The sequence below is a fragment of the Actinocrispum wychmicini genome (genome assembly GCF_004345645.1).
GTDB lineage: Bacteria > Actinomycetota > Actinomycetes > Mycobacteriales > Pseudonocardiaceae > Kibdelosporangium > Kibdelosporangium wychmicini.
Window position 1 is genome coordinate 1,153,432 of sequence record NZ_SLWS01000002.1, and the last position, 115,343, is coordinate 1,268,774.

The following is a 115,343-nucleotide window of genomic DNA, read 5'->3' on the forward strand; positions in this document are numbered from 1 at the left end:
CGCTGTCATCCCCGTACTGCCATCGAATAATGGACTTCAAGAACATCTTTTTATCAACCAGCCAAAACGTAAACGTTTGCCACTTTCGACGTTTCTCATCAAGAAAGTGAACCCCTATATGTTCCGGCCTTACAACCTCAACGATGGCATCAGGATCTTCAAGCGGACCCACAACAGCTGTGTACAACTCGCCGCTAACGTCATGGCGGCGAGCATCCGAAACCGAGAGCGGGTCGATCGGATTACTGGTCCAGTAATTCCATATGCGACAGTAGGAGACATGCATACGTTCACCTCTTCCTTGAATTAGAGTCACTCAGCTATTATAGCCTAGCTTCTCTAATCATAATTTGGAAGTCATCAAGTGCTCGCTTCTTGAAAACTTCCAATACTTCGCGATTCTTCTGTGACGGAATTTCAAGGACTTGAACGCCAGCCAAGTTCTTACCCACGTAATCTGGCAACTTTTTCAGATTACCCTCTGTACTCAAGATACGCATACTCGGGTTGTACTTTCGTCTAAGTTCCTGAAGGTAGCCCATCACCGTACTCTCCTTGATTTCGGAGAATTGGGTCTCCTTGCGAGAAACGATTTCTTTATTGGGCATGTATGAATCGACTTTATACCTCCGGCCTTTCGCGTCCGCGACGTAGACTTCGTTAGCTCCCCCGCGCTCCTTGTAATATGGTTCCCGGACTTCATTGAACGCTACGCCATCGCATATGCGATTCCACGCGGCGGCCGGGATTTTGTCAGGTCTCTTGTTGCGCATCGAGTCTGCCCGAGGTGTTGCGCTGCGCTGGTCACCGGTACTCGCCGCAGCCTCGCTAGAAGAGTCGGATTCTTCAATAGCGGGGCGAGCACCCCGTCTCAGCGCAACCTGCACTGGCCCCACGACAGGCGGGGCCGAACCTGTATCAACCTCCGATCTGCCCCCCTTACCACCCGACTCACGTCGCCTCTGCGCAACCTGCACTGGCCCCACGACAGGCGGGGCCGAACCTGTATCAACCTCCGATCTGCCCCCCTTACCACCCGACTCACGCGGCCGCGCAACCCGCGTCATCTGTTGGGCTGGGATGGGAGTTGTCAGGTCAGCTCCTCCACCTGTGGAACGTCTTGTCGGGCTTGTAGCGCCCCGAGGGGTCTTGGCGGTGCTGTCGACGGGCGTGGTAGTTGAGCCATCGGAAATTTCGCTCATGGGGCGTCAGAGCTCGCTGTATCGGGGTAGAGCAGTTCCTTGAAGTCCCAGTCAAGGTTGAGAAAGTCGATTGCGCGGGTTAGGCAGCTAACTGGCTCGGGGTCCGGGTCGAGTTTAGCTGCAGCTTTCTCGTAGTACGTGGGCGTCGTCCGGCCGCGGTACGTGGCCAGCGAGTTCTGTATGAGTTCCGGGAGCCTGCTAAGGGCCTCGAGTTGTTGCCTGCACGAGCCGTCCGGGAGGCGGAGTCCGCGTCGCTGCCAGTGTTCGGTGTCGGGATGCGGGTCGGGCGAATCGTCGGCCTCAACGAGGGCGGTGACGACGTCGAACCATCTGTACTGGCCGGCTTGCCAATGCGTCTCGGGTCTGTCGCCAGATAGGGGCTCGTTGGCGAGTAGGTGGCGGCACAGGGTTCTAAGGTGGCCAGCGAGGTCTTCGGGCTGGAAATACGACACGAGTCCTGGGTAGCGGGTGTCGACAGCGTCGTGGATGAGTTTGGCGATCGCGCAGTCGAGTGTGTGTTGGTCGTTGTCGGCTGTCAGTTGATCGAGCCATTGACGCTCGGGGTTGGGTTTGGGTTGACCGGTCAAGAGCGCGATGGTCGTGAGTTCGATCCACAGGATCAGCCGGGGGGTGTCGTCGATGAGGTGTTCTGCCTGGCCGATTTCTTCTCGTGTACACGGACGGGATGAGCAGGTGGCGGGGCAGGCGGGACTGCGGGGCTTGAGGATGCCGGGTGTGCGGTCGACATTGTGATCGGATTCCCGCGCGTGGCCCAAGGGCACTTGTGCGAGGAGGGGGTGGTCCATGCCGCCGGCGAACACGGCTGCTCGTCCGGGTGGGAGGGCGACGACATAGCGGGATTGCTCGTCGGTCAGATTCATGGTGGCGCCCACCAGGTCGCGGTCGTCGGCGGCGGGTAGGCGGTGCACGATCTTCAGGGCAGAGTTTTTCACCACGTCAGGGGTGATCTTGGTGGGGATCTGCTCGGCGACGATGATCCCTTCGCCGTAGGCGCGGACTTCGGCGAGCAGCGTCGCGAACAGTTCGACCGCATGTGCGGCTGGGCTGCCGGGCTCGACTTTCTTGAGCAGGCGGTGAGCTTCTTCGATCACGGTGACGTGGCGCAGGTACTCCGTGTTGTTGCCCTGGCCGTGCCAGACCGAGGAGTCCTTCCTGTCGTGCTTGCGTTGCTGGTGGCGTTGGCGCAGGTGTTCGTTGATGCGGATGAGGACGGCGCCGATGAGGAATGCTTGATCCTGGTCATTGCCGATGTCCTCCAGTTCGAGGACGGTGTTGCGGTTGAGCAGCTGGGCGAGGTCGAGGGCGTGGCCGCCGTGGAAGAACCGTCCGGGAGTGCCCAAGGTGAGGCTGCCGAGGCGGACGTCGATGAAGCCGCGCACGTTGTCGGTGATTTCTCGGCTGTAGCCGATGTTCTCGACCACATCGAGCGCGATGTCGCGCAGTTCACCGAGCGTCGGATAGCGCGGCGTGACGCCTGGTTTTCTCGGTTTGCCAAGGGCCGCGTCCCAGCCAAGGTCGCGGTAGGCGCGGTCGAGGGCGTGGCTGAGCACTTGTGGAAAGGGCTCGTAGGCGTCGAAGGCCGCCAGGAACAGGGCGCGCACGAGGTCGATGTGGGTTTGTAGCGGGAAGCCTGGTTCGGGTTCCAGTGGATTGAGGCATCCGGGAATGCTCGACGGGTCACCGGGCCGGATAGCGAGCACCGGTGGACTGATGTCGTGGAGGCGTCGGGCCATGCCGGCGTACTCGGCTTTCGCCGGTTCGATCACCAGCCATGGGACCGGGCGCGGCGATCGTGCCAACTGCTCGAGAACGGCCCGGACAGTCTGGGATTTACCCGAGCCAGTTGCCCCACACACGAAGGCGTGTCGGTTGAGGGTGTCGAAGCCGACACGGAGTGGTCCTGCGGGGAGGCCGTCATGATCGAGGACCTGTCCCAACAGGACGTCTTCCGTGTCCGTGGTGTGTTCCGGAGTGACGTCGAAGGTGGAACGTTCGACCAGCCGGATTCCCGGTATCTCGGTGGCCGGAATCTGCGCGAGGGTGGTCAGCAGATGCGGGTCAGCCAGGAACGGCACCTGCGTCACGCCATCCTGTTCAACCATGGCGTCGGCGGCGTTGGCCAGCCCATGGACCGGTTTGTGCGGGATGAGCGCGTAAGGGGTGCCACGGAAGTCTTGCCCGGCCACGAGCAGCCCGGCCACCGCAGCAGCCGAGGGCTCGTCTACACCTCCTGCCAGCAGCCGTACCCGCCACAGTCCGGTGGAGTGGCCGGCGCTGACTTCCCGGTAGCGGCGAGCGAGGCGTTCGGCCGTGATCAAGTCCTCGGGGTTTGAAGCGTGGTCGCGCGCGGTGCTTTCCTGATCGGCGAGCCATGCCGCTTCGTGGCTCATGTCTCCTGGCCGTACAGGATCGGCGAGCAACAGCCACGCGAACGGCCCATGCCAGGCGGCCAGCAGACTTTGTTCCAACCCTGCCAGGGGTTCCGCTCCGCCCTGTGCCAGGTCCGGATGTAGACCGGGCACCAGTGCGTCCACGACCCCGGCAACGGGCACCCACCAGGCAATCGCGCCCAGGTCGGCGCGTACGGCGTTGGACGTGATCGGTCGGCCACGTGCGCCAGGGGGAAACACCAGCGCTGCCGGATAGTCTTGCCCGGCTGAACTGGTGGACACAGCGACGGTCACCCGCGCGCCGAGCGCCTTCCGATACCAGGTGACCACAAGCGGTTCGCCACTCGCGAGACGCTGATGGTAGGCCGCGACGATGGAGGCATACCGCGCGTGGCCTAGATCAAGACGCGCCGCATGCGACCCGGGTGCGGCACCGTGTGTCGGCGGTTTGTACACCTCCTCGACCTGGCACAGGCACTCCATGGCATTCAGCCGACCAAACGGGTTCATCCCCGCTGCTGAACCCGACGGGACGCCGTCAGCGCCAGGGGTCACTGGTGCCCCATTCGCGCTGGCGGGTCCACTCGTCGTCGGGGTGTTCACCCTGGTGACCACATCTCGGTGGCCTTGATCGCGTCGCGTCTTCCGGCGGGATCGGCGTCCAGCATTGCGATTTCCGGGTTCAACTCCACCAGCCGTATGCTCTTCGGGCTGCCGTCACTGGTCGACTCCACCAGCAGCATCGCGTAGTCCGGCAGGTTCTTGATCACCTCGGGGTCGACACGGTGTTCATGCACCCGCTGCCGGGTCTCGGAATCCGACCAACTCTTGGTTGTCGCGTCCGAGACCGTGGTTCCCCAGCTACGTGTCCGATTCCACGACCGCGTGTCCGATTCACTCCATCCCTTGGTGCGCGACGTGTTCGAGGTCTTGGGCACCTTGGAGTTCCACGAGGCACCGCTGTTGTCACCCCGGGTGCGGGAGTGATTGGTACCCCGGCCGCGGGTCTCGCCGGAACTGTCGGTATAGCTCACGTTGTTGGCGATTGAGTGGGTGTCCTGCCCGCCAACGGTGGTGCATGTCTGGGATACCGTGAACTTGTACTCGCGGCCGATGTAGTCCGCCGCTCGTGTGGCTTGCTGTGGGTCGTTCAGGCGCATGAAGGCAATCTCGCCGCGGCCGGTCATCCTGGCGGTCGTCTCCTCGAACTTCCGGAACATCGCCACCAGACGCACGCCACGGCGCTCGCACAGGTCCGACAGGCGGTCCAAGTGCCGGGCGGCCAGGCGATCTGCCGCCGTGACCACAAGGGTGGGCACCGCGAGAGGATTGTCGATCACCTGCTGAGCTGCCCAACCGACCAACAAGTCGCTGAGAAAGTCGGTCTTGGCGCTGGTCCACTCACTGGACATCGACAGCACCCGCAACTGTCCCTCCAACGGGCTGACGTCACCGGTGCCCATTGCAGACAAGGGATTGGCCATCGCCTCCAGGTCCCGGAGGTTGGCCAAGACCTGGCGGCGGTATTCGTCCGAGAACGCCCTCCGCAGCGCCGAGCGCTCGGCGAGCGACAGCAACGTCTCGTCGGTGTCCCGCGCCCGCGCGTGCATCGCCACCCGCAGGGCCGCCGCGATACGCCCCATCGACAACCCACCCGGCGAGAGCACCGCGATGGTCGTGGTCAATAGCCCTTCGTCCACCCCACGTACACCGAGGTCCGCCTTCTCCTGGCCACCGTGTCGTGCCTCGACCAGAAGCTGGACCACCTGCTTGTCCGCCATCCCTGCCAGCAGGTCCACGTCCGCCAACTCGGTGGGAAGCAATCGGAAGGCCACTCTGTAACCGGCTTCCCTCGCTCCCTCAACCAACTCGCCCACCACGATGTCGCCGGTCAGATCCAGTACGGTCGTGGATCCACCACTCGCAAGAATCGACGCGCACATCACAGTCAGCAGCGCCTCGCACCCATAGGTGTTGTCGCCGACCACACTCACCCGAGTCACGCTGCGTGGCAGGCGTGCCGTGATCCAGTCCGAGATACTGGCCAGTCGCGATGTCTCGTTGTTCTCGAACTGTTCGCGTCTGGCGTCCCATTCCCTCGCTTGTTGCTCATGGCGTTGGTAGGACAGCCGCCACGAGCTGCTCACCACACTCGTGAGCCAACGCACGAGGCCGAGCCACGCTTTCCCGACCACGACAGCGGTAAGAACCGCCAGACCCGCTGCCCATAGCATCGTTATCCAGAACGACGATGCCGATCCATGGTGAAACCAGGCATACACCGACGCCACCAACCACCACAAAACACCGCCCACAAGAATGAGAGCGAACGTGACCCGCGAGATCAGCCGCGCATCGTCACTCCGACCACGCGCGTCCAACTGAACCCGCTCCAGTTGGCGATGAAGCGAGTCGCTGTCGTCGAGCACCTGTGGCGTGACCCCGCCGAGAAACCCACACGCCAACGGCAACAACGCGGCCGGCACCACAGTGCCCGCCGGCCGCATCGGCTCACCGTCCCAAACCGGTCGTTTCTCACCAAACGCCTGCCTCTGCGCTGTGCGATCGCTGAACCTCCAGCCCACCCGCTCCGGTCCGCGAAACAGCACCGGCCACGCAACCGATCCCACATCGTCTGACGACACCTGCCGCACCTCGCTCCCGAGACTACGAACATATAACTTGAACGCCGCTCCTTGACCAGATGGCCGAACCGGCAGTCCCGATCCCGCACAGCCTGTCCAATACAGAGCAGGGCGCAGCGACCTGCCGGACCACCACAAACGAACACATCTAAGGACAACTTCACCTCGGCGGCGACCGCCCCCACCTCGGACGGCGCCCGAGTCGTTTCAGATGGCACGAACTCCGCCGCCACTCAGCCAGACCCAGCAGCGCACGCACCAACCCCGACGAGTCCGCCCTCCATCCGACCATCCTGATCGGACGACCCACCACGGCCGCCCTGGCGTCCCTGGCAGATGCAATGCCGTGGCCTGCCCAAATACAGAAACAACGGGTGTCGATATGCTCGGACACACCTACTGTCGACAGTGACGCACCAGCCACGGCGAAGCCCTCCCCGTGAGTCCTGAACTGAACAAGAGTAGCGCTACACGCCGACACTCCACTGGGGATAAACCGTCGACCACCGCTTTCCTGGAAAACATCACCCATTCGGCCTCCGCGCATCGACAGAGAGTGGCATGCAACCAACCACCTAATGGGTTCCAGAAGTTCGCCTCACGGCGTGGGCCTGCACATCAATCTGCTGCAGACTCATGTTCGTTGATCAAGTCGCCGACATCCATCGGCACACGACGTGGCCGTTGACTTTGTCCACGAGACTTGTCTGTCGGCTGGTAAGCGAATCCGCATCTTGCGACTCTGGAGTCCACCGTGGCTTTGAGGGAACGGCCTCAGGTTGACAGCAGCGGGTAGTCCACGAACACGCGATCAGTGCCGACGCAGATAGACCGTCCGGACCAGCGACAAGAACGGCCTGACAGAAACTGGTTGCCGCACAACAGGGTCATGGATCCTGGCCCTTCGGCCCACAAGACGTACGGCAAAGGTTGATGACAGCAAAGGTTGATGACGGCCGCCGTCGCTGAGACGACAGTCGCTGAAAGTGCGGCACCGCTTACCGGATCCGCTGCCCAGCCGGCCGCGAATCCTACCGTCAATGCGGGACCGAGCATCATGCACAGCACGCGCCGTCTGGCTTTCCCTGAACTTGGCCCGGTGCTCTGACTGTCCACTGTTGACGCCCCTAGTCAGCCGATTCGGTGTTGTATCCCGACCGTAAGGCTGCTCTGCCACAAGGAACAAGGGAACTGCCGATACGCGGACAACCCCGGAATTCCGCATGGAGTCCATGGACGGCGTGGACGAGGTAGCGCCGTGTATGGTCGCGCCGGGCACCCGATGTCACTGTGTGGTCTCAGGACTTGCTTGACGTTTTGTCGTCGGGAGACGCTTGACGTGTTCTCGGGTTGACTCCAACTCCTGTGACGTGAAGTCGGGTGATGGGTTTGAGGTTGCGGCGGGGGCGGACGGCGATCTCTTCCTCGCCGTGCAGGACCCGTAGGTGGGTGTCCTCGATGACGACGGTGACCAGTTTGCCGCGGTGGCGGGGTCCGCGATGGCCTGGCCGCCGCGCAGAATCCCCACCGTGGCCGACAGAACCCGGCGAGGCAACGGCCAAGCGGGTGAACACGCGGGCCGCGGAACCCTCCCCAGTGAGTACTGGGCGCGCGAAGGATCGAAGCAGCCAGTGGTCTTCACCGAGTCTCCGCAGCACAGCTGGCGGTCGCTGAAAGCCACCAGCGCGCGGCGGCCGGAATGACGGTCGGCGAGCAGACGTGGCGGGAGTCGGGCTGGGCGCCCCGGCCGACATCGACCAGCTCCAACGCCGAATCACCGAGCTGGAACAGCAGGTCGTCGAACTACACGGCAAAGTCGCGGAACGCGATCAGGAACTCGACACCGCACGCACCGCCAATCGCGAGCTGATCACCACCTCAACAGACGAACCTGACCGCACCAACCGAGCAGATCAGGCGTATGCCGAGCCAGGCATGTCCCCGCCGAGGTGAAGATCTACACCGAAATCATCCGCCATGGCTCGTCCCATTATCTATAGTCGTCAACGGCGCGGAACGCGTCGGCCAAGTTACACAGGCGCCGTGCTTGATTCCGCATCATCAGCGGCGAGTGTCACCCGCGCCGACTGAAAAAAGTCACCACCGGCTACCTCGGACGCTCCTCCGACCTCCATCTGCATCGCTCGAATTCTACCGACTTGGCCGACAAATTCTGCGAGTACTACCTACGCAGGCCACAACCGATCTACCCCATTCCAAGTCAGCAGTTTACGTAACCATCCCCAGAGTTCGTCGAGCGACCTAATTTCACCAACATCCAAAATCATGTCGTCAGAACCAACGGATCCTAGTGTTATCTCAATCTCACCCGTTTCCCACAGAATGATCTGACCTACTCGATCTTCTGAATCGATGTCCACCCTGACAGAGCGGTTACTACTCTGACTAGACGACGACCTACCAAGCTCTACGGAAAGTCCTTGGTCTGCCATAAATTGGCCATTTTGAGCAAACCAGGCTTCCAGCGAATCCAACATAATCATTTCCATTGGAATCACTCTATTACGATCCGGACGTTTGCGTACCCTCAGGAAGCTCCGGCAACGGAAGACCTTTATTTGCATTGAGACGACCACCAGGGCTGTTCGGCCCATGGATTGATCTCCAGGCGTCTGTGCCACCCGGCATCAAAGTGCCCGCCGGAACATCAAATTCGACATACATGTCACCCTTGGGGGCAGCTCTATGAGCGGTCGGATCCGACGGAAACGCGACTCGTGACACCCCACCCTCGCCTCCTTGTACACATCCAGTGGCAACCATCTTCTCATACTCGGCCGGACACATCCATCTGCCCACCGTCGCCATCTCCATATTCCCGCCAGCAACGTTGGCCCCTCCACACCGCGGATCCGCGTTGTGGACAAGAATTGGCATGCCGTTTGCGACAACGTAGTACGTGTGCAACACGTCGACGTTAAGGTTGTGGACACGTTCGTAGGCGGCCCATTTGCGGATTTCGGTGACTTGGACCTTGGTGCGGCTGCGGTTTGTAGGAGGCTACCGATCTTGAGTTCGCCTGCGGTCGCCCATTTGTGGAGTTCGGGAGACCAGAAGGGATAGTTGTCGGTGGCGGTGAGGGTGCCGGTTGGTTGCCGGTTGGGCCGTCTATGTCGATGGTGAGTTGGACCAGGTTTTTGAGACCGTCACCGACCAGCGGGGTGATGACGAGCTCGGGTTCGGTTCTGCCAGTTTCCGGGTCGGTCGCGAGGACCATGTCGCCGGGTTGCAGTTTCTCGATTGGCTTGTAGGTGCCGTTCGCCATGAGAACTTGCGTTCCAGGATCCGGTTCCCAGGTCGGGTCGTTTGTGCACGGTCGCACGATGGCGCGAACAGCGGGCACGGACACCCGCTGCAGCGTACGCGGGTTGGCGTCACATCGGTTACCCTCCTTCAGGTTTCACGTGATCGACCTATATGGACGCTTCGCCGTCGCGGAGTTGTCAATGTCGGTGTCCATGACGGTGGCGAAGTAGACCCGTGTGGCGCAACGATTCCCACCTCTGCGCAACCACTCTCTACACGAGACGGCGGTCTTGTTTTTCCTGGATCCGCTTGACTTCGCATACCGAGGGAAGCGTCCATGGTTGTGTGATCCAACCAAGACTGTATGTCTGAGACCCTGCGAGGTGACAGTGGTGCTGGCCAGCAACCGTAATCGAGGCATCCACGGCGTCGACGACCCGTGGAACGCGGATGGGTTCTACGCCGCTCGCGCGTTCAAGGCCCGCCGTAAGAGTGGTAAGAGCGGTAAGCGCATGTGGAGGCGCATCCTCCGTAAGACTGAAGAGCGACACTGGCGGCGGGAGAATCGTTGCCGCAGAGGTCGACACCGGCGAGCGTTCAGCGGGTGATGAACCGGGACGCGATCGTCGACGTTGCTTGACGCCCACCGTAGGAACGTTCATGGGATGTGCCGGTTCCATCACGGAGAACGGGCGCTACCGCAAACCGTGACGTACAAGAGATGTCGAACTGATCATGCGGGGAGTTGACCGATGACTCGCAACCGGCACTGTTGTTGTCCGGAGACCCGCGTCGTGTGCGGCGAGAGGGTAGGCACGCCACGCGACGATGCCGCTTTATGGCATGAACCGCCTCAACCAGACTGGACACCACAACCACAACCACACCAGAAGCTAGCTGTTCTTCCCGACCACGTTTCATCGTGCTGGCTGCGTCCGCGTGGCGCGCCGCCCGAGAAGACTCTTCGAGCAGACTAACAGTGACGGAGACGAAGCCTGCACCTTCTGTGGGTCAATCAACCGTGTGACCGCGACTCATTCCCGAGTTTGGTGGCACAACGGAGCATCACGAGCGTCAACTACCGATGGTGATCACCGCAACCATCTACACGAGACAGTCATATTGTGCCGACGATGCTTGACTTCACCGACCGAAGGAAGCGTCCATAGTCGTGTAGCCCGAACACACCGGCAGCGCACCGGGGGCCACACCCGCCCCGGCCGGGGCATGACCACCCACCGATCACCACATGCGAATCGAGGGAAACGTCATGCCCAGCAAGACCCGTACCCGCACAACCCGCACCACCGCGACGACCGGCACCGCCCGTGCCCTGCGGCCGGTACCCGACCAGCCAACCACCACAGCGGTTCGCACCGACACCGAAGACAAGCTGTGGGCAGCGTTGCACGCCCACCCCCACAACACCGCCCCCTTCCTGGCAGGAACAGCACGTATCGGGAGGTCGACCGCGCAGAAAATCCTCGCCCACTGGGCGGACGACGGCAGCGTCACCCGCACCCCCGGAATCGCCGAAGGCGGACGGCGCGCCGCCGACGTGTGGGCGATCGCCAAGGTCGACGCCACCGACGCGGCCGTCGACGCCGTACCCGAGAAGACCGAACCGGCAGACGCCGCACCCGCCAGCACCGAGGCGGCCACATCCGCTGACGGTGCCCCGCCCAACAACGCCATGCAGACGGCCAGCGGCGACGGCAAGGACGGCAAGTCGGACCGGCTGGTACCCGGTGCGCTGCGCGGGATGGTCGAGGACCACCTGCGCGACCACCCGGTCAGGAGTTCGGTCCCACCACGATCGCCAAGACCCTGGGCGGGAAATCGTCGGGAGCGGTGAGCAACGCGCTGGACAAGCTGCTCGAGGACGGTGTCGCGGTGAAGACCCAGGACAAGCCGAGGCGTCTCGCGCTCGCTCCGGCAGAGCAGGCGGCTGCCGCCGCGCCCCCGAACTGAACCCCCCGCAGCATGGCCGATGTGGTTGCGCCCCAACAGGATTCGCCGCCGGGACGCAACCACATTCACGTTGTTCGCCCGTTCGGGAGTCTTCTCTGGCCTACCAGGTGAGCGGGGTCGCTTGGCTGGCCAGATGCGCCCACCAGGAACCGTCCGGGACCGGCACGGCAACCCGAGCACGGCCCGCACCCGCAACACCCCAAGCAGATCACGGGCGTGGTCAGGGTTTGCTGCCCTCGGCGTAGCGGTCGGCGCTGACATCCACGCGCCTCGGCTGCGCTGCACCACACCCCGAGGACATCACCCCGTGCGTACGCCAGGTCATGACGCTGCTGACCGAGGCGGTCCAGGCGGGCACCTTGACGGTCGACAACATGCCCGACATGGACACTATGCGGGCCGGGCTCAAGGTCAGCAAGGCGACCCTGACTCTCGCCTACCGTGCGCTGGTCCACGACGGTGTCTTCCAGTACGTGCCGGTCGCCACCACGTGGACGACACATCGCCGCTACCTGCCCGTCGGGCCACTACCCCGGGTATCCGACGAACAACGACGCCCGCTCCTCTACCAGAAAGCCCAAACTATCAAGGCCCGCGTGCGGGACGGCACCTGGACCGCAGTCACCTTCCCGCCCACCGTCGACCAACTCGCGCGGGTCCTCGACACCTCGCCCACCACCGCCATCAACGCCTTGAGGCTCGCCGAAAGCTGGGGGATCGTGCACCGCGTCCTGGTCCGCCGCCCACCGGCGAACGGCCGCCAATACCAGTGACAGCCGGCAAACACACCGGCCCACGACGCCACCGTGCCCAGCGTGATGTCCCACGTGCGGGACGGGATCTGGCAGCAACGCGGGCCGATGGTCGCCTGCCCCCGGTGACCGCGTTGGCGGCTGAATGCGCCTGCCGGGTGACGACCGCGCGACAGGCGTACCGGAACCTGGAACACGCGGGAGACATCGCCCGCGCCAAGCCGAACGCCGACAAGCTCGGCCGGATCGTCCTCGCGGACGACCACACACTCCGGGCCGGCGATCACCGCATGGGTCGCCGGTGACCTCATCCGTCGAGTTCGACAACAGCATCGGACAACATCTACCCGCGAACGCCCGCCGGCGTTGCCAAGCGTGGACACCCTCAGCCACGAGTACCCCGTCATCGGGCCCGACGTCATCGGGCAGTCCGCCGACATCCTGGTCGCCGCCGGCTGGTTGACCCGCACCACCCACCAACGAGGACGCCCCGGCTGCACCCTCACGCAGTGGACGCCACAGCACCCACCCCAACCATCCCTGCCCGATCTCGCCGCTCTCCTCACCACCCGTCTCCACCAAGGAGAATGGACACACGAACTACCCGTCGAGGAACGTCTCGCCCGCGGTCTCCACGTACCGGTCGAAGCCGTCCACCACGCCTACGAGCACCTCGCCCGGACCGGCGAGATCAACAAAGTGTGGGACGCCCACCTCGCCCACACCGCTGGGTCATCCCCGATCCCGGCCCGCCCGGTGAGCCAACCCGCCCGTGAACCCCTCGCCGAATTCACACGCCCCGGACTGGACCGTGCGACAAGATCCAACAACACCAACACCCTCCCAGCGCCAGCAGCAAACACTCTCCACAGCCCAGCAGTTGATCGCACACGACGATCCGTCGACCGCCGCGTCGTTTCTCGCCACGGCATGGGCCATGGTGCCGGCCGACGCCGACGCGTCCTGGTGTAAGCCTTACGCGCGTGTGGCCTTCACCTGCTTCCGGCCCTACCGCAATCCCCGACGCTGGCCACGGTGTTCCAACACACAGCCGAGTTCTACCGCGCCCGAGGCGACTATCACATCGCGGAGATGGATGGAATGCACGAACTGGCCATCTGGCGTCAGCTGGATGATCCTGACCAGCACGTCAACGCGCTGAACGCGCTCGCCACAACCTTTCTGGCCCATGACCGGCGACACTGCGCGATGGATTGCGCCGAAGAACGGCTGTCCGTGCATCTGAACCACCACCGTCACCGAGAAGCCGCAGAGGATCTCCGACATCTGGGCCAGTTGAAGCTGCGAGCCAACCGACCCGACACCGCCATTGACTACCTGACCCGCACCAGTGACGCGCTCGACAACTACCTGGCATCACAGCCCAGCACCACACCGACGTTCGAGTCCTGCTGGGCAGGGCATTGTGGCGCTCAGGTGCGACATCCGCAGCTCGGCGCCAAGTTCACTCACGCGTTACAGGCTCTTGTGGATATCGATGACCACGCCGCTGACCCGAGTCCGCGAACTGTTGAGCACACCTGCTGGCAGGGAGCTGCCTGATGTCCGTCTCGTGGGAGGCTGACATCGTCGTCTGCCGGCACCGACCCGCCCATAGCGGAACCAGTCGCGACAATAGGCTGTCGCCTCCGATGCATTGGCTCGGACACAGCGATCCACACCGCGACCCGCGCTGCGCTCTCACAAACTCGTGCCGGACAAGGCAATCGCCATTGCCAACACAGGAAAGGCCTTGCGTGCGGTGGAATTCTCACCTGCGGACCCATATGTCCTGAGCCGGAAGCGGGACGGCATGACGCGTTGCCGGTCGCGCCACGGCCGACCCGCAGTGCCCGTGATGGCTCGCAGCATCTGGGTACGGTTCCTGACCACAGCGTTTCCAGAGGGACACCGGTGACGGCCGGACGGCGCGATGCCGCGCCCGCACCAGCACCGCCTTTCTCCCTGCCGTCTACGCCAGCCACTGCCACTTCACCGTCCACACCGGTCACGGCGCCGACAACCACCGCACCACACGTTCTCCCGTACACAGTGGACGACGACGATGCGGCCGAACGATTCGTGCGCGAGGCGATGCGCAGATCGCGACCGCGCACATGGAAGGCGTTGCTCGCCGACGACCGTGTCGTGTAGACCTATCGAGTGCTCCGGCGGATCGAGTCCAGCGCGACGACAGCCCACATTCGTCACCGCGAAGCGATCACACAGGCCAAGATCGACCGACCCGCCGGGCCGCGGTCACGGCAGGTCCTCTCCGGGAGGAACGGTGTATGCACCACAGGATGAGTGCCGGGTCCAGCGAGACCGACGTGAACGAGTTGATCGTCATGGCGATCGGGTCTCGGCGGTGGACCGTGGTGATCACCGTGACATCGGTGGCGTAGCGGCCCAGGGTGTCCCGCAGCGCCCTGGTGGACGGCGTGGTGCTCACGTTGTCACCTTGGCCAAGCGGTCCTTTCGGGCGGCCAGCACGTCTTCGTCGTCCGGCGCCAGCAGCGCCGCGGTGTCCAGGTCGGCCCGTGCAGCGTTCCATTGGCCACGGGCCCGCAGCACGAACGCGCGGTTGTAGCGCAGCAACGGGTTGTCGGATCGAGGGTCACGGCCAGGTCCAGGTCGGCACGCTTCTGTTTCGGTGAGCACACGGGTCATGGGGTGAGGATGAGCCGGATCGGGTCGTTCACCTTGTCCGCCAGCTGCTGCATCGCGTCCGCGGCCTTGGCCAGGGGAATGTGCCCGCTGATCGACTTGGTCAGGTCGAGCCGGTGATGTTCGACCAGCGTGACCAGTTCGTCCACGTGCTGAGGGAGTGAGCCGTAGTGGCCGAGCAGGCGCTGGTGGCGGGTGCTGAACGGCACGGCGCTGTCGGTGATGGTGAGCGGCTCCCGCGTCAGTCCGACCAGGGTCAGCGAACCGTAGGCGGCGAGTGCGGCCTGCGCTTGTTGGCGTACGGCTGGCACTCCGGCGAAGTCGAAGGTGTGGTCGAGTCCGCGCCCGTTGGTCATCCGCCGTACCTCGTCGAGGAAGTTCGGTGCGGTCGGATCCAGTGCGACGTCCGCTCCGAAGGCCAGTGCCCGCTCGCGGGCAGCGGTCAAGGGGTCGAACGCGATGATCGGGGCCGCGCCGATCATCCGCAGCAGTTGCACGCCATGCGCGCCAAGGCCACCGACACCCCACGCTCCGACCGACTGCGCTGGCCGTACCTGTGCGGTTGTGGTGATCGCGGCGTACGGCGTCGACACGGCGTCCGGAATGATCGCGGCCTGGTCGAACGGGAGATCGTCCGGGATCGGCACGACAGTGTCGACGCGGGCGATGGCGTACTCGGCCCAGCCCCCGTCGAAGTGCACGCCCCTGGTCATCGGCTGCTGGCAGGGGAACCTGCGCACCCCGCAGTTCTCGCAGGCGCCACAGGTCTGGAGTGCCTGCAACAGCACTCGCTGGCCAACGGTGATGCCCGGCGGGATCTCACTGCCCAGCGTGTGCACGACGCCGGCGACCTCGTGGCCGAGGGTGATGGGGTTGTTCCGGATGACCGGTCGCAGTGTGCCGTCAATCAGGTGCACGTCGGACAGGCAGACGCCAGAAGCGCGGACCTCGACCAGCACTTCACCCGGTCCGGGTTCGGGAATCGGCACCTCTTCGATCGCGAAGTCGCGCGTGACCAGGTCGAGCCGGCCCGCCAGCATAGTGGTGGTCACGAGTGGAGTGCCTCGTTTCGATTCGGATGATCGACGAGTTCCACACCGTCGGACGCATAGACATCGGCCACGGCCGCGCGGATCGCAGCCAGTGCCACATCGACGTCCTCCTCCGTGGTCTGCCAGTTCACAGTGGACACCCGCATCGCCGCCCGGCCGTACCACACGGTCCCACCGAACCAGCAGCATCCGCTGTGCTGGAGACGGTCGATGACCGCTCGGGTCAGCTCGTCATCGTCGCCGAACCGGACCATCACCTGGTTCAACACCACCTCGTTCAACAGTTCGGCGTCGGGAATGCGCAGCAGGCCCTCGGCGAACCGACGGGTATTCGCACAGCAGCGCTCAACCAGTTCGGCCACCCCCTTGGCGCCGAGGGTGCGCAGCACGGCCCAGATCGGGAGGGACCTGGCGCGACGCGAGAAGTCCGGAACCCACTCGATGGCGTCGCGCTCGCCCGGGGTCCGGGCCGGCAGGTAGCCGGGACGCTCGTTGAGCATGGCGGCCCGGTGTGCCTCCGGATGAGCCACCACCACGATGCCGCAGTCATACGGCACGTTGAGCCACTTGTGCGCGTCGCAGGCCCAGGAGTCGGCCCGCTCGACGCCCGACACCAGATGGCGCAGCGCGGGTGACGCCGCGGCCCACAGGCCGAAAGCGCCGTCGATGTGCACCCACGCGCCGTACTCGTGCGCGATGTCACAGATCTCGCCGACCGGATCGATGGCGCCCGAGTTCACGTCACCGATCTGAGCGCAGACGATGGCCGGGCCCTCGCATTCCGCCAGGACCTGGCGCAGCGCGTCCGGGCGCATGCGGCCCTCGTCGTCGACGGCGACGACTTTGGTGTTACCGGAACCGAAGCCGAGATAGCGGGTGGCGAAGTCGATGGTGATGTGCCGCAGGGCGCCGCCGATGATGGTGATGCGCGGTGCGCCGGGTAGACCGTCGCGTTCGACGTCCCAGTCGAGCTCGGCCAGCAGCTTGTGGCGAGCCGCGGCAAGCGCGGTCAGGTGCGCCATGGTGCAGCCGGTCGGGAAGCCCACCGAGGCGTGCTCGGGTAGGCCCAGCAGTTCCAGGATCCACTGTGCGGCGACGTGCTCGGCGACCGCGATGGCCGGCGAGAGGTTGTACAGGCTGGCTGTTTGGTCCCAGGCGGACACCAGCCAGTCCGCCGCGATGGCCACCGGAAGCGTGCCGCCGGTCACGTACCCGAAGTAGCGCGGCCCCGACGCTGTCGGGATACCGCCCTCGGCGACGACCTGTTCCAACAGTTCGATAGTCGCCGTCCCCGATATCGGTTCGGCCGGCATCGGGCCGCCGAGCAGCTTGACCAGTTCCTCGGTGCCCGCCGTGGCACCGACCGGCCGCTTCCGCAGTCCGTGCAGGTAATCGGTTGCATGGGCGTAGGCCAGATCCAATGAGGTCCAGTCGTCATAGATCATGGGTCAACCGTAATCCCGAATCGCTGATCTGCGACTGACCGGTGAGCCGTCGCGCTCGGACTTATCCGGGTAAAGCTCAGCCGCCCGTCAGAGGCCCATCAGCGCCCCGGTGCCACGATGCCGACGAGGGCCCTCGTCGGAATCGTGCGTTCTTCGGCGTGTTCAGATAGGACGGCCACGTTCGGGTCCTTGCCAAGAAGTCTCGAAGAACTGGAGAACTCATGTCCAAGATGGACAGGCTTGTCCCTTCGTCCATTGCCACAGCCGATTTCGCCGAAACGGCGGCTGAGATCTCGTCGTGGCTCACTATGCCGGCCGTCGACCTCGACCGTAAACTCGGCGATCAGCGGGACCGTATTGTCGGCCAGGTGGCGTCGCTGAACCAGGAGGCGGTGCGGGCCGGTGCCGGATCGGCCGCTCAATACTCCCAGCAGTTGCTGCTGGCCCGGATCTATCAGACCGTGATGCGCATTCCCGACGGCGAGAGCGCGGAGGGGTCGGTGCTGCTGCACGAAATCACTCGGATGCTGGAGACAGCCACCACCACCGCCGAGGACCTGATGATCACACCGGGCATGTTGGACTCGACGCCCAGCGAGCCCAAGGCGTTTCTGTCCTGGCTCAAGGACCAGGTCCGTGAGCACCGCGCATTCAAGCACCCCTACTACGCCGAGTTCATCAGGGACGAAGCCCAGGAAGCCGACCTGCGCAAGTACGTCATCCAGGAGTCACTGGTGGACGGCCGGTTCGACGACTTCCTGGCGATGATGCAGATCGGCACGGCCGGTGCCAGCAAGATGGAGATCGCCGGCAACTTCTGGGACGAGATGGGTAACGGTGACCCCGAGCAGGTGCACACCTACCTGTTCAACAAGATCTACGAGGTCTTCGACATCTCCCCGGAGGAAATGGAGGACGAGTTGACGGCGAGCGACCTGCTCGGCGGCAACCTGGCGGTCCTGCTGTGCCGGTATCGTCACCTCTACCCCGAGGCGGTCGGCTACCTGGGCATGACCGAATGGCTGGCACCGGACAGGTTCAAGAACGTCGTGCACGCGTGGGAACGGCTGGGGCTGCCGAAGGTCGGCATCACCTACCATCGGCTGCACATCACCATCGACTCGCAGCACGCCGCCGGTTGGTTCCACAACGTGGTGATTCCGTCCGCCGGTTCACCGGCCATGCGCCGGGGGATCACCCGGGGCTCGATGTGGCGAATCAATTCCTCGGCCCGAATTCTCGATGATCGGTTGGGGCGGGCACGTGACGCCCACCAGGATGCCTGTCTGGTCCGGTGAATCCCGGCCAACATCGGACAGACGCGCGGGACGACTGCCCCGCGCGTCTGTCCGATGTTGGCCCCTCGCCGGCTCAGGAACCGAGTTCGCCGGCGAGTTCCGGCGCGTGCCGGTAACCCAGGATCAGCACGTCACGGATGGCCGCCTGGTCGCGGTCGATCGCGGTGATCGGGCGCACCGCGTGGAGTATCTTCTCGTCGGCCCAGTACATCGTGTCCATTCGGGACTCGAGGCGAAACTCGGCGACGAGCTCCTTGTCGGCGGTGTAGACCTGGGACTCGCCACCCTGCGCGTTCCCTCGGTGCATCAGGTGGATGGCGCCGAAGTCGACCTCGTCGCGATGGGGCCCCTCCGGGGTGGGGTCGCCGAGTTCGCCGGGAAGTCCGATGATGCGGAACTGATGACACTGGACGTCCCAGGTGTCGGCGAGCAGTTCGGGCGCGACCGGGAACCTCGCGAAGTCGAACGGGATGAGCGCCTGCAACAGCGGATTGGCGAGCGTCGAATCGGCGAGCGGCGCGACTTCACGTTGAATTCCGCCGGCGTATTCGTTGGCGTCGTCCGACTGGTAGTACGGGACGTGTGCGCGCAGCCGCGACTCGCCGGTGCTCGGCCGGAACACAAAACGATCGTAACGCCGCTCCCGGAACCTGCCACCGTCCTTGAGGTATCGGTCGGTCTCCAGTCGCTCCCATTCCTGGGCCAGTTCGGCCTCGTATCGCCGAAGCTCAGGGTCGATGTCGAGCCGGTCGGCCGACACCAGTGCATAACCTTTGGTGCGCAACCCTTCCGAAACTTCCTGGACCTGGGTCGATGACATCGTTCAATTCCTCCGTCCAAGCGCAACACCGTCGTAGGCCCACACTGCCACGACGGTACTGACTCGGAACTGACAATGACCGCGGGCACCGCCCCAGGAAACCGTCAGGCCGGGTCAGCACGATGTCAGTCCGCGATCAGCACGGTCTGTCATCATTAGTACAGCGGGCGATGGAGACGGAAAACCGGAGCCGTCGCCGGCGAGGAGAGGTTCCGCAGCGGCCTAACGGGGCCGGCCTTCGGGCTCGGCAGGGCTCCAGTAGCCCACGCAGGTTCGAATCCTGCCCTCTCCGCCTATTACTGACGGGCCGGCCAGGTGCCGCCAACCCCGGGGTCTCCGCACACGCGGAGACCCCGGTATTCGGCTTTCCGCGCATGGGAACGGCGCCCGGTCTCCGAGACCGGGCGCCGTTCGCATGCGGTTCACGCGCGCGCCTTCTCCTCCAATCGGTAGAGGTTGTCGCAGAAGTCCTGCGTCACGGCGGCGGCGTACCGGTCAATGAAGAAGTGACCGCCGGGGTACTCACGATGTCCGAGGTACTGCGGGCTGCGGGGTACCCAGGACTCGAACGCGTCCGGCTCCTCCCGCAGCGGATCGCTCATGCCACCATAGGAGATCATCGGGCACGGCACGAGCGAGTCGTGGTCCACCCGCTGGGAGGACACGGAGAGATCGGCGCGCAGCGCGGGTAGGACCATCGCGAGCATCTCCGGGTTGTCGTAGATCTCGGCCGGGAAGGAGCCCAGTCGCTTGATCCAGCCGACCACCTCGTCCTCGGGCATGTTGAGGTCCGCCTCGGACGGAGTGTAGAAACCCTTCGGCGCCCAGCCGGACATTCCCATCAACAACGGCGTCGGCAGGTGTTCGTCCGCCATCCGCACCGACAGCTGGTAGGCCAGCTGCGCGCCGAGGCAGTGTCCGAAGAACGCGAAGGGCCGCTCGTCCAACTCGGCCAGGACGGCTTCGTACAAGCCGTCGACCAGCGCGTCCCACTCGGTGTAGGCGGCCTCGTCGCGGCGCTCCTGCCGGCCGGGCAGGGTGACCGCCTGGCCGCTGACGAAGTCGGGCAGCAGGTCGGACCAGTCGCGGTAGATGATGGCGCCGCTGCCGGCGTGCGGGAACATCAGCAGCCGCACGCGGGCATCCGGGTTGGCCTCGGCCGGGTGGAACCATTGACCGGCCGCCGATACCTTCTCGACAATCGCGCTAGTCATTGCTCAAAACTCCCTGAAGTTGCTGTTGTGCCAATAGCCGTTCCCGGATGGTCCGGCGCAGAACCTTCCCGGCCGGGTTGCGGTCGAGTGTGGGTACGAAGTGGTATGTGGACGGGATCTTGTAGTCGGCCAGGCGACCACGCAGGAACAACGTGAGTTCGCGAGGGCTCGGCGTGGTACCGGGTAACGCGACGACACAGCAGTGGACCAGTTCGCCCCACTTCTCGTCGGGCACACCGACCACGGCCACGTCGCGGACCGAGGGATGTTCGGCCAGTTGCAGCTCGATCTCGGCCGGATAGACGTTCTGCCCGGCGACGATGATCGTGTCGTTGATGCGATCCCCGACGAACAGGTAACCCTGCTCGTCGACGTATCCGTTGTCGCCCATGTGCAGCCAGCCGTCGACGAGGGTCCTGCGGTTGGCCTCCGGCAGGTTCCAGTAGCCCAACATCACCGCCGGCGTCCGCACGCAGACCTGGCCGATCACGCCGGGTGGCACCGTGCGGCCGGTGCCGTCGACGATCTTCAACTCGTTGCCGGGGCAGGCCCGTCCGGCCGACCGCAGCAGCGGGCCGGGCCGGTGATCCTCCGGTGGCAGGCACACCGCGGCGGCACCGCACTCCGTGCTGGCGTAGATCTGGGCGAACTCGCAGTCGAACATCTCGAGGCAGCGCAGCATCAGGTTGGCAGGCATCGGGGCACCGCCGTAGACGATCTTGCGCATCGAGGTGAACGCCGCAGGACTCGCGTCGGGCTCGTCCAGGATCAGGTGCAACATCGACGGTGCGATGAAGGTCGTGGTCACCCGCTTTTCCCGGATGAGCCGCACGGCTTCCTGGGCGAGGAACATCCGCATCACCACGTTGGTGAGTCCGTGGCCGAACCCGAGGAAGAACCAGCCGATACCGGCCGTCCCCAGTCCGGGCAGCGAGATGAGGCTGACGTCCTCGGGACGCCAGTCGATCCACTCCTTACCCGCGGCCCGCATGGCGGCGGGCAGGGTGAAGAACGCGCGGTGCGAGATGACCGCGCCCTTGGGCAGGCCGGTGGTGCCGCTGGTGTAGATCTGGACCACCGCGTCGCCCGGGCCGGTGCCGGGATCGAGGTCGTCCTCGGGGTGATCCCGCCACCAGTCGAACAGGCCGGCGCCGGGGTCGGGATCGCCCGCCCGGTCCGTTCGCACCGTGTGGTGCAGCGCCGGCAGCTCCGGCGCGAGGACCTCGGCCGTTTCCTGGAAACGCGTCTCGACGAACAGCTCGACCGCGCCGGAGTCGCGCAGGATATGCGCCACTTCGCGGGCGGTGAGCCGCCAGTTGATCGGCACCATCACCGCACCGACCTTGGCGCAGGCCAGGAAGAGCGTGAAGTAGTACTCGGATTCCAGACCGAGGTAGGCCACCCGGTCGCCGCGGCGCACGCCGTCGGTCAGCAGGGCGTGCGCGGCCCGATTGCTAGTGCGGTGTATCCAGGCGTAGTCGACACTACGGTCCTCGCAGACTACCGCCGGATGCGTGGGTCGGGACCGTGCGTGGGCGGCGCACGCCGCCATCAGCGTCCACGACGGATCGTCCAGCATGATCACCTCCGGGTCGTTGTCGGTTGGGTCAGCCCTGCGGTCCGGCCGGCGCGAGTTGCGCTTCGAGGAATTCCACGACCCGGCGCGGTGATGGGTTGTCGAAGGTCAGCGATGCCGGCAATGGCACCTTGAACGCGGTTTCCAGGCCGGTGCGCAGCTCCAGCGCCATGAGCGAGTCCAGCCCGAGCGTGAGGAATTCGTCATCCAGGTCGACACCGTCGTCGGCGCGCAGAGCTGCGGCGACTCCGGTGAGCACAACCGTCTCGATCGCCTTGATCAGCTCGGGGCGGGCGAGGCCCACCAGCGCCGCGACGTCCAGACTGGCCTCGCCGGCATCGGTGTCCTCGACCAGCCCGGTGTAGAGGGCATCGTCGAGTACGCTGCCACCGACGTGACTGGCCCAGTCCCACTGTCCAACCGCGACTTGGACCGATCCGTTGGCCAGCAACGCGTCCAGGGTACGCAACGCGCGGGACGGCGAGAAGAACAGGATGCCGGAGCGCACCATCTGCTTGGCCAGACTGACATCCAGCCGCGCCGAAAGGCCCACCCGTGCCCAGGCGCCCCAGTTGACGGAGAGCGCGGGTAGACCCTGTCGTGCCCGCCAGGCCACGAGTCCGTCGAGGAAGGCGAACGCGGCCGCGTAGTGCGCCTGGGTGGCCCCGCCGATCAACGGGGCGATCGAGGAGTAGACGACGAAGAAGTCGAGGTCCGGGTGACCGAGGCTGGCCTCGTGGAGCAGCCAGCCGCCCTGGGCTTGGGCGCGCAGTTGGGCCTCGATGTCGGTCCAGCTCATCGCCGCGATCAGCGAGGCCGAACCGATACCCGCGGCGTGCACGATGCCACCGAGCGGCACCCCGCCGCGACGGATGTCGGCGAACACCGCGGCGATGTCCTCGGCGGCGCCGACATCGGCCCGAGCCAGCGTGACGTCCGCACGGGCCCGCAGTGCGGCGATTCGGTCGACGTCGGCCGACCTCGGTGTGCCGCTGCGGCTGGCGAGCATCAGGTGCCGGGCGCCCCGCTCGACGAGGTGCTCGGCGGTGACCAGGCCGAGTCCGCCAAGGCCACCGGTGACCAGGTAGACGCGGTCGGGTCGGACCGGGGCCACGGCGGGCGGGATCTGCCCGGCCGAGGGTTCGGCGGGCAGGGTCACCACGACCTGGCCCGTGTCGCCGTCCCGGACGGCGGCCAGCGCCTCGTCGAGCTCGTCCAGCGAGTACGCCGTGAACGGCACGGCCGGCAGTTGGCCCCGGTAGAGAATCGAGGCCGCCCGCGCGCCGTTGGTCGATGCCGAGTTCGGTGTGGGGCCCGCGGACAGTCGGGCGGTGGCGGCGTCGAGCGGCACCCCGGCCGGCGCGGGAAACGCCGTGTCGGCGGGGATGGTGATGGTGCCGCGCAGAGTGCCGCGGCCGTAGGCCAGCACGTCGTCGCCGACGGAGAACTCGGTGCCGGTGCCGACCGCGATCACCGTGCCGGCACAGCATCCGCCGATGACTGACCCGGCTGGGGTGAGATTGTCGCTGTCCAGCGCGGCCCCCCGCACCCGGATGCGTAGCTCGCCCGGTCCGGGCTCGGTGTCGGCGGTCTCGGTATCGGCGGTCAGCCGGGGCCGGCCGGTCTCGGCCGAGACGGACACCGCGTAGTCGCCCGGCCAGGCCGGCGTCGCGGCGCCGGGCAGCAGGCGCCGCACGTAGCGCCGGCCGTCGCGGTGGGCGATCTGGAATTCGCCAGCGTCCGCGGCACGCCACTCGTCGACAAGGCCGGCGAGGTCGCCGTCGCCGGGGAGGTCGACCAGCGTGACGCGCAGCTTGGGATATTCGGTCAGCAACGTACGACCGAAGCCCCACAGGCTGCTGGCGCCGAGTGTTTCGCCGGTGCCGGGCCGGTCCCCCGGCAGCCACTGCGCTCGTCGGGTGACCAGCCAGAGCCGAGGGGTGTCCGAGAGGATCGACGCGACCGTCGGAACCACCGTGAGCAGACGACGGTAGTTGTCCTCCCATTCGGCGGCGAACCGGGATGCCGAGTCCGGTTCGTCGCCGGACCGCCAGAACCAGCAGACGTCGGTGACGTTCGCGTCGGCCAGGGACGTGGCGAGTTCGGCTTCGTCGGCCAGCGTGCTGATCCGGATGTTCGCGTCGTCGACCGACTCGGCGACCCGGTCGCGATCGCCGCCGATGACCAGCACATGTCGGGGGCGGTCCGGTCCGGGCGTCGCGCGGTGGCGGAGCCAGGACTGCCGGTGCAGGAAGGCGGGTCGCCGCTCCGGTGCGCCGGGCCGGGCGAAACAGACGCCGAGCAGTTCGGCGATCGGCGCTTCCCCGTCCAGCAGCAGCACGTCGGCGCGGCGCGTGTCCGGTCCGGTGACCTCGACTGCGGCCACCACGCGCAGTCTGCCGCCGCGCGGCTTACGGAGCAGTCGTACCTCGGCGAACTTCGTCGGTCGCAGGTCCGGGCCGTCCTGGTCCAGCGCGACAACCGCCTGCAGGACGCCGTCCAACACTTCGACCGGGAGATGTTCGGCCACGCCGGCGACGCGATTGGCCAGTTCCGCGGTGATCACGCCGTCCGCATGGCTGGTGACCGAGTCCAGCAACCGGTACCGCTGACCGTACGCGCGGCCCACCGACTCGAAGTCGGTGTACAGGTCCTCGGCGGTGATCACGTCGAGCACCGGTCCCGGCGACCGGGCCAGCGTGCGCAACCGTGGGTTCACTCCGGCGCCGTCGGCGTCGCCCAGCGACGCGGTGGCCAGCACCTGCTCGCCGTCGGTCAGTTCGACATCGACACCGTCGGGCCGGGTCCGGGCCTGGGTGTGCATCGTCGTGACACCGTCAGCGTCCAGTTGCAGCGGGTGCCGCACCGCGAGATCGGCGATGGTCAGCCGGGTTTCCCCGAAGAGTCGGTCCTGCAGCGCGAACAGCAGTTCGAGGTAGGCCGAGCAGGGAAGTACCCATTGGCCGTCGAGCACGTGGCCGACCAGGAACTCGGAGTCCTGGGCCGAATAGTCCGCGGCGAACTCGCGCACCTCACCGTCGCCGTCCTGTTCCCGGCCGAGCAGCGGATGGTCGGTCGCCGTTGCCACCATCGACCGGCGTTTGGTAACCGGCAACCAGTAGCGCTTGCGTTCGAAGGCGTAGGTCGGCAGCGCGATCCGCCGCCGCCGCAGCCCCTCATGCAGCTGTGGCCACTGGACGCCCACACCGGCGACGTACAGCTCGGCCAGGCCGCGCAGTGTGGTGTCGCCGCCCGGGTCGCGGCGACGCAGGCTGGGCACCCAGTGATGCTCCCCCACCTCCGCGCTGCGTCGCGCCATGGCGGTCAACGCGGCGGACGGACCGACTTCGACGAAGGCGTGCCGGCCGCGGCGTTCGATCGCGCGAACACCGGCCATGAACAGCACCGGCGCACCGATGTGCCGCACCCAGTAGTCCGGCGTGCCGATCTCGGCGAAGCGGGCCACCGCGCCGGTCACGTTGGACACGATCGGAATCGTCGGGGGCCGGAAGGTGATGTCCGAGATCGCCGCCCGGAACTCCTCGAACACCTCGGCCATGTGTTCGGAGTGGAAGGCGTGCGACACGGTCAGCCGGTCCACGGCCACACCCGACTGCCGCAGCCGTTCGGCGAGCGCGTCGAGTTGGTCCATATCGCCGGAGGCCACGCACTGCTCCGGCGAGTTCACCGCGGCAAGGGCGAGACCGGGGAAATCCGCCAGCTCCCTGGCCAGCACGTCCTTCGTCGCGGTCACCGCGAGCATGCCGCCCTTGGCTCGGACCGACTGCATCAGGCGCCCCCTGGTCGCCACCAGCCGAACGGCGTCGGGAAGGTCGAGCACACCGCCGATCGCGGCCGCGGTGACCTCGCCGATGCTGTGACCGAGGAGCACGTTGGGCCGCACACCCCAGGACATCCACAGCTTGGCCAGGGCGAATTCCAGCGTGAACAACGCCGGCTGGGTGTAGTCGGTCCGGTCGAGCAGGGCGGGATCGGCGGCCGCACCGAACATCACCGCCCGCACCGAAGTGTCCAGGTACGGCTCGAACAACTCCGCACACGCGTCGACCTGCGCACGAAACACCGGATAACGCTGGTAGAGCGCGGCTCCCATCCCCGGGTACTGGCTGCCCTGGCCGCCGAACAGGAACGCGATCTTGCGGATCGAGGAGCCGCTGGAGGTGGCACCCTCGGCCGTCGCCGAAGCCAGCAGCTTGCCGATGTCGGCCTGGTCGCGTACGACACCGGCCAGCCGATGGGGCAGGTGGGCGCGGGTGGTCTGGATCGAGTGGCACAGGTCCGCGACGTCGATGTCCGGGTTCTTGTCGAGGAATTCCTGGTAACGCTGGGCCTGCCGGCGCAGTCCCGCGGAGTTCTTCCCGGACAGGGTGAACACGGTGGTGCCGGGCTCGGTCGGCGGGGCGGACTCCTCCGTGTCGGTTTCCGGTGCCTGTTCCAGGACCGTGGCGGCGATCGTGCCGGCGAAACCGAAGGCGTTGACCAAGGCCCGCCGGACCGGCGCGTCCCACGGTCGCGGTTCGGTCGGCACCGTCAGCGGATAGGAACTCCATGGAATGCGTCGGGACGGCGTTTCCAGGTTCAGGTGCGGGTAGATCGTGCGCGCCTGCAGTTGCAACACGGTCTTGATGACGCCGATGATTCCAGCCGCCGGCTCCATGTGACCGATGTTGGTCTTGACCGAGGCGACCAGCAACGGCTCCTCGCGGGTGTGCGATTCGGCGAACACGTTGCCGATGGCGCCGAACTCGATCGGGTCGCCCAGCGGCGTGCCGGTACCGTGCGCCTCGACGTACTGGATGTCGCCGGGCTTGAGCCCGGCCGCCTCCAGCGCGGCGTGGAACACCAGCTCCTGGGCCGGCCCGTTGGGCACCGTCAGACCGGCGCTGTCGCCGTCCTGTCCGATCGCCGTGCCCCGCACGATCGCGTACACGGTGTCGCCGTCGCGTTGGGCGTCGGACAGCTTCTTCAGCACCACGATCCCGCAGCCTTCCGCCCGCGAGTAGCCGTCGGCGGATTCGTCGAACGTCTTGCAGCGACCGTCTTCTGCCAGCATCTGGCCGTTCGAGAACATCACCATGATCCTGGGGTCGTGCAGTGCGTTGACCCCGCCGCAGAGTGCGATGTCGCACTCGCCGGAGCGCAGCCCCTCGACCGCGAAGTGCAGCGCGCTCAACGACGACGAGCACGCGGTGTCCACGTTGACGCTCGGTCCGCGCAGGCCGAGGAAGTAGGACAACCGCCCGGAGATCGGGAACATGGGGATGCCGGAGGCCATCAGGCCGTCCATGTCGGCGTAGGCCAGATCGTCCAGGGCCAGCGCGTAGTCGAACGAGCTCGCGCCGATGTAGACGCCGCCGTTGCTGCGCCGCAACACGGTCGGGTCGATACCCGCGTGCTCCAGTGCCTGCCACGCCGTCTCCAGCACCATGCGCTGCTGCGGATCGACGAACTGCGCCTCTTTCGGCGATATGTTGAAGAACGGCGCGTCGAATTCGTCGATGCGATCCAGGAAACCGACGGCGTGCGCTGTGATCTTGCCCTTCTCGTCCTTGTTCTTGGCCTGGAACGCCTCGACGTCCCAGCGATCCTCCGGAATCGGCCGGATACCGGATCGGCCGGCCAACAGGAAGTCCGCGAACTCCTCCGGCGACTCACTGCCACCGGGCGCCCGCACCCCGATGCCGACGATGGCGATCGGCTCACGTTCACGCGGCATCGGTTACCTCCCGATCGTGTGTGGCGTCCGAGAGCACGTCGGCCAGATGCTCGACCAGATGCTCGACGGTCGGCTCGTTGAAAAGGACGGTCGCGTCAATGCGCACGTCGAGCAATTTCTGCAGGTACTCCCGAACGTCGGTGAGTTTCAGCGAGGTGAAACCGAGATCGAAGTAGCTGCGGTCGACGAACAGTTCTTCGTCGTCACCCATCTGGAGTACCTCGCGCATATGTGCCACGATCAGTTCCTCCAACGTGTCACGACGCTCTGTCCGGGACTCCCTCCGGAGTTGCCGAGCAATGCTCATGACCTGATACAAGCAGCCCCGCGCTGACGCCTGGCTGATCGAGGACTGACTTACGTGCCGGAGTGGGAACTCGACGGCGAGGACAACAACGTCCTCGCCGTTCGTCACGTCAGCCGCGCATCAGCATCGGGAACCAATACTGATCCACGATTTCCCGCAGCGCCGGTACCGCTGACCGACTACAGGCGATCGTTCGTACCCGCCATCCTCGGATGCGGCCAGGACCGAACCCAGGAGAACCACCATGACCACCGGAACCACCGTCGCGGGTCAACCCGACGGGGACCTCACCGGGCAACCGCCGGAGCGGTTCGCGTGGAGCACCCTGCTCGTCGCCCTCGCGGGTATGTTCATGATCACGTTGGACTTCTTCATCGTCAACGTCGCCATCCCGGCAACCCAGACCGAACTGCACGCCACCTCGGCCGACATCCAGTTCATCGTCGCCGGGTTCGGACTCGCGTACGCCGCCGTCATGATCACCGGCGGACGCCTCGGCGACCTGTACGGCCGCCGCCGGATGCTCATCACCGGCATGGTGTTGTTCACACTGGCCTCCGCCACCTGCGGCTTCGCCCCCAACCCGGGGGTACTGATCGCCGCCCGCATCGCGCAGGGCGTCGCCGCCGCCCTGATGTCCCCGCAGATCCTGGCCATCCTGAACATCACGTTCACCGGTGCCCAGCGGGTGCGCGCGTTCACCGCTTTCGCGCTGGCCATCGGCTTCGGCGGCACGTTCGGCCAACTCATCGGCGGTGCCCTCACCGACCTCGACATCGCCGGTCTCGGCTGGCGTTCCATCTTCCTGATCAACGTCCCCATTGGACTCGTCGCGCTGGCCGCGATGCGCAGGGTCGTGCCCGAATCACGTGGTGGTGGCACTGCCGGCCTGGATCTGTTCGGTACCCTGCTGGTCTCCGCCGGTCTCGTCGCTGTGGTGCTGCCGCTGATCGAGGGCCGGCAGGCGGGCTGGCCGGTGTGGTCCTGGGCACTCCTGATCGCCTCGGTTCCGTTGTTGGCCGGATTTCTGTTCCAACAGTCCCGACGCGAGCGCGGTGGCCGCGCCCCGCTGATTTCGCTGTCGCTGTTCCGCGAACGCGCGTTCAGCGTCGGCGTGCTGATGAACCTGCTCTATTTCTGTTCGATGGCCTCCTTCTTCCTGGTCCTCGCCCTGTATCTGCAGGAAGGGCACGGCCTGTCGGCTATGGCCGCCGGATCCGTCTTCGGTGCCGTCGGCCTCGGCTACCTCATCGCCTGCGTGGTGGCGGACTGGTTCGCGCAGCGCATGGGTCGCCAGGTCCTGGCCCTCGGCGGCGTGCTCATCGCGGCGGGCTACGGCCTGATCATCGCGGCAGTCGCCGTGATCGGCACCACCGGGCCGATCTCCTGGGCGCTCCTCGGCATGTTCATCGCCGGTTGGGGCATGGGCCTGGTCTTGATGCCGATGACACCGTTGGTGCTGGCCGGCGTCCACCCGGATCACGCGGCGGCCGTGGCCGGCGTGCTGTCGACCGCCGAGGAAGGTGGCAACGCCCTGGGCGTGGCCATCGTCGGCGTCGTGTTCTTCAACCTGATCGGCTCGACCGGACACGCCGGCTTCGCCACCGCGTTCCAGATCAGTCTGGCCGTTCTGGCCGTCCCGGTCCTGCTCCTGGCCGTACTGGCGCAGTGGCTGCCGAAACCGCGGCCGGCCACCGAATGACCGCGCCGAAACGCGCGCGGCGCCACCTCCGGTAGGTTCCGTTCGCCGACGACGTGGCTTTCGATCAGCATCCGGATTCCGTGATCGCGCCGGCCTCGGTCGGCTCGTCGTCGGCCATCCGCGATGCTGATTCGATATCCCGCTGGGTCGGGTACCGGCCAGCGCCAACCAGCACGACTCACCACTGTCAGCCTCCACCTTGGACACGCTCACCAACTCGGTCCGCTGCCCGAGCAGATCACGCGGCCAGGAGGATCAGGCCGATGGCCAGATTGCGGAGCATAGCCATGGCGTGAGCACCGTTACCGGTATAGGCGTACTGGCGGTCCTCAGCGAAGACAACGTCACGGACCCAGTGGATTCTGTTCTCGATGCCCCACTGACCCCGCACCAGGCCACCAATGTCCCTTGCGGACGCTCGGTCGGTGTTCAGGCTGGTCACGCCGTATGCGGCCACCGTCACCCACATGGCCCGGCGGGTGATCCGCCCGTGGCCGCGCTCCTCGTCCACATAGTCCTGCGACCCCGGGGCCGCGGGCGGCGGCACGGCTTGGACCTGGGCCAACAGGGTCGGTTGGTTCCCCTTGACGGCAAGCACGTAGTCCGCGTGCTTGTCGGACATCAGGTGCCGCGCGTTGTCGCGCTGGGTGCGGCCTCGGCGTCCACCGACTCGACCACCCGGCGGATCGTGTCCGCGCTCGGCGCCACACACCGTCCCGACAAGACCCGCCGTCGCACCCCGACCAGCACCAACAACTCCTGCGGCAGGTCGGCGGCCCGGTCTCCGGCCTCCCGATAGTTCTTCGCCCCTGCCAACACCGCCAGCACCGTGGCGATGTGATGCCGAATCCCCCGCCGCTTGCGTGGATCCGCGACCTTACCCAGCAACACCACCAGTTCAGAGCATGAGAACTCAGATCCTCCCATCCAAAGGCCGCATCTAATTACCCACCAAGGAAAACAGCATCCACCCCGCCACGCGACAAGATCAACTGACTTTGCTTTCGTTTTACGAGATCATCACCGTACTTGGCATGATCCGCAACGCCCAGACCCTCTACCGAGGGAACACCCGACCAACACGCCGCCCCTGAAGATCACCAAATTGCGCAGTCTTCTAAGGAGAATGCAACGCGCACCGGGTCCCGCGGCCAGCCCGCCGGACGGTGCTGGGCGTGGCTGGCACCACGGTCATAACCAGGCCATTCACACGCCACTAAGGAAACGCTAACGCGGAGCCGGGCATGCTGGCCAGGTAATGCAAGACGTGATCCTAGGAGGAGGACTCATGGGGCTCGTTGCCCATAGCATCGTGACCGCCGCACGGCCGCGGCCGGCCTGTGCACGTCGGCCGCCGTTTCCGCGAGCGCCTCGCCGGCCGCATCTACCGACTGTGCAACGGTCCTCGCCTTCGGCGGTGTCGGCCTCCCTTCGCCCGTCGGGGCGGTCTGTGTGTCGATCAGCAACGAACAGGTCAGTGAGATCGACATCGTCCCTGCTGGTGCCTCCGGCCTGTTGACCTGGATCACCCTGTGCGATGCGGCCCAAATGGTCTGCTCCATGGTGCCGGGCACGACGGTCCCTTCCCAGGTGACCCCGTCGGTGCCCACGACGCCCGGCCAGTCCTACGAAGCCCGCACGTCCTTCTTCACCAAAGAGGGGGGCCACGTCTTCGCCGCTGGACGCAGCCCGTTAGTCCCGGCCTGACCTCATCGCCGGACAAACATTTGCCGGTGCTCAGTCCACTTTCATGTCTGTTGCCCAACAGGACAGGTCGCCGGCTCGTCCCTGGTCGATCGCCGCAAGCAGGGCATGAAACGCTCGCTGATCGTGGCGGGCCACGGCATCCCGCTGGGTCGGGTACTGGCCAGCGCCACGCAAGACCCGCGACGAACTCGCCAGCCATGGCCTGCGCGGGCAGAGCGCCCACAAAGGCGAGAAAGCTGGACCCTGTACCGATGGAACACCCGACCAGTACATCGCCCGTGACGATCACCTAATTGCGCGGCCACTAAGGCGATGTAACCGAGGCTGTCCAGGGTCCTGGCTTCATCGTCGCGGTCGTGGAAACGTCTGAGCAGCGCGAATATGCCGTGGAACAGTGCGCACAGCCTTGGTCGAGATCGCCGAGGTGGCTGTGCAGCCGGCCCACGGCATTTCGCGCGTCCGCCTCGCTCATGGGGTCGTCGTTGGCACGGTGACACCGGATGGGCAAAAACGTTGTGACATAACGGTCAACGATGCCAATCGGGGTTAAACCCGTTCACAATGACAGTCGTCAACGATGGTCGACGGTCGGTCATGACAAAGTCGCGCGTTGTGCGCTACTGTGAGAGTGGCGGACTGGACCACTTCTTATCCGCGCTGACACTTATGAGGGGGTGCGATATTTTCGAAACGTTGTAATTGATGCCGTCACCTATTTGCTGGCTACCGTACCCGGTCGGCCGGCGGCAGATCACGGGGTCCGCCGATGCCCGTGTGCTCGGCACACATTCCGGCCGGTCCGCGTTGATCACCCTGCGCAACGTCACGATCAGGCTATCGCCATCTTCGATAGCGTGATCGTCCGGCGTGCACGCACTCGCCCAAGGGGAGACATGTTCTTTTCGATCCTAGGAACTGTCGAAGCGAGATCGAAGACAGGTGTGCTTCGGCCACGTGGAGCGATGCAACAGACTTTGCTCGCCACATTGCTGGTCTCGACGAATGCGGTTGTCCCGGTTGAGGAACTCATCCTCGAGCTGTGGGGTATGACACCACCAGCCAAGGTCGGGAACGCCTTACAGGCGCAGATCAGCCGATTACGCCGGAACCTCGCCAGCGTCGAGCCGGAACGCTCCGAATCGCGGGTGCGGACCAGCATCTCCGGCTACTGTCTCGCCATCGACCGGTTGGAACTCGACGCCCTGTCGTTCGCGGACACCGTCGAAATGATTCGATTACGCGTACGGAGCGGTGACTCGCGTTCTCGGGATCTACGTGCCGACATCCAGGACCTGCGGGACGCACTCGAGCAGTGGCGGGGCCCGGTGTTCGGCGGCCTTACCGGTGGCCGGCTCTGCCAGGACGCGGGCATCGGTTTCCTGGAGGCCCGGAACGCGGCGTTGGCGCTGCTGTACGAACTGGAACTCGACTCCGGCGGACACGTCAGGATTCTGCCCGAACTCACGATGGCGCATCTGCGGCATCCGAGCCATGAACAGTTCTGCATTTTGCTCATGCGCGCGCTCTACCTGGCCGAACGCCAGATCGACGCGCTGAACGTCTACCGACGATTCCGCGGCCATCTGATGGAGACACTCGGCATCGATCCGTCGCCGGCGCTCCGTGCCCTGGAACGGGCGATCCTCACCCATGATCCCGCGCTGCGAAGCGGTTCGCTGGCCGGCGGCAACCTCAGCGCACACCTGCCGATTTGACCGCACCCGCCTGCTCGACACTTCGACCAGGCAGGTGCTGTGAGGGGCAAGCAGGGCGCCCTGTCGCTGTGGGAGGAACACACGCCGCTGATCGCGGCGCGGTGGGACCAGGGTCTGTCAGCTCGCAGCCAGCGGCCCCAGCGTGGGGAGCGAACCCACGCCAGGACGGATGACGCGACGGGTCATGCGGGTTCAGTGCGCGGTGGGCTCATCGCGAAGCAGGGCGTCGAGTTGCGCCAGTGCGCGGTCGGCGGCTTCGCCGGCCGACAGGTCGTCGGGGTCGGCCAGACATGCGGTGAACAACTCGACCACTCGCAACCCCTGCACCGTGATCCGCTCATCGTGCTCGGTGGGGTGTGTCATACGTCGGCTCCTCTCGACTGGACGTCATACCGCGTTGCAGGCACGGAAGACATGCACCAGGGCCGGTAGGCTCGCCTGACCGCCCTGGAACGCCACGTACTCCGGCAACACCGCGTTCGGTGCCCATTTCTCCTTGTAGTCGTACTGCGTCTGCGCCGGATAGATATCCGCGCCCCGCTCCCACAAATACTTCATCAACCAATGAAACCCGGGGCTCGACCCCGGAAATGCCGGAGCGTGCAACGAGGTAAATGGCGTGAATCCGAAATGAAGCCACGGCACACCCTCGGCCATGAACGTGTCGATCGCGGCCTTGTTGACCGCTTCCATGACGCCGGGCGGTGCCTCCGGAATACGTCGGCTGAGGTCGTGCATCCAACCATGCCGAGATCCGAAGACAGGTGCGTACGAGATGTAACCGATCAGTTCGCCGTCCCGCTCCGCGACGAAGAGACGGCGCAGTGACTGGTAGGGGCCGCCGAGCTGGCCGACCAGGAACTCCAACGGTTTGACCGTTTCGCCCTTGGAATTCAGCCAGAGCTTGTCGACCTCGGCGATGGCGGATACCCAGTCGGCGTACGCGGCCTCGTGAATCTCCAGGCCCGACCGCAGCGCGCGGGATATCTTGTTCCGCAGTCGCATGAACCGGGTGCCCTGCAATGTGAACGATGCCAACTCCACCGCGTAGGACGCGCCCATCTGATTCACGGAGAAGCCGAGTCGCAAGTATGGCGAGACGTCGCCGGACTGAAGCTGTACGGCCACGATTCGACGCCGTTGATCGGCCGCGAAATCGACGAAGCCGGCGAGCAGCCGCGCACACGCGGCCGGCGGCGCGAAGGGCCCGCCGAACTGCACCAGATAGCGACCGACCGTCCGGTAGATGATCACGCCGGCTTCGTCCGGTAACTGGAAGAAGCTGTTTCCCATATTGAACGCGAAATATCCGCTGGGATTGTCGGCGTGCGTATAACACCGGATTGCCTCGATTGCGGCATTCTCCGCGGTCATGGCTGAGGTCATTTTTGAAGTTATCCCACGAGTCCGCCTCGAAATCAAGAGTGGGTTGGGCGAGGTCAGTCCGTCATCAGTCGGCGGTCAGTAGGGGGTCAGGTCGGCAATGCAAAGATGGTCAAACGAATGGCCGCGACAACGTTCATTCATGGCACGAGGAGAATATCGGATGCGTTCCTTGGCAGTGGCTCGCGAGGTATGCGAACGTTTCCACCCTGGTTTGCTGGACGAACTGGAGAAAGTCGCGCTCGCGCAACGCGAGGCGCCCGAGAGTCCCGTGGTGGAGATCTATCGCCGGCATGCCGGTGCTGGTCTGCTCGCGCCGGCCGAGTTCGGCGGTCAAGCCGCCGGGCCGTTGGACGCTGCCCGGGCACAGCGCGCGGTGGCGTCCGTCTCCCCGTCTCTCGGAGTTGCCGCCACCATGCACCATTTCACGGTGGCCATGCTGTTCCGGCTGGCCGGTTTCGCCGACCGGCTGACCCCGGCCCAGACCCGGATGCTCTCCTCCGTGGCCGGTGACGGCCTGCTCATGGCCTCTGGTTGGGCGGAGGGGCGAACCGACCAGAACATTCTCACACCGTCCGTCGTGGCCCAGCCGACCACCGACGGATATCTCGTGAACGGCACGAAGAAGCCCTGCTCCCTTGCCAGGTCGATGGATATCCTGACCGCGAGCGCCCAGATCACCGAGCCGGACGGGCGCGTCGGGTTGGCACTGCTGCTGATCCCCGCCGACTCGCCTGGGATCACCGTCCGCCCCTTCTGGTCGACGCCGGTGCTCGCCGGCGCCCAGAGCCACGAGGTCCAGCTGGCGAACGTAGCGGTTCCCGACGAACTGGCGATCCGGAGCACCCCCAAGGACCAGCACGCCCTCGATGACCTCCAGACCGCCGGTTTCACCTGGTTCGAGTTGCTCGCGACCTCCACCTACATCGGCGCGGCGGCGACCCTGGTCGAGCGCGTCATCGAAGGCGGCCGGGGTGAGCCGTCCGCCCGCGCCGCGCTGGCGGTTCGGTTGGAGGCGGCGGTCGGCCTGGTCGAGGGAGTGGCTCGGGGCATGGAAGCCGGACTGGACGGCGACGAGGCTGTCGCCTCGGTGCTGGTCGCCCGCTATGCGACGCAGGACCTCCTCGCCGAGGTCGTACACCAGGCCGTCGAACTCCTCGGTGGAATGGCATTCATCGGGTCCCCGGACGTCGCGTACCTTGCCTCGGCCGTGCACGCGCTGGCCTTCCACCCGCCGTCACGAGCGAGCGCGGCCGTGGGACTGGCGCGGTACTTCGCCGGAGAGCGGTTGCGGTTGTCCTGACCAACTTCTGGGATCAGACGGAAGGGCACCTCACTATGGATATCAAGAATCCGATCGAATCGCGAGTTACCTTCACCCTGCACCGCGTCGAGTACGTAGTGGCCTTCGCACTGACGATCGGCCTGATCATCTGGCACTTCAATGCGATCCGCTGGGGGCCGGCCATCGGCCTGTTCCTGTACATCGATCTGATCGGCTACATTCCGGGAGCGATCGCCTTCCGGCGCAGCAAGAACGGTCGGATCCCCAAGGTCTATTACGTCCTCTACAACACCATGCACAGCCTGATCACCTGTGGGGTGGTCGCGGCGCTGTGGGCGTGGCTGGTACGCCCGGAGTGGGCGCTGCTCGCGATCGCCTTCCACGTCTTCGGCGATCGGGGTGTCTTCGGGAACTTCTACAAGCCCTTCGGCCTGCCTTTCGAGCCGGTGGCCAATCCACAGGTTGCCCGGGTGTCCAGCCTGCTCGAGAAGAGGGCCGCGGCGGCCGGCCTGGCCCCGGCTCCGATCGATGAGATGGCGCCGACCGCCGTCGTCGGAACGACGACATGACCAGCCCCGATACGAAACTGGCACCCGAGTCGTCCCGACAGCCGTCCGACGTGGCACGGCAGGCCGTGCGCCACATCGCCTCGGGTGTCACCGTGTTGACGGTCGATCTGGCCGGCCTCCGGCACGGGACCACGGCCAGTGCGGTGGTCGCGGTGTCGCGGGTTCCGCTGGTCGTGGGCGTGTGCCTACGCCCGTCCTCGACCCTGGCCGGCATGCTCCGGTCGGCCGGCCGGTTCGCCGTCAACGTGCTGGCCGCCGGCCAGGAAGACGTGGCTCGCCGGTTCGCCGATCCCTACCGTCCTCGTGGTGACCGGCAGTTCAGCGGTCTCGGCTGGACCGTCGACCGCGCCAGCGGCGCTCCACTGCTCGATGGCTGTTTGGCCCATCTCGGCTGCCGAATGTTGGGCTGGCAGCAGGTCGGCGACCACGATCTGCTGCTCGCCGAGGTACTCGACGGCAGCCATGGCGCGGGCGTGCCGATGCTGAGTTTCGACAGGCAGATGCGACGCGCGGTGCTTGCCGATCCGACCGATCCGTCTCCCCTGAATGAGGTGTCATGACGACCAGCGAGGTACCGATCGAGGCCGACTGGGACCGGGCGCCGAACCTGTTGGACGGCGCGCAGACCCTGGTCCTGACCGCGGAGCAGTGCGATCTCGCCTACTGGCTCTCGGCGGTCGCCCAAGGCACCCTGCGGGGTCGGTCGAAACTGGGACATGCCACGGTCACCCCGGACTACATGCGCGAGCCGGGTCCACTGCGCGACGCGTTGATCCTGGAACTCGGCCATCGTTCGCTGTCCGAAACGCGGGCGGTGCGGGTCCTGTCCCACTATGTGATCGGCGCTCCGGCCGTGCCCGAACTGGAATTCTTCACCACCCAGGTGGTCGACGAGGCCCGACACGCCATGATCTTCCGCAATCACCTTGTCGAACTGGGCGTGCCGGCGGAAGGTCTGCTCGAATTCATCACCGAGCAAGGCGCGGACTACACCGAGCGGATCCTCAACCCGATCGCGGAGTTCGCCACGTCCATCGTGCGCGACGAGAACGATTTCATCGGCGCGGTGGCGGTGTTCACCATTGTCATCGAAGGTGTGCTCGCCCCGGCCGCCGAACTGAGCGAACGCAAGTGGGTGCTTCTCGATCCAGCCGCGGCCGAAATCGCCCGTGGCGCGTCAATCGACGAGATTCGGCACCTGTCCGTGGGTAGCTCCATCGTCCGGGAGCACCTGGAGCGCAATCCCGACTACCGACCGCGGTTGGTCGAACTGGTCAAGCGTGGCCGCAGGCTCTGGGACGAACTGCCGGTCGAGGAGGTGGTACTCCACCGCGAGGAATTGTTCCAGGAGGGCATACAGGCCCACCGAGAGGTCCTGCGTGACTACGAGGTGTTCCCAGGACGCAAACTGCTGGAGACCACCCCCAAGGAGCGTTACGACCTGGCCGAGCAGTGGACCGACGACATGGCCGCCGTACGGCTGCCCTTCATGGGCATCCCCGAGGCAGTCGAAATACTCCGCACCCAGCAGTCGTGAACGGCGGCTGTCAACTCTGAACTGGGCTCAACGGCTCGAACAAACCCGTGCCGGCCTGCGGAAGTGCATTTCGCAGGCCGGCGCGTATGGCTTGGGCTCTGTCAAGTGAGCTCGAGTGCGGCTTTGACGATGACGCCGATTTTGCTGGGGCTGGCGGTGATGTGGTGCAGCGTGCGCCAGCGTCCGGTCAGGACGGCGAATCCGCGTTCTCCCAGGCAGCGTAGTACAAAGCGCCGAGCACACGGTCGCGGGCGACGGTCAGATCGTGCACGGAGCCAGGCTCGACATCGGCCGCCCACAACGGGAACCCGCTCGGTGCGGACAGTCCTTGCACGTTACCGCCGTGCTCGTGGGCTTTCCCGGAATACCAGAGGTCGATCTGAGTGCCTTTGACGTTGATGGTCTTCTCGCCACAGCGGTCAGCGGAGAAGATCTTCCCGTCCAGGATCACGTAGGCCAAGCCCTCGGCTTGGGCTCGTTGCAGGGCTTCGTGCAGATCCGGAGCCTGGTCGGCAAACGTCGAGCATGGCACGATAGGCAATCACGTGGAGTCCTCTGGGCAGATGGATCTTGTGGTGAGAACTCTTCTACCAGGGGGCCCCACGCCCATCTGTGACGTTGTCCGGTTTGGATGGCTTACCCAGGCGCCAATAGTTGCTGAGATCAGCTCAGTGTCCGGGCGCACCAGCAGATGGAGTCTGCGCAAAAGTCTGGCGTGGTAGTCGGTGCAGGAGTGCGGCGAGCCACACGCGGTCCGCCGGGGCGAATCGCGGACTCATGTCGCCGAGTTGGCGTTGCAGAACTCCGATCTGGTGCCGCAATGCCGGGATCTCAGCGTCCTTTCTCGGTCGCTCATGGGGAGCAGTCGGAGCAGGGCGAAGGTGTCGGTCACGCCGAGGTAAGCCAGTCGCAGCAGCACGTCCGATCTTCCTGCCGCACGGTGCGCGTGCCGAGAACCTCGTCCACGCAGCTCAAGCGGCATGTCGGTACTCGTACACAACTTTCGTCGAGATGGTCGTGTCGGCGGGTCGCCAGGCGGTCGATGTCGATCGAACTGCGGCGATTGCATGAACTCGATGGAAGCAGAACGTGAGAGCAAATTGGGAGCCGACAATAGATGCATCCAACAGCGCTGAACCGCATCCAACGGCTCTCAACAGACCTATCCGACCTGCTAGAGTTATGTTTCCGCTGGTGAGAGACTTTGTTGATCTTAGTTGACACGGTAGATGTCACTGGTTCAATCCCACTACCGCCCACTAGCATGTTTCCGCTGGTCAGATGTGTCAATTGACGAGCATCGTCGACGGGCCGTTCCCTCTGGGGAGAACTCGGGGAGGAGGCGATCTTGACCACATTCGCGTCTGGGTAGAGGTCAACCCGGATCCGTTCCCAAACTGTTCCCATCGCGACTGCATCGTGTCGACCATCATCCGATTGACGTGCGAGTAGATACCCGGACGGCAGCCCACCGCCGGTGGCAGCCGCACCGATTCGGACTGTGTTTGCCAGCTGGATTCTCGGCGACTGGGCAGCTCCCGGCCAACGGCGACGCTCTTGATCGTCATCCTCGTACGCGACACAGCCGCCATTGGCGGTATTGGGCGTGCCGGGCTCGGCTGTCTTGGTGGGCCTTCGGGGACTCCTACCGCTTACCCACGTGAACCAGTGATTTCCTTGCCCAGGTACATGGCGGTAGCCGGTGCCGCATCCCCTGAAAGACGCAGGAGCCCGAGCACCGTGCCTGAGGGGGTGTTGATTCGGTCGCCGTGGGCCGCACGGAGTTTTGACGATGTCGGCCTCGAAAGCCCACGCCGCAGACTCAAACGCCACATTATCCGAGGTTGGCCGGGATTGACCGCACGGCTGTCGCCACGCCGGAGCCTCGTCAAGTCGATCTTCCTGCGCGTATCGACCGTATGATTCCGTCGGCAGCCTCGGCCTCTCCGGGGCCGGGAACACCCCCGATCAGCCTGTCGATTTGCGAATGGAGCACAACGCTATGGCTCAGAAAGTCACCGTCCAACTCGTTGACGATCTGGACGGCACCGCCGCTGAGGACATCACCACCGTCAGCTTCGGCCTGGACGGCGCCGACTACGAGATTGACCTCACGGCTACCAACGCCGCCAGGCTACGCAACCAACTCGACGACTACGTCAACGCCAGCCGGCGGGTCGGTGGCCGCTTGAAGCGAGGCGCCTCACCAGCCAAGGGGGCCACACCCACCGCCAGCCGGGAACAGACCAAAGCCATCCGCGACTGGGCCCGCCAGAACGGGTACGAGCTATCCGACCGCGGCCGAATTCCCGGCAACGTCATTGAGGCGTTCGACACCGCTCACGCCAGCAGCAAACGAAAGAAGTAGCGTCCTCGCCTTGGGCATCGCGTTCGCTCCATTGTCGCCGACGCGGGCGAGGACATACCCCGCAGTCAGCCGCCGGCCAACCAACCTCGCCGCCGCAATGACGGCATGGCCGCCCGGCAGCAACCCCATCCATCGACTATCGGCCGCAACCATCGAACACCGGCCCCACATCGCCGACGCGACGAGCATCCCATCCCGCCGGACCCGATACACCGAATGGGACCATCACGCGGACAGCGGCCGACGCGAAGTACCACGTCACGCCCATACTGGCGGGAACCCTGGAGCAGACCGATGACCCTATTTCGCGGTGTTGATCATGCTGCTCCAGATTTGCTCCAGACCAGCGACGCACTGTCCACTTGGGACCGAGAAACAAGGTCGACCTCCGATCCTGCCTACTCAGGTCAGAGGTCGAATACATAACATTCAACGGTTGTGGAGCTGAGGGGATTCGAACCCCTGACCCCCACACTGCCAGTCCAATTCGGACAGTGCCTCTCACCTGTAACTCTACAGTATCGCCACGTCAAACATGTTGCAACCTATGCGATAGAGTGCAGTTCACTGCCGTAGAGTGTACGCCCAACACCGACCCCTGCTCCAGATTGCTCCACCCATGTTCAGCATGAACCAGACATATCGCCCTAGTACGGGCGAGTTCCGGGTCGTTGTCGCCGATCACCAGGTCATTGCCGTCGGCAACCGCATCCGCAACGACTGCACCGTCTGTCATGACGGCAATACAACGGAACCATGAAGCCATGGTCAAATCGATACACGTGACCGCCGACAGCTTAGAGTCAGAACCCACGAGGGTGCGCTTGCTGCACCGTCCGCCGGGCGTAAGCCGACGCAGTGAATGTAAAACAAGGTTGCCGATGACATACTGGCTGGTCATCAAGTGTTGTCCCCGCGTACGCGGGGATGGTCCGGTGATGCCCTGGCCGAGGTAGTCGACGACACCGTTGTCCCCGCGTACGCGGGGATGGTCCCTTCAGGCCCAGGGCGACCAGCCGGGCGATCTGGTTGTCCCCGCGTACGCGGGGATGGTCCCTGGGTCCTCAAGGACAGGCGCTCCGCGCTCGCGTTGTCCCCGCGTACGCGGGGATGGTCCCCCGGCCGCACGCTCTCGGTGATCGTCTGTGGGCGTTGTCCCCGCGTACGCGGGGATGGTCCCAGGTTCATCAGGCGGGACACGTCGTGCGTGCCGTTGTCCCCGCTGTACGCGGGGATGGTCCCGACCCCGACGTCCTGGTCAAGGTCGACGGAAAGTTGTCCCCGCGTACGCGGGAGTGCTGCTCGCGCCACCCTCGGCGAGGGCCTGGTCCGGGCCGTCGTCCCCGTACAGGCGGGGATGGTCCGTTGATCTACCAGTCGGTGCCGCGTTTGGCAGTGTCGTCCCCGTGTGGGCGGTGATGGTCCTTGGCCGTAGCGCATGAAGTGCGGGTATTCCGCGTTTGTTTCCGGCGTATGCGGGGATGGGCCACTCAGCGGTTGGCCGATCATGACCCGGAGCCGTTGTTCCTCGAGTAGGCGGGGATAGGCCCGCCTAGTGCAGCGTGCTGACCGTCTCCGAGCGTCATCTCCCACACTGGGCTGCGTCAGCTACTGCTCAGCGGAAGTCCCAGACCATAGAAGCCGCGAAGGGCCTGCCGACAGGTTCGAACTTATGAAAGCTAGGCATGCCCTATCACACTCGGCCTTGAGCGGGAGTGTAGTGTCTCGTGGCATGGAGCCATTGACAGGACGACAATCCTCGCGGGTCCCAGCTGCCACTGGGTTGGTCCCTTATGGAAGCGAGGGATAGCTCCGTCCCCGCGTACGCGGGGCTGACCGGACCTCAGAATCGCCTTGAACAGGCAAGAAGGTTCAAGAGATAAAGCGAGTGCCTCCCGGCTGCTACCGAGAGGCACTCTTCTCTTCCCGGCTGTCTCCAACAGAAGGAAGTGGTCATGATTGTAAACGAGCCTCCGACGTCGTCAGGCGTGAGCGATGATGATCGGCCGTGGACGCTTCGTACATTGGTCATCGGAGTGATCGCTGGCGTGGCTGCGGCGTTCGCCGCTGTGCCTACCTGGGTGGTGGTCAAGCAGATCGCGGCGGGCCTGGGAGGGCCCTTGGTGCCTGTGTCGGCGGCAGTCGTGATCAGCGGAACGGTCTTCTGGAAGGCCGTCGACATGCTCCGGCGTAACGTCCGATGACCGCTACTCACGTGCCGCCAGCGTTCGCTGCGTGGGGCAAGGCGTCTGGGGAGCGGGTCCATCCGCTGGTCTGTCATGTTCTGGATACGGCGGCCGTGGCGGAGCGGCTGGTGGATCTTGTCCTTGGGCCGCGTTGCCGAGCCGAGTTGTGTGCCGGTTTCGAGCCGCTCGGCAGTCCGAAGGAGTGGATCGCCACTCTGTGTGGCCTGCATGATCTGGGGAAGTACACGCCGGGGTTTCAGGCACTGAAAGTCGATCTCGCGAGGGACCGGTTCGGTACGCCTGCCGCGACGGACCTGCAGGCGGTACGGAAACAGAGTGGTCTGGGGCGGCGGGTGGACACTCCGCATGGCTTGGTGACTGCGATGCACGTGCAGGACTTGTTGCTGTCGTGGGATGTCCCGTTTGACACGGCCGAGTTCCTGGCCGCGGCGTTGGGTGGCCATCACGGTCATTTTCCGGACGGTTCGGCGGTGCGGCAGGCTCGGCGGGAGATCAACAACCACGGTCGGGCAACGTGGCAGGGGTGGCGTGACGGCCTGGTTGGTGACGTGGTCCGGCTGCGTGGTCTGCCGGACCCGAGCACGCTTGCGTGGCGGGACGTGCATGTAAGCGTCAGTGCCGCTGTGGGGCTGGCCGCGTTGACGACGATCAGCGATTGGATCGCCTCGGACGTCAGCAGCTTCGAGTTCGCCGACGCCCCCGACCTGGCCTATTACCCAGAGGTGGCGCGGATGCGCGCCGCAGCCGCGGTGAGCCGGCTCAAGCTACGTTCCTGGGAGCCGGCGTCCGACAGCTTCGCGGGCTTGTTTCCTTCAGCGGAGCCGCCGTTCCCGGTGCAAACGGCGGTCGAGCAAGCGGTGGCCGGCCGCAGGGAGCCCACCTTGGTGATGGTCGAGGCGCCGACGGGTGAGGGCAAGTCCAAGGCCGCGTTGCAGGCCGCGGCCGCGCTCGTGCGCAACGGGGGCCTCAGCGGGGTGTACGTGGCCATGCCCACCCAGGCCACCAGCAACCAGATGTTGCGGGAACTGGAGCAGTTGCTCAACGAGCACGGCGATGATCTTCCGGTGCAGCTGATCCACTCCAACGCCAAGGAGTATCTGGAGGAGCGGGCTGCCACGCCGACCCATGTCGGTGTGGACGACCCGGGTGATTCGGATGTCGCCGCGCAGGAATGGTTCACGCGTAAGAAGAATCTGTTGGCGACGATGGGTGTGGGCACGGTCGACCAGGTTTTGAAGGCGGTGATCCGGTCCGGGCATGTGTTCGTGCGGCTGACCGCGATGACCAACAAGGTGATCGTGATCGACGAAATCCACGCATATCAGGCATATATGTCGGTGTTGCTGGATCGGCTGCTGGCTTGGTTGGGGCGGCTGGGGGTGTCGGTGGTGCTCTTGTCTGCCACGTTGCCCGCCGGCCGTCGCCGGGATCTGGTCGCGGCGTGGCAGTCCGGTGTTCTTCGTTGCTTGCCACGGGAAGCGCCCGCGCTGCCCCCGTCGACGGCGTACCCGCGGGTCACGGTCGCCACAACAGGCACACCCGACGTGGTACCGGCGAAGCTTTCGACACTCAACTCCAGTCGCCCCGTCACAATGGTGCGGAAAGCGGACGAGGAGATCACCGAGTGGGCGTTCGCACGGGTGGAAGGGGGTGGCTGTGCGGCCATCATGCACAACCTGGTGCGTAGGGCCGTCGCCACACACGCCGCCCTGGAGAAGGAGATCAACGCTCTGCCCGAAGCTGTGCGACCCCAACTGTTCTTGATCACCGGGCGCACGGCCGCCGGTGAGCGACGCAGGATCGAAGGTGAACTTCGTACGGCGTTCGGCACAGGCGGGACCAGGCCGCGGGCGATCGTGGTCAGCACCCAGGTGCTGGAGCAAGGTCTTGATCTTGATTTCGACGCTCTGCTCACGGATCTGGCCCCGATGGATTGGGTGATCCAGCGCGCCGGGCGGCTGCACCGGCATCGCCGTGACGCGTCTCGGGGAGAGGCCGCGTTGGCGATCGCCGGCGTGGTGGACACCGACGCTGGGCCTCGGTTCCCGCAGTATGTCGACAGGGTGTATGCGCCGATGATGTTGCTGCGCACGTGGGCGCTTCTGCGGGATCGCAAGGAGGTGTCGCTTCCGGGCGAGGTGCCCGCTCTGGTCGACGCCGTGTACGGGCCCGCGGACGCTGTCGCGTGTCCGGCAGGGTGGGAAGAGGCGTGGCGGGTGGCGGAAGAAAAGTTGCGACGCGCCCAGGAAGTGTCCGACCGTAACGCTCGGTTGATGTATCTTCCTCTTCCTCATGCGGTCAGTCATCTCAGTGAATTGACCAAGCACAGCAAAGATCCACGCCGAGCGCGGGAGAAACGTTACCGATCATGAGCGTCTCCGAGGATGCCCTTGTCGAGCAGTCGGTCGAGGTCGTTCTGTTGCGTGCCGCCGAGCACGACGGGGTCATCCCCGTGGGTGGTGACGTTTCGGTGGTGTTGACCGCCTCCGAGCCCGTGGACTCGGCTACTGTGGCGGCGTTGCGGGACGCGGTAGTCCAACTGGACAGCCCGAGCGACCTTCCCGCTGACGTACTCCAGGCGGTCATCGACTCGCCGACACCCGTGCTGTTTCAAGGTTCCCCGTGGCTACGAGGTTACAAGGCCCTGGTTCTCACCGACGGCCACTGTACTGTGGCTGGTCACGTCTTGTGCTATCGGGGCAGCTTGGTGCTCGAACCAGACGAGCCCGTGGCACAACCGCGCGCGGATCAGCATCTGTCATTCGACTTGCGGCAGGAGCCGTGGATCCCGGTTGTCGACCTGGAGGGGCAAGCGAGCACCGTCAGCCTGGAACGCCTCATCCTGGAGGCGCACCTGTTCCGGCGTATCGCTGCGGAAGCGCCTACCATGACCGCGGCCCTGTACCGTCTCGTCCTCGCCCTCGCACACCGGGTCTACGGTCCGGCCAGTGAACAGGCGTGGACAGACTTGTGGTCGGCGAAAGAATTTCCCCGCGATCGTCTGCGCACCTATATGGACGATTTCGCGGACCGTTTCGACTTGTTCCATCCGCGTCGCCCGTTCCTGCAGTGCGTTGAGCTCGGGTCGCTCCCACCGGCCAGTCCGGGAAAGCTGGTGCCCTACCGGGCGGTCGGCAACAACGTGACGCTGTTCGACCACACCACCTCCACGGACCAGATCGTGCTGTCCGCAGCGGAGGCGGCACGGTGGCTGGTGACCACCCAGGCGTTCGACCCCGGCGGGATGAAAACCCCGTATGAGAAGGACAAGTCGTCCGAACGCGCGCCGTGCAACCTGTTGGGCGTCGTGGTGGTCGAGGGAGCCAATCTCAAGGAGACGTTGCTGCTCAACATGGTGGTGTACGAGCCGGACTACGAGAAGCCACGGATGACCACCCCCGGCGACCGGCCCGAGTGGGAGGATCCGTCTGGTCCGTCGCCGCTTCCCAGCGCCCCGCGGACGGCACGGGGATGGACGGATCTGCTGACCTGGCCGTCCCGCAGAATTCTGCTGTCGGTCAACGACCAGAAGGCCGTGAGTGGGGTTGTCGTCACGCCCGGGACGCGACTGAACGCGTACCTTCCCGATGAGGAAAAGATGGTGGCGTTCCGGCGACCCCGTGACGGGAAAGGCACCATCAAACGGGACGCGCCGATGCTTCCCGTCAGGCTGCATCCCGTGCGGGGAATCTGGCGCCACAGCGTGGAACTGCTCATGACAGACCTCTGGACAGAGGACAGGAACCGGCAGCGGCCGCCTGCTCTGGACCAGATCGCGGACCTGGCCAACCGTGGCCGCATCCCGCCGGGCACCGTCTACACCCTGCGCGTGTTCGGGCAACAGCTCGACTCCAAGGCGTCCGTGGTCGAGGCGTGGATGGAAGAAGAGGTCCCCGCACCGGTCGCTCTTCTGCGTGCTCGTGACGAGAGCGTCGGTGCGCTCATCGGAGGCGCGATCACCCTGGCCGACGAAGCCGGGTCGGCCTTGCGCGCGCTGCAGGCCAACTACCGTCGTGAGCTACGCGCCACCCCGGCCTCCGACATCGACCTTCCCTACTGGCCCCGCCTGTCCCGCCCATTCAACGCTTTCCTGGTGCGGCTGGGTGAGGCCCTGATCAACCTCACGTCCGAAGCGCCGACCGCCCACAAGTGGATTCGTGACGTAACAGCCATCGCCAAGTCGGTCGCCGACCGGTGGGTCGCGGGATCACCCGCTGAGGCCAGCAAACTACTCGTCCTGGGCAAGCATCTCGGACAGTTCCACAAACGTATGGCCATCGCCGCACTGAAGTTCCAGTCGGACATCGCCATCTACACCACACGAGGGGAGGACACCGGTGAGTGATCCGGTCGTGTCCCGGCGAGCGGAGTACATCAAGTACCTGCACGGCCTCGACGCAGGGCTTCGGTCGTTCCATCCGAAGCGCGTGTCCGAGGCGCGTCGGACGTTGGCGTGCTTGCGTAACAGTTTCGTCGAGGGCAGGCAGTTGCAGGGATACGAGATCGTGTTCCAACAGAACCCGCCCGATGACGACGCCGAGCAAGAGACCTGGTTGTTGGTCGGTGGCCTGTTCGCTCTGCACCCGCTGGTGTGGCGGGCCACCAAGGGTCCTCGTTCGCTCGGTGCGTCGATGGGCAAGCTGAGCAAGAAGCTGGTCAACAATTCCTCGGTCGGCCGGCGGTTCACCCAACTGCTGGCCAAGGATCGGCACACTCTCCCCTACCACCTGCGGCAGGCCATTCGGCTGCTGTCCGCCCACGACATCCCTGTCCACTATGGTCAGTTGCTGGACGACCTCGTGGTCGTCCTGGGCAGGGACTACCGCGGGGACCGAGCCAGCAAGGTGCGACTGAAGTGGGCGCGCGAGTTCCACATGCCCGTGTCCGAGGACACCGGCGAGCCATCGACTACCGAACCCCCGGAGAACACCGCGTGATCATCGAGTTGCATCTGCTCCAGTCGTTCCCGGTGAGCAACCTCAACCGCGACGACACCGGCCAACCCAAAACCGCCACGTTCGGCGGCCACCTGCGCGGCCGGATCTCCAGCCAGAGCCTCAAACGCTCGGCACGGATGCTGTTCCAGCAGTATGGATTGGACACGTCCGAGGTGGGTGTTCGCACCAAACGCCTCCTCGACAACGTGGTCGACTCGTTGGTCCGCGAAGGGCGTGACCGCGACCAAGCCCGGGTCGTGGCGACCGCGGCGCTGCAGCAGCTCGGGTTCGGCCTGGACGCCGCCAAGGGCTTGACCCAATACCTGCTGTATGTCAGTGGCGAAGCCGTCGGCCACTTGACCGGCTATTGCCAGCGTGACTGGGACACCTTGACAGCGTTCGCCGCCGCCAAGACCAATGCCCAACAAGCCAAGGTCAAAGTGGACAAGACGCGGCAGGCCGACGCCCGGCGCATCCTCGACGCCAGCCGAGCCGCCGACATCGCCCTGTTCGGGCGGATGATCGCCGACAACAAAGACCTCAACGTCGACGCCGCGTCCCAAGTGGCCCACGCCGTCTCCACCCACGTCGTCGTCACCGAGTTCGACTTCTACACGGCCGTCGACGACCTCAAACCCCACGACGAGTCCGGCGCCGACATGATCGGCACCATCGACTTCAACACCGCCTGCTACTACCGGTACGCCAACGTCGACACCACCCAACTGGCCCACAACCTGCCCGGCGACACCGACCTCGTCCAGCGCACCACGAAAGCGTGGCTGCACGCGTTCATCAACGCGGTCCCCGGCGGGAAACAGAACTCGATGGCCGCGCGGACCATGCCCGACACCCTGCTCGGCGTGGTCCGCGAACGCGGAGCGTGGAACCTCGCCAACGCGTTCCTCAAACCCGTCATCGACAACGACCTCATGGCCGGCTCCACCCGGCGGCTCATGGACCACTTCACCAAACTGACCGGCTTCTACGGCACCTCCCAGATCCATACCGCCACAGCCGCATCCGTCTCCGGGGACCTGCCCGAGCATGATGGTGTCCGGATCGTCCGGAGTGTCGACGAGTTCGCCTCCGCCGTGCTGTCCAGCGCCGAGGCGTGACCAGTCCATGACCGACGAACAGCCGATGTCGCTAGCCTTGTGCTTCGACGCGCCAATGCAGTCCTGGGGAACCAGATCACGCGGCGTCATCCGCGACACCAGCCTCGAGCCCACGAAATCCGGTGTCGTCGGTCTGCTCGCCGCAGCACTCGGAATCGACCGCGACAACAACAACGCCATCGCCGAGCTCGCACAACTCCGCCTGGCCATTCGCGTCGACCGCGAAGGCATCCTGGAACGCGACTACCACACCACCCAGAACGTCCCTACCACCCAAGGAACCGGACACCGCACCGTCGTCAGCGAACGCTACTACCTGGCCGACGCCCTCTTCCTCGTCGTCCTCGAAGGCCGGCAGCAACTGCTGACCAGCGTCGCCGGCGCGGTACGGCAGCCACACTGGCGACTGTCCTTCGGCCGCAAAGCCTTCGTCCCCGCCCGGCCACTCCTGCCACCAGACGCCGCCCCGATCCGCGCCTCGGCGGAGACCGTCCTCACCGAACACGGCTGGCTCGAACCATCACCCTACCTACGGGCAACAGCCCACCGCGACACCCAACGCCCCGGCCTGCGGACAGTCGTGGAATGCCCACCCAACACCGTGGGCGCCGAAGCACGCTACGACCACCCCATCACCTTCACCCCCGGCCAGCGACGCTTCGCACCACGCACCGTCCTCGTCAGCGACGTACCCCTCACCGACACCATGATCACCACGGGAGAGAGCCTGTGTATCTGACCAAGCTCACCATCAACCCCCACTCCCGCGCATTTCGCCGCGACACCGCCAACATCCACGACATGCACCGCACCATCATGTCCGCCTACCCCGACAGCCCCGACCGCGCCACCTACCGGCACACCAACGGCGTCCTCTGGCGCATCGACCCCACCCACGACGCATTCCTGCAATACATCCAAAGCCACACCCAACCCACCTGGGACCAACTCCCCGAAGGCCACCTGCTCAAACCCGCCGAAGTCCGCCCACTGCAACCCGTCCTGGACTCCATCACCGCCGGCCGCCGCTACGCCTTCCGGCTACTGGCCAACCCCACCCGCTGCATCCGCACCGACGACAACCCCGAACACCGCAAACGCGTCCCTCACCGCCTGCCCGCCAAACAAATCGAATGGCTCATCAACAAAGGAGAACAACACGGCTTCGTCATCCCCACCAGCCGCACCGGCGGACCGGACGTCGCCCCCGCCCCCGCCCCCACCCTCCGCGGCAAGAAACAAAACCACAACATCACCATCGAACCCGTCCGCTTCGACGGCCACCTCGTCGTCACCAACCCCCGCACCTTCACCCACGCCATCCTCAACGGCATCGGCCGCGCCAAATCCTACGGCTGCGGCCTCCTCACCCTCGCACCCACACAAACCCACATAACCCACCCACACCCGACCGCCCCACCATCCCAAACCGAATGTGAAACACTGTTACATTCAGCGAACCTGCATGTCAAGAAGTGTCGTCCCCGCGCGAGCGGGGATGGTCCCGGGGAGGACCAGCAATGACCAGCAGCGTCCCGGTCGTCCCCGCGCGAGCGGGGATGGTCCCACCAGCAACGCCAGCGCGACCCGCGCGAGCTGGTCGTCCCCGCGCGAGCGGGGATGGTCCCTGTTGTCTCGCCGCGTTGTCGATGCTGTGGCAGTCGTCGCCGCAGGAGTGGGGAGGAAGAGATGAATGCTCGCTGTGGAGTTGTCAATGACCGAGCGAGTAGCAGCGGTCGACGGATGACTCGACGGCGCGTTGTGGTGGCTGTCCGGCAGCCAGGTTTCCCTGCTGTCCATGTGCCTTGGGTTGGCCGAAGCCATGTTGCCGTACTCAGCGCGGTGTCAGTCCGGAATCTCCTCACGTCAGCAACGGTCTGGCTGTCGTTGCTGCCGGTGGCCACTGTCGTTATGGCTATGTGATTGGGCTATGTGTCAATCCCCTGGAATCGTGGACACGGTCTTATGCCACTTCGGTCCTGACCTGCGCCGCTGATGCTGCTCGTGCGTATGCCATCTGATGCTCGAACGGGATCGGGGCCAGTCCATCGTTGGCGCTGTGCCGGCGGGTGGTGTTATAGAAATCCGCGATCCAGGTCGCGACCTTGATCCGCGCCTCAGCTCGTGTAGAGAAGTGCTGCCGGTGCACGAACTCGACCTTCAGTGTCGAGTTGAACGCCTCGGCCGCGGCGTTGTCCAATGCGGACCCAACTCGGCCCATCGACTGCACCACACCCAGCGCCCGACACACCGCAGCAGTCGCCGCAGCGGTGTATTCCGACCCGCGATCCGAGTGAAAAATGACCCCGTCCACGTCACCACCCCGTGTCGCGGCGGCCATCCGCAACGAGGCCACCACCAACGCAGCATCGTGGTGCGCGGACATCGCGTACCCCAGCATCCGACGCGAGAACAGATCCTCGGTCGTCGCGAGGTAGAGCGATCCCTCACCGGTGTCGATCTGCGTGACATCCCCGCACCACAACACATCCGGTGCCACGGCGGTGAAACTCCGCCGGACCAGATCCCGGGCCACCGGTCGTTACCCTGCCGGGTCAGCGACCGCCTACGCTTCGGCGGTCGACCGGCCAGACCGAGCTCGGCCATCCGCGCCGCAACGGTGTTTTCTGAGATCCTCCAGCCGGCCTCGCGCAGGTCACGAGTGATCCGCGGGCTGCCGTAGGTGCCGCCCGAGGCGGTGAACAGCCTTCTGATCTGCACATCCAGCCGCTCCCGCCGTAGGTCACGGGCGGTGGGTATGCGGTTGATCCACTTGTAGAACCAGGATTGCGAGACCTCCAGGGCCCGGCAGGCGATCGCGTGCGGGATGCCGTACTGAGTCCTCTGGGACGCGATGAACTCCGCCACGATCACTGGTTCATCGCGTCCTTCACCCACAGGACCACGGAGCGCTTGAGGACATCACGCTCCATCTCCAACTCGGCTTTCTCTTTGGCCCACCGCGCTTGTTCGGCCCGCAACCGGGCCAACTCCTCGCGCTCGGACTCGCTCACCGACCCATCCCCGGCCTGCCCGGCCTCGGCCTGACGTCGGTCGGCCCGTACCCAGTTGTGCAGCGTGTACGCGCTGATCCCCAACTCCCGCGCGACCTGCGCGACCGACTTGCCGGTCTCGGCCACGATGCGCACCGCACCCGCCCGAAACTCCGGGTCAAACCGGCGTCTTGTCTCTCCCACGACCTGATCATCTCTCTTGGTTCAGGTCTCCACGCTACGAGGGGAAGCACATAGCCAACGTTGCTGCCGGTGAACCATGCCTCGATGAGCGCGTCTCCGGTTCCCGTCCGCGGTGGCGAATAGGGACTGAGTGGATCATGCGAGTTGTCCTGTGACACGACGTACTGGTTCCCCATGAAGATGGCCACGTGGCTGGTGCGTTCCCTGTGGTTTGTCCAGAAGATGAGGTCGCCGGGTCGGAGGGCCTGTCTGCTTATGGCGTGCAGGTAGGTGCTGTCGATCTCCTGGTTGGTGCCGCCTCCGCCCGGCGCGATGTCAATGTCGCCGGCGATGCTGTACATCCACCGCACGAAGCCGGAGCAGTCGAACCCGACGGTGCTGGTGGCGGGGCAGGGGTGAATGTCACCGGTATACCCCTCACAGGTTCCGTGGGACGGACCCGGTGCCGAGCGGTGGCCACCTCCCCACACGTAGGGAATGCCGCCCAACGTACCGAATCGGCTGCCCAGAACACGCTTCTGGTCGGCTGCCTGACCGGCTGAGGTTGGGGCATCGTAGAGCCAGTGCGCGTACTGGGCCACGCGCGGCCCGACCTCGTCTCCCCTCGCGCATGAGGTCATTCCCTCGATGAGGACGCAGCCGACCTGGACGATGGTCCCGCCGTAGAGGGCGTACTTGGTGTTGGGCCCGACGATGCCGTCGGCAGGTGGCGCGTTGTCGGCCTGGAAAGCCTTCACCGCGGCCAGCGTCGCCGGTCCGAAGATCCCGTCGAGGCTCAGGCCGGCGCCGTGCTGGTTGAGCAGGCTTTGCAGCTCGGTGACGCAGCCGTCGCGTTCACCCTGCTCGATGAGCGTCGGGCAGGCCGGTGACGTCAGGTTGATCGGGCTGGGCGCGCCGGGTCCGCCGACACCGGAGTAGAGGGCGTTTTGGGTGTCCGGGCCGACCACACCGTCGACCGCCAGGTGCGCGTGTGACTGGAAAGATTCGACGGCGGCTAGTGTCGCCGGTCCGAAATCGCCGTCGACAGCCAGGCTTTGTCCCTGGCCGTTGAGCAGGCTCTGCAAGGTGACCACGCATCCGTCGATCTCGCCCTGTTTGATGAGGTTCGGGCAGGACGGAGACCGCAGGTCGACCGGTGGCGCCGAGTGTCCGGTACCGTCGTAGAGCGCGTTCTTGGTAATTGACCCTACAATGCCGTCAGCGGTCACGCTCGCGCCGGATTGGAACGATTGTACTGCGGCGAATGTCGCGGGTCCGAAAATGCCGTCAAGCACGACGTGGGCGCCATGTTGGTTGAGCAGGCGCTGTAGTTCGACGACGCAGCCGTCTGTTTCACCCTGCGTGATGAGCGTCGGGCATTGCGCGCTGTTGAGGTTCACCGCCGCCGGTGCGGCAGACGCGGTCGGTGCAATACCAGCAAGGAACGCCAGGAACAGCAGCGGGACGATGGCCAAGGAAATCCGGAGTACCAATAAGTGACCAGACTTTTGATTTCGTCGCATAGATGCTCCTCGGACCCAAGTATGACGCCATCGGACCTTACGGGTTGGGCCTGTTTCAGTCGTCCCATAGGAGGTTGAGGCACGTAGTACGGTTTTTGTATTCTGAGATCCACCAGACGTGGTAGTCACGATCCTCTGGCGGTGGGCTCGGTGGCCAACAGTTTCCGGACTTGTTCGGCGTCGGAAGTGCGGTGTTGGGCCTCGTACAGCTCCAGCGCGTTCTGCCATGCGGCACGGGCTTGTCGGTGGGCGTCCACGGCCGTGTACGTCTGGCCGAGGTTGGTCAGGACTTCGGCTTCGGCGTCGACGTTGTCCAGGTCGCGATAGATGGCGAGCGCCTGGGTGTGCTGGCTGGCTCGGTGGGCGATCGTGCCCAGCGTGTCCAGGATGTCCGCCTGACCGAGAGGGTCATCGCTACGACGGGACAGCGCCAGTGCCGCCTCACCGGCGACGCGAGCCTGGTCGTGGCGCCCGAGTTGGGACGCGTACCACGCGACCGTGTTGGCGGAGCGGCCTTCCCATACGGGATCGCCCAGGGTGTGGAACAAGTTCCTGCTGCGCTCGGCGTGCGCAAGCCTTGCTAGTTGTCCCCACGGCCAGGTGAGGACGGAGTGGGCGACTGCCAGTCGCCGGTGGTCCCCGATCCGCCGGGCCAGGCTCACGGCCCGCCGCAGGTGCCCGACCGCGGCGCCGGGATGACCTGACCGAGCGCACGCGACGCCAAATCCGAGACGAGCCATGTGCAGCACCACGTCGTGCCAGCCCCGTTCGGTAGCCAGTTGCTGGACTGCCAGCAGGCAGGCGTACTCCGCAGCGAGCCACGCCAACGCAGCCGCCCCATCGGCTGGAGACCGCGGAGCGTCGCCGGAAACGGGGGTCCCGATCGCAATCGACAGGCGATGCGGGTCCAGCACCCGTTCAGCGGCGAACGCGGTATGCAGGTAGAAGTCCGCCAATCGCCGCAGCGCCGTGTCCTGGTAGTACTCGGGGCGGTCGCCGAGGACGTGGCCGGAGGCGTAGAGACGGACCAGATCGCGCATCCGCCACCGGCCTGGGACGGGCTGCTGGAGCAGCGAAGCCGCTCCAGCGCCCGCAATACGGTCGCGGTGCGTGTGGTGGACAGAGCAGTGGGAGCTGCGGCGGCTGGCAGCCCGATGTCCGGGCCGGGCGCGCGTCCGAGCAACCCGAACACCTCCGCCTGCTCGGCGGAAAGGGCGTCATAGGACCAGGACAGCACCGCCGGCAAGCTGGCGGCCGGGACCCCGTCGTCCAGCGCGGCCAGCCGCGTGGTGGCGTCACGGAGTTCGCCGCGAGGATGGCCAGGGGAAAGTCCGGATGCGCTTCGGCGCGGCCGGCGACAATGCTCAACGCAAGCGGCAGACCGGCGCAGTAGACCAGCAGTTCGGCGATCGCACCGGCTTCCGCGGCCAGCTGTTGGTGGCCGAACCGGGCGGCCAGCAACGCGCGGGCTTCCGGTTCGGTGAGGACGTCCACGGGCACGGCACGAGCACCCTGGGCTGTGATCATGCTGGTTAGCCGGTCGCGGCTGGTGACCAGCACCATGCTCCGGCCGCCTGGCAGCAGTGGCGTCACCTGGGCCGGGTCAGCGGCGTTGTCGAGCAGGACCAGCATCTGTCGGCTGGCCATCAGGCTGCGGAACAGCCCTTCCTGGGCATTCAGATCCGTCGGGATCGCGGTCGGGTCGACGCCGAGCGCGCTGAGAAAACCACGCAGCACCGTCTCTGGAGAGGTTCGTTCCCCTGACGGGTCGAAGCCGCGCAGGTTCACGAACAGCTGCCCGTCGGGAAACCGGTCAACGTTCTGGTGTGCCCACTGCAACGCCAGCCAGGTCTTGCCGATTCCACCAGTCCCGCCGATCGCGGAGATCACGACCGCCGCGCCGTGCTCGGCCTGGCTGTCCAATGCGTCGGTGAGGATGGCGAGCTCGCGTGTCCGGCCCGCGAACAGCCGTGGTGGTATTGGAAGCTGGCGAGGTACTGGAGTTCGGACAGACCCAAGCGTGGCCGGCACCGGGTCTGTGGTCAGGATCCCTTGATGCAGCCGCCGCAGGTCCGGCCCCGGCTCGGCGCCCAACTTCTCGACGAGTTGTTCCCGGGTGTGCTGGTAGTGCCGCAATGCGTCGGACCGGCGGCCACTGAGATACAGCGCGAGCATGAACTGACCCGCAATGCGCTCATCCAACGGATACCGCACCGTGCTGGCGGACAGGTCAGGCAGCAGATCGGCGAGCCGACCACAGCGCATCGCGACATCAGTGCGATGGAGTTCGGCGGCCAGCCTGTGAGCAACCAGGGGCGTCGCGCACGCGGTTGATCCAGAAGGTGTCGATGCCGGCGAACGCCTCCCCGCGCCATAGTGCCCGGGCCTGCTCGTACAGCGACAGCGCCTGGGCGTCGTTCTGGGCCGCTCGCGCTTGGGTCACCAGGTGGCGGTACCGGTGCAGGTCGACAGCCAGCGGGTCACCCGTCAGGACGTAACCGCCCGCCCGGCGGACGATGCCCGCGTGCCCACAACCGGCCAGCACTCGACGCAGCCGGCTGAGATAGCTGTACAGGGTGCTTCGGGCACTCGCCGGCGGCCGCTCACCCCAGACTCGATCGACGAGTTGCTCGACCGTCACCACACGCTCGGCGTCGATCGCCAGTACCACCAGCACGGACCGTTGACGCACCTGACCGAGGTCAACCAATCGGCCATCGACACAGACCTCAAAAGTGCCAAGAACCTTGAACTCGGCAGGCATTCACCCTCCCCGAGGAGCAACCTACGACGCTCGCGCCCAGCGGATACAAGATTTGCCCAAGGGCTTCACCAGATCGGCCGAGCATCGTGGGAACAGGTTCGGACCAGCATTCCTGGATACCTTGCCGAGGGGGTGAACAGACCATGACCAAGGTGCTCATCGTGGACGAGCATGACCTTCTCCGTTCCGGCCTCACGGCCCTGCTGCGCCAAGCACCGGCAGGCTACGAGGTCATCGAGGCATCGACCGGAACCCAAGCCGTCGCCACCGCGACTGCCGAACGACCCGACGTGATCCTGATAGACATCCGGATGCCCGGCATGGACGGCGTCACCGCCACCAGCAAGATCCTCTCCGCGGCGACCGAGACACCTCCACGCGTGCTCATCCTGACCACCTTCGACCACGACGAGTACGTGCGAGCCGCGCTGGGTGCGGGCGCCAGCGGTGTCCTGCTCAAGACCCTCCCGGCCGAGCGACTGTTCGCGGCCATCGAGGCGGTGGCAGCAGGCGACCTGCCGTTTACCCCGGGCATCGCCCGTCGGCTGATCCGAGCGTTCACGCGGGACATGGACGCGGCGCCAGCGCCCAGCGCGGACCTGGCAGCGGTCACCAACCGAGAACGAGAGGTACTCCGGTTGGTCGCACGAGGTCTGTCCAACGGTGACATCGCCAATCGACTCACACTCGCCGAGGCGACGGTCAAGACGCACCTGTACCGCGCCATGACGAAAATCGGAGTGAGAAGTCGAACTCAAGCAGTCGTCTACGCCTACAGAATGGGCCTAGTGCCCTCGATTCGACAACAGTAATTCGCCGAGCCTGACCCATAAATGCGCGCGGTTGCGGTCAAAATATTTAGACCAAACAGGGAAGTGGAGTGACCTGCGAGAAAGGCAGTCGCCATGTAGCGACCTCTTTGGCTGTGACCATCGCGACGTTGTTCAGCGTGTCAAGCGCCTCGGCGGCGCGGCTGGCGTCACCAACATCGAATTGCGTTACAGCCACTCCTGCCGTGCCCCGCGGGCCCGGATCACCGGCGGGAATCCAGGCCATATCAGCGTGAGTCCTGGGCATGCGACTATGAAAACGGCGGCAATATCGACTGCACTACGGGCTACTGAGTCATGGCGCAAATTCAGGAAGCGAAATCCCCAGCCATTGAAGGGAAATGAGATCGTGAGACGAGTTGGCACACTCCTGGCGGCGGTCGGCATGGCCGCGGCGCTGAACTTGGGCACATCTGGCCCGGCCGAGGCCAATACCCATGTCGGCGTTCTCGGTGATTGTTACGGCTGTATCAACCATGGGCACGGTGTGTGGTGCGTGCAACACATGCTGAACGTCCTCGGCTACCATGCCGGGGCAGAGGACAGTTTGTTCGGACCAAAAACATCGGACGCGGTCCGCCTGTTCCAACAGGACAACGTGAATGGGCGACCCGACGGATTCGTCGGCCCTGTGACCGGCACCATACTCCTGGACACCTGGCAAGACACCGGCCACAACAACGGCTGGGGCGGATACTGCGGGAAATACCTGCCGACCACCCACAACTGAACCATCTGACTGTGCGGCCGCAGCGCGCACTACGGCTACTCGTCACCGACCACCCGCCGCCTACGCCGCGCTGAAATGCGACCTCGCCGACCAAACCCACCCCAGCCGCGAGGTCATCACCATGACCAGCCTCAGAGTTACCCGACTGCTCCTAATGATCAGAACAGCACGCCGTCCTAGTCGCGGCATTAACCCCGCATTACCGCGATAGCGCGACGTAACAAAGGAGGATCCGTGAAACGCCTCACAACGATTCTGGCACTGGCCGGGCTACTTGTAGCCGCCGGGACACTCCCGGCTACGGCCGCGACAACCGACCGCACAGCGGAGACGTCGAACAAGTGCGAGCAGAAGAACAGATACCAGAACAGGGGTTCCGGCTACTACCTCGACGCCAGTGGGGGCGGCGGCAAGGGCACCAAAGTCATCACCTGGGACTGGAACGGGGGTGCCAACCAGTACTGGTGTATGGAGCGGGCGTCGGAGGGCGGATGGTACTTCCACCCCTCCTACAACCTGAACCTGTGCATGGACTCGCCAGACAGCCGCGAGGACAGCCCCGTCATCTGGAACTGCAAGGGCAACGCCAACCAGCGCTTCAATGTGAGCGGTAACCTGATCTGGCTGCGCCGCAGTGGCTGGTACGTGACCGACGACGGCCGCGGTTCGCAGGTCTTCATGTCCGCTCGGCCCAGTGATTTCGGCAGAGACGCCTACTGGGACTAGCGACGCTCACCGGCCCCGGGCTGTTCGCCGGGGCCGGTGTGTCAACCACATCAAGATGATCAAGCGACAGATGTTCGGCCGGGCTGGCCTCGCGCTTCTACGCAAACGGATCCTGCTCACCGCGGTCCGACACAAATACCGACGACCTCGCGGCACGCACAAGGCCGATCCACCGGTACGCACCTACCCCGTCCGGCCCGGGTTGACCTTCCACGGACAACGACACAGCCACAAAGCCTGGATGATCGCCGACGGCATCCCCGAGACCGCCCAAGCCCGTCGCCTCGACAACCGCATCGCCGAGACCGACGGCCACGTCGCCCCGGAAGTCCAACGACGCCTCATGCGATGCCTGGAACGCCGATGGCACAACGCCCACGCGACAACCAACCCCGCGCTACCAGCCCACAACCGGTCAGCATGACCCCACCGCGACGAAGCGGTGGGAAACCAACGTCAACTGGTCCAGAAGGGGTCGGCTCTGGCCGGCGTGATCAGCTGACCGGCGCCCGAGGCTTGATATCGTTGGCTTTCAACGAGGTCAAGCCTCGGGTCGAGGTACGTACGGGAACTCTGCCTGCTGCACGCAGAAGCTGAGCTTTGCCGGTGCGTTCCAGCAGCCCGGTCTTGCGTGCGGTCCGGCCCTGCGTGCCGGTGAAGAAGGTGATGTTCCCGCTGGGTTGGTCGGCGTACCAGACAGGCACCGTGAGCGGCAGCCAGTCGTCGTCGCCGGCCACGCTCAGCACGCCAACTTAAGGCTGTTCCGGGAAGTTCTCGCGTTCGGTCGCGGTGAGCACTCGTGCCATGGTTGGACTCGGCATTCGCATACCTCAGCGGCCATCGCGCATAGCCGGCTGCCCACCACCGCCGCGAAAATGTCCTTAGTCTGGTGGGGAAGGAACGGGCTCTCGTCCGAATCCAGGTCACCGCACCGCACATCGCGGTGTGCTGCACGCCTTTCCCGGCAGTCCACATCGAGGATCGGTCCGGCGAAGGAGACCAGTGATGACGACCCTGCCCGACGAGAACCTGCCGCGACGAAAGGTGCTCAAGTTCCTGGGCGCAACCGCGGGCGCGGCAGGGATCTCCACCGTCATCGGCACCCCGGCCGCGGCCGACGTGAACCTGCTCGCTGCTCCGCCGGACTCCGCGGCAGGCGTGCCGCCGACCAAGCCCGAGCTCGAACAGATCCGCGGGGAAGCCCACCAGTTCACGGCGAACTTCGTCGGCCAGGGATTCTTGGCGCCACAGATGGACATCTGGGTGTGGCACGCCCAGCAGTGGGTGAACACGGTTTATGGCGCAGTGCCCGGGTTCGTGCCGGCGCCGGAGGACGGCCATACCGGCTGGCCGACGATGTTCGCACTGACCCGTGCGCTGCAGATCGAACTCGGCCTCAGCGGCAGCCAGCTGTCGGACACCTTCGGGCCGACCACCATGTCGTTGCTCACCAGCAAGTTCGGCGACATCGGACCGGGCAAACCGGAGAAGGTCATCCGGATCCTGCAGTGCGGGCTGTACTGCAAGGGCTACTGGGGCGACCAGCTCAGCGCCATCTACGGCGACGCCACCGGAGACTCGGTGGCCGAGATGCGCCGCAACATGGGGTTCACCGACTCGCGCAGGACGTTGTCCCCCAAGGAGTTCAAAGCGCTGCTCACGATGGACGCCTATGTCGTGGTCGAGAACGGGTCGACCACGGTCCGCTCCGTGCAGCAGTGGATGAACAACAGCTTCTACTCCGAGTCGTGGTTCTTCATCATCCCGACCGACGGGCACTCGTCGCGCGACGTCTCCAAGGCGCTCATCCGGTCATTGCAGATGGAACTCGCCATACCCGGCGCCAACGGGACGTTCGGACCGGCGACCCGGGCCGCGCTGGCCGCCAAACCGAAGTTGACTGTCTCCACTTCGGACACTGGCGGGTCGATCTTCGTGCACCTGTTCCAAGCGGGCATGATCTTCAATCTGTACGAGATCTCGTTCGACGGGACGTTCTCCCAGACCGTCAGCGATCAAGTGCGCAACTTCCAGCAGTTCCTGGCATTGCCGGTGAACGGCACCGGCGACTACCAGACCTGGTGCTCGCTGCTGGTCAGCAACGGCGACCCCGAACGGCGCGGGGCCGCGTTCGACTGCGTCACCGAGGTCACCGCGGCCAGGGCCACCGCCCTGTTCTCCGCAGGGTACCGGGTAGCCGGGCGCTACCTGTCCAACGTACCAGACAGTAGCCTGGACAAGCAGATCAAGCCGGGGGAACTGGCCACTATCCTTGGCGCGGGCATGCGGGTGTTCCCGATCTACCAGACGTTCGGCGGCAGCGCCGGCTACTTCACCGAGCAGCAGGGCGCCCGGGATGCCAGCCTGGCGTTGAACGCGGCCAGCGGCTACGGGTTCGAACGCGGCACCACGATCTACTTCGCGGTCGACTTCGACGCGTTGGACACCGACATCAGCGACAACATCATCCCGCACTTCCAGGGTTGCGCAGGGCCATGGACAACTACGGCAACCCGTACCGGATCGGCGTGTACGGAGCGCGCAACGTGTGCACCCGGCTGTTCAACGAAGGGCTCACGGTAACCAGTTTCGTCTCGGACATGTCGACCGGCTTCAGCGGGAACCTCGGCTTCTCGATGCCGAGGAACTGGGCGTTCGACCAGATCGCCACGATCACCATCGGATCGGGCGCCGGCGCCATCGAGATCGACAACAACGTCTACTCCGGCCGTGACGGCGGCGTGTCCCGGGTCATCCCACGGCCAACACCCGCCGAGCGGCTGGACACGTACTTCGACGCCAGCCTCAGGCCGCAGGTGTCCCATGATCTCAACGCCTACAGCGAAACCGTCACGTCGAACAAGACCGGCCTCAAGCACTCGGTGGACGAGGCGCTTGATGTCGTGGTCGCCTACGACGAGCTGATCACGAACCTGAGCCGCTCGTACGGGGTTCGCAAGGCCCTGATCCAGTCTGAGGTCTTCTGGGAGTACTGGAAGGAGACACCGTTGGACAACGTGGCCGACGGGTTGGTCATCTCCTGGTACGCCTACAAGATCTCCTACGAGGCATGGGAGAAGTTCCCGCTCGGGCCACCGCCGACGCCGCCGTTGGTCGTACGCGAGGACAGCAGCACCGGGATCGCGCAGATCTTCGCCGCGACCGCGATCCGGGCCCGCAACTGGGCGATGGGCCAGGGCCTGATCTCGGGCACCCCGTACAACGCAGAGGACTGGCATGTGGTCTACAACGTCTGGAACTCGCTGCACGACGACGGCAACTTCAACGTAAGCTCGGTTCCGCTGGTCCTGTTCGAGGGTGCCGCCCAGGTCGGGGTGCCGGGGCTGCGGTTGAACTACGATGTCAGCGAGCTACGCAAGATCTTCGCCCGCTATAACGGAACCGGCGCCGACGCCGATCACTATGGTGCCGAGCTGGAAGGCGTGTACCAGATCTTCGAGACCTACAACGCCAGCCGGCGTTAGTACCCTGTTCAGGGAGGGCGATCCGTGCCGCAGGACACAGTGACCATGCCTCGCCTTGGCCGCACCGCCCTGATCTGGGCTGTGGCCAACCTGGCGATCGGCTACCTGGCCTCCTTCCCACTGCTGACAGCCGTGACATTCTCGTACTACCTTCGGGCCAAGCTGTGGGGCACTGTGTCCTCCCCCTTCCGTGACGGCGAGGCTGACGTTCCCCTGCTCGTCATCCTCGTCGCCGGTATCCCACTCACGATCGTGGCCATACTGGTCAATCGCTCAGTGCGGCGCCGGTCAGGATTGAGGGGCTGGCGCGCATTGGGGTTCTGGGCAGCGACAGTGGTCGTCCTGCTAGCCCCGTTCACGTACTTCGTCCTTGGCGGGCTGACGGTTTCCGAGATGTTCGGCCGGGGTCTGCTCTGGTAGCGGCGACCGACTGCTGTCCAGCACACCCATGGCCTGCACGTCATAGAGGCCGAAGGCGGGATGCACAAACGCGTTGCTCACCCAGGGGTTCCGATAGTGCAAGGTCTTGTCGTGCACGAGCGGAAGGATCACCGCCAAGTCCATCACCCGTCGTTCCACCTCGCGCCACAGCACGTCCCGCTCGTGCTGGTCGGTCGTGTACAGCGTACGGTCGATCAGCCCGTTGATCCCAGGGTCGTCGATCTCAGCGAGATTCCAGTTGCCGCCATGCGGCTTGATGTGGCGGCCATCGACGAGCGGCGCCAGGAAGCCGTAGGCCGTGGGGAAATCAGCACCCCAGTCGGTGACGGCGAGGCCGAGTGAGCGGTGCCGGACCGTCGCGGGCAGGCCGAGCCCAACCGTGAAGTAGCCGGCGACCGGAAGGTCCACTATGGACAGCCGGATCCCGATCCGGGCCACCGACTCGGCCAGCGCCTCGGCCACCAGATGGAACTTGCCGCGCTGCGTGCCGACGACCGCGTCGAAGCCGGCACCGAGACCGGCGGCCACCAGTTCGGCCCGAGCAGCGTCCAGGTCGCCCCGCAGGTCACTGCCGGACGGGTAGCGATCCAGATTCTGGTGGGCGGACAGCCGAGGCGGGAACGGTGTGGTCGCGATGTCCCCGCCGGTGACCGGTCCGCCGCGAGCCTCCTGCAGCAGGATCTTGTCTGCGGCATACTGCACGGCCCGCCGGACGCGCACATCACCGAACGGCCGCACCTGCGGCTGGATCGCGACGTACTGCAGGAAGCCGGTCGCCGGGTTGTCGGCATTCGAGCGCAACACCGGATCGGCCAGGATCCGCCGCTGTGCCGTGTGCTGGATGCCGCGCCCCTCGGCATTGATGTCGAACTCCCCGGCCAGCACCCGGTCGTCGAGTTCGTCCACGCCCATGCCCATGGTCAGGTCGACCTCGTCCGGCAACGCGGGCCGCACCGGATCGGTCGCCGAGTCCCAGTGCGGGTTGCGCGTCAACCGCAGCCGCGCACCCGGCCGATACTCGGCGATCCGGTATGGCCCACTGCAACGCGGGTTCTCGCCATAACGGGCGCCGGTGTCCGCTGCTCTCGGCACCGGGGCCACGCACGGCTGGGTCATCAGATGGTCGAAGTCGGCGAACGGAGTCCGCAGGTGAAACACGATCGTTCGGGCGTCCGGCGTCCGCACCGAGGCCAGCCCGTCTGGATCGAGGTACGGGCCCGGATAGGGCCTGGCCGGATCTGCCAGCAGCGGGATCAGGTGGGTCGGCCCGCCCGCGAGCAGATCCTGAGCGAAAACCCGTTGCACCGCGTAACGAATGTCGGCGGCAGTCACTGGCGTGCCGTCGTCGTAGCGCACCCCCGGCCGAAGCCGGTAGGTCCACATGCGACCGTTGTCGCCGATCTCACCGGGCGCCTCGGCGAGATCCGGGACCGGGGACAGCCCGGCAGGGCCAGGATCCGTGGGATAGGCCATCAGCGTGCGGTTGAGCATGCGCTGCAACAACCATACCCACACGTAGTAGGTGCGCGCCGGATCGAGCGAGTCGAGGTCGGCGGAGGAAGCCAGGCGTAGCGTGCCGCCACGCGTCCCCGAGGGGTTCACCACCGCCCCGACTCCCGCGTTCCACCCGGCGCTCGTGCGGATCCTCATCCGCATGGCTCAGATCGGTGGATCACCGGGCACCCATTCCCACGTAGTCGTACATGCCGTAGGCACCGGTGACATAGACGTTGGTGGTGTCGGGGTTGCGGTACAGCAACGACCGGGGGTACAGGTACGGCACGATCACCGCGTGGTCCATGGTCATGCGGTCGATCCGCTGCCAGATCCCGGCCCGCTCGGCCGGATCGGGGCAGGCAGCGCCCCGGTCGATGAGCTGGTTGATCTCCGGGTCGTCGAGCTCGCCCATGTTCTGGTTGCCGCGGTCTTTGATAGCCCGCCCATCGACTATCTGTTGCAGGAAGCCGTATCCGTCCGGAAAGTCCGCGCCCCAGCCAAACATGATGACACCAATTCCATTGTCCCGCAAGAATTGCGGCGATCCGCCGTAGCGGTCGAAATAGTCGCCGGACGGGAAGCCCAGCACCTGGGCCTCGATGCCGACACGGGCGAGCCCGGCGGACAGCGCCTCGGCGGCACGGTACTCCTTGAGCCGGTCACGTCGGGCGGCGATCCGGGTGCGGAACCCGGCCGGCCGGCAGGCCGCCGCCAGCTCAGCGCGGGCGGCATCGAGGTCGCCGGTTGCGCCAGTGCCCACCGGATACCGGTCGAAGTGCTCGTAACCGTCGATCGTCGGCGGAAGTATGGTCGTGGCGATGTCCCCGCCGGTGGCGCCGCCGTATGCCGCCCGCATCGCCGCCTTGTCAGTGGCGTACTGCACTGCTCGTCTACAGTGGACGTTGTCGAACGGCGGGATCCGACTGGACAGGCAGTAGATCCAGGTGAACCCGGTCAGCGGGTTGTCGGTGTTCGCGATCGCCGCCGGATCGGCCAGAATCCGCTCCTGGGCCGCGGGTTGCACGCCGAACCCGGCCAGGTCGATGTGCGCGTCGGAGTCGAGGATCATCCGGTCGACCTCGTGCGGGTCCACGCCGAGGATCACCTCGACGCGCTCGGCTCGTCGCATGCGAACCGGGTCGGTTGCCTGATCCCAGTGCGGATTGGGCTCCAGCATGAGACGTCGGCCCCGCTCGTAGCTGCGAACCCGGTACGGACCGGTCGCGACCGGTCGCAGCCGGTAGTCGGCTCCGGTGTCGGCGCGTGCGGGCACCGGGCAGGTGACCGGCATCGTGGCGAGCAGGTCCATGCCGGCGAAGGGATACCTCAGCCGGAAGACCAGAGTGCGCTCGTCCGGAGTCTCGATCGTGACCGGTCCATCCACGTCCGGTTGGCGCCACGGCCCGAGGTAGTCGGTGCCGAGCAGCTGCCGGAAGTATGTGGGGCCGGCGCCGAGGACGTCGGTGCCGTACCCGCTGCGCGCGATCGCGTACTTGACGTCGGCCGAGATGACCGGCGAGCCGTCCTCGAACTTGAGGCCGGGACGTAACCGGTAGGTCCACGTCCGACCGCCGTCGGACCCTTCACCGAGCGACTCGGCCAGGTCGGCCACCAGCCGCTGACCCGCCTTGCCCGGCGCGGTGTCGAAGGTGACCAGGGTGCGGCCGATGAGCCGCAGAAAGTTCCAGGTGTAGGCGTAGTAGGTGTTGCCAGGGTCGAGCGAGTCGAAGTCGTCGGTGCGGACCAGTCGAAGCGTCCCGCCTGTCTCGTCGGTCGGGTTGTAGATCCCACGCAACGCGGCGTCCTGCCCCGTGGGAGGGGGACTCGCCAGATCCGGCTCACCCTTGCTGTGCTCCGCGACGGTCATCTGCTCGGCTACCTTTCCAGTACGCGTATGTATGAATACTGTGGGACCGACTTGCAGCCGCGCAGCAGTTTCGCCTCGGTGCTGCCGATGCCGTAGTGAATCGCCACGATTCCCATGCTTTCGGCGACCTCGACCGGGTGGTGGTACAGAACCTCGTTGTACAACGGCAGCTTGCGCTGGAAGCCATAGTCGAATCCGGTGCGGTGCGCGAACCACTGGTCGCCGAACCGCAGCAACAGGCCGAATCCACGGATCTCGCCGCCCGCGCGGGCGATCGACACGACGGCTCGGCTCCCGAGCAGGTCGTGGACCTGGTGGAGGAACTCCTCGGACTGCTCGACCCGCCACGAGCTCATGCCGTACTTGGCGAACAGCCGGGTTTCCAGCTCGGCCATCCGGGCGATCACCGCGGGGGTGAACGGCTCGATCCGCACGTCGACACCCTCGAGAAGCAGGCGGCGTCGCTCGGCCAGCACTCGGCGCCGGCGGTGCGCGGAGAGCACCTTCAGATAACCGTCGAATCCACCGGCTGGCAGGGGAAGCCAACAATAGCCGGCCGAGACGTGTGAGAGATATCCCTGGGCAGCCAGCAACTCGCGCAACAGGTGATCGCGTCCGTCGAGGTACAGATAGGAGATCGAGCGCGCTGACCGCGACTCGGCGATGCGCTCGGCCTCCTCGACCATGGTGCCAAGGTCCGCACGATTCGCGGCGGCGGACAGTCCGATGCGGGTGCGGCCGAGGTGCCGGCCACCGCATACCAGGCTCGGCAGCAGCGCACCCGCGAGGTCGTCGGGCAGCGTGGCGCGCAGCGCCGCAGCACCGGCCAGTTCCTCCGCGACACTGTGGTCCAACAATGTGTCAGGCCGACCCAGCGTCCACGGCGCGTCGGTGCCGAGCAACGCGGTTGCCAGCGCCGCGGTGGCCGCTTCCGCACGGCGCGCGATGACGTACCGCATGGGCACCCGCGCGGTCGCCTCAACGACCGCCAACCACGGCGAGGACAGATAGAAGTCGTCCGCAGTCAGGAGTGCGTCCCAGACTCCGGCAGGCATGTCCACCGCACGTTCGAAGGTGTCGAGGACGGTTCCGGTGGGCGTGGCGGTGTCGCTGGTCAACGAGATCCCCCAGTCGGATTCGGCACCACTGTCGTCGATACCCATCAGAGCGAAGCGTAGGTTCGCTTCGAAGTCGCGTACCCGCGCGACGTGGGGTCGGCATGGTTGCGCGACAGAACGCATAACCCCGTGCGGTATGCCGATTCTCCCTGGCAGACGCGGCATAACCTACTCGGGAGCCCACGGCACGGCTTACCCTGCGAACGTCACTGCCGGGCTACTGATCGGGATCGATCCACTATGGCGAACGCCACCTCGCACCACGGGGAGCCTGATCCGACCGCGTGCCAATGGTGAACGAGGACGTCCCCGTGCGGCGGCGATTCACGCGAAACCTGCCGAGTGGCCAAGGTGTCGCCTGGTTCGGCACCGCGGGGTTCGCCAACGCGGTAGGCACGGGCATCTACTACCCGTACCAACTCCTGTTCTTCCGCGAGGTTCTCGGGATCCCGCTGACCACGGTCGGGGTCGGTCTCACGGCGTCGATCCTGGTCACCCTGCCCGCTGTTGTCTACATAGGACGACTGGTCGACCGGTACGGTTCACGGCCGATGCTGATCGCCGCCTCACTCGGTCGCGCCGGCGCGTTCGTCGGCTTCGTCGTCGGCCACGGTGCGGTGCTGTTCGTCGCGCTTGCCATGCTTCTCGCGATTTGTTTTCGGGCGGATCAGGTGGCCTCGCAGGTACTCGCCGCGTCGGCCGCACCCAGAGGGCAGTCCGCGCAGTGGTTGGCGCTGACCAGAATCGTGTTCAACGCAGGTGTCGGACTCGGGGCAGTGGTCGCCGGCGTCGCATTGGTCGGCGGGCCGGCGACCTATTCCGTACTCGGGCTCGCCGCCGCGGCCTGCTACCTGGTCGCGGCCCTGTGCTACCTGCCACTGCCGGTGGGATCCCGTCGCCCCGTGCGGGCTGCTGGCGACCCGACCAGGCCGTGGCGGCACCGCATCTACGTTCGGCTGGCGTCGACGCACTTCGTCATGTTCACCGCTCTGGTCGCCACCGAGGCGGCGCTGCCTGTGTATCTCATCGACAACCTCGGCTGGCCCGCCTGGATGGTCGGCGCCACGCTCGCGATCAACATCGTGCTGCTGGTCGTGCTGCAGCTGCCGGTCAGCAAGGTCGTGCAGCGCTACAGCCCACTGCCGGTCCTTGGGCTGGGCGCTGCCTTGCACGGAGCGCTGTTCTTTGCTCTCGCGGTAGCGGCCGGGCCGCCGGGCGCTACCCAAGTGGTGGTGTTCCTGGTCGGGATGATCATCTACACGGTCGGCGAGACAACCGCTTCACAGGTGCTGATGGTGCTGCTGGTGCACGTGGCCCCGGAGGCCGAACGTGGTGCGTACCAGGCGTTCAGCCAGACGCTCACCGGTATCGCGCTTGGCATCGCGCCACTGTTCGTGACCGTGTTGCTGGCCCTGTCCGCGTCCGCGGTGTGGTGGACACTTTTCGGCGCGGTGCTCATGGTCGGCGTGAGCATGACGTTGCTGCACCGGCGGAACCTGCCCGCCATCCGTGCGGCCTGGGCCGCACAGCTGGGCTGACCGCCGCGGTTGCCTGACTGGTACGTCAGCCGGGCGGAACAGGAGCCACGGCCACAGCCGAGCGTATGGCGGGACGCAGCCGGGTGTGAGCTCCCATTTTCCGGAGCGAGGCCCTGAACTCGGCTTCAGCCTCAGCCGCCACGACAAGGATCCGCCTGGCCTGCGGGGTCAGCGCCGTACCCCGGTGTCCTCGACGCAGCAGCGTCACTCCCAGCCGGCGTTCCAACCGGCTCACCTTTCTGGTGAGCGCCGGTTGAGTGATCATCAGCATCGGCGCGGCGCGGTTGATGCTGCCAGTGGTGTCGATCACGTGCAGCAGCCGCAGATCCTCCGGCTCAAGGCACCGGTCGGACGGCACTCGCTCGGCGACCCAGGACGTCAACGTGGCCGCCGAGGTCCCGACCGCCGTCAGCGCCTGACGGTCGGGCTCGTCCCAAAACTCCACAGTGGACAGAAGGCTGGGATTACGGCGTACCGCCTTGCGGCGGTAACTCTCCCTGAGCTGATCGCACAGCACGGCGGCCAGCCGGGCCGAGACCACAGCCGGATCCACGACCAGCCGGTGAGTGCGCATCGGGGACTCACGAAGCGGCCGGACCACGAATCTCGAACCGGCTGCGGGCAACGCGGTCAGCGGTGACACGAGCGCTATCCCCTCGCCGTGTCCCAGCAGGCTTCGCGCCGAGGAGAAGGACCTCACCACGTGACCGATCGTTGGAGCGAAGTCATACGACATGCACACCTCCTCCAGCAGCCGCCGGGAGTTCTCGTCGGCTCGGACGATCCACCTGTCCTCACTGAGATCCGCGAGCGGGACCTCGCGGTGCCCCGCATACCGGTGGTCAGCCGGCAGCGAGACCCACAACGGCTCACTGAGCACGTCGTACACCGTGTTGTTGCGGCCAAGCCGGCCGCCGCGCCTCGGCGACTGCCAGCCGTACACGACATCCACGCAATGGCGCTCGAACAGGTCTGATCCGTCGGCGGGCGTCGCACTCACGACGTGGAACAGCACGTCCCGCAAGAGGACCGCCATGTCGTCAACGAACTCGTCCCAGTCTCGGCCCATCGTGGCCATCCGCACAACGGACTGGCGGTGCGGATGCGGCCGGCTCACCCCGTCCACGACGCGCACAGCGTCCATCAGGGCGGCCTGGAATCGCAGACCGGCCGACAACAGCGTCTGCCCGGCCTCGGTGAGACGCATGTGCTCGTCGACGGCATCAGTCAACTGAACGGCGGTGCGGCGTTCCAACCGAATCAGTTGCCGACGGACGGCGGGCTGGCTCATTCGCAGCACCTTCGCGACCCTGGGAATGTCGCCGGTCTCGGCCAACGCCCGTAAAAGATCTACGTCAGCCGACGCGGGAATAAGCTGATCAATCCGCACTCTGTCATATTCATCAGGCACCAGCCGGTCAGCGCTGTCGCGCATCAAAGATCCCCCTCGCCCCGAGGCACATTCAGAAGCAGCGCAGGTGCGGCTGAGATCATGTCGTCAAAGGTCAACCGTCGCGCTCAATGATTCTTTGTACTTCCGAATAGCGCTTTCGAAATTAGCATGCAATCTGCGGCGGAGCCAGCCCAAACACACCCGGACCTTCGGTCCAACTGGTCTGATCAACATATGACGGCCGCCATTTACATGATTCACACCATCGGGTTACATCGACACGACCCCAGCCTCCTGAACTCCGAAACCATCATGACCTGTGGCAATATCACCCGCCGGTGATCACTGCGGGAAACGCTCAATGAGTGACGAGGTTAAATGATCATGACAGCTGGTGCCGTCAGTCGCAAGTAACTTATTCGTGGTTCACTGCTGACCGCCTCGGGCGTCGTCATGCCGGCAGGCGACGTCACCCGACATCGGCCGGCCGGTGTAACCTTGCGGTGGTTCGACACAGCGGGCTGGGAATTCGCCTTCGACCACCACGTGGTGCTGGTCGACCCGTGGCTGACCCGCTTCCAGTCGACCGACTCCGACGGCCTGTTCGACATGGCGACACCGATCACGGCCGACCACGCCCTGCTCGACGAGCACATCCCCGCCATGGATCTCCTGCTGGTGACACACGGCCATTTCGATCACATCGGTGACGTGCCTTACCTGGCCGGCAAGTTCCCCAAGGCACAGGTGGTCGGTACGGAGAGCCACGCGCATCTGCTCAGCGCGATGGGAGTTCCCGAGGAGTCGATGATCCAGACCTCCGGCGGGGAGTACCTCGACTTCGGCGACTACCAGGTCCGCGTCGTGCGTAGTCTGCACAGCCTCAATGACAAGCACCGGTACATCGCGCCTGGCACGCTCACTGCCCGGCCGAGGACTCCGCGCACGATCGGCGAACTCGTCGAGGGCGGCACGCTCGCCTATCAGCTGTCCGCGGCAGGACTGAACATACTTGTCCTTGGTACCGGAAACTGCGTCGAGCGCGAGCTCGCCGGGCTACGTCCGGACGTGGCGATCATCGCGCTCCCTCCGTGCCCAACGACGCACCGATATCTCGAGCGCACCCTCGAAGCATTGGACGGCCCCAGGTTCGTCCTGCCCAATCACCATGACGAGATGGCATACCCGCTGGGCACGTCGGTAATCGACAAGGAGGCCATGGCATGGTTCCGAAGGACAGTGGCCACGGTCAGTCCAGGCTCCGAGGTAATCGAACCCACGCATCTGACGCCGATTGAGCTGTAGCCGCATCACCTCGGCACGTTATGCCCATCTCGGACCAGTTATCCCATTGTCGCTCGCCACGTCACATCTCCGGCTCAGGTTGTGTAATCCGAGTTGAGCCGCACGTACCCCTCAGTCAGGTCACAGCCGTAGACGGTGAACCGGCCATGCGCGATGCCCAGCCCGATGTTGATCCGCACAGTGTCTCCGCTGAGGTGACGCACCAGCGCAGCCACCGCGTCGTCGTCCGGTGTGTTCGGATACACCTCGAGATCGCCGAAGCCGATCCGCACCCGGTCCTGGTCGATGTCGTGATCGCCCTGGCACTTGCCAACAGCCATCGCGACCCGGCCCCAGTTCGGATCGCTTCCGTGCACTGCGGTCTTCACCAGCGGTGAGTTCACCACCGCCTTCCCGACTCGCTTGGCCTGCTCGTCGTCGCGGGCACCGGTGACGTGCACCTCGATGAGCTTCGAGGCGCCCTCACCGTCGCTGGCGATCTCGCGGACCAGGTACAGCGCAGCCTCGTGCAGCACCCGCTCGAACTCATCCATGGCAACGGGTCCGGCGAGGCCGTTGGCGAAAATGGCAGCCGTGTCACTGGTCGAGGTGTCGGTGTCGATGCTTACCGCGTTGAAGGTCCGCGCCATCACCGCCCGGAACACCCGATCCAGTTCGCTTGCCGCCACCTGCGCGTCCGTGCAGAAGAAGGTGAGCAGCGTCGCCATGTCGGGCTCAAGCATGCCAATACCCTTGGCGATGCCGACGAGTGACGCGTTCCCGCAGCGGAGACTGATCATCTTCGGCCGGGTGTCCGTGGTCATGATCGCGCGCGCCGCCGCGCCGAAGTCGGTGCCGCCGAACGGCCATCGGAGCCGGTCGAGCGCCGCCCTGATCTCGGGCATCGGGTACTGCACGCCAATCACTCCGGTGGAGGCGATCAACAGCTCGTCCTCAGCGGCGCCTACCGCGTTCGCGACCTGCCGCCGAACGTCGACCGCGTTGTCGAAGCCCTGTTTGCCGGTGGCCACGTTGGCGTTGCGGGCAAGCACCACCACGCCACGCGCGGAGGAGTCGCGAGTCGTGTCTCGGCTCAGTACCACGCTGGGACCGGCGAACCGCGACTGCGTGAACATGGCGCTGAGGACGGCGGGCCTCTCCGAAACGATGACCGTCAGGTCGTCCCGGTCGTCGTCGATCAGCCGCGCGGCGCTGGTGTGCACCTGGAACCCCAAGGGGATGTGCTCGACCATCGATGCCCCTCTGCGCATGATTATGCTTTCTCGCGAATGTTCTTGCATTGCGCACGTCCGAGTCAAGTCGAGTCCCTCGGACGGGCGAGCACCTCGCTCGGAGAAGTCACCGAGGGATGAACGACACTACGTCGCCTGGCTCGCCGGTCCCCTGCATGCGCGCGGGCACGCGGATGTACATCCGGTGCAGCCAGCGGTCCTTGCCGTCCCAACGCGGGGTGAACGGTGTGCGCGCGTGCGTGGTGCGGTAGTTGTCGATGATCACCAGATCCCCGGGGATGAGCTTGATCGACTCGGTTACATCGTCCAGTGCCTTGGTCAGCGCGTCCAAGGCCGTCCTGGCCTCCGCGCTGTCGGGTGAGAGCAGCTCCCGGTCGTAGCCCAGCGTCGGGTCGCCCGGGTCGCCGTCGAACACCTGCACGTTGGCCGCCGGACCACGCTTCTCCTCTGGATCGTCGCCCCGGAAGGCCACGTCCAGGAAGCACGGCATCGGCTTGGCCAGCAGGCTCGCTCTGGACGTCGCGTCCACCAGCGGCAAGGCCCTGCGCACCGACGCGACCAGAGTGGCCGCCTTGTGCTCGTGGTCGGCTCGCGAGCAGGCGAGCATCACGTACTGGGGCTGATGCTGGTGGTATGCCATCTCGGTGTGGAACTCGAGCAGCGTCTCCGAGGTCTCGGATGACAGGTAGTGCGCGTTGGGCGACGGGTACACGTCGTGATAAACGGTCCCCACCCGCAGTTCCCGGTATCCGGTCGGCAGCCCGAGCAAGCAGCCGACGATGGCCAGCCACGCCTCCGCGGCGATCAGCGGCCGGTCCTCCGGCGCCGGGGTGCTCGTCGGCGTCGGCGGCAGCTCGACCTCGACCGGCAGCCCCCGCAGCAGCAGGTAGCCGGCGACATTTCCGTTGTCGCGGAACGACAGCAACCGCTCGCGGATATCAGCCGGGAGGCGCTCGGCGGCCGTCTTGGCGGACGCGAAGTACGCTGGAAGGTCCTGCCTGGGCACCTGCGGCAGGGTTGCTCGCAGCTCGTCAAGCAACCGGTGGTGCGGCGTGAAGTCGATCACCGGGGACTCGAAGGTCGTGGTCACGGCTTTCCCTTTCGGCTCAGCGGTATCAGCCAGGTCGCGGCGGTGTGCCCGGCTGTATTGGTAGAGCAGTTCAGCGCCTATCTCGGCGGCGAGCAGCGCGGTGATGCCACCGGAGTCAAACGGCGGGCACACCTCCACCACGTCGAAAGCGACCGGGTTCAGCTCGCCGATCCCGTCGAGCAACGCGAGCACCTCGCGCGAGGCGAGACCACCAGGGGCAGGTGTTCCGGTGCCCGGCGCGAACGCGGGATCAGCGACGTCGATGTCCACAGACACATACAGCGGCCGGTTGCCGACCACCTCACGGATCTGCTGGGCGATCCGCCGCACAGCCGACTCGCCCGCGCACTGCCATGCGGTCACCACAGTCACGCCCCGCCCACGCGGGTACTCCAGCGAGTCTGGACTGGGATTGTGGCCACGGATGCCCACCTGGATCATGCTGGGTCCGTGGATCAGGCCGTCCTCAAGTCCCCAGCGGAACGGGGTTCCATGGTGGTGCAGTCCCCCGTACACCGGCGGAAACGTGTCGCTGTGCGCATCAAGGTGCAGCACGGCGAGAGGCCCGTGCTTCGCGTGCGCGGCCCGCATCCCTGGCAGTGACAGGGAATGATCGCCACCGAACATGAGGAATGCGTCGTTGGCGCGCAGCAGTTCGGTCAGCGCAGCGGTCGCCGTCTCGATCGCCAGCTCCATGTCGAACGGACTCAGGTCGATGTCCCCCGCGTCGACAACGTCGATCACATCGAAGACGTTCGGGCCCCGGTCGATGCCGGTGCCGTGAATGAGACACGACTCGTGCCGGATGGCACGGGGGGCCAGCCGGGCGCCCGGTCGGTAGCTGGCGCCGCCGTCGTACGGGGCACCCAGGACGACCACATCCTGCCCGGTCGGGTTGGCTACCAACGGCAGCCGCATGAAGGTGGCCACCTGGGCGTAGCGCGGGGAGCTGGTGGCGAGCACCCGCTGGGGTTCCATTGAACCGTTCATGACTGGACCGCGTCCTCGACGACGAAATCAAGGCAAGCAGCGGCCTTGTCTACGGACTCCTGCGCGGCAACACGATCCGAGCCCTTGCAGTAGGTGAACCCCACGCAGGAGGAGTTGTCCATCCGCTGCAACAAGGGGTCGCCGGGTTCGACGTGCAGGAGCATCTCAACACCGAGTACCGCCCGCGCTTCCGCGATGCCATCGATGCGTTTCAGCACACCCCGCTGTTTGGGGTAGAGCATCCGCACAGCGGCACCACCGGAGTGGATCACCGGCTCGATCGTCGGCTTCTCGCCGAGCGCGAGCAGCCACCCGTCGAGTATCGGGCTGCGCCCGGTGACATCGGTGACGAGCATGGTCATACAGCTCGATGGCGTCCTCGGGTTCGCCTCGATGATCCGCCATCCGGTCTCGGTTCGACGCACCTCGGTATGACACGGTCCGTGTCGGTAGCCGATCAGCTCAAGAGTCCGGCCCACCGCGTGGTACAACCGCTCGCGCTCGTCGTCCGCCAGCGGGACTGGGAACGTGTGTCCACATTCGACATATGCCGGGTCACCGAACAGATCCTTCGACGTCACCCCGTAGAAGTGCGTGTGACCGTCCACGGTCATCGTTTCGACGCTAACCTCGACACCCTCGACGTACTGCTCCAGCAACACGTGACCGGCTCTCGGCTGGCCGCGCAGGCTGCGCCGTACCTCGGACAGCTCCTCCCACGCGTCGGCCAGCTGGGCCATGTCATCCACCCGGCGTACCCCGAAACTGATCGCCTCAGCGGGCGGTTTCGCGATCATCGGGAAACCCAGCCGGGCGGCCGCGGCTGGCAGCTGTTCGTGCCCGGTCACCAGGACGTGCGGGATGTTGAACGGCTCATCGCCGAGCGCCACCCGCAGGCGATCCTTGAAGTTGGCGGCTTCCACCGCCGAGGGATCGGGTCCGGGCAACCCGAGCCGCTTGGCCGCGTTGGCCGCGAGCGCGGTGTGGTAGTCCGAGTAGGACGCCAACCCGTCGACAAGAGGTCTGCCGGACTCGTCGGTCACCACGTCGAGTACCGCTCGCAGATCGGTGGTGTCCACATCGAACACTCTGTCCACAGTGGAGATCGGATGGGCGTCCCAGTCGCGGCCGTGGGTGTACCAGTTGCGGTCTCCGATCAGCAGCCACACCTCCAACCCATGCTCCTGGGCCTGGCGCAGCCCGAGGGAGAACGGGTGGTGCAACATGTTCTCGACGAGCGCCAGCCGCTTGCCCGCGAACTGCGAATAGTCGGCCAAGGGTGCTGTCATCGGACCACCTTCACGGTTCAGTTGGCGACTACCTCACGGAGTACTTCCTCGAACGAGACGTCCTCGGGCGCTTCCGCCCGCCCGACAACGCGTTCATGCAAAGCGATCGCCACGGATCGCTTGACGGCCGGCACGTCGACCGCCGCCACACCCGCTCCGAGCAACATCGACGTCCACACGCTGGAGGCGCCGGAACCTTCGTGGATACCCAGCTTCGGCCGGTGCACGGTGGTTTCCGGCAACAGTCCGCGCATCGCTTCCCGCAGCACCCACTTGTCGCGGCCGTGCCTGCGTTTGAGACCGGGTTCGAGCATGGTGAGCAGGTCGAGCACAGCCCGATCCCAGAACGGATGAGTAGTCCAGTGTCCTGCGACACCGGCGAGTACTGGCGACAGTTCGTTGAGCCCTTCGAACGTGCTCATGTCGACCGCGATCACCTCATCCAACGAGTCGAGGCGCCGTGCGCCGCGGTGCATGCCGCCGAGCGGGATATCGGCGCCGTAGCCGGTGAGGATGTGCCGGCCGTCGCCCGGCAACGCCCGGTACAGCACCACCAGCGGTAGCAGGTACTCCAGCACGTCCGGATCGACGATCTCGGCGGCCGCGACCGCCCACGGCAGCTGTCGGACGAGATCCTCGGCGCCGATGCGGAACTCCGCGTGCCGCGTGCCGAGATGCGTGGCCACGATTCGCGCCGCCGGGAACTCGTCACCGGCATCGGTGCCGAGCGAGACCGACTCGGCGAGCGCGCCGACGCCGTGCGCCAGCGCCGCGACGGAACTGGAGTCGATCCCCCCGGAGAGCACCACTGTCGCCCGACGACCATCCACTCGGGACCGAACGGCCTCGTCGAGTACGGCGGTGACCCTGGCGATCGCCACGTCCTCCGGCAGGACGATCCGATGCATCGGTGGCCGCCACGTGCGTATCGCGGTCGCGAAGCCGGTTTCCGGCACCATGGTCACGGCCGTGCCTGCCTGGATGCGGCGCACGCGCGGCAAACCGGGCGCCAGCTGCGTGCCGGGTACCGGCAAGCCGCCGTGACATCCACCCACCAGTGCCTTGGCCTCCGTCGCGAGCTCGATCGCGTCGGTCCCCCAGCGCAGGTACAGCGGCACGGTGCCAGCGTGGTCGGTGGTCGCGACGACAGTGCCACCTTCGACGACCACTGCGGCGAACCGGCCGTCCAGGAGCCGCAACCCGGGGGTGCCGTAGCGCAGCCAGCAGGCGAGCAGCAGCTCAGCGCCGGTCCTCACCCCGTCCGCAGCCGATCCGATGGCCGTGCGCAGTGCAGCTGTGTGGTAAAGCTCGCCCGCGAGCAGCACACCCACCCCGTCGCCAGCGATCGTTGGCGCTGAACCGTCGGTCACTGCCCACCCGCTCCAGGTGACTCCACCATCTGAAGTGGACACGGGGGTCAGCTGGCCCGCTACCATGCTGAGCCGGGGGAGGTCCGGCGCGGAGCCGCCGACGCGGATCGAAAACCCCGTGATCTGGGGGCGCCCCATTCGACTCTTCTCCTTGTGCTGTGGTCGGAGCCGGTCAGATGTCGAGCGCGCCGAAGCCGCTCGCCGAGAACTCGTAGGTGATCGGCACCTCGACGAGGAACGGCCGGCGCAGCTCAAGTCCCTTGCGCAGGGCCGAAGCGAGCCCAGTACGGTCTTCGGCCCGCACCCCCTCGACGCCGTTCGCATTGGCCAGCTGGACAAAATCCACGTTGGTGAAGCCGACCGCGGGGTTGTGTGACCGGCCGTGACCCAAGTTCTGGTAGAGTTCGATCAGGCCGTTACGGCTGTTGTTGACCACAACCATCACGATCGGCAGGTTCAGCCGCGCGACTGTCTCCAGGTCAGCGCTGTTGGAATGGAACCCGCCGTCGCCCGCGATGAGGAACACCGGCTCGTTGGGACGCGCCAACTGCGCCGCCATCGCCGCAGGCAAGCCATAGCCGAAGCTGGAGCAGCCGGCGGAGGTGAGGAAGCCGTACGGCTGGTCAGCCTTGGCGAACAGCACCCCGTAGTGACGGAAGTAGCCGATGTCGCTGACGAACGTGCCGCCTTTCAGCACCGAGTTCATCGTGTCGATGACCTGGTGCACTCGCATGCCGTCCGAGTAGTCCTCGGGATCGGCGAGGAACTCGGCGATCCGCTGCCGCAGTTCGGTGATGTCGTGCGGTTGCCGTGGCGCCAACCCGGCAGTGCGCGACTCCAGGCCGGCCAGGAAGCTGGCCGGGTCGACGACAACATCGAGGTCGGGCCGGAACACGCGGGGAATCGGGTTGTGGGTCGCGGAGACGCGCACGACGGTCTTGGGCACACCCCTCGACCACATCGACGGGCGCAGGTCCTCCGCGTAGTCGTACCCGAGCGTGATGACAAGGTCGGCAGGCCCGAACAGGCTGTCCAGCGCGGGAAACCCGAGGATGCCGTCCATGTATCCACTCACCGCGCCATAGTTCAGCGGATGGCGGGAAGGCAGCACGCCTTTGGCCGTATAGGTGGTGATCACCGGAATGTGGAGTCGCTCGACGAAGGCGCGAAGGGCTTCCACCGCTTCGGCTCGGATCGTGGCGCTGCCCACGACCAGCACGGGGTGCGCTGCCCGTTCCAGCGAGGAGACGACCAGCTCCAACTCGGCTTTCCAGTTCGAGTCCACCACACCGCGCACACGCGAGGACGGAACAATCGGTGTGACCGGCTGCGCACACTCGGCACCCAGGAGATCCACCGGCAGGCTGAGAAAACTCGGACCGAGCGGTTCGACGCTCGACGCCAGCACCGCCGAGTCGACCAGATCGACAATGTCTTCGGGACGCGCCAACTGCGCGGAGAACTTGGTCAGTGGCGCCATGACAGCGACGGTGTCAACGCACTGATGGGTGTCGTTTGGGAAGTAGTCGTACGACTCCGACTGAGCGGCGAGCGCGATGACCGCACTTCGGTCCAGCCTGGATGTGGCAACGCCCGTGGACAGGTTGGTCGCGCCGGGCCCGAGCGTCGCGAAGCAAGCCTGCGGACGATTGGTCAACCTGGACAGCACATCGGCCATGACACCCGCGGTGAACTCGTGCCGGGTCAGCACGAAGTCGATGCCATCGATCTCGTCGAACAAGATCGCCGACGCCTCCCTGCCGACGATTCCGAATACGTGCCGCACACCGTGGTCACGTAAGCGGGCAAGCATGAGTTTGGCTGCGGTGGACGACGACATGTGACGACTCCCCGTTCGGACGTAGACGGGTCAACCAGCCGGACGATGCCAGTTCAGTCGCTGACCGTCCGCAAATCCAGGCATCTGCCGTCCCGTGCATAGGTCACCACCGGCGCGCATAGCGCGTTTCCGCTGATGCATGAGGAACACATTTTATCCATCCATAATGGACAAATCTGGCCTGCGTCGACATTGCGCTTGGCGAGAACCTCGTTCGCGTCTGCATCAGTTCCGCCGGCCCACAGGGTCGCTGTATCCGAGGACGCGACCACCTACGTGTTCTACCAACTGACAGGCTCGCCCGCCGAGTGGCCCGGCCGGCTGGTTGTCCTGGACGCCGCCACCGGGCAGACCCGCCCGCTTGGGGGGAATCCAAGGGCAGCAAGTTCGCGCTGAGCGGCGACAGGAAATGGGTCTACTACACGGTCCTGACCGACTACTGCCGCGACAGCCCCCAACCGGCGAAAACCAGCACCACCCCCGGAGCGACACCCACAGTGTTGTACCCCTACTCCTGTACCGTGCAACAGGATGCTTACTCCGCCGATCGGACAGGACGATTCCTCAGCTTCCACCAATGGTCCGGCGACCGCACCAACAGTTTGGTGATATTCGACTCCACCAGCCAGCAATACCTGGCCATCCCCCCGGCCGCGGCCACCACCAGCCTCCAATACCTTCAGGTCACCCCGGACGGGACCACAGCAGTCACCTCCGGAGATTGCAGCTTCCCCACACAATGGTGTGGCGGCGTCTTCACCATTTCATTGACCGACTGGGTCCGATCCAGACAGACCAACTAAGAGTTCCCGAGCGGATCAGCGACTTCACCGCACCACCACCCGAACGGCGCCGGCGCCGGACGATCGGCAGCATGGCGGACCTGGTCGACACCCAGTGGCGTTCGAGCGATCATCGTGCACCACACCACCTTGAGCGGAGGTCTGCATGAACCCGAGGGTGCGACCGCAGATCGACTGGACTGGCTGCGGCGCTGGGACGCGCAGCAAGAGGGCAGGTCAGGAAGTGTTGTCCCCACACACACGGGACTGTTCCCCTGTCGCAGCAAGGGCTGGGTGATCTGATCGAGTTGTCCCTGCGGACGCGGGGCTGTGTCGGCATCTCCTACCCAGGGCGTCCAGCCGACGACCGCTTGGGCAGGGGCAGGACAGCGGTGACCTCGTGGCATCAACTGTCGTGTACTCCCGGTGAGGCCGACCGGACGTGATCACCGGATGCGTAGCGAGTCCGGGCGCCTCCGACCTCGGGACTCAGTCGAGCGGCTTCCTTGATCTGCTGGCGGCAGCCCGACCCGCCGAGGTGTGGCTGACCACGGCCGAGGAGTTCGCCGGTGTCCAGTTATTGACCAATTGTTGGTCTTGTAGCCGAGATCCGGGAAGAACGACACTCAACATCGCGAGGCCGTCGCTCGGCAGTCTCGCACCGAGGCACTGTCTGTTGCCCAGATGGGTGCTCGGATCAAGCGGTCGCCCGTTGCAGCGGGCGACCGCTCTGCTCATTGACTGATTGCCAGCAGCACGCGGTAGCCAGTCGTGAAGGACCGCGCCCTGGATGGCACGTCTTGCCCCTTCCTCTCGCCGGCGGCATACGCGACAATCGCCGTGTACCACCGCGCTCTCGGCTGCTGCAACGGGCGAGAGCGTCGCGACACACAAATATCCCATCTGGGCCGCTGTACAGGAGACCTTCCTATGGTCACGCCTCCCACGACCGGCGCACGCCGGCCGCTACTCGCATTCGCCAACCCAAGCATCGCGGTCGACCATGTGTGCCCGGTCGGCCGCATCACGGCCTACGTCCGCTGCGCACCAGCTGGACCACCGCCGCCCACCCGGTGACCAGATTGCTTTCGCGGTGAGCGTTCCCGTGTCGCAACTCGTCGAAGAACTGAAGGTGCTGCGCAGAGGGCGGGGCATCCTGGCGAGCGCGATCGGCGACCGGATCGGCCCGGCCCTGCGTGCCCTGACCGGGTCGTCTGGCGAAGACCGGGCGCCGGACGTTCGACGCAAGGTCGCCCAGTCGCTACTGCGCTGGGCCGAGGAGCTGCCACACGACCTGCGGGTGGTCGCCCTGATCGCGTTCGGCGTGGCCGAGGACGGCCGGCTGCCGTACTACCAGGACCGCGTGCGCCTAGCCTGCGCACACCTCGATCGCGACGAACGCGCCACACGCCGGCGGATTGACGACGCCATCGAGCGACTCGCCGAAGTTGCCAGCGCCGTACCGGTCCAACCTAACACCCCGATTCGGGAGCCAACCGCCAGTTGGCACACCGAAGAGCTGAACACATCCCTAGCATTGGACCTGCCAACGCCGGAGGTTTTCGAGACCCGCAGGATCGTGGCCGACGAGGACAACCTCGATCACGTCGACTTCGCGTTCACACTCACCGCGGACCCGCGCACCGGCACCGCGCGAACCAACGACCTGGATATCGACATCTTCCACGGCGGCCGGCTGGCCACGGTCGTGATGGAATCCGGCGAGCGGTACGGCTTTCGACTCGTACTGCCGAAACCTTTGCAGCGCGGGGAGTCGCACCAGATCTGCCTGCGGTTCCGCCTACGGGACAACAAGCCCATGCTGCCGCACTACGTCTGCGTACCTCGTCACCGCTGCGGCCAGTTCACTTTGCGGGTCCGCTTCGACCTGGACCACCTGCCCACCGGCGTGTGGCGGCTCGCGCACGCGTTCCAACGCGACATCGAGGACCCGCTCGCCGTCCGCGAGCCCGTCCAGGTGGATTCCTCCGGGGAGATCCACATCCGGTTCCAGGAGCTCGTCCCTGGCCTGGCCTACGGAGTGCGCTGGACCGGCTCGACATACGACGGTCTGCAGACGCACTAGCCCACAAGGGAGCGTCGTCATGACGTGGTGGATCATCGGCGCAGCAGCCGCCGTCGTCCTGCTACTGCTAGTCAGGACACGAGTCACCACGACCCGTCAACCCCCCGCATACCAGCCCGGTCACGCCCCCACGCCGGTGGATCAGAATGCCCCGGCCACCGTCCTGGAACTGCTTCACCGCACCCTGACCAACAAGGACTACACGGCTAACGCGATCACGCTGATGACCAGTGGATCCAAGGCGGTATCCCGTATCCTGCTGTGTCTCGCGGTCATCCTCGTAGTCATCGTCGGTGTGGTTGTTGGGCTGGCCTGGCTGCTCGCGCCCACTCTCGGACCGGCCGCCGCGATCGGCGGCGGGCTGGTCGTGGGCGGCGGTACGGTCTGCGCGAGCCGCGCATTCTGGAGGCGCTTCTCGCCGACCCAACGGTCCACACGGGAGCATCGGCCCGCACAGGCCGGACGGGAGAAAGCCGGGCCGGCGGTCCATCGCACGATCATCGCTGTCGACATCGAAGACTTCGGCGACCCAGCACGGACCCTCCCCCATCAACTCGGCACCCGCGCCGGCCTGTACACAGTTGTCGAACAGGCGCTGTGCGCCGCCGGAGTCCTGTGGGACCACTGTCGCGTCGAAGACCGCGGCGACGCGGTGTTTCTCCTGGTGCCACCCGATGTTCCCAAAGAATCGCTGGTCGACATCGCCCCCCAGGCGTTGGCCCGTGCGGTCCGCGCCCACAACAACACCAGTCACGACCGCCAACGGTTTCGACTGAGGATGGCCGTGCACACCGGGGAAATCGCCTTCGACAACCACGGCGCCACCTCAACCGCGGTCACCACCACCTTCCGCCTGCTGGACGCACCACCGGTCAAACAAGCCCTGTGTCGCTCATCCGGTGTCGTCGCGTTGATCGTGTCCCAGAGAGTGTTCGACGATGTCGTTCGGCACTCCGCAGTCATCGACCCAGACATGTTCCGACCTGTCGAGGTACACGTGAAGGAGATCCATGAGATCGCGTGGGTGGCCCTGCCTGACCAGTCCGATCCTGCCGACCTCACCGTGCTCGACCACACAACCGGCACCACAGGCCATCCCTCCGCAGCAATCGATCCGGGTTCTCACCGCACCCAGGCTTGAACCACCGATTCCAGAGAGTTCCGGAATACGCCACAACGGCCGCGCACCGGACCGTCACTGGTAAGCGGTAGTGATCCTAGGCAGAGTTTCCGAATCAGGCGCGCCGACTGATCAACGGGATGTGAGACGCGCTCAACCTCGCCCACGGCCCGAACTGGGACCATATGGCATACCGTCAATCGCCCTGTTCCTCAACGGACTGGGCATCGACGGCCCAACGGCCGTGCCAGGCCCTCGAAAGCTCCGCCGAACTCGTGCCGTGCTCTGCCGTGTGGACCAAATCGTTACAACGTACGGCCGTAACAGTGACCTGGGTCACGTCGACCCTGGGGCATGGGATTCAGAGAAGATTACGCCGCGGCGTTGACGAATGAGCTCGGCGTGGATGTCGACGGTGATTCGGTCGGTGATTCCAGCGAGGTGGTTCAGCAGATCGGGGCGGTCGAGGACTATCTGGCCGACCTCGACCAGGCCGACGTATCGACCCTTGACGCCGTCGCGGAAAGCGGCGTGGACATGTCCACGCTGCTGGACGAGGACGGTCAGAGTGTCGACGTCCCGGGTGGGCAGTTACTGACGATCGCCGCGACTGCCGAGTTGCCGCTGAGCACCGTGATCGGGGTGGCGCGCGACAGCTATACCGCGGCATTGGAAGCCAATCCCGACGAAGCGAACGCATGAGTGATGGAGGGGTGACGAATGGCCACTACGTGGGAGAGTTTCGCGGCGTGCATTGAGGCCCGCGGCACCGAGGTGGGGCAAGTTGTCCGCGATATCGCCGGGAAGGCATTCAATGACGCGACGGACAAGGCCATGGCGTTCTGTGAGGCGCTGGTCGACTGGTGGGATCGCCTGGATCCGCGGGTGAAACGGGTCGTGGGCGGCGCCGCGGCGATCGGTCTCGCCGCAGGCGGGACCCTGGCCGGCCTGATCGCGAAGGTGATCATCACCGAATCGTCGGTGGCCCTGCTCGCCGAGGCCGGGGCCGAGGTGGCGTTGGGTCTGGTCGTGATCGCCGCGTCGTTCGCGCTCGGGGCCTTCGTGACCATGGCACACGCTTGCGTATTGGCGTGAATGCCATGGCTGACGATTTTGTCGCGGGCGTCGGCCCGTTGTTCGGGCCCGATTTCGTCGAGGTCGTCGCGAACGACGACACCGGCAGGCAGTACACCCTGCAGATCTATCCCGACGCGCACAATCCACAACTCAAAGCGGCCGGTCTGCCGACGCAGTACTATTTTCAGCCGCAGCGTGTCTATCTTGCGAAGAAGGAGACCTCGCCGGCGGACTTCGACTTCGGGATGACCGTCTTCAAGGGTCTGGCCACTGGCGAGACCACCTTGGGGATGGGCTCGGTGGAGACGGTCGACGGCGCGGCCGAATCTGGCGGCGGATTCTGCTCGTTCACCACCACGTTCGCCATCCCGGACAGCGTGCTGGCGCACGCGGTGGAGAAGCTGAAGTCCGGCGACCACACGTCGGCGGCCGAGCGGATCGCCACCTATTTCAACTACGAGCCCGGTGCGCCCGAGCCGCGGCTGGGGCTGGTGCCGGTCGCGGAGAGCTCGGTGACCATCGCGGTGCCCGACCTGATCAAAGCCACCGACGGCACCAGGACACCCATGTACATCAGCGCCCAGTCCACTGGGAAAGGCAGCATCGAGCAGCACGGCTACTGCTCGTTCCTCGTGACGTGCAACCAGTTCGCGGCTGGTGCGATCGCGGGCAGCCTGACCAAGGGAGTGTCACCGTTCGTCGTCACCAACAACCTCAAGGAGATGTTCTACGTCAACGGGATCACCGCGACCGTGCACGTCGACGTGGACAAGGTCTACGACTCCTTCTCCGCGGCCGGCGAAGCCGGGTTCGGGTGGTTCGACTCCATTTCCGCGAGCTACGCCTGGAGTGAATGTCTCACCAACGGCGATATCACCACCGAGATCGAGGAGAACGGCACCGCGCTGGACCCGAAGCTCAAGGACTGGGTTGAGCAGAAGGTCGAGGACATGCGCAAAGCCGCCATGGAAGTCGTGAAGGCGGAGATTTTCGACTGGGATCCGGGCAAGACCGACTCACAGGCCACAGCGGACCGGGGTTGGTGGTCCAGCGTGTTCGGCGGCGCGTCGGTGTCGCTGAAGGCCGATCATCAGCGGCGCGGCATCAAATACGACCAGACAATCATCCTCAACGAGACCATATCCGTCGACCAGGCGGTATCAGGTGACCTCAACGACCTCGAACCGGCCGTCAAGGCGAACCTCGGCAAGTATCTCGCCATCGTCGATATCGGGCAGTACTTCCAGAAAGTGCAGGTCGCGGCCACCTGTGCGGTGAACTTCAGCGAGAAGCTCCCCGACGGCACCGAGCTGCGCGATCCGATCGTGTCCGTCCAACTCGAAGCGGGCTATCCGGACTACAACGACCCGCAGGCGGACGGCAAGCCGAACCTGCGCGTCCTCGGCCAGGGCTTCCACTACACCTTGACCAGCAAGGATCCCAAGGCGGCGATGCAACCGGCGATCTGGACCGCGGACAATCCCAAGGACATCGTCAGCATGTCCTGGCTGCGGCTGGACGACGACCTGGACGGCTGGCCGAAGGACCAGGTCATGCTGCGCCGCCGGCTCGTCTACGACGGAGACGACCCGCGGGTGAACCTGTCCAGCGCGGTCGCCGCGCCCGGCGGCGGCATGGTGGTGGCGGAACTGGTGGAGCCGGCGACCACGGACCACGTCCCGGTGCTGACCGTGGCGCAGGTCGGTTATGTCTTCGTCCGGTTCAAGATCCGCGACCTGCCGAAGTCGAACATCACCGTGACGATCACCCCGACGATCGGCACCGACACGTACCCGCCGGTGGTCGTCACCAGAGCCAATCTCACCAACGCGCTCTGGGAGGTGTTCTCGGACAAGTACTTCGACGTGGACTCGATCAGCCTGACGATCTCGGTGGACGTGTCCGGGCCGAACTTCACCGACGACCCGGTGACCTACAGCACGGAGCAACCGGTCACGGTTCCGGTCCCCAAAGGACGGATCAAGTACCTCAGCCCGCTGCCCGTGGCGTTGCCCAAACCGCCTCCCGACAAGGTGGATGTGATCAACCAGTACATTCACGACACGGCTGGGTGACTCATGGTGAACGAGTTCAGCACCCGGCTCGACGGCTTCGCCAACCAGTTGGTGCAGCTGGTCGGCGAAGCCGACAGCCAGGCACCCAACCTGCCCGACATGACCACGCGGGTCGGCAACATCTTCAACGACGCCACCAATCCCGTCGTCCAGTGGTATCTGCCGGACTTCGCCCTGCCGACGGAGAACCCGAGCTTCGCCTTCGACGCGAAGCAGTCCGGTGTGGACGCAGCGGGCGATCCCTTCAACGAGGCCACGGTGACGTTCGCTTTGCGGATCAACGATCCGGACGACGTCACCGCCGCCCGGGCGGACAATCCCGAGATCGCCTTCCAGCCGATAGCGACCTACTTCACCTCCGTCACACTGGATCTGGTTCGCCGCGCGGCGGATGGCTCCGACGAGACGCTGAACGCGCTGGCAGTCGCTGAGCAGGTCGATCAGTCGAGTGTAACCGTCACGGTGTCGTTGACCGGTCCGGACGTCGTCGTCGCTTATGACAACCTGCTCCAACGCGGCGTCGCCACAGTCACCTTGTATACAGCGTACACGGCCGTGACACCGCGCGCCGACTGGGAGAAGCAAGCCGATGGTGCGGACTACAAGTGGGTGACCGAGGGAGTTCAGACAACGATCCCCATCGGTGCCACCTTCAGCACAGACACCTACCGTTCGCGTTACACCATCACCGCGGACGGCATCACCCGGGTCATCATCGACACCAACGACCTCAAGGACTTCGCCCGACAACGGTCCGAATACCGGGAACTCACGTCACTCGGGCAGGTCTCCCAGAAGTATCCGTCGCTTCGGCACCTGTTCTTCGGACAGGTCAGCGGCACGGTCGTGGCTGTTCCGGCGGCGTACGGAATTGTCCGCTCCAGCGCTGGAACCAGCGCGCGATGCGAGGCGGTCGTCGACGACTCGCCGGGCACGCTCTCCGGATGCCGGTTCAAGTTCGCTTTCACGCTCGCGCCAGCCGTCGACCCTATTGACCTTGTGCGGCTGTCCGCGGACGTCGCCGCGATACCCGAAGCCAAGAACCGCACCCTCCGGCTCGCCCTGCCCGCCGGCCTTGATCCACGGCACCCGCCCGACCTGACCGGGCTGTCGCCGGCCGACGCCGCGGTCATCGACGGCACGGAACCCCAGACGCTGCTCCTCACCGCGACCATCGCCGACCGGGACACCACACCCGCGATCACCGACGTCAACGTGTTCCTGCACGAGCTGGCCGCCAGGACCGCACCGCTGGCCGGACAGGTCGCGGTCCGGCTCGACGACCGCTACCCGGCACCGGTCACCACCGACGCGGTGCTCAACCTCAACACCACCGTAGGCACCGACGACATCACCGTGTCCGGCGACGAGGACTTCACCAGCCTGGTCGTCGCTAATCTCGGACCGCTGGACCTCAGGCTGACCGCGGTGGCCGACGTCGGACCCACCACCGAGTTCGGTCAGTCACCGCTCGACATCCGCCTGGCGACACACCAGACCACCCGGGTCGACAAGCCCAACGGCGGGACCATCATGTCCACTCCGGTACTGCGGCGCTGTCTTGACATCACGCCGCCACTGGCACCCGCAGACCTGTTCCGTTACGTCGAACTGCACACGCTGACCGTGCAGTCCACCCAGCATCCGTTGAGCTTCAACGCCACCAGCATCGACTTCGTCGCGGCCGACATCCGCCAGCTCGACGTGACAGTCTCCCTACGAGACCTGCCAGCCGTACGAGTTCAGCCCTTCACGCTGACCCGCGATCACCGGATCGACTCCGTAAACGTCCAGGTCCCTGTCGACGCCGCGCTCCGCGGCCTCACCGCGACCGTTTCCATCACCGTCGACCAGACCCGTCGCATCGTGCTTGACCACGACTTCCTCGATCAACCCGTCATGATCATCACAGTCTGATGCAGGTCGAACGTCGCCAATCCCGTCGAACCCGCAAGGTGCCACCAGTGATCAGCACGTTCTTGCGCGCTCGCACCAGCGCGCGCAGGAACTGCTCTAGGCCGGGATCGATGGTGCCGCGAGCGCGCAGCTCGGGCAGCGTGACGGTGAGGTAGCCGTGCCGGCGGATCGACAGCGCGCTCACCCCACCCGCAGTCAAACCCATCACCGCGAACAACCTCTCCCCGCCGGGCAGCTGGAGGTTGACCGCCGGGGAGCCGTAGTCGAAGCGGCGTTCCTGGCTGGACGTACGGGCCGCCAGCAACCGAATCAGGTCGGTCAACTCCTCGTTCGACGAGGCGATCGGCGCGACCCGGGCCCGGCGGCCGTCGGCGTACTGCACGAACACCCGGTCATAGCGGTTGGCGTTGATCGTCTCCACTGTCGGGTCGTCCAACAACGGCTGCAGGCCGGCCATACCGAACAACTCGTTGATCACCTCGGCGATCACCCGTAGTTCGACCTCCCGGCCGACCAGGGACCGGTTGTCCATCAGCTCGTTCTCGCTATGCGCGGCGACCGCCTCGTCCAGGATCGCCCGCGCGAGCTCGCGACGGGCCTCCCGGGCGACCGGGGCACCGGTGCGGCGCTGCTGGGCATCCACCCGCAACGGCAGCTCGGTACCAAGGGTGTCGCGCAGGTGCTGGCGCAGCCGCCCGACCGTCTCGGTGGCAGTCACCGGCTCCACGCCTCCCGGTGTCGGCAGCGGGATCGGCTGCGCCCAGCTGGGGTGACCGGGCACGGCCGTCGGTTGCCAGCCGGGCGGATGTCCATGCTGGTGGTTCGGGCGCAACGACTCCGGCGGTGGATGGGTCATCACTCGTACCCTCCACGTGAGCCGTTTTCCGCAGTCGGCGGTCGGGGTGTTGCGAAGCGCAAGCCGTTGGTCGAGACCGGGTTGGCGGGCACACCGGGCACCGCGCGCAGCACCGGCATCGGCTGGTTGTTGGCTGGTACCTGGCGCGGCACCACGGGAGCCTGCGCTTGTTCGGCGATGAGCACGTTCGCGACCTTGTGCGCGATCTGCCCCAACGCCGAATGCGCCGGTCCGCCACGGCGCCATCGCAGCGTGCTGGGCCGCCCGCATAACACGGCCGCACCGTGTGGATCGTCGGGAACACGGCCCAGCGGTAGCACACCGTGCTCGCGGGCTACCTCCGCGGTGGAGTACCCGTCGCCGACCAGCAACATCGCCGGATGCGCGGTCCACCGGCCAATCGCCGGCAGCCGACGGGCCAGGTGCGCGAGGTCGTCCGCGTGCGCACGGGTCAGCAACACCATCGCGTCGGCCGAGCGCACGATCGGCATCGCCGCAGACCCGGCGTCGATCCGGCCGCAGTCCACAATCACCGCGGCCTCCGGCGCGTTCGCGGCTGCCCGCAGGACACCTGCCCCGGTGGCCGGGTCGGCCAGCGCGGACAGCGCCGCCCGCGCGCGGTCGGCGTCCGGGGGCGCGGCCACCGCCGGCAGCCCGCCCGGCAGCTCTTGCGTGTGCCGCCACAGCAACGCCGGGTCATCGCTGCGCCGGGCGGCTACCGCCAAGCTCACCAGCCCTGGCGCCGATTGCAGTGAGAACCGTGTCACGATGTCCCCGCCGGACGGGTCGGCCTCCACCAACAGCGCGCGGGCGGTCGACGGCCAACGCGACCGAGAACGTGGTCGCCCCCGGCGACCCTTTCACCGACAGCACCGCCACCAACATCACTGACCACCACCCGGGAGCATCACGATCGACAACTGCCCTGCGGGAACGGCGGCGATCTGGCGGGCGGCGGCCTGGCTCAGCTGTACCGACACCACCGTGACCTGCTGGTTGGCAGGATTGGTCACGCTGGTCACGACCGCCGGCCACACCGCAGTGGAATCCGGCGTCGGCGGGGTCGCGAGGACGGCGCCCGACAGGCCGGGCACGAACACCACCAACACGTGACTGCCCGGCGACACCTCCACCGGGAACTGGCCCGCCTTCAACGACAACGCCGCAATCGCCTGCCCCGCCTCAGGGACACCAACCCCGCTCACCGCGTCAAGGGTCAGCAGCGCACCGGCGGGCAAGCTCTCCGACATCGTCCTCCCCAGCACACCGGCCGCCTGGCTCGCGTCCACAACAGACACTCCAGGGTCGACAGCGACGGAGGCTTCCTTGAGATCCTGCGCGGCCAGTACCTGCCCAACCGCCACCGGCCGCGCCAACGCCAAGACCGTTTCCCGGTTCCCAGAGTTCAGCGACACCACCAGGAACGCCGCGGCACACGCCACCACCAACAGAACACCCAGCAGCAAGTGCGGGAGGCTGCGCCGCCGTTTCGTACCGCGCAGCCGCGAGGCGGGCTTCTTGCCGTCCGCGACCCACGGATCGCTGGCCGACCTCGCGGGTCGGTCCGTGTCCGGCTGAGTCGCGATGTTGATGGTCACGCCGGTACCTCCTCCAGACATGGGGGTAGTGCGCCGCGTCGCCACGATTCGGTAGCGAGCAGACAGACGAGTCAGGTGTTTGTGTTGTTATGAAGGAGGTGGCTCAGCCGCCGCCGTTGTTGAGAGCCTGAGACTCGGCGACACGGAAGACCGCGTTGCCGGTGGTAGTCAGGTCCGGGAACGTTCCGCCTTGGCCCGCGCCCGCCCAGGTGACTGTCCAGTGCACCGTCGCGGCAACCGGGAAAACTTGCTCTGCCTGTCGTGCGGACGAGGTGCGGTAGGTGTGGCCGCAGTCCGGCGACGACGCCTTCGGGTCGCTACCGGTCCGGAACGGCGTGCCCGCACCGGTACACGTCACCGTGCTGCCGTCGCCCATCGACCACGACACCGACGCCGGCGTCGCGGTGGCTGTCACTGACACGCCCGGCACGGAGGCCGTCGCCGACACAGGGCCCCACCCGCTCGACAACCACAACCACGTCGGCAGGTTCACCAATTGAACGCCAACCGGATTCGCCGCGATCGCCGGAGTCGGCAACCGCAACCGCTTACGCGCCAACTCAGCGACCTGAGCTGGTGACAAGACAGGCACGGGGTTCTCGCCTGCGGGGATCCACACCGGTCCGTAACCGTTCTTCCCGTCAGCCGAGCACAGGACGAAGAACCATCCGCCTGCACTCGCCGATTGGCCGGAGGGTGGCGGTGGCGGGTTGTCCACAGGCACTGTCTTACAGGCAAACGGATCCCAATCCGAGTTATCCCCACCTCCGGAAGACCCAGGGGCTTGATGACCGCCCAACGATGAACCGCCGCCATGACCTGAGCCGACGTTGATGTCGCAGGCGGGGGATGGAACTTGACTGCAGCTTGTAATACCCCAGCCATCGGCCAAGGCGGTTGTGGTACCGCCAAGCACGCAGATCGCGATGCTCGCCGGAACGATCGCCAAACGTCGCACGGTCAACACGTCCCCAGGTCGTGCACGCCAAAGTCGGAGACTCGCCACACACCGTCGACCTGCCTCTCAACGATGGCATTGATCAACCGGCGGCCACCGGGAGTATCGGCGAGCTGTCCATTGTCCGCCCGATACTTCAGCCACTGTGACGAGTCACCACAATCGGAGACAACGATCTTGCTCGGATTGTCGGAGGGATCGACCGAGCTCACGGTAGGATTCAAGATCGGCTGGCCTTTAGTCACCAAGCCGCTGTCGCTATCCGTGCGCAGCCCGTGCGTCAGGTTCGTCAATGCGATCCCAGTCGCGTGCTCGCCCAGCTTCGGGGACTGCCAGTCCGATGTCGTCCCGGCGGAGACGAAGTCCTGCCACATGCCGCGGTACGACGCCAGGGCATCCTGCTTGGCCCTGTCCACAACGGACAAGGCGGTGGTCGAGGCAACCGAGGTTGGCGCCTGCACAGTCGGCTGCACCGTCCCGGATGGAGGGTTGCTCGTCGTGCCGGAACCGCAGGCTGGAACAGCCATCAACGCAACTCCGGCAACGAGAACCGCCGCTGCCCTACGTTTCCCACCGATCACGACCTTGCTGGCTATCACAGCCCCCGCTCCCGCCCTCGCAGAGAAGTTCGTCTAACGTCAAAGTGACCTACACCACGTCTACACAGTGATCCTTACCGATTGCAAAGCGTGCCAGTGACTGACTTTGAAGTCGGAATGCGCCGACCGAGGAATGTTCACTCTTTCGGGCGAACACCGTTATCTCTCGTGGACCCGTCAGATAACACTGGGGTGCGACCAGCGGCCGTCTTGAGGAGTGACATGGCAGCGCACCGACTACGCCACGTCGCCGAGAGCGACGCCGGCTGATGTCCGTCGGTGTCGTGGCCGCGCGTGGGGCGGCGTCGGGTTCCTCGTGGGTGCAGCCTTGACGTTCGTCTACCCACGGCTACTCGTCTCAGCTTCATCCAACCTGCTGATGATAAGACTCGTTGCACCGCTCTTGACAGCGCTCGCTTTCGGTAGCCTCGCCTGGCGCTTCAATCATCAGTTTGACCTGTTGCCGTACAGCGTTCTCGCGGCTGTTGGAGTAGCACTGGGTCTGATCGATATTGCTGAACAACGGCTGCCCAGCGTCTTGATCTATTCCGGCGTCGCACTCGTCAGCGGATTGTTGGCAACTTCAGCCGTTCTGTACTCACGGGGACCAGACCTTGTGCGGGCGTTCACCGGCCTGGCCGTCGTCGCGGCCTTGTATCTGGTCCTGGCATTGGTGTCCGGTGGCGGGCTCGGTGCAGGAGACGTGAAGTTGGGTGGCCTGCTAGGGCTGGCCCTAGGCTGGTCGGGCTGGTCGACCGTCATCTCGGCCACGTTCCTGGCATGGTTCACCGCGGCCCTCGCATGGATGATCCTCAGGGTGGCACGGCGACGGCCACGGAACTCGCTGCTGCCGATGGGACCGTTCCTGTTGCTCGGAGCGTTGCTCACCACAACAACCCTGACGCCAACCTGACCTCGACATACCTTCGCGTCGTAACGACTCAGAACTCAGCCCAAGTGGCGGCGCTGCCGCTCCTGATCCCGTCAAGGCGTTCTCGAAGGGCTCGTGCCAACGCGGGTTCCTGGGGTGCGCGACGCAATGGTCCGGAGAGTTGGACAAGATCTCTCATTGCCAGCAGCGTGGGGAAGCCGGACCAGCTGGATAAGTCATAGCCGTACGCTTGGACAAATTCCCGCGCCCAGCTGGGTCCACGCCCGTAACGGCGGGTCGCGTGGAAGGACGGGACCAGGTCGATCTCGCGGGGACCCCAGCAGACGGAGTCCCAGTCCCCCAAGACGGTGGCGTTAGAACCTGCAACGGTGTTCCAGAGCACGTTGCCGGCCCAGGCGTCGCCATGGATGAGTCCCCAGCCGAGAGGCCAGTCGAAGCCCTTCAGTTCGCCGCGGATCGTGGTGATGTGGTCGAGCAACCAGCGCTGTTCCTCGGAACTGATCGCGTCTAGAACGGAAGATGCGCGTACAGCGGTTTCCAGTGATCGCAGTGGGTTCCATCGGGGCAGCGTCACCGGTGGCCGCGGAAGGTCGTGCAGACGCCGGACAAGTGCGCCCAGGTGCGCGGACGTTGGCTTGCGATCGCGGTCGGGCTGCGGGTAGTAGGTCCAGAAGGTTGCAGTTGTCGTCTCGTCCACGGTGATCGGCTCGGTTGCTGGAATCGGGGCGGTCGCGGGGAAGTCGTGGTCGATGAAGAGCCAGCGCGTGATCCGGAGGCTCGTTGTTGCGAGTCGCACGCCCTGCGGGCCGTATAAGAGGCGAACGACAGCGTTATGAGCGGGCAGCACGTAGACCGCGTTCGCGTAGTGGTGGACCAGCCGAGCGCCTCTGGGGTCGAGACCGGCGACTCCGCAGGCACGTAGAAGAGCGTGTCGCACCTGTGCGGTTTCTTCGCCGTTCTTGGTGGGATTGTCCTTGCCGTTCACGAACCGGAGATCTCTCGCGGCACGAGGTCGTAGCTTTCGATAGCTGCCCGCACATTGTCAGCCAGGTGCGAGCCGCGATAACGGTGATGGGCCAATGTGGACGCAAGCGTCGACATCGGACCGCGAAGGGGTTCGATGCGGAGATCAGCCGGCAGCGTGAGCACTGGCTGGAGCGCGTCACGCATACCGTCGAGGTCGTTGGTCGCGAGTCGTGCGGCAGCGACATCCAGCCGGGCGAGCGCGACGTCACCGTACGAACTCTGTTCCGGCGGGCCGTCTGTGTAACTAGCGATCGCCGCGAGAGCGTTCTGCTCGGCACTCTCGTGTTGCCCGAGTAGCAGGTTGGCTTCGGCGGAGAAGAATTCCTGTTTGGCGTCGGGAAAGGACAGAATGCCGCCGATGTCGTCGAGCTCAGCTATCTCGCCGTTGCCCCCTACCTGCTCGCGGGTGTGTTCAGCGGCGGCCAGCGCAGCACGCGCCTGCTCGTGTTGCCCAACGCGCGCGGCGAGCCTAGCCTCGTAGCTGGCCAGGCGCACGGCGGCTGTACCAGGTACTCGCGAGCGCGCCAACTCCTCGCCCGCAGCACGGAGATGGCGCAACGCATCCTTGGGACGATTCGCGGCTTCGGCAAGCAGTGCCTGGGTGCCGAGCGCCCAGGCATGGAGTTCAACGTGATCGGCCTCCTGGGCGCACAGCTGCGCGAGCTGGGCGTGCGTGACCCCGGAGGATCGGTGGCCCAGGACATGGGAGGCGTGGGCGAGCACGACACATGCCATGCCGGTGAGCGCGTACAGGGCGCGCGACCGACGCAGCGGCTGATGTTCGTAGAGGTGCGCCAGCAGCGTGGAGCGCAACCGGACGAGTCGTGGGAACAACACGGCGGCCGGCTGATGTAGGAAGAGACCACTCAATTCACTGAGCTGGCTGCGATAAATGTCCATGGTCGTTCGGCCCAACTCGCTGGATTCCGTCCACACCGCGAAATCTCGAGACTCGTCGGCGACAGCCAGCACGAGACGATCGAGGTTGTGCTCACCCGTGAAACCAAGTAGGGCGGCCACACGCTCAGCAGGTCGCGTTTGACATCTGCGCTCGTCAGTTTCGCTGAGGAGCGACCGGCGAGCCGGGCGGGCAACCACAGCACCGGTACGCGGCACCACCATCGCCTCGTCCGCCGGGGCGTCGCTGACAGCTGGTGATGCCTGGGTGGCCCTCAGCACGACTTGGTCACGGCGGGGGAGCTTGTCAATGTCCGTACGACTGATCAGACGATGAGGAGCCGTCCCGTAGACCACCGCCAATACCGCGAGGTTGTACGCCGTCGGTGCCTTCGCGCCGCGCGCAGCCGGCCACTGTTCCAGCTTGGAGATCAGGCTGGCGTCGACCCTGGCCCCATCGTCACCCATGACCTCGTTGTAGCGGGACGCCGCCTGCATCTGGGTCAGGTCGGCCGCGTATCGATAGGCGGCGAGCGACGTGAACTGCCAGCGAGCCCGGAACTCCTCGGCAATCTCCTCGACTGAACTGCCTCGAGTGAGCATCACCGCCCGCAGCTCATCGCGCGCAGCCTTGTCCCCTGGCTTGCCTGGTCGCCCCATGTCGCCTTCCGATCGCCGGTCACCACCCAGCGTGACGTGTCGATGGCATCGGATCAAGGCATGGCGTTCGAGGCCCTGTTGAACCCGGTGCAACAAATGCACCGCGCGCGGCGCATCTGTGCAGGTCAACAGCGATCTAGGGAGGTCGGACAAGCGTTGGTCGTCCGGTCGGTGACCCACGCTGCGGGGAACGGTTGTCTAGCTGTTGTCCGCCGATGACCACCTGAAAGGCGAAGAGACCGTGGCAACCAGCACCGTAGCGAACGGACCGCTTCGTCGGCGTGGGCAGAGCGCACATGGCCCTCTGCCCCGACCGCCACAGGATGTCGCCGTCACCGGCTGCGCATCCGGCACCCCTCGCCCCGGGTCGTACGGGTCGGCCCCGATCAGACGTGGGAGGTGACTGGCGATGGGAAAGCACCAGCGCGCAACACCCCTGATCCACCTGATGGCCAAGTTGGGATGGCAACGCGATCCCGACTTTGTGGACGGTGCGCTGCCGCGACGGGCACGGCAGGCGAGCACGTCTGAGAATCCGCCTGACCGCTAGTGGTGTCACGCTCACGGCATCCTCGCTCGGGCCGTGGGCATTGACCCCGCTGGAAGCCGGGCGCCTCCGCGGAGCTGTGCGAGACGCCCTGCTCACCCTCGACCGACTCGCGGGCAACGGACGCGCATCAACCTCGACATCCCCGAAAGCGATTTCGCCACCCTGCTCGCGACAATCGACACCATCGCGACGAAGCTGCGCGCAACCTCACCTCACTTCACCGACTCCACCCCAGCAACACCCACCCTCCGCGCGGTCTAGGCACCACCATGGCACGCAACCGACCACCCGGCTACCACACCCGACTCCTCAGCCGCGCCCTGACCACCCTCCGCAACCGCAACGGGATGACCCAAGACGAGGCCGGGCACCAGATCGGCATCCGACCGCAGAAAGTAAGCCGCATCGAACTCGGCCAACTCCCCGACATCCTCACCCTGCGGGCACTCCTGGACATCTACAACGTCCCCGTCAGTGAATACCATGAATACGAAGTCATCCGGCAGAAAGCCGCTGCACGTCACTGGTGGAACGGTCTGCGCCGCAACGATGAGACCTACCTCAGCATGGAACACGAGGCTTCCAGGATCCGCGACGTCCAGACTCTCCACCTGCCAGCACTCCTCCAGACCGACGACTACCTCACCACCCGGCTCACCACAGCGGCGTACCCACCCAGCACCACCCGAATCGGCGCCGAACTCCAGGCCCTCCAACACCGGTGCCGCTTGCTCGACGAACACCCCGTGCGGCTTGACGCCCTCATCTACCAACCAGTACTGGACGCGCCGCTCAGCCGCGACCAACTCACGCACCTGCTCCGAAGATCCGAACAGGACAACATCACGATCCAGGTCGTCTCCCATCGGCAATTCCATGCCGGGATGGACGGATCGTTCACCCTTCTGTCCTTTCCAGACGGCAGCGAGCCAGATCTCGTGTATACGCGGGACCCGATCGGCTGTCGTTTCACCCAAGACCGCCTGCCAGTCTCCAACCTCCGCCGCACCTTCCGTCAACTAGCCAAGTCCGCCATGAGTCCTCGCGATTCCCGCAGCTATCTCATGAAGCGACTGACCGAGGTCAGCGCGGATTCCGCCCGCGCCCGAGAGATCGCCACCTCATGAGTAACCAGACCCTAATCACAGAAGCGTTTCGTATCGATCGAGGTGGCGCAGTCCGCGCGCGCAGCATCGCGGAAGTGCGGCGTATCACCACGATCCCGACCGGGCACAGGAAGAACATGCCGCTGCGGATGCAGGCAGGCCCCGCTGTTCGCTGCCGATCAGCCACGACGAACGCACCACCTCGGCCCCGGCCAACAGCCTGCACCAGTTTCGCCACCGCAGTCGAACTGTGCGGTCCGTACCACCAGCACCGGGTCAACGTTGTCGCCCAGTTCGTAGTTGACTGCCGACGGCCGGGGTCCCGAAAATCTCGCAGCCGTCTCGACTCGCACCGACGAACCCTGCGGGGTGGCGTACTACGGACCCGGTCGCCTGCTCATGGCCTCGATTAGGAACGTCGCCCTGTGAGTACACTGTGGAGGTCTTGTGAACGCAGAACTGCTGCGAGAAAGGGAAATCTTTGTGGCTGATATGGCCGCGAGCCCAATTCGTGCTGATGAGCTCAGTCCTCGGCTGATCGTGCACACCGTCCGAGCACGCGGTGACCTGCTTGTGCTGCGCGGCAAGCAGGTCGGGTGGCTCGATGAGCTGTTCCCGGGCAACCGTTGTCCGTTGAGCGGCTCGCTGGCCACCCCACGTGTGGATAACGGGACGGACACGCGGATCGAGCGCATGTTCCCGGACGACCCGCTCTACTGGTGGCGAGCCACCACCGTCGACGGCGGTCGACGAATATCGATGGACTCGAAGCTGTACACCAGCGCGGTCTCCCCGATCAGCCGCCGCTCCACCGACGCTGCGGTCAACGATGACAACACCGCTCACCTCGCCACGTGCCAGTGGGACAAGACGAGGGCCAAGTTCGGTCTGGTGTCTTACCAATGACGAGCCATCCGCATGACAACGGTCGTGACGAGTACTCCGGCCGCACCACCGAACATCTCCCGTCGCAGTCGGCCGGCACCGTGTACGAGAGGGCGGCGGCCGGCTACCGAACCCGGTTGGGTTGGCGGGTCTATGCCCTGGACACGACGGTATGGATCACACCAGGCGCGCCCGTGGAAGCCTTCACCGTGCCGCGCGCGATGGGCGAACTCGCCCTGGCTCGCCTCCAGGCGCGGAGCATTCCCCTTCCGGTGATCAACATTCCGGGACCACCTGACCGGTGGGCCCTGCTTGTCCAGCCCAGCAATGACGCGCGCGGCGACATCCTGGACATGTTCGTCGACTACGACATCGGCTACGCCTATTCCGGCCATCACCACGGCCGCACCTCTGACTGGGGCATCGACCTGCCGCCCACCCGCCATCCCGGCCACGAAACCCTGTCATGGATCACCCCCGCTGACTCACCCCTGCCAGCGGCATGGAACGTTGCCCACATACTCGCCGGCATCCTCACCGGTCCAACTGGCGAGTAACAGTGGCGATCTGATTATCCATTGGTCGACGCAGTTGCGGCGCGACCAGCGCCGTTGCCTGAAGCGGTTCCGCCGGCCGAGTGAATTCGAGCCATCGCCTGGAACGCTTTGTTCACCTGTTGCCTCGAACCGGTGACACGCACTGAAGCCAAAGCGCTACGGTATGCACCGACACGCCGACTTGGGGAGGTCACAAGGATGGCGGAGGGCGCGGCGCCCAGCAGTAGCAGCGGGACGACCCCGGCACCAATCGGGAGCACGCCGAGACCCCCTGATCCCCACAAGATCGACGAGATCAATGCCGAAGCGGCGCAGGCGCGCGCCACCGCTCAAGCCAACAATCCTTACGACCCTGGTAGCGACGGCGTCGACTCCAACCGCGTTGTCGTCAGGCGTCAACGCGCAGAGGCTGCTACCCAGGCCGCGACCGGAGCGGGGTTTCAGTTCACTCCTAAAGAGGTAGAACATCAACTCACGCATTGCCACGAGCAGATCGCCGACCTCACGGCTGATCTCCGGTCAGCCCAGCGTGCCAAGGATATCGTGCGTGAGCCCGCACCAGACGACGCAAGCGTGGCACTGGCCAACGCGGTGCGGGACATGTTCAGTAGCACCATTGACGTGGTCAACGCCGATATCGCCTACGTGACAGACTGGCAGAGCAAGCTCGTCATGGCCAAGAACCAGTACATGGCCAATGAGCACTTGACCGAGCAACAATGGCAGCGACTGGCCCAAGGACTCCCGGAATGAAGCGCATGGCGTGGGGCGCCGTGCTCGCGATCAGCGCGACGGCGTTGCTGGCAGGTTGCTCGTCCCCGACGCCAGGCCAAGCGCAAGCGTCACCAACGGGTCAGACCACGACCAGTACGGTGACGCAGGACGGCCCCACGAGCAGCGGCAGCCCCAGCCCGGCGCCCAAGGTGACGAAGCCGTTGGATGCGTCGAAGATGGTTGCCAACCCCTGCTCAGCGTTGACGCCGGACGACGTCACGTCGCTGCGCATCACCAAGCCGCTGACCAAGGCCACTACGGACGCGACCGGTTCGGATTGCGGATGGACCGGCGAATCTGGTGGCACCATTGGGATTAGCTGGGTGACCGCGAATACTAGCGGCCTGTCGGACCTGTACGCCAAGGCGTCCACGATTGCGTACTGGCAGCCGGTCACGGTGGATGGCTACCCAGCCGCGTTCGGAGATTCGATCAAAGACGAGCGGCCTCAAGGTGTTTGCGCGCTGAATGTCGCGGTAAACGATCACCTGTACTTCTTCTCACAGTTTGTGAACCCGTCGAATGCTGGGCAGTCGTGTGAGCTGGCACGACAAGCGGCGTCGTACGTGCTCAAGAATTTGGGGAGTTCGTGATGGACGCTCAAGCGATCTTCGACAACTTCCACACCCACGCCACGGGCACGCAGCACCTGATGGCGGCGGCACAGATCGCACAGCAAGTGGCCGCCAAGTACCAAGATCGAGCGCTGGCGACACAGCAGATGATCGACACCATCCAGTCGGGTTGGAAAGGCGACGGCGCGGAGGCCGCATCCCAAGGGCTGGCACCGTTGGCGGAGAACGCCCTCAACAGCCACCAACAACTCGGCACCGGCCAAGACATCGTCAGCCACCAGGTCGACTCGTTCCACACAGCGGCGTCCCAGGTGCAGCCCGTACCGCCAGCACCATCAATGACCGACGTCATCAGCGTACTGTCCGGTGGGAACCCGCAAACGATCCTGAATCAGATTGAGCAACGCCACGCCGCACAACAGTCCAATGTGGATGCCTACAGCCGGTATGTTGCGGCCAGTCAGTACAACACCACCAACGTGCCGACCTTGAACGCGCTCAGCACGTCCGGTGCGCCGGTGTCAGTAGTGCCGCCGCCTACCACGCCCATTTCCGGGCCACAGGGCGCCGGCACAGGGCCGCACGTATCAGGCCAGTCGGGATCGGATACGCGACCTACGCTCGGGTCCCCACCAGGGTTGACCCAGGACTCGACAGGTCGGGTCGGGTCCGCGGCGGGCGTGGCGGGGTCCGGCGGGCCCGCCGCTGGTGGTTCGTCCGGCCTGACCAGCAGGTCGGGTGCTGGCCCGGTGGCGCCACCGCCTACCGTGTCACCACCGATTCCGGTGGGACCGCCCGCAGATTCGGGCCCGGTCGGCCCAGTCGGTCGTGGGCCGGTGAACCCGATCATTCCGGTCGGTGGCCTGCCCGTGGGTGGAGGCGGGCCGGGGCGGAACGTGCCGCCGTCGACGGGTGCACCGGGATCGGGTGGCTTACGGCCTGGGTCTGGCTCGCTGCAGCCGGGCGAGGGCGCAGGCCTGCGTGGTGGTTCGGGTCCGCGCAGCGGCGGTGGTCTGGGGATGCCGGGAGAGCCGACCGTTGGAGGGCCGCGTTCGCGTGCTGGCGGTTCGGTGGCGGGGCAGCCGGGGTCGGGTGCACGTGTGGGCGGCGGCTTGCCGGTGGACGAGGAGAACCCGCGCGCTGGTGCCCGTGGCGGTGCCGCACCGGGGGTGGCTGCCGAAGAGGAGGCGATAGCCTCGAAACGCAGCGGTGCGACCGGGCGTCCGACGTCCTCTGCCACTGGTCCGGTGGCGGGTGGCCGTGGCGCCAAGGACGGTGAGGACGCTGAGCACAAGCGCCGGTACGGCTTGGCCGAGGACGGCGAGGAGCGGTTCGGCACGGACGAGAGGACCGTTCCTCCGGTGATCGGCGAAACCGCGATCGACCGGGAGCGGCGCCTGGCCCAAGAAGCGGGCCGTCACCGCCGCGAGCACTGACCGGCCACAAAGGACATGCTCCAAAGGGGAGGGCGGGTGTTGTCACGGCCGGTGACGATCACTGTGGGCGCCCTGGCAGACATGCTGCGCATCCACCGGGTGGGTGAGTTACCCATTGTGTTGCAACCAGACCCGACCTGGAACGACCCCACAGCTGACCAGCACGCCGCGGAGGCGGCGTGGCAGGAGTTCACCAAGGTCGGCCTGGCCCGCCGGTCGGGCCGGCTGGATGGTGACACGGTGGACACGTTGCATGTGCTGGCCCGCCCCAGCGTCGAGTACTTGGCGGTCGTGCTGGGCGAGGACTACCAGGACGGTGTGGTGGTGGCTGCACGCGGTGATGAGACGGTGATCGCCTACCGGGCCGGGGAGACTGTCACGTTGACCAGCGTCCGGGCCGCGTCTGGGCCGGAAACGTTGCTGCGGCAGATTCCCGACGCCCCACCAGCGCCGATCGAGGCGGTCAATGTACCTGTCAACGGTCTCGCCGAGGAGGCCCGCGACTCCTTCGCCGACGCATCATCCGCAGCGCGTGACTCGCGCACTATGGCGATGCTGAGGCGGCAGCAGGTGGTTTGTCAGGGCGAGCTGTACGTGGGGGTCCGCGACGCCTATGGCCGTTATCGGCGCAGCCCGGCGGTCCAGTTCCAGGACTATCCCGCTGGGCGCGTGCTCGTGGTCATCAGCGGCGGCTATCTGTCGATCGTCCCGGCTACCAAAGTTGTGTTGCGGGACCGACTTCGGGCCGCGTACAGGGAGCTGGTGCAGTGACTGCATTCGTCGGCGAGGAGCCAGCGTGGTGAGCATGTTCCGTCGCATGCGAAAGTGGAGTGTCCGGCATGCTTTCGGGCAGAACGTCATGGAATCGAGGGGTGGGTATGTCTGCTGACGTGGAGCGGCTTGCCGCTGAGTTCGCGAAGTTTCAGTCCAAGATCCAAGATGCGGAGCTGAGGTTCAGCGGCGTCGGTGAGATGCAGGACCAGGTGGCACGACTGGAGGTCGTGGCGACCTCGTCGGATCGCACGGTGCGGGTTGTCGCGGGTGCCGGTGGCGCGGTGACGGACATCCAGCTCACGCCGGACGCCGTCCGCCAGCCGGCCCCGGCGCTGGCCGCCACGATCATGGCCACGCTGCGGGAGGCGGTCGCCGAGGCTGTCCGCCGTCAGGCCGACATCGTGGACGAAGCGGTGGGCGCCGGGTTCGGCCTGAACACCGCGGATCAGGTTCGCCAAGCCCAGGTCGAGGCGCTGGGAACCGCCGTCGACGAGCTGCCGTCACACAGCAAACCGGACCGCTCGGCCCGGTCGGATGACGACGACTTCAGCCAGGACACGATCTACCGCCACCCGTGGCGATAGGAGGGCGACACCGATGAGCAGCCCCAACGACGGGATCAAGGTCGACGTGGCGGCGCTGACGGCCTACGCGCGACAACTCGGCTACTACGAGACCGAGGCGGACAAGTTCGGCGGTGCCATCGACCAGGCCGATGTGACCAACGAGGCGTGGGGCCTGATAGGCGTGTGGGCCAAGAAGTCCTACACCGACCGGCTGACTGAGTTGCGATCGCTCTTGGACGAGATGAAGCAGGGTGTGGACACACTGACATCGAAGATCTCCGAGAGCGCCGCCATCTACCAGGGCGCCGAAGACGACAAGGTGATCACGTTCGGCCAGCACGAAGCCACGATCGACGGTCCGCGCTGAAGGGGACAGGGATGACCGAACCGAAGAAGAGCATCGCCGACAGACTGAACGTCACCCGGTACGACGAGGGCTTCGCCGCGAACGCCGACCGTGCGGCGCAGGCCACGCCGGTCGTGGGCAAGGTGTGGAACACCGGCAAGTCGATCGCCGCCCACGCACAGGAAGCGTTCAACGCCGACAACGTCGGCGACCTGGCCACGGCGGCCGGCCAGTTGGCCGCGGACGGGGCGAAGTTCGTGGGCAGCGCGGCGGCGGACGTGACGATGTTCGCCCTGGACCCGATCGGGTGGCTGGTCAGCCATGGGTTGAACATGCTGCTCGAACTGGTCCACCCGCTGCAGGACGCGCTGCACCAGGTCACCGGAGACGGTCCGGCCATCGGGCACGCCTCGGAGAACTTCGTGTCGATCGCGCAAGGCTTCGTCGCACTCGCCGACGACTTCGAGAAGACCGGTGACACCGCCCTGAAAGACTGGCAGGACCAAGCAGGAGAGGCGGCCCGCGAGGCACTGGGAGACTTCTCGGCCGGGGTCCGCGGGGTGGCCTCCAGCGCGGGCTCGGTCGCCGAGACACTCCGGATGTGGTCGATGGTGATGGTCGTCATCGAGGAGGTGATCAAGGCCATCGTCACCGAACTGGTGTCCTGGTTGATCACCATCTGGCTGCCGGCGCTGGCCTCGTCGGTGATCACCTTGGGCGGGTCGGTCGCGGCGGCCATGACCGCGTCGATCGCCAAGGCGGCCAGTGTGTTCGCCAAGGTCACCAGGCACCTCGGCGTGTTCGGCAGGCTGCTGGAGAAGTTCATGGAGTTTCTGGGAAAGATGTCCGGGACGATCGAGCGGATCACGGCGAAGTTCCGGCTGGGCAAGGTTGTCAAGGCGGGCGATCGAAGCATCCCCGTCATCGGCAAGGTGGCTGAGCGGACGACCTTCGTCCCCAGCCGCAGGGTGGCCACGACCGCGTTCGGCACCGCGGCCGGAGTCGGTCCCCTGGCGACCGGCGCGGGCATCAAGGCCGGCATCGGCGCCGCGAAAGGCGTGGGCAAGGAAGCCTACGAAGACGTCCACGACGGCGGCCCGATCGACAAGAGCGACATCGGCGGCGGGCAGAGCGCGGCAGACACCCGCAAGAACCTCGACATCTAAGGGGGCCTGATCGCTCGTGATGCCGAAACCTGAACTCCGGCAACGTGTCCGCGCATTCGCCGAGGGCCACTGGCGTCAGCCGATGGTCGTGGCCCATCTGGGCGAGGTCGCGCCCGCGTTCGACATACCCGGCAGGCGCAAGGACGGCACCATCACAGGCGAACGACTGGTCCGCCGGTTCTTCTGGAACGTCCTGCGCGGCGCGGTCGGTGTCCCGATCAACGTCGTCCTGAGTGTCCTGGGTGGCGGCGCGGCGAACCTGTTCGCCAGGGAAGGCCACGTGACCGGGCCGGCGAACGCCCAGGCGCTCGACCTCCTCGACGCGGCAAGGCCGGCCAAGAACCCATGGCTGGTCTACTCGGAATCACACCTCGCCATCATCGACACCCCCCTCTTGTACGACCCCAAGGACAACACACCACCCGTCATCCTCTGGCACGCCACGCAACCGCACGCCCTGCAACACAATCCCCGCAAACGAATTCTCACTTGGCCCGACGGCTCAGCGTTTGAGTACCACCTCAGCATGGAGGAGGCAAACCAGCAGTTTCACGAGCGGCCCCGATGACCCCAACCCTCCACTGTGGCTCCTCAGCACGTACCAGCCGAGCATGTCGGTCGGGTCACCCAACTCCAGCGAAAAACGAACCGGTTCCGCTCGTCGCTCATCTACGACGTCGACCTCGACGCCAGACCGCGCCTGGTGATGTCGCCGAGGGCGGCGGTACCTCAGGCGGAGGATCTGATTACGGAGGTACTCCCGGTTGTTCTCCCTAGTGTGGCCCAGTCGCGAGTGGTCTCTTGGCTCCGGCGGGATCGATCCAGGTACCGCGGCGCCGGTCGGTGTCCATGTCGTGGGCGTAGTCTTCGGCGGCTTTCCTAGTGTGGAAGCCGGATTGCGATCCGTAGGTACCTTCGTCGCGTAGGTAGCGAACGCGCCACGAGTGTTTGACAGTCTGCTCGATCCAGGCCATGACTGTCTCCTGGGTACTTCTGTCGTGTGTGGACAGAACTGTGTGATGCGCCTGTAGTGGTACTTTCACAAGTTGATTTCTTGTCGTAATGTGCTTCACGGATAAGACCAGTTGCTCGCCCAGTCGATCCAGTTGATACTCGCGCAGTTCGGCGCCCACGGCGTCCGACAGATTCGGTGCACGCCAGAGGTTCCTGGGGTGAACGTAGGACGGGAGGCGGACATGACAATCGGCCGAACTGGCGACCGCTATCCGCTACGGCTACGGCTACGCCAGGCGTAGCCCACTTTGGTCAATTTGTTCGTAGCCCCAGCCACGGCTGGGGTCAGCGACTGGTCAGACGCCGCAATAGGCGATACCACCAAGGGCCCTGGGATGCAGGGGTGACATCGAGCATGCGGTGATCTGACTCGCGGTTGAGCTGGATCTCGTCACGGGTGAAGTTGCGCGCCCACTTGATCTTGCCGTGATCGATGACGTAGTGAGACTGGCACGGCAACGCCCAGTTCCCGATCGATGGCCTTATCGTGACCGTGCCGTCGAACGTGAGCACCCACTGAGCCGGTGAGAGGGGCGTGATGACCTCGCGACCACAACCGCAGGCACACAGGTGTGCGGCGGTGGAGAACCGGGCTGATACGTAGAGGTGGCCTGGCTCCAGTTCTGCGGGAAACGACATCACGAACTCGGGGACGATCTGCGTCTCCCTCAAGCTGCATCCTCCTCTTCATCCCCATTTCCGTTGCGGATGGTTCCGGTGAAGATCTTGTATACGGTTTCATCGACCGGCTTGAGCTCGGCGTAGTACGTGAGGTACTTTTTCCAGTTGATGACCGCGAGTATTGCGTTGAGGCAGTTGAGGTCGGCGGTCTGAATGTTGCGGTCGTACTCGTCGGGCCTACCAGTCGCAGTGGCAATCGCGCCGTCTGACATACCGGGGAAGTGGTTCACGACGGCCAAGAGCCCGGAGAGGCGCCCGCCTTCGTCTCGGATGCCCATGCCGACTTCGATCGCGGGGATGCCCCGCTGGCGCAGCCAAGCGAGGATCGCGGTCTTGTCGTTCGCATCGGCGGCGGCCATGAAAACGAAGGTGCAGTTGCTGAGGAGTTCAAGGTTGTCGGCGGTGATGAAGGCCGGATGCGCGGTGATACCAGTGTGCATGTGGGAGTAGACACGGGCGAAGTGTTCGGCCTTGTTCGGACGCAGCTTGAGGTGCTCGATGTCGGCAGCGCCTGGAGCGCGGTAGGCGTTGTGGTTGTCGAACACATCGCCGTCAAACAACTCGATGGTGTCGACCCAGGTTTTGGACACCTGGTCGAGGATGAAACTGCCGGTGCCGCCCAGGCCGATGATGCCGATGCGGTGGCCTCGGAACTTCGCGTTCATCTCAGCGAGACCCGCGCGAGCGGTGCCGGTGTCGGGGTACACGAGCGGCAGGTCGTCTGGAACCTCAGTCCAGCCAGCACCCGGCGTCGCCGTCACGGTCGGGTCGAGTGCCTTTGCGGGATGGCTCAGGATCCGCACGTACGAGGTGATCTTGTCGTAGGTGTTGGCGTAGGTGTTGGCGTAGGCGCTGGCGTTCTTCGGCTTGCTGGAGATCATGAAGTTCGCGCTGAGTTCCGGGGTAATGGCGTGACTGTCGGGTGACGGACCTGGGATCGGCTGCCCGTGCTGATCGCAGGGCTGCTCGCCGATGAACCAGATCCTGTGGTCGCCCGAGCCGTCCTGGACGATGTCGCCGCTGAACACGACCGGCAATGCGAGCCGCCCATACGCCACCGCCTTGGCGGCGGTGACGTACGGGACTCGCTCGACGATCAGGTGGTTGCCCTCGAACGAGAGGCAGTAGTCCTCGTCGAGCAGTCGACGAGTCGACGGATCACGATCGAACGGTGACGTAGACATCGAAGACCATGTTTTCCTTGACCTTGACGGTGCCGCCGGGCTGGAGCGAGCCAGCCCCACCGCCGTTGTGCCCACGCGAGTACTCGACACGCGCGACGTCTCCGTCGTTGAGCGGCTCGTTCGGGAACGCCAAGTTGTAGACCTCCTCGTAGGAGATCTCCCTCTTGTCCCACTGGAACTCGCGGGTGTTGACGAAGATCGTCACGGCGTGCTCGCCGTGACCAGGATTGTTGCCGGGACTCATGGCCCCTCCCTGCGTCAGAGCCCCTGCTGGGGCTTTGCTATGACTGTATCAGCAAAGCGTCACCAAGCTCATCAAGACACGCCACGTTGTGTCACCAGGACGGCAGTTCCGCGCTAAGCTCACCTTCATGGAACGGAACCGCGCAGCGTCGGCATACCCGACATGGACAACGTGACAGGCGCCTCCGACACTTCTGCGAGCGTGGAGGGGCTCGATCTCACCCGGCTGGGCGAGATGCTCCGCGAGCGCCGCGGGAAGTTGTCCCTGCGCCAAGCCGCAGCCGAGGCGGGTGTCAGCTTCAGTACCTTCACCCGCGTCGAAGCTGGCGCTCAGCCCGACCTCACTTCGTTCACCCTCCTGTGCGCATGGCTCGGCGTCTCCCCGGGGCAGTTCTTTGCGCCCGTTACCGAACGCCAGGTCGCCCCGATCGACGAGGCGATCGCACACCTCGCCGCCGACCCGCGGTTGGCGCCGGACGCCGCCTCGAAGATCGCGGACGTCCTCCGCAACATGTACGACGTACTTGCCAAGGCGCCGGCGCAGCAGCAGGTAGTGGCGTGCCACCTGCGCGCCGCATCTGTGCTTCGTCCCGGCGTTCCCCATCGCCTCAACTCGCTCCTCGGTGAGATGCACGAAAAGTTGGCAGCTCGCGTGGCCGGCGGGGAACTGTGACGCTACGCCGCGGGTTCAAGGCTGAAGCCGAACGAGAGGCGGCAAGGGTCCGGAAGGAGCTGGGTCTCGCCTCGCACGATCGCCTTGACCCGCGAGACCTCGCCAAGCACCTCAGCGTCTCGATCGTTGACGCGGGTGAGCTTGTAGACGTTGCAGAGCTTGAAGATCTGGAGCGCCTCCAGGCGTTCGCTTTTTCCGCAGCCACCTTCGAGATCGAGCAGCGCAAGATCATCGTGGTCAGCCCGTTGCGCAACACTGGCCGCCAGAACAGCGACATCGCACACGAACTCGCACACGTCATGCTCAAGCACGATCTGTCCGAGATCCGCGAAGTCGACGGGATGCCGTTCCGGACCTGCAAGCCGGACGAAGAGGAAGAGGCCACCGCCTTCGGGGGAACACTCCTCCTGCCCCGACCTCTACTTCTGAGCGCTGCGCGGCGCCAAGCCTCGATCGAGCAGATCGCCAATCAATACGACGTGACCGTCGAAATGGCGCGCTTCCGATACAACACCACCGGCGTCGCCAAGCAAGCGGCATCCGGTTAGTCCCGCCCGCCACGTGGGGACCGATCCGAGATATGAACTGATCGGTTCACAATCGTGGTCGTCCGTGGGTATCGCGGGTGGGGACGCCGCGTTCGCAGAGTTTGGTGAGCACGGTGGTGTCGTCGACACCCAGATGCCCGCCGACTCGGGAGCAGCGAACCCAAGTGATCATGACCCACTCACCGGCTTCCGCCAGTCCATCACTAGCGGCATCCTGGCCTCAATGACCAGCGGCTTCCCAGCCAAAAACGCACCATGGGCCCAGGTCAGCCCGTCATAGTGAGCGGATCGCGAATTCGTGTGCATCCCGTGCGAGTCGCTCCAAGGACACTAACGCGCACTAACGTCACCTTCGACCCGACCGATGGTCAGAAGACCCGTTGACGATCATCGTCGTTGAGCAGCCCTGTCCCCGGGGAAGAGCATCGCGGCGTGCTGCCTGACCACACGAGCATCGAGGAATTGGCCAACCCGCATCACGCCGCCACACCAGCGGGATGCGGTTGGGCCGCACGTTGCCGGAACCCTCAGCGCAAACCTCTTATTCTCCGCGCTCAGTGAACCCTGGCTATCCGCGATGGCGCGTTGGCAATCGGCAGCACCCATCGGCTGTCGGCTGCAACCATCGAACAAGGGCACCAACGTCGCCTACGCGACGAGCACCCCGTCCCGCCGGTCCCGTAAGCCCGATCGGGACCACAACACCGACAGCGGCCGACGTGAAGTACCCCGCGTCACCCTCATACAGCCGAAAATCCCTGGAGCAGACCGATGACCCTATTTGACGGTGTTGATCATGCTGCTCCAGATTTGCTCCAGATCAGCGACGCACTGTCCACTTGGGACCGAAAAACAAGATCGACCCCCGATCCTGTTCACCCAGGTCAAGGGCCGATTTGACGATATTCAACGGATGTGGAGCTGAGGGGATTCGAACCCCTGACCCCCACACTGCCAGTGTGGTGCGCTACCAACTGCGCTACAGCCCCGCCGCGCTCTCTCAAGCGCCTTACTACCGTACCTGAGGATGTCACGTGGATTAAAACCGGGGGTCGCCTACTGGGGCGTTGCGTGCTAGACCAGGTGCCGTGAACAGCGATGATGGGGTTGTTGGGTTGGTTGAGCCGGGGGCTGAGGGGGCTTTGCCCGAGGTACGGCGGGTGGAGCAGGGGCGGCTGCTGGCGGGGTTGGTGGATCGGGTGTTGGCCACCGGGAATCCGCAGGCTGAGCGGTTGCTGGCGGCTGGGGTCACCGGTGGGGGTGATGTGTCGCTGGAGAATCTCGTCGGGGTGCCGATGATCAGTAAGGCTGATATTTGGGATTGCTATCCGTTTGGGTTGCGGGCGGTTGCCGAGGAGGACGTTGTCTGTGTCCATGGGTCTTCGGGGACTGGGGGGCGGCCCACTCTCATTCCGTACACACGCCAGGACATCGAGATTTGGGCGCGGGTCATGGCGCGGGCGTTGGGTGGGGCCGGGGCAACGAGGGGCTCCACTATCCACAATGGATACGGCTATGGGTTGTTCACCGGTGGGCTTGGGGTTCATCACGGGGGGATGTGGTTGGGGGCCACCGTTGTTCCGGTTTCCGGGGGGATGACCGACAGGCAGATCAGGCTCATCCAGGACCTCAGGCCGGACGTTCTCACGTGCACCCCGTCGTACGCGATCCACCTCGGTGAGGCGCTCAAGGGGGCTGGCACGTCGCTCAAGGTGGGGGTGTTCGGGGCCGAGCCGTGGACCGAGGAGATGCGGGCTCAGATCGAGAACCTGTTGGGGCTCAAGGCTTTGGACATCTATGGGCTGTCCGAGATCATCGGTCCTGGAGTCGCGTGTGAGTCGCTGGACTCGCAGGGAATGTTGAACGTCGCCGAGGACCACTTCCTGGTAGAAGCCGTGGACGCCGAGGGCAACCCGGTGCCGGACGGCACGCCCGGTGAGCTCGTCTTCACCACGCTCACCAAGACCGGCATGCCGTTGATCCGCTACCGGACAGGCGATGTGGCCGCGCTGGCCGACCCGGTTCCGGGCGCCAAACGGACCCTGAAACGGATGTCCAAGCTCAAGGGACGCACGGACGACATGCTGGTGATCCGCGGGGTCAACGTGTTCCCCACCGAGATCGAGGCCGTGCTGCTCGCCGACGAACGGGTCAGCCCGCACTACCTGGTCGTCGAGGACCGCCGGAACCCCGCGCGCAGCGAACTGCGGGTCGCCACCGAGCCGTTCAGCGCGGCAGTCGATCCCGAGCAGCTGACAAACGACCTGGTCACGGCCCTCCGGGAACGGTTGGGCATCACGTGCGACGTGAGAGTGCTCACGCCAGGCAGCGTGCCGAGGACCGAGGTCGGCAAGGCGCGCCGCCTGGCGCGGTGGACCGAGGGTGAGCCGCCGCTACTGGGGCTGTGAGATCAGCTTGGTCAGCCAGTTCGGGTCCTGCCAGTCGACCACGGTCTGGCCGACCGCCAGGGTCGGGGTGCCGAAGCTCTTCTGGCCCTGGTACTCCTGCTGCAGGTACGGCGTTGTGCGTGCTTTCTGGTACTCGTCCGACACAGCTTTGTCGTACGTCCCGTTGGACACGCACGACGCGAACGACGGCGATGTCACGCCCACGTCCTGGCCGAGCTTCGTCAACTGGCCTTTGTCGTACCCACGCGCGCCTTCCTCTGGCTGCGCGCTGTACAGGCTGGCGTGGAAGTTCACGAAGTTGCTGCCGCGGTCGGCCACGCACAGGGCCGCGTTGGCCGCGTCGGTGGAGTAGCCGGGTGGGTCGGAGCGGTCGTTGAGCAGGTTCACGATGTGATAGCGCACGCGCAGGTTGCCGTCGTTGACCTGCTGCTGCATCTGCGTGCCGTACGCGGACTCGAAGTTGCCGCAGATCGGGCAGAGGAAGTCCTCGTAGACGTCCAGGGTGACCTTGGCGGTGTCCTTGCCGACCAGCACGGTGCCGCCGTCACGCTGCACCGGGAGATCCCCGGGCATCTTGACCGTCTTCGCCGCGATGGCCACGTCGGCCGTCTTGTTCTTCTGGTTGTTGGTGACGATGACACCCACGATCACGGCCGCGGCGACCACGACGACCACCACGATCCCGGCGAGCATCTTGTTCCGGGCGCTCTTGGCCTGGCGTGCCGCCACCATCGCGCGTTTCGCCGCGAGTTCCTGCCGTCGCTTGCCGGCGTTGCGCTGCGCTTGACCCACTTACTTTCATTCCTCTCCAGCTACGGCCCGGCCGCCGCCGAACAACCAACCGTCCATGGACAGCAGGCTGCGCGGCCGAACCACGAGCCATCCCGCGAGGACCAGGAACCCCACGTCCCTGGCTATCTCCTGCAGGTAGTCCGTTTGACCTGGCGCGACCTGACCACCGCCGCCGAAGCAGCCACAGTCGATGGCCAGCCCCCTGGCCCATGCCTGCGCGATCGCGGCGATGAACGCGAGGAGCACCACCGCGGACAGCAGTGCCACGAGCCGCGTCCCGATGCCCAGCACCAGGAACAGACCCAGGGCGAGCTCAAGGAACGGCACGACCGACGCGACGACGCTGACCACACCGTTCGGCAGCACGTCGTACGCGTGCACCGCGATGTACGTCTGGTTCAGGTCACTCGCCTTGATCGCACCTGACACGAACCACACGGCCGCGAGGCCGAGCCGCGCCACTGTGCCCACTCCGTCGAGCAAGCGGGGAGACGGTCGAACCACGCTCCGCAGAGTACTCGGGCAAACTGAGCACAGCCTGAGCACGAACGACCCCGCGAAGAGTTCCCACTGTGACCGAATCGACGCCCCCCGACCGGGTGAACCTGCCGATCCACGCCGCCATCCCGGAGCTGACCAGGATGTTGGCAGATCACGGCGCCGCGATTCTCGTCGCCCCGCCGGGCACGGGCAAGACCACGCTCGTGCCGCTGGCGTTGGGCGGCCGGGTGGTGGTGGCTGAACCGCGCCGGTTGGCTGCCCGTGCCGCGGCCGCGCGGATGGCGTTCCTGCTGGGTGAACCCGTCGGCCGCACGGTGGGTTACGCGATCCGTGGCGAGCGCCGGACGTTGACGGACACCCGGATCGAGGTGGTCACGTCCGGCCTGCTGGTCCGCCGCCTGCAGCACGATCCCGAGCTGTCCGGTGTGGACACCGTGGTGCTGGACGAGTGCCATGAGCGACACCTGGACGCGGACCTGCTGCTGGCATTGCTGACCGACGCGAAAGCCGGGCTGCGGCCGGACCTGCGCCTGCTGGCCACGTCCGCGACCGTCGCCACGGACCGGCTTCAGGAGCTGCTCGGCGCCCCGGTCCTCAAGGTCGAAGCCAGGACGTTCCCGACCGAGACCACGTACCTCGCACCGGTCCGCAACGAACGAGTCGAAGCCTGCGTGGCCAGGGCGACCCGCACGGCACTGTCCGAAACAGACGGTGACGTGCTGGTGTTCCTGCCCGGCGCGGCGGAGATCGGTCGCGTCCGGTCCATGTTGGACGGAGTGAATGTCGTCACACTCCACGGCCGGTTGTCGTCGGAGCACCAGGACGCCGCCCTGCGAAGGAGCGCGGACCGGCGCGTCATCCTGGCCACGGCGATCGCCGAGTCGAGCCTGACCGTCCCTGGTGTCCGAGCTGTCGTCGACTCCGGACTTGCCCGTGTGCCGCGAGTCGACCATCGCCGTGGCCTGCCCGGACTGGCCACGGTCCGGGTCTCCGCCGCGGTCGCGGACCAACGCGCTGGCCGCGCCGGACGTGAAGGACCTGGCCGGGTGTTCCGGTGCTGGCCGGAGCACGAGCACGCGACCCTGCCGCGGTATCCCGAGCCGGAGATCCGGGTGGCCGACCTGACCCGGCTCGCCCTGGAACTGGCGTGCTGGGGCACCGCCAACCTGACGTGGTGGGACCCGCCGCCCGAGGGCGCGCTCCAGGTCGGCCAGTCCGTGCTGCATGCGTTGGGCGCATTGACCGACGGCCGGCCCACCGATCGCGGCCGGCGGATGGCCGAACTCGGCCTGCATCCCCGGCTCGCCCGCGCCCTGCTGGACGGCGCCGAACGGGTCGGACCGCGGAACGCCGCGAACGTCGTGGCGTTGCTCGACAACGACACGTTGACCGACGCCGTCGATCTCGACAAAGCGCTGCGCGAAGAGTCCCCACGGTGGAAACGCGAAGCGCAGCGCCTGGCCAAGCTCGTGCACGGCGAACCGAAAGCACCGGACTCCGCGCTCGTCGTCGCCCTCGCCTACCCCGAACGAGTCGCCCGCCGAAGAACGCCTGGCTCACCCGTTTACCTGATGGCGAGCGGGACAGCGGTGGAACTGCCACCGGGAACCGGCCTGGGCGACCAGGAATGGCTCGCGGTGGCGGTCGCGGACCGTCAACCCGGGGCGGCGCACGGGAAGATCAGACTGGCCGCGGCCGCCGACCTCGCGCTGGCCACCGCCGTCACCAAGCCGTCCACAGTGGACGAGGTGACCTGGGACGGCGAACTCAGGGCCCGCCGCGTGACCAGGCTCGGCGCCATCACGCTCGCCGAACACCCGCTGACGAACCCGGATCCGGACGCGGTCAGCCAGGCGCTGCGAGCCGCCGGACCGGACGTCCTCACCTGGACCCCGGCCGCGCGGACACTGCGCGCCCGGATGCGTCTGCTGCATCGGACGCTCGGCGCACCCTGGCCGGCGCCGGACGACGGGGCCCTGATGTCCTTCGTGGACCTGAGCCGGGTCCGGACCACGGCCGACCTCGCCAAGGTGACCGTCACCGAGGCGCTGCGGGCGCTACTCCCCTGGCCCGAGGCGGCCAGGCTGGACGAGTTGGCCCCGGAGCGGATCGAGGTCCCATCCGGGCGGAAGGTCGCCGTCGACTACTCCGGTGAGCGCCCGGTCCTGGCCGTGCGGCTGCAGGACGTCTTCGGCTGGACGCAGGCGCCGACCGTCGCGGACGGCCGGGTCAAGGTCCTGCTGCACCTGCTGTCGCCCGCCGGCCGGCCGGCCGCCGTCACCGACGACCTGGAGTCGTTCTGGACCAACGGATACCCGCTTGTCCGGGCCGAGCTGCGCGGCCGGTACCCGAAACACGACTGGCCCGTTACTCCACAATCCCCGAGAAGAACCCGGCGATGAGCACGACCGCCGCGTAGATCAGCACGCCGACCACCGCGGCCACGACAATGACCGTCACCGGCCACATCGGCCACCGGATGGCCGCGTGCCAGAACGCGCGCAACCGCCGCACCCATTGCCTGCGAACAGGACCAGGCGCGTCCGAGTCCGCTTCGACCATGAGGTCGTCGACCAGTTCACCGGGCACGGATTCGTCGTCCACGTCGCCCTAATGTACTCACAGGTGCGGCAGTGGGTCCGGGGGCATGGCGTCCGCCGACCATTCGGCGTCCGCCGCGTTGATCTCCGCTACGTACTCCTCATCGACCTCGTACACTCGGCCACCCAACTGGAATTCGGGGATGACCGACAGGTCGACCGGCCCGAGCTTGGTGTGCCGGGGGTACCGGCGCCACACCGCGTTCGGCCTCGTGCGGCCACCCAGCCCGGTGTCCAGCACAGTGATCGACGTGTCCGTCACCGCGACGAGGAAATGCGACGAGCTGTACGGCCCGCCGACCATCGACGCCGGAAACAGGTAGCT

97 protein-coding genes, 2 tRNA genes, 6 pseudogenes and 1 CRISPR repeat array (2 of these 106 only partly in view) are annotated in these 115,343 nt (G+C 65.7%); of the genes and pseudogenes, 53 read left to right on the forward strand and 52 right to left on the reverse strand.

The window, feature by feature from the left end:
* The 4 genes from EV192_RS13560 to EV192_RS13575 form a co-directional block, all read right to left on the reverse strand.
* A protein-coding gene (locus EV192_RS13560; RefSeq protein WP_132114924.1) for a hypothetical protein crosses the window boundary here: on the reverse strand, nt 1–286 show its 5' portion. 215 nt of this gene lie to the left of the window's left edge; 286 of the gene's 501 nt are visible here — the first part of the coding sequence; its start codon is at nt 284–286; its stop codon lies off the left edge, out of view.
* A gap of 37 nt (nt 287–323) precedes the next feature.
* Nucleotides 324–887 (reverse strand): hypothetical protein, encoded by a 564-nt coding sequence (locus EV192_RS13565; RefSeq protein WP_132114926.1) that lies wholly within the window; start codon nt 885–887, stop codon nt 324–326.
* Nucleotides 888–1,198: 311 nt separating this feature from the next.
* Nucleotides 1,199–4,123, reverse strand: a complete 2,925-nt coding sequence (locus tag EV192_RS13570) for an ATP-binding protein (protein ID WP_132114928.1) — start codon at nt 4,121–4,123, stop codon at nt 1,199–1,201.
* 89 nt (nt 4,124–4,212) lie between these two features.
* Nucleotides 4,213–6,267 (reverse strand): hypothetical protein, encoded by a 2,055-nt coding sequence (locus EV192_RS13575; protein WP_132114930.1) that lies wholly within the window; start codon nt 6,265–6,267, stop codon nt 4,213–4,215.
* Between the two features lie 1,710 nt (nt 6,268–7,977).
* On the opposite strand from EV192_RS13575, the gene EV192_RS53765 reads away from it, so the two are divergent.
* Nucleotides 7,978–8,211: a hypothetical protein gene (locus EV192_RS53765; protein ID WP_165960282.1), complete on the forward strand. Its 234-nt coding sequence runs from the start codon at nt 7,978–7,980 to the stop codon at nt 8,209–8,211.
* Between the two features lie 233 nt (nt 8,212–8,444).
* Here the strand turns inward: EV192_RS53765 and EV192_RS13585 are convergent, their stop codons facing one another.
* Together EV192_RS13585 and EV192_RS57345 are read right to left on the reverse strand one after the other, a co-directional pair.
* Complete coding sequence (locus EV192_RS13585; protein WP_132114932.1) at nt 8,445–8,768, reverse strand: immunity protein TriTu family protein; 324 nt, start codon at nt 8,766–8,768, stop codon at nt 8,445–8,447.
* A gap of 13 nt (nt 8,769–8,781) precedes the next feature.
* Nucleotides 8,782–9,156, reverse strand: coding sequence for a TreTu family toxin (locus EV192_RS57345; protein WP_424923356.1), 375 nt, complete (start codon nt 9,154–9,156; stop codon nt 8,782–8,784).
* 1,618 nt (nt 9,157–10,774) lie between these two features.
* Between EV192_RS57345 and EV192_RS13590 the strand changes: the two genes are divergently transcribed.
* From EV192_RS13590 to EV192_RS13605, 4 genes are all read left to right on the forward strand, one after another.
* Nucleotides 10,775–11,380 carry a hypothetical protein gene (locus EV192_RS13590; protein ID WP_243726803.1) on the forward strand — a complete coding sequence of 202 codons (606 nt, stop codon included), beginning with the start codon at nt 10,775–10,777 and terminating at the stop codon, nt 11,378–11,380.
* Between the two features lie 439 nt (nt 11,381–11,819).
* Nucleotides 11,820–12,269, forward strand: a complete 450-nt coding sequence (locus tag EV192_RS13595) for a GntR family transcriptional regulator (protein WP_132114934.1) — start codon at nt 11,820–11,822, stop codon at nt 12,267–12,269.
* A 104-nt stretch (nt 12,270–12,373) separates the two neighbouring features.
* On the forward strand, nt 12,374–12,553 hold the full coding sequence (locus EV192_RS13600) for a hypothetical protein (protein WP_132114936.1): 180 nt from the start codon (nt 12,374–12,376) through the stop codon (nt 12,551–12,553).
* A 796-nt stretch (nt 12,554–13,349) separates the two neighbouring features.
* On the forward strand, nt 13,350–13,811 hold the full coding sequence (locus EV192_RS13605; protein WP_132114938.1) for a hypothetical protein: 462 nt from the start codon (nt 13,350–13,352) through the stop codon (nt 13,809–13,811).
* A gap of 658 nt (nt 13,812–14,469) precedes the next feature.
* On the opposite strand, the gene EV192_RS13610 is transcribed toward EV192_RS13605, so the two are convergent.
* From EV192_RS13610 to EV192_RS13620, 4 genes are read right to left on the reverse strand one after another with little or no spacing between them, the layout of a single operon-like run.
* Nucleotides 14,470–14,700: a flavin reductase family protein gene (locus EV192_RS13610; RefSeq protein WP_207926012.1), complete on the reverse strand. Its 231-nt coding sequence runs from the start codon at nt 14,698–14,700 to the stop codon at nt 14,470–14,472.
* A complete protein-coding gene (locus EV192_RS53770) occupies nt 14,697–14,918 on the reverse strand; it encodes a tetratricopeptide repeat protein (RefSeq protein WP_165960283.1) in 222 nt (73 codons plus the stop codon). Before EV192_RS53770 ends, EV192_RS13610 begins: the two co-directional genes overlap by 4 nt.
* Entirely contained in the window at nt 14,915–15,967 is a 1,053-nt protein-coding gene (locus tag EV192_RS13615) for a zinc-binding dehydrogenase (protein ID WP_243726804.1), read from the reverse strand. The genes EV192_RS53770 and EV192_RS13615 overlap by 4 nt, the downstream gene beginning before the upstream one ends.
* On the reverse strand, nt 15,964–17,412 hold the full coding sequence (locus EV192_RS13620) for a pyridoxal phosphate-dependent decarboxylase family protein (protein ID WP_132114942.1): 1,449 nt from the start codon (nt 17,410–17,412) through the stop codon (nt 15,964–15,966). Before EV192_RS13620 ends, EV192_RS13615 begins: the two co-directional genes overlap by 4 nt.
* Before the next feature lie 221 nt (nt 17,413–17,633).
* Between EV192_RS13620 and EV192_RS13625 the strand changes: the two genes are divergently transcribed.
* A complete protein-coding gene (locus EV192_RS13625; protein ID WP_132114944.1) occupies nt 17,634–18,710 on the forward strand; it encodes an iron-containing redox enzyme family protein in 1,077 nt (358 codons plus the stop codon).
* Nucleotides 18,711–18,783: 73 nt separating this feature from the next.
* On the opposite strand, the gene EV192_RS13630 is transcribed toward EV192_RS13625, so the two are convergent.
* Nucleotides 18,784–19,530, reverse strand: coding sequence for a 2OG-Fe dioxygenase family protein (locus tag EV192_RS13630; RefSeq protein ID WP_132114946.1), 747 nt, complete (start codon nt 19,528–19,530; stop codon nt 18,784–18,786).
* A gap of 203 nt (nt 19,531–19,733) precedes the next feature.
* Between EV192_RS13630 and EV192_RS13635 the strand changes: the two genes are divergently transcribed.
* Nucleotides 19,734–19,822 (forward strand) — tRNA-Arg (locus tag EV192_RS13635).
* 130 nt (nt 19,823–19,952) lie between these two features.
* On the opposite strand, the gene EV192_RS13640 is transcribed toward EV192_RS13635, so the two are convergent.
* The 4 genes from EV192_RS13640 to EV192_RS13655 are packed head-to-tail and all read right to left on the reverse strand — an operon-like array spanning nt 19,953 to nt 28,364.
* Nucleotides 19,953–20,744 carry a thioesterase II family protein gene (locus EV192_RS13640; protein ID WP_132114948.1) on the reverse strand — a complete coding sequence of 264 codons (792 nt, stop codon included), beginning with the start codon at nt 20,742–20,744 and terminating at the stop codon, nt 19,953–19,955.
* Nucleotides 20,737–22,323: a long-chain-fatty-acid--CoA ligase gene (locus EV192_RS13645; RefSeq protein WP_132114950.1), complete on the reverse strand. Its 1,587-nt coding sequence runs from the start codon at nt 22,321–22,323 to the stop codon at nt 20,737–20,739. Before EV192_RS13645 ends, EV192_RS13640 begins: the two co-directional genes overlap by 8 nt.
* Before the next feature lie 28 nt (nt 22,324–22,351).
* Entirely contained in the window at nt 22,352–28,057 is a 5,706-nt protein-coding gene (locus EV192_RS13650) for a type I polyketide synthase (RefSeq protein WP_132114953.1), read from the reverse strand.
* Nucleotides 28,047–28,364 carry an acyl carrier protein gene (locus EV192_RS13655; RefSeq protein ID WP_132115374.1) on the reverse strand — a complete coding sequence of 106 codons (318 nt, stop codon included), beginning with the start codon at nt 28,362–28,364 and terminating at the stop codon, nt 28,047–28,049. The genes EV192_RS13650 and EV192_RS13655 overlap by 11 nt, the downstream gene beginning before the upstream one ends.
* Nucleotides 28,365–28,608: 244 nt before the next feature.
* Here EV192_RS13655 and EV192_RS13660 point away from each other — a divergent pair, with 244 nt between their 5' ends.
* Nucleotides 28,609–30,066, forward strand: a complete 1,458-nt coding sequence (locus tag EV192_RS13660; RefSeq protein WP_132114955.1) for an MFS transporter — start codon at nt 28,609–28,611, stop codon at nt 30,064–30,066.
* Nucleotides 30,067–30,304: 238 nt separating this feature from the next.
* Here EV192_RS13660 and EV192_RS13665 read toward each other — a convergent pair whose 3' ends face one another.
* A complete protein-coding gene (locus EV192_RS13665) occupies nt 30,305–30,688 on the reverse strand; it encodes a transposase (RefSeq protein WP_132114957.1) in 384 nt (127 codons plus the stop codon).
* Entirely contained in the window at nt 30,688–30,960 is a 273-nt protein-coding gene (locus EV192_RS13670; RefSeq protein WP_165960368.1) for a transposase family protein, read from the reverse strand. The genes EV192_RS13665 and EV192_RS13670 overlap by 1 nt, the downstream gene beginning before the upstream one ends.
* Before the next feature lie 558 nt (nt 30,961–31,518).
* Here EV192_RS13670 and EV192_RS13675 point away from each other — a divergent pair.
* The 3 genes and pseudogenes from EV192_RS13675 to EV192_RS13680 all read left to right on the forward strand — a co-directional run bounded on the left by EV192_RS13675 (nt 31,519) and on the right by EV192_RS13680 (nt 33,488).
* On the forward strand, nt 31,519–31,773 hold the full coding sequence (locus EV192_RS13675; RefSeq protein WP_132114961.1) for a hypothetical protein: 255 nt from the start codon (nt 31,519–31,521) through the stop codon (nt 31,771–31,773).
* Between the two features lie 60 nt (nt 31,774–31,833).
* A pseudogene (locus EV192_RS55695) lies at nt 31,834–31,941 on the forward strand (IS5/IS1182 family transposase); the annotation flags it as partial.
* A gap of 794 nt (nt 31,942–32,735) precedes the next feature.
* On the forward strand, nt 32,736–33,488 hold the full coding sequence (locus EV192_RS13680) for an AfsR/SARP family transcriptional regulator (protein ID WP_207926014.1): 753 nt from the start codon (nt 32,736–32,738) through the stop codon (nt 33,486–33,488).
* Nucleotides 33,489–33,680: 192 nt separating this feature from the next.
* On the opposite strand, the gene EV192_RS53775 is transcribed toward EV192_RS13680, so the two are convergent.
* Nucleotides 33,681–33,851 (reverse strand): hypothetical protein, encoded by a 171-nt coding sequence (locus tag EV192_RS53775; protein ID WP_165960369.1) that lies wholly within the window; start codon nt 33,849–33,851, stop codon nt 33,681–33,683.
* A 24-nt stretch (nt 33,852–33,875) separates the two neighbouring features.
* On the reverse strand, nt 33,876–34,862 hold the full coding sequence (locus tag EV192_RS13685; RefSeq protein ID WP_207926015.1) for a bifunctional lysylphosphatidylglycerol flippase/synthetase MprF: 987 nt from the start codon (nt 34,860–34,862) through the stop codon (nt 33,876–33,878).
* Between the two features lie 172 nt (nt 34,863–35,034).
* On the opposite strand from EV192_RS13685, the gene EV192_RS13690 reads away from it, so the two are divergent.
* The 4 genes from EV192_RS13690 to EV192_RS13705 are packed head-to-tail and all read left to right on the forward strand — an operon-like array spanning nt 35,035 to nt 38,262.
* Complete coding sequence (locus EV192_RS13690; protein WP_132114967.1) at nt 35,035–36,174, forward strand: acyl-CoA dehydrogenase family protein; 1,140 nt, start codon at nt 35,035–35,037, stop codon at nt 36,172–36,174.
* Between the two features lie 35 nt (nt 36,175–36,209).
* Complete coding sequence (locus tag EV192_RS13695) at nt 36,210–36,725, forward strand: hypothetical protein (RefSeq protein ID WP_132114969.1); 516 nt, start codon at nt 36,210–36,212, stop codon at nt 36,723–36,725.
* Nucleotides 36,722–37,285: a flavin reductase family protein gene (locus EV192_RS13700; protein WP_132114971.1), complete on the forward strand. Its 564-nt coding sequence runs from the start codon at nt 36,722–36,724 to the stop codon at nt 37,283–37,285. The genes EV192_RS13695 and EV192_RS13700 overlap by 4 nt, the downstream gene beginning before the upstream one ends.
* Entirely contained in the window at nt 37,282–38,262 is a 981-nt protein-coding gene (locus EV192_RS13705; RefSeq protein ID WP_132114973.1) for a ferritin family protein, read from the forward strand. The genes EV192_RS13700 and EV192_RS13705 overlap by 4 nt, the downstream gene beginning before the upstream one ends.
* A 274-nt stretch (nt 38,263–38,536) precedes the next feature.
* Here the strand turns inward: EV192_RS13705 and EV192_RS57350 are convergent.
* Nucleotides 38,537–38,641: pseudogene (locus EV192_RS57350) on the reverse strand (IS5/IS1182 family transposase); the annotation flags it as partial.
* A gap of 1,623 nt (nt 38,642–40,264) precedes the next feature.
* On the opposite strand from EV192_RS57350, the gene EV192_RS13715 reads away from it, so the two are divergent.
* The 8 genes from EV192_RS13715 (at nt 40,265) to cas6e (ending at nt 50,416) form a co-directional block, all read left to right on the forward strand.
* A complete protein-coding gene (locus EV192_RS13715; protein ID WP_132114975.1) occupies nt 40,265–40,630 on the forward strand; it encodes a histone-like nucleoid-structuring protein Lsr2 in 366 nt (121 codons plus the stop codon).
* 906 nt (nt 40,631–41,536) lie between these two features.
* Nucleotides 41,537–41,810: a CRISPR direct-repeat array (repeat unit 29 nt; unit sequence GTTGTCCCCGCGTACGCGGGGATGGTCCC).
* An 808-nt stretch (nt 41,811–42,618) separates the two neighbouring features.
* Entirely contained in the window at nt 42,619–42,834 is a 216-nt protein-coding gene (locus tag EV192_RS13720) for a hypothetical protein (RefSeq protein WP_132114977.1), read from the forward strand.
* A complete protein-coding gene (cas3, locus tag EV192_RS13725) occupies nt 42,831–45,209 on the forward strand; it encodes a CRISPR-associated helicase Cas3' (protein ID WP_132114979.1) in 2,379 nt (792 codons plus the stop codon). Before EV192_RS13720 ends, cas3 begins: the two co-directional genes overlap by 4 nt.
* Nucleotides 45,206–47,182, forward strand: a complete 1,977-nt coding sequence (casA, locus tag EV192_RS13730) for a type I-E CRISPR-associated protein Cse1/CasA (protein ID WP_132114982.1) — start codon at nt 45,206–45,208, stop codon at nt 47,180–47,182. Before cas3 ends, casA begins: the two co-directional genes overlap by 4 nt.
* Nucleotides 47,175–47,774 carry a type I-E CRISPR-associated protein Cse2/CasB gene (gene casB, locus EV192_RS13735; protein WP_132114984.1) on the forward strand — a complete coding sequence of 200 codons (600 nt, stop codon included), beginning with the start codon at nt 47,175–47,177 and terminating at the stop codon, nt 47,772–47,774. The genes casA and casB overlap by 8 nt, the downstream gene beginning before the upstream one ends.
* Nucleotides 47,771–48,892: a type I-E CRISPR-associated protein Cas7/Cse4/CasC gene (gene cas7e, locus EV192_RS13740; RefSeq protein ID WP_132114986.1), complete on the forward strand. Its 1,122-nt coding sequence runs from the start codon at nt 47,771–47,773 to the stop codon at nt 48,890–48,892. Before casB ends, cas7e begins: the two co-directional genes overlap by 4 nt.
* A 7-nt stretch (nt 48,893–48,899) precedes the next feature.
* Nucleotides 48,900–49,631, forward strand: a complete 732-nt coding sequence (gene cas5e / locus EV192_RS13745; protein ID WP_243726805.1) for a type I-E CRISPR-associated protein Cas5/CasD — start codon at nt 48,900–48,902, stop codon at nt 49,629–49,631.
* Nucleotides 49,622–50,416, forward strand: a complete 795-nt coding sequence (gene cas6e, locus EV192_RS13750) for a type I-E CRISPR-associated protein Cas6/Cse3/CasE (protein WP_424923353.1) — start codon at nt 49,622–49,624, stop codon at nt 50,414–50,416. The genes cas5e and cas6e overlap by 10 nt, the downstream gene beginning before the upstream one ends.
* A 439-nt stretch (nt 50,417–50,855) precedes the next feature.
* On the opposite strand, the gene EV192_RS54685 is transcribed toward cas6e, so the two are convergent.
* From EV192_RS54685 to EV192_RS56800, 7 genes and pseudogenes are all read right to left on the reverse strand, one after another.
* On the reverse strand, nt 50,856–51,428 hold the full coding sequence (locus tag EV192_RS54685; protein ID WP_207926017.1) for an IS3 family transposase: 573 nt from the start codon (nt 51,426–51,428) through the stop codon (nt 50,856–50,858).
* 41 nt (nt 51,429–51,469) lie between these two features.
* Nucleotides 51,470–51,790 (reverse strand): annotated as a pseudogene (locus EV192_RS57355) (IS3 family transposase); the annotation flags it as partial.
* Nucleotides 51,763–51,906, reverse strand: coding sequence for a hypothetical protein (locus EV192_RS54695; protein ID WP_207926049.1), 144 nt, complete (start codon nt 51,904–51,906; stop codon nt 51,763–51,765). The pseudogene EV192_RS57355 and the gene EV192_RS54695, both read right to left, overlap by 28 nt.
* A gap of 15 nt (nt 51,907–51,921) precedes the next feature.
* Nucleotides 51,922–52,089: pseudogene (locus tag EV192_RS57360) on the reverse strand (transposase); the annotation flags it as partial.
* A gap of 158 nt (nt 52,090–52,247) precedes the next feature.
* Nucleotides 52,248–53,819: pseudogene (locus EV192_RS54700) on the reverse strand (C40 family peptidase); the annotation flags it as partial.
* Nucleotides 53,820–54,509: 690 nt separating this feature from the next.
* The gene (locus tag EV192_RS55700; RefSeq protein WP_279493263.1) at nt 54,510–55,856 is read right to left on the reverse strand and encodes a BTAD domain-containing putative transcriptional regulator; all 1,347 of its coding nucleotides are present in this window, start codon (nt 55,854–55,856) and stop codon (nt 54,510–54,512) included.
* Nucleotides 55,857–55,863: 7 nt separating this feature from the next.
* Nucleotides 55,864–56,283 carry an AfsR/SARP family transcriptional regulator gene (locus EV192_RS56800; RefSeq protein WP_279493265.1) on the reverse strand — a complete coding sequence of 140 codons (420 nt, stop codon included), beginning with the start codon at nt 56,281–56,283 and terminating at the stop codon, nt 55,864–55,866.
* A gap of 215 nt (nt 56,284–56,498) precedes the next feature.
* On the opposite strand from EV192_RS56800, the gene EV192_RS13775 reads away from it, so the two are divergent.
* The 4 genes from EV192_RS13775 to EV192_RS13790 all read left to right on the forward strand — a co-directional run bounded on the left by EV192_RS13775 (nt 56,499) and on the right by EV192_RS13790 (nt 59,065).
* The gene (locus EV192_RS13775; protein ID WP_132114992.1) at nt 56,499–57,167 is read left to right on the forward strand and encodes a response regulator; all 669 of its coding nucleotides are present in this window, start codon (nt 56,499–56,501) and stop codon (nt 57,165–57,167) included.
* Between the two features lie 403 nt (nt 57,168–57,570).
* Nucleotides 57,571–57,915 (forward strand): peptidoglycan-binding domain-containing protein, encoded by a 345-nt coding sequence (locus EV192_RS13780; RefSeq protein WP_165960370.1) that lies wholly within the window; start codon nt 57,571–57,573, stop codon nt 57,913–57,915.
* A gap of 234 nt (nt 57,916–58,149) precedes the next feature.
* Nucleotides 58,150–58,641 carry an RICIN domain-containing protein gene (locus tag EV192_RS13785; RefSeq protein ID WP_165960371.1) on the forward strand — a complete coding sequence of 164 codons (492 nt, stop codon included), beginning with the start codon at nt 58,150–58,152 and terminating at the stop codon, nt 58,639–58,641.
* A gap of 55 nt (nt 58,642–58,696) precedes the next feature.
* Nucleotides 58,697–59,065 carry an alpha/beta hydrolase family protein gene (locus tag EV192_RS13790; protein WP_165960284.1) on the forward strand — a complete coding sequence of 123 codons (369 nt, stop codon included), beginning with the start codon at nt 58,697–58,699 and terminating at the stop codon, nt 59,063–59,065.
* A 70-nt stretch (nt 59,066–59,135) separates the two neighbouring features.
* Here EV192_RS13790 and EV192_RS13795 read toward each other — a convergent pair whose 3' ends face one another.
* Nucleotides 59,136–59,378, reverse strand: a complete 243-nt coding sequence (locus EV192_RS13795) for a hypothetical protein (protein ID WP_132115000.1) — start codon at nt 59,376–59,378, stop codon at nt 59,136–59,138.
* Between the two features lie 1,219 nt (nt 59,379–60,597).
* On the opposite strand from EV192_RS13795, the pseudogene EV192_RS55710 reads away from it, so the two are divergent.
* Both EV192_RS55710 and EV192_RS13810 read left to right on the forward strand, forming a co-directional pair.
* Nucleotides 60,598–62,126, forward strand: a pseudogene (locus EV192_RS55710) (glycoside hydrolase domain-containing protein).
* A gap of 24 nt (nt 62,127–62,150) precedes the next feature.
* Complete coding sequence (locus EV192_RS13810; RefSeq protein ID WP_132115006.1) at nt 62,151–62,546, forward strand: hypothetical protein; 396 nt, start codon at nt 62,151–62,153, stop codon at nt 62,544–62,546.
* On the opposite strand, the gene EV192_RS13815 is transcribed toward EV192_RS13810, so the two are convergent.
* Genes EV192_RS13815 through EV192_RS13825 form a run of 3 tightly spaced genes read right to left on the reverse strand, consistent with a single transcriptional unit; the run spans nt 62,472 to nt 67,094 of the window.
* Nucleotides 62,472–64,223, reverse strand: coding sequence for an ABC transporter substrate-binding protein (locus EV192_RS13815; RefSeq protein WP_132115008.1), 1,752 nt, complete (start codon nt 64,221–64,223; stop codon nt 62,472–62,474). The genes EV192_RS13810 and EV192_RS13815 overlap by 75 nt on opposite strands.
* Nucleotides 64,224–64,239: 16 nt before the next feature.
* On the reverse strand, nt 64,240–65,931 hold the full coding sequence (locus EV192_RS13820) for an ABC transporter substrate-binding protein (protein ID WP_132115010.1): 1,692 nt from the start codon (nt 65,929–65,931) through the stop codon (nt 64,240–64,242).
* 8 nt (nt 65,932–65,939) lie between these two features.
* The gene (locus EV192_RS13825) at nt 65,940–67,094 is read right to left on the reverse strand and encodes a GNAT family N-acetyltransferase (RefSeq protein ID WP_165960372.1); all 1,155 of its coding nucleotides are present in this window, start codon (nt 67,092–67,094) and stop codon (nt 65,940–65,942) included.
* Nucleotides 67,095–67,360: 266 nt separating this feature from the next.
* Here EV192_RS13825 and EV192_RS13830 point away from each other — a divergent pair, with 266 nt between their 5' ends.
* Nucleotides 67,361–68,587, forward strand: a complete 1,227-nt coding sequence (locus tag EV192_RS13830) for an MFS transporter (RefSeq protein WP_165960373.1) — start codon at nt 67,361–67,363, stop codon at nt 68,585–68,587.
* A 25-nt stretch (nt 68,588–68,612) separates the two neighbouring features.
* On the opposite strand, the gene EV192_RS13835 is transcribed toward EV192_RS13830, so the two are convergent.
* A complete protein-coding gene (locus EV192_RS13835; protein WP_132115016.1) occupies nt 68,613–70,022 on the reverse strand; it encodes a LysR family transcriptional regulator in 1,410 nt (469 codons plus the stop codon).
* 411 nt (nt 70,023–70,433) lie between these two features.
* On the opposite strand from EV192_RS13835, the gene EV192_RS13840 reads away from it, so the two are divergent.
* Nucleotides 70,434–71,285, forward strand: a complete 852-nt coding sequence (locus EV192_RS13840) for an MBL fold metallo-hydrolase (protein WP_132115018.1) — start codon at nt 70,434–70,436, stop codon at nt 71,283–71,285.
* 74 nt (nt 71,286–71,359) lie between these two features.
* On the opposite strand, the gene argJ is transcribed toward EV192_RS13840, so the two are convergent.
* The 5 genes from argJ to EV192_RS13870 all read right to left on the reverse strand — a co-directional run bounded on the left by argJ (nt 71,360) and on the right by EV192_RS13870 (nt 79,096).
* Nucleotides 71,360–72,517, reverse strand: coding sequence for a bifunctional glutamate N-acetyltransferase/amino-acid acetyltransferase ArgJ (gene argJ / locus EV192_RS13845; protein ID WP_132115020.1), 1,158 nt, complete (start codon nt 72,515–72,517; stop codon nt 71,360–71,362).
* Nucleotides 72,518–72,623: 106 nt separating this feature from the next.
* Nucleotides 72,624–74,597 (reverse strand): clavaminate synthase Cs1, encoded by a 1,974-nt coding sequence (gene cs1, locus EV192_RS55715; protein ID WP_243726806.1) that lies wholly within the window; start codon nt 74,595–74,597, stop codon nt 72,624–72,626.
* Nucleotides 74,594–75,886 (reverse strand): ATP-grasp domain-containing protein, encoded by a 1,293-nt coding sequence (locus tag EV192_RS13860; protein WP_132115022.1) that lies wholly within the window; start codon nt 75,884–75,886, stop codon nt 74,594–74,596. The genes cs1 and EV192_RS13860 overlap by 4 nt, the downstream gene beginning before the upstream one ends.
* Nucleotides 75,887–75,903: 17 nt before the next feature.
* Nucleotides 75,904–77,256 (reverse strand): asparagine synthase-related protein, encoded by a 1,353-nt coding sequence (locus EV192_RS13865; protein WP_165960375.1) that lies wholly within the window; start codon nt 77,254–77,256, stop codon nt 75,904–75,906.
* 172 nt (nt 77,257–77,428) lie between these two features.
* Nucleotides 77,429–79,096 (reverse strand): thiamine pyrophosphate-binding protein, encoded by a 1,668-nt coding sequence (locus EV192_RS13870; protein WP_132115026.1) that lies wholly within the window; start codon nt 79,094–79,096, stop codon nt 77,429–77,431.
* Nucleotides 79,097–80,971: 1,875 nt separating this feature from the next.
* On the opposite strand from EV192_RS13870, the gene EV192_RS13875 reads away from it, so the two are divergent.
* The 6 genes from EV192_RS13875 to EV192_RS13900 all read left to right on the forward strand — a co-directional run bounded on the left by EV192_RS13875 (nt 80,972) and on the right by EV192_RS13900 (nt 88,153).
* Complete coding sequence (locus EV192_RS13875) at nt 80,972–81,964, forward strand: hypothetical protein (protein ID WP_132115028.1); 993 nt, start codon at nt 80,972–80,974, stop codon at nt 81,962–81,964.
* A gap of 19 nt (nt 81,965–81,983) precedes the next feature.
* Nucleotides 81,984–83,105: a hypothetical protein gene (locus tag EV192_RS13880; protein WP_132115030.1), complete on the forward strand. Its 1,122-nt coding sequence runs from the start codon at nt 81,984–81,986 to the stop codon at nt 83,103–83,105.
* Between the two features lie 381 nt (nt 83,106–83,486).
* A complete protein-coding gene (locus EV192_RS13885) occupies nt 83,487–83,786 on the forward strand; it encodes a hypothetical protein (protein WP_132115031.1) in 300 nt (99 codons plus the stop codon).
* An 18-nt stretch (nt 83,787–83,804) separates the two neighbouring features.
* Complete coding sequence (locus tag EV192_RS13890) at nt 83,805–84,179, forward strand: hypothetical protein (protein ID WP_132115033.1); 375 nt, start codon at nt 83,805–83,807, stop codon at nt 84,177–84,179.
* A gap of 5 nt (nt 84,180–84,184) precedes the next feature.
* The gene (locus tag EV192_RS13895) at nt 84,185–86,236 is read left to right on the forward strand and encodes a hypothetical protein (RefSeq protein ID WP_132115035.1); all 2,052 of its coding nucleotides are present in this window, start codon (nt 84,185–84,187) and stop codon (nt 86,234–86,236) included.
* 6 nt (nt 86,237–86,242) lie between these two features.
* Complete coding sequence (locus EV192_RS13900; RefSeq protein ID WP_207926019.1) at nt 86,243–88,153, forward strand: hypothetical protein; 1,911 nt, start codon at nt 86,243–86,245, stop codon at nt 88,151–88,153.
* Here EV192_RS13900 and EV192_RS13905 read toward each other — a convergent pair.
* The 5 genes from EV192_RS13905 to EV192_RS13925 form a co-directional block, all read right to left on the reverse strand.
* The gene (locus EV192_RS13905; RefSeq protein WP_243726807.1) at nt 88,143–89,009 is read right to left on the reverse strand and encodes a hypothetical protein; all 867 of its coding nucleotides are present in this window, start codon (nt 89,007–89,009) and stop codon (nt 88,143–88,145) included. The two genes, EV192_RS13900 and EV192_RS13905, sit on opposite strands and share 11 nt — an antisense overlap.
* On the reverse strand, nt 89,009–89,776 hold the full coding sequence (locus EV192_RS13910) for a chromosome partitioning protein (RefSeq protein WP_243726808.1): 768 nt from the start codon (nt 89,774–89,776) through the stop codon (nt 89,009–89,011). The genes EV192_RS13905 and EV192_RS13910 overlap by 1 nt, the downstream gene beginning before the upstream one ends.
* A 117-nt stretch (nt 89,777–89,893) precedes the next feature.
* Nucleotides 89,894–90,607: an SAF domain-containing protein gene (locus EV192_RS13915; protein WP_132115039.1), complete on the reverse strand. Its 714-nt coding sequence runs from the start codon at nt 90,605–90,607 to the stop codon at nt 89,894–89,896.
* Between the two features lie 103 nt (nt 90,608–90,710).
* A complete protein-coding gene (locus tag EV192_RS55720) occupies nt 90,711–91,028 on the reverse strand; it encodes a hypothetical protein (protein ID WP_243726809.1) in 318 nt (105 codons plus the stop codon).
* Nucleotides 91,029–91,567: 539 nt separating this feature from the next.
* Nucleotides 91,568–92,092, reverse strand: coding sequence for a hypothetical protein (locus EV192_RS13925; protein WP_243726810.1), 525 nt, complete (start codon nt 92,090–92,092; stop codon nt 91,568–91,570).
* Nucleotides 92,093–92,492: 400 nt separating this feature from the next.
* On the opposite strand from EV192_RS13925, the gene EV192_RS13930 reads away from it, so the two are divergent.
* Nucleotides 92,493–93,077: a prepilin peptidase gene (locus tag EV192_RS13930; protein WP_243726811.1), complete on the forward strand. Its 585-nt coding sequence runs from the start codon at nt 92,493–92,495 to the stop codon at nt 93,075–93,077.
* 28 nt (nt 93,078–93,105) lie between these two features.
* Here the strand turns inward: EV192_RS13930 and EV192_RS13935 are convergent, their stop codons facing one another.
* Together EV192_RS13935 and EV192_RS13940 are read right to left on the reverse strand one after the other, a co-directional pair.
* Nucleotides 93,106–94,041 carry a phosphotransferase gene (locus tag EV192_RS13935; protein WP_132115043.1) on the reverse strand — a complete coding sequence of 312 codons (936 nt, stop codon included), beginning with the start codon at nt 94,039–94,041 and terminating at the stop codon, nt 93,106–93,108.
* The gene (locus EV192_RS13940; RefSeq protein ID WP_132115044.1) at nt 94,038–95,792 is read right to left on the reverse strand and encodes a hypothetical protein; all 1,755 of its coding nucleotides are present in this window, start codon (nt 95,790–95,792) and stop codon (nt 94,038–94,040) included. The genes EV192_RS13935 and EV192_RS13940 overlap by 4 nt, the downstream gene beginning before the upstream one ends.
* Before the next feature lie 666 nt (nt 95,793–96,458).
* Here EV192_RS13940 and EV192_RS13945 point away from each other — a divergent pair.
* The 11 genes from EV192_RS13945 to EV192_RS13995 all read left to right on the forward strand — a co-directional run bounded on the left by EV192_RS13945 (nt 96,459) and on the right by EV192_RS13995 (nt 104,942).
* Nucleotides 96,459–97,316: a helix-turn-helix domain-containing protein gene (locus tag EV192_RS13945; protein ID WP_132115046.1), complete on the forward strand. Its 858-nt coding sequence runs from the start codon at nt 96,459–96,461 to the stop codon at nt 97,314–97,316.
* A gap of 462 nt (nt 97,317–97,778) precedes the next feature.
* Complete coding sequence (locus tag EV192_RS13950; RefSeq protein ID WP_132115048.1) at nt 97,779–98,201, forward strand: hypothetical protein; 423 nt, start codon at nt 97,779–97,781, stop codon at nt 98,199–98,201.
* Complete coding sequence (locus EV192_RS13955) at nt 98,198–98,737, forward strand: hypothetical protein (protein WP_132115050.1); 540 nt, start codon at nt 98,198–98,200, stop codon at nt 98,735–98,737. The genes EV192_RS13950 and EV192_RS13955 overlap by 4 nt, the downstream gene beginning before the upstream one ends.
* A gap of 198 nt (nt 98,738–98,935) precedes the next feature.
* Nucleotides 98,936–99,490: a hypothetical protein gene (locus tag EV192_RS13960; protein ID WP_132115052.1), complete on the forward strand. Its 555-nt coding sequence runs from the start codon at nt 98,936–98,938 to the stop codon at nt 99,488–99,490.
* Nucleotides 99,487–100,104, forward strand: coding sequence for a DUF3558 domain-containing protein (locus EV192_RS13965; protein WP_165960376.1), 618 nt, complete (start codon nt 99,487–99,489; stop codon nt 100,102–100,104). Before EV192_RS13960 ends, EV192_RS13965 begins: the two co-directional genes overlap by 4 nt.
* 1,082 nt (nt 100,105–101,186) lie before the next feature.
* A complete protein-coding gene (locus EV192_RS13970) occupies nt 101,187–101,522 on the forward strand; it encodes a hypothetical protein (RefSeq protein WP_132115056.1) in 336 nt (111 codons plus the stop codon).
* 36 nt (nt 101,523–101,558) lie between these two features.
* Nucleotides 101,559–102,293 (forward strand): ESX secretion-associated protein EspG, encoded by a 735-nt coding sequence (locus EV192_RS13975; RefSeq protein WP_165960377.1) that lies wholly within the window; start codon nt 101,559–101,561, stop codon nt 102,291–102,293.
* A gap of 107 nt (nt 102,294–102,400) precedes the next feature.
* A complete protein-coding gene (locus tag EV192_RS13980; RefSeq protein WP_132115060.1) occupies nt 102,401–102,880 on the forward strand; it encodes a YbaB/EbfC family nucleoid-associated protein in 480 nt (159 codons plus the stop codon).
* 13 nt (nt 102,881–102,893) lie between these two features.
* Nucleotides 102,894–103,229 (forward strand): WXG100 family type VII secretion target, encoded by a 336-nt coding sequence (locus EV192_RS13985; RefSeq protein WP_132115062.1) that lies wholly within the window; start codon nt 102,894–102,896, stop codon nt 103,227–103,229.
* 11 nt (nt 103,230–103,240) lie between these two features.
* Nucleotides 103,241–104,374, forward strand: a complete 1,134-nt coding sequence (locus EV192_RS13990; RefSeq protein ID WP_132115064.1) for a hypothetical protein — start codon at nt 103,241–103,243, stop codon at nt 104,372–104,374.
* Between the two features lie 19 nt (nt 104,375–104,393).
* Nucleotides 104,394–104,942 carry a hypothetical protein gene (locus EV192_RS13995; protein ID WP_132115066.1) on the forward strand — a complete coding sequence of 183 codons (549 nt, stop codon included), beginning with the start codon at nt 104,394–104,396 and terminating at the stop codon, nt 104,940–104,942.
* A 731-nt stretch (nt 104,943–105,673) separates the two neighbouring features.
* Here the strand turns inward: EV192_RS13995 and EV192_RS14000 are convergent.
* From EV192_RS14000 to EV192_RS14010, 3 genes are read right to left on the reverse strand one after another with little or no spacing between them, the layout of a single operon-like run.
* A complete protein-coding gene (locus EV192_RS14000; protein WP_132115068.1) occupies nt 105,674–106,060 on the reverse strand; it encodes a ubiquitination-like system serine protease family protein in 387 nt (128 codons plus the stop codon).
* On the reverse strand, nt 106,057–107,253 hold the full coding sequence (locus EV192_RS14005) for a ThiF family adenylyltransferase (RefSeq protein WP_132115070.1): 1,197 nt from the start codon (nt 107,251–107,253) through the stop codon (nt 106,057–106,059). Before EV192_RS14005 ends, EV192_RS14000 begins: the two co-directional genes overlap by 4 nt.
* Nucleotides 107,228–107,497, reverse strand: a complete 270-nt coding sequence (locus EV192_RS14010) for a multiubiquitin domain-containing protein (protein WP_132115072.1) — start codon at nt 107,495–107,497, stop codon at nt 107,228–107,230. The genes EV192_RS14005 and EV192_RS14010 overlap by 26 nt, the downstream gene beginning before the upstream one ends.
* Before the next feature lie 162 nt (nt 107,498–107,659).
* Between EV192_RS14010 and EV192_RS14015 the strand changes: the two genes are divergently transcribed.
* Together EV192_RS14015 and EV192_RS14020 are read left to right on the forward strand one after the other, a co-directional pair.
* Nucleotides 107,660–108,169, forward strand: coding sequence for a helix-turn-helix domain-containing protein (locus tag EV192_RS14015; RefSeq protein WP_207926020.1), 510 nt, complete (start codon nt 107,660–107,662; stop codon nt 108,167–108,169).
* The gene (locus EV192_RS14020; RefSeq protein ID WP_132115074.1) at nt 108,166–108,717 is read left to right on the forward strand and encodes an ImmA/IrrE family metallo-endopeptidase; all 552 of its coding nucleotides are present in this window, start codon (nt 108,166–108,168) and stop codon (nt 108,715–108,717) included. Before EV192_RS14015 ends, EV192_RS14020 begins: the two co-directional genes overlap by 4 nt.
* A 916-nt stretch (nt 108,718–109,633) precedes the next feature.
* Here the strand turns inward: EV192_RS14020 and EV192_RS14025 are convergent.
* A tRNA-Ala gene (locus tag EV192_RS14025) sits at nt 109,634–109,706 on the reverse strand.
* Nucleotides 109,707–110,012: 306 nt separating this feature from the next.
* Between EV192_RS14025 and EV192_RS14030 the strand changes: the two genes are divergently transcribed.
* Nucleotides 110,013–111,125, forward strand: a complete 1,113-nt coding sequence (locus tag EV192_RS14030; RefSeq protein WP_243726839.1) for a phenylacetate--CoA ligase family protein — start codon at nt 110,013–110,015, stop codon at nt 111,123–111,125.
* Here EV192_RS14030 and EV192_RS14035 read toward each other — a convergent pair.
* Both EV192_RS14035 and EV192_RS14040 read right to left on the reverse strand, forming a co-directional pair.
* On the reverse strand, nt 111,111–111,917 hold the full coding sequence (locus EV192_RS14035) for a DsbA family protein (protein WP_243726812.1): 807 nt from the start codon (nt 111,915–111,917) through the stop codon (nt 111,111–111,113). The two genes, EV192_RS14030 and EV192_RS14035, sit on opposite strands and share 15 nt — an antisense overlap.
* 6 nt (nt 111,918–111,923) lie before the next feature.
* Nucleotides 111,924–112,421, reverse strand: coding sequence for a MauE/DoxX family redox-associated membrane protein (locus EV192_RS14040; RefSeq protein WP_132115076.1), 498 nt, complete (start codon nt 112,419–112,421; stop codon nt 111,924–111,926).
* Nucleotides 112,422–112,558: 137 nt separating this feature from the next.
* On the opposite strand from EV192_RS14040, the gene hrpB reads away from it, so the two are divergent.
* Nucleotides 112,559–114,820: an ATP-dependent helicase HrpB gene (gene hrpB / locus EV192_RS14045; protein WP_243726840.1), complete on the forward strand. Its 2,262-nt coding sequence runs from the start codon at nt 112,559–112,561 to the stop codon at nt 114,818–114,820.
* Here the strand turns inward: hrpB and EV192_RS14050 are convergent.
* Entirely contained in the window at nt 114,786–115,022 is a 237-nt protein-coding gene (locus tag EV192_RS14050) for a hypothetical protein (protein ID WP_132115080.1), read from the reverse strand. The two genes, hrpB and EV192_RS14050, sit on opposite strands and share 35 nt — an antisense overlap.
* Nucleotides 115,023–115,037: 15 nt before the next feature.
* Nucleotides 115,038–115,343, reverse strand: partial view of a hypothetical protein gene (locus tag EV192_RS14055; protein ID WP_132115082.1) — the 3' portion only. 63 nt of this gene lie beyond the right edge of the window; 306 of the gene's 369 nt are visible here — the last part of the coding sequence; its start codon lies off the right edge, out of view; its stop codon occupies nt 115,038–115,040.

Excerpts from the sequence above, each read along its gene's own strand:
- EV192_RS13685 (WP_207926015.1), bottom strand. The coding sequence starts at position 34,862 with ATGACCGCGGAGAATGCCGCAATCGAGGCAATCCGGTGTTATACGCAC.
- EV192_RS13585 (WP_132114932.1), bottom strand. The coding sequence starts at position 8,768 with ATGGAAATGATTATGTTGGATTCGCTGGAAGCCTGGTTTGCTCAAAAT.
- EV192_RS14010 (WP_132115072.1), bottom strand. The coding sequence starts at position 107,497 with ATGAGTCCCGGCAACAATCCTGGTCACGGCGAGCACGCCGTGACGATC.
- hrpB (WP_243726840.1), top strand. The coding sequence starts at position 112,559 with ATGTTGGCAGATCACGGCGCCGCGATTCTCGTCGCCCCGCCGGGCACG.
- EV192_RS13605 (WP_132114938.1), top strand. The coding sequence starts at position 13,350 with ATGCACGAACTGGCCATCTGGCGTCAGCTGGATGATCCTGACCAGCAC.
- EV192_RS13780 (WP_165960370.1), top strand. The coding sequence starts at position 57,571 with ATGGCCGCGGCGCTGAACTTGGGCACATCTGGCCCGGCCGAGGCCAAT.
- EV192_RS14030 (WP_243726839.1), top strand. The coding sequence starts at position 110,013 with ATGATCAGTAAGGCTGATATTTGGGATTGCTATCCGTTTGGGTTGCGG.
- EV192_RS13665 (WP_132114957.1), bottom strand. The coding sequence starts at position 30,688 with ATGTCCGACAAGCACGCGGACTACGTGCTTGCCGTCAAGGGGAACCAA.
- EV192_RS13590 (WP_243726803.1), top strand. The coding sequence starts at position 10,775 with ATGCGAATCGAGGGAAACGTCATGCCCAGCAAGACCCGTACCCGCACA.
- EV192_RS13980 (WP_132115060.1), top strand. The coding sequence starts at position 102,401 with ATGTCTGCTGACGTGGAGCGGCTTGCCGCTGAGTTCGCGAAGTTTCAG.
- EV192_RS13640 (WP_132114948.1), bottom strand. The coding sequence starts at position 20,744 with ATGACTAGCGCGATTGTCGAGAAGGTATCGGCGGCCGGTCAATGGTTC.
- EV192_RS13715 (WP_132114975.1), top strand. The coding sequence starts at position 40,265 with ATGGCTCAGAAAGTCACCGTCCAACTCGTTGACGATCTGGACGGCACC.
- EV192_RS13890 (WP_132115033.1), top strand. The coding sequence starts at position 83,805 with ATGGCCACTACGTGGGAGAGTTTCGCGGCGTGCATTGAGGCCCGCGGC.
- EV192_RS14005 (WP_132115070.1), bottom strand. The coding sequence starts at position 107,253 with ATGTCTACGTCACCGTTCGATCGTGATCCGTCGACTCGTCGACTGCTC.
- EV192_RS13695 (WP_132114969.1), top strand. The coding sequence starts at position 36,210 with ATGGATATCAAGAATCCGATCGAATCGCGAGTTACCTTCACCCTGCAC.
- EV192_RS13955 (WP_132115050.1), top strand. The coding sequence starts at position 98,198 with ATGACGAGCCATCCGCATGACAACGGTCGTGACGAGTACTCCGGCCGC.
- EV192_RS13880 (WP_132115030.1), top strand. The coding sequence starts at position 81,984 with ATGACGTGGTGGATCATCGGCGCAGCAGCCGCCGTCGTCCTGCTACTG.
- EV192_RS13645 (WP_132114950.1), bottom strand. The coding sequence starts at position 22,323 with ATGCTGGACGATCCGTCGTGGACGCTGATGGCGGCGTGCGCCGCCCAC.
- EV192_RS13705 (WP_132114973.1), top strand. The coding sequence starts at position 37,282 with ATGACGACCAGCGAGGTACCGATCGAGGCCGACTGGGACCGGGCGCCG.
- EV192_RS13835 (WP_132115016.1), bottom strand. The coding sequence starts at position 70,022 with ATGCGCGACAGCGCTGACCGGCTGGTGCCTGATGAATATGACAGAGTG.
- EV192_RS13655 (WP_132115374.1), bottom strand. The coding sequence starts at position 28,364 with ATGAGCATTGCTCGGCAACTCCGGAGGGAGTCCCGGACAGAGCGTCGT.
- EV192_RS13700 (WP_132114971.1), top strand. The coding sequence starts at position 36,722 with ATGACCAGCCCCGATACGAAACTGGCACCCGAGTCGTCCCGACAGCCG.
- EV192_RS13905 (WP_243726807.1), bottom strand. The coding sequence starts at position 89,009 with ATGACCCATCCACCGCCGGAGTCGTTGCGCCCGAACCACCAGCATGGA.
- EV192_RS13820 (WP_132115010.1), bottom strand. The coding sequence starts at position 65,931 with ATGACCGTCGCGGAGCACAGCAAGGGTGAGCCGGATCTGGCGAGTCCC.
- EV192_RS13595 (WP_132114934.1), top strand. The coding sequence starts at position 11,820 with ATGACGCTGCTGACCGAGGCGGTCCAGGCGGGCACCTTGACGGTCGAC.
- EV192_RS13620 (WP_132114942.1), bottom strand. The coding sequence starts at position 17,412 with ATGATCTATGACGACTGGACCTCATTGGATCTGGCCTACGCCCATGCA.
- EV192_RS13990 (WP_132115064.1), top strand. The coding sequence starts at position 103,241 with ATGACCGAACCGAAGAAGAGCATCGCCGACAGACTGAACGTCACCCGG.
- EV192_RS13960 (WP_132115052.1), top strand. The coding sequence starts at position 98,936 with ATGGCGGAGGGCGCGGCGCCCAGCAGTAGCAGCGGGACGACCCCGGCA.
- EV192_RS13630 (WP_132114946.1), bottom strand. The coding sequence starts at position 19,530 with ATGTCATCGACCCAGGTCCAGGAAGTTTCGGAAGGGTTGCGCACCAAA.
- EV192_RS13625 (WP_132114944.1), top strand. The coding sequence starts at position 17,634 with ATGTCCAAGATGGACAGGCTTGTCCCTTCGTCCATTGCCACAGCCGAT.
- casA (WP_132114982.1), top strand. The coding sequence starts at position 45,206 with ATGAGCGTCTCCGAGGATGCCCTTGTCGAGCAGTCGGTCGAGGTCGTT.
- cas3 (WP_132114979.1), top strand. The coding sequence starts at position 42,831 with ATGACCGCTACTCACGTGCCGCCAGCGTTCGCTGCGTGGGGCAAGGCG.
- EV192_RS13570 (WP_132114928.1), bottom strand. The coding sequence starts at position 4,123 with ATGAACCCGTTTGGTCGGCTGAATGCCATGGAGTGCCTGTGCCAGGTC.
- cas5e (WP_243726805.1), top strand. The coding sequence starts at position 48,900 with ATGACCGACGAACAGCCGATGTCGCTAGCCTTGTGCTTCGACGCGCCA.
- EV192_RS13895 (WP_132115035.1), top strand. The coding sequence starts at position 84,185 with ATGGCTGACGATTTTGTCGCGGGCGTCGGCCCGTTGTTCGGGCCCGAT.
- EV192_RS13680 (WP_207926014.1), top strand. The coding sequence starts at position 32,736 with ATGCAACAGACTTTGCTCGCCACATTGCTGGTCTCGACGAATGCGGTT.
- EV192_RS53770 (WP_165960283.1), bottom strand. The coding sequence starts at position 14,918 with ATGACCCGTGTGCTCACCGAAACAGAAGCGTGCCGACCTGGACCTGGC.
- argJ (WP_132115020.1), bottom strand. The coding sequence starts at position 72,517 with ATGGTCGAGCACATCCCCTTGGGGTTCCAGGTGCACACCAGCGCCGCG.
- EV192_RS13775 (WP_132114992.1), top strand. The coding sequence starts at position 56,499 with ATGACCAAGGTGCTCATCGTGGACGAGCATGACCTTCTCCGTTCCGGC.
- EV192_RS13650 (WP_132114953.1), bottom strand. The coding sequence starts at position 28,057 with ATGCCGCGTGAACGTGAGCCGATCGCCATCGTCGGCATCGGGGTGCGG.
- EV192_RS57345 (WP_424923356.1), bottom strand. The coding sequence starts at position 9,156 with ATGCCAATTCTTGTCCACAACGCGGATCCGCGGTGTGGAGGGGCCAAC.
- EV192_RS13860 (WP_132115022.1), bottom strand. The coding sequence starts at position 75,886 with ATGACAGCACCCTTGGCCGACTATTCGCAGTTCGCGGGCAAGCGGCTG.
- EV192_RS13815 (WP_132115008.1), bottom strand. The coding sequence starts at position 64,223 with ATGCGGATGAGGATCCGCACGAGCGCCGGGTGGAACGCGGGAGTCGGG.
- EV192_RS13825 (WP_165960372.1), bottom strand. The coding sequence starts at position 67,094 with ATGGGTATCGACGACAGTGGTGCCGAATCCGACTGGGGGATCTCGTTG.
- EV192_RS13690 (WP_132114967.1), top strand. The coding sequence starts at position 35,035 with ATGCGTTCCTTGGCAGTGGCTCGCGAGGTATGCGAACGTTTCCACCCT.
- EV192_RS53775 (WP_165960369.1), bottom strand. The coding sequence starts at position 33,851 with ATGACACACCCCACCGAGCACGATGAGCGGATCACGGTGCAGGGGTTG.
- EV192_RS14015 (WP_207926020.1), top strand. The coding sequence starts at position 107,660 with ATGGACAACGTGACAGGCGCCTCCGACACTTCTGCGAGCGTGGAGGGG.
- EV192_RS13840 (WP_132115018.1), top strand. The coding sequence starts at position 70,434 with ATGCCGGCAGGCGACGTCACCCGACATCGGCCGGCCGGTGTAACCTTG.
- EV192_RS13945 (WP_132115046.1), top strand. The coding sequence starts at position 96,459 with ATGGCACGCAACCGACCACCCGGCTACCACACCCGACTCCTCAGCCGC.
- EV192_RS13660 (WP_132114955.1), top strand. The coding sequence starts at position 28,609 with ATGACCACCGGAACCACCGTCGCGGGTCAACCCGACGGGGACCTCACC.
- EV192_RS55700 (WP_279493263.1), bottom strand. The coding sequence starts at position 55,856 with ATGCGCTGTGGTCGGCTCGCCGATCTGCTGCCTGACCTGTCCGCCAGC.
- EV192_RS13790 (WP_165960284.1), top strand. The coding sequence starts at position 58,697 with ATGATCAAGCGACAGATGTTCGGCCGGGCTGGCCTCGCGCTTCTACGC.
- EV192_RS13965 (WP_165960376.1), top strand. The coding sequence starts at position 99,487 with ATGAAGCGCATGGCGTGGGGCGCCGTGCTCGCGATCAGCGCGACGGCG.
- cs1 (WP_243726806.1), bottom strand. The coding sequence starts at position 74,597 with ATGAACGGTTCAATGGAACCCCAGCGGGTGCTCGCCACCAGCTCCCCG.
- EV192_RS13925 (WP_243726810.1), bottom strand. The coding sequence starts at position 92,092 with ATGGCTGTTCCAGCCTGCGGTTCCGGCACGACGAGCAACCCTCCATCC.
- EV192_RS13870 (WP_132115026.1), bottom strand. The coding sequence starts at position 79,096 with ATGTCGTCGTCCACCGCAGCCAAACTCATGCTTGCCCGCTTACGTGAC.
- EV192_RS13995 (WP_132115066.1), top strand. The coding sequence starts at position 104,394 with ATGCCGAAACCTGAACTCCGGCAACGTGTCCGCGCATTCGCCGAGGGC.
- EV192_RS13985 (WP_132115062.1), top strand. The coding sequence starts at position 102,894 with ATGAGCAGCCCCAACGACGGGATCAAGGTCGACGTGGCGGCGCTGACG.